Source organism: Oceanibaculum nanhaiense (assembly GCF_002148795.1).
Taxonomy (GTDB): domain Bacteria; phylum Pseudomonadota; class Alphaproteobacteria; order Oceanibaculales; family Oceanibaculaceae; genus Oceanibaculum; species Oceanibaculum nanhaiense.
In genome coordinates, this window is the sequence record NZ_MPOB01000001.1 from 55,830 (window position 1) to 169,935 (window position 114,106).

107 protein-coding genes and 1 other RNA gene (2 of these 108 only partly in view) are annotated in these 114,106 nt (G+C 66.1%); 42 read left to right on the top strand and 66 right to left on the bottom strand.

Features of this window, described 5'->3' with window-relative positions; translation table 11 throughout:
• Positions 1-523, top strand: partial view of an acetylglutamate kinase gene (argB, locus tag BKM74_RS00250; protein ID WP_086464209.1) — the 3' portion only. 395 nt of this gene lie to the left of the window's left edge; only the last 523 of its 918 coding nucleotides appear in the window; its start codon lies off the left edge, out of view; it ends in the stop codon at positions 521-523.
• 59 nt (positions 524-582) lie between these two features.
• Here argB and ffs read toward each other — a convergent pair.
• An RNA gene (gene ffs, locus BKM74_RS00255) (signal recognition particle sRNA small type) lies at positions 583-673 on the bottom strand.
• 74 nt (positions 674-747) lie between these two features.
• Here ffs and BKM74_RS00260 point away from each other — a divergent pair.
• On the top strand, positions 748-1,296 hold the full coding sequence (locus BKM74_RS00260) for a 2'-5' RNA ligase family protein (RefSeq protein ID WP_176342324.1): 549 nt from the start codon (positions 748-750) through the stop codon (positions 1,294-1,296).
• 82 nt (positions 1,297-1,378) lie between these two features.
• The gene (gene nudC / locus BKM74_RS00265) at positions 1,379-2,302 is read left to right on the top strand and encodes an NAD(+) diphosphatase (RefSeq protein WP_086463704.1); all 924 of its coding nucleotides are present in this window, start codon (positions 1,379-1,381) and stop codon (positions 2,300-2,302) included.
• 169 nt (positions 2,303-2,471) lie between these two features.
• Here the strand turns inward: nudC and BKM74_RS00270 are convergent, their stop codons facing one another.
• Together BKM74_RS00270 and BKM74_RS00275 are read right to left on the bottom strand one after the other, a co-directional pair.
• Complete coding sequence (locus BKM74_RS00270) at positions 2,472-3,341, bottom strand: prephenate dehydratase (protein WP_086463705.1); 870 nt, start codon at positions 3,339-3,341, stop codon at positions 2,472-2,474.
• A 13-nt stretch (positions 3,342-3,354) separates the two neighbouring features.
• Complete coding sequence (locus BKM74_RS00275; RefSeq protein ID WP_086463706.1) at positions 3,355-4,122, bottom strand: 3-deoxy-manno-octulosonate cytidylyltransferase; 768 nt, start codon at positions 4,120-4,122, stop codon at positions 3,355-3,357.
• A gap of 251 nt (positions 4,123-4,373) precedes the next feature.
• Between BKM74_RS00275 and BKM74_RS00280 the strand changes: the two genes are divergently transcribed.
• The 7 genes from BKM74_RS00280 to BKM74_RS00310 all read left to right on the top strand — a co-directional run bounded on the left by BKM74_RS00280 (position 4,374) and on the right by BKM74_RS00310 (position 12,613).
• On the top strand, positions 4,374-4,913 hold the full coding sequence (locus BKM74_RS00280; RefSeq protein WP_086463707.1) for a c-type cytochrome: 540 nt from the start codon (positions 4,374-4,376) through the stop codon (positions 4,911-4,913).
• Positions 4,914-4,941: 28 nt separating this feature from the next.
• Positions 4,942-5,727 (top strand): histidinol-phosphatase, encoded by a 786-nt coding sequence (gene hisN / locus BKM74_RS00285; RefSeq protein WP_086463708.1) that lies wholly within the window; start codon positions 4,942-4,944, stop codon positions 5,725-5,727.
• 152 nt (positions 5,728-5,879) lie between these two features.
• Positions 5,880-7,748, top strand: a complete 1,869-nt coding sequence (locus BKM74_RS00290; RefSeq protein ID WP_086463709.1) for an extracellular solute-binding protein — start codon at positions 5,880-5,882, stop codon at positions 7,746-7,748.
• 17 nt (positions 7,749-7,765) lie between these two features.
• On the top strand, positions 7,766-8,881 hold the full coding sequence (locus tag BKM74_RS00295; protein ID WP_086463710.1) for a microcin C ABC transporter permease YejB: 1,116 nt from the start codon (positions 7,766-7,768) through the stop codon (positions 8,879-8,881).
• Positions 8,882-8,885: 4 nt separating this feature from the next.
• Positions 8,886-9,989 (top strand): ABC transporter permease, encoded by a 1,104-nt coding sequence (locus BKM74_RS00300; protein WP_245825676.1) that lies wholly within the window; start codon positions 8,886-8,888, stop codon positions 9,987-9,989.
• 8 nt (positions 9,990-9,997) lie between these two features.
• A complete protein-coding gene (locus BKM74_RS00305) occupies positions 9,998-11,653 on the top strand; it encodes an ABC transporter ATP-binding protein (protein ID WP_086464210.1) in 1,656 nt (551 codons plus the stop codon).
• Between the two features lie 30 nt (positions 11,654-11,683).
• Positions 11,684-12,613: a 2-hydroxyacid dehydrogenase gene (locus BKM74_RS00310; RefSeq protein ID WP_086463711.1), complete on the top strand. Its 930-nt coding sequence runs from the start codon at positions 11,684-11,686 to the stop codon at positions 12,611-12,613.
• Here the strand turns inward: BKM74_RS00310 and BKM74_RS00315 are convergent.
• The 3 genes from BKM74_RS00315 to BKM74_RS00325 all read right to left on the bottom strand — a co-directional run bounded on the left by BKM74_RS00315 (position 12,607) and on the right by BKM74_RS00325 (position 15,497).
• Positions 12,607-13,572 carry a YihY/virulence factor BrkB family protein gene (locus tag BKM74_RS00315; protein WP_086463712.1) on the bottom strand — a complete coding sequence of 322 codons (966 nt, stop codon included), beginning with the start codon at positions 13,570-13,572 and terminating at the stop codon, positions 12,607-12,609. The two genes, BKM74_RS00310 and BKM74_RS00315, sit on opposite strands and share 7 nt — an antisense overlap.
• Positions 13,573-13,575: 3 nt before the next feature.
• The gene (locus BKM74_RS00320; protein ID WP_086463713.1) at positions 13,576-13,998 is read right to left on the bottom strand and encodes a MarR family transcriptional regulator; all 423 of its coding nucleotides are present in this window, start codon (positions 13,996-13,998) and stop codon (positions 13,576-13,578) included.
• 92 nt (positions 13,999-14,090) lie between these two features.
• Positions 14,091-15,497 (bottom strand): leucyl aminopeptidase family protein, encoded by a 1,407-nt coding sequence (locus BKM74_RS00325; protein WP_086463714.1) that lies wholly within the window; start codon positions 15,495-15,497, stop codon positions 14,091-14,093.
• A gap of 186 nt (positions 15,498-15,683) precedes the next feature.
• Here BKM74_RS00325 and BKM74_RS00330 point away from each other — a divergent pair, with 186 nt between their 5' ends.
• Complete coding sequence (locus BKM74_RS00330; protein ID WP_086463715.1) at positions 15,684-16,358, top strand: glutathione S-transferase family protein; 675 nt, start codon at positions 15,684-15,686, stop codon at positions 16,356-16,358.
• Positions 16,359-16,400: 42 nt separating this feature from the next.
• Here the strand turns inward: BKM74_RS00330 and BKM74_RS00335 are convergent, their stop codons facing one another.
• Both BKM74_RS00335 and BKM74_RS00340 read right to left on the bottom strand, forming a co-directional pair.
• Positions 16,401-17,528 (bottom strand): TAXI family TRAP transporter solute-binding subunit, encoded by a 1,128-nt coding sequence (locus BKM74_RS00335; protein WP_086463716.1) that lies wholly within the window; start codon positions 17,526-17,528, stop codon positions 16,401-16,403.
• 199 nt (positions 17,529-17,727) lie between these two features.
• A complete protein-coding gene (locus BKM74_RS00340) occupies positions 17,728-19,065 on the bottom strand; it encodes an MATE family efflux transporter (protein WP_245825679.1) in 1,338 nt (445 codons plus the stop codon).
• A gap of 173 nt (positions 19,066-19,238) precedes the next feature.
• On the opposite strand from BKM74_RS00340, the gene BKM74_RS00345 reads away from it, so the two are divergent.
• Together BKM74_RS00345 and BKM74_RS00350 are read left to right on the top strand one after the other, a co-directional pair.
• A complete protein-coding gene (locus BKM74_RS00345; RefSeq protein WP_086463717.1) occupies positions 19,239-20,696 on the top strand; it encodes a TrkH family potassium uptake protein in 1,458 nt (485 codons plus the stop codon).
• A gap of 109 nt (positions 20,697-20,805) precedes the next feature.
• Entirely contained in the window at positions 20,806-22,620 is a 1,815-nt protein-coding gene (locus tag BKM74_RS00350; RefSeq protein WP_086463718.1) for an SLC13 family permease, read from the top strand.
• A 224-nt stretch (positions 22,621-22,844) separates the two neighbouring features.
• Here the strand turns inward: BKM74_RS00350 and lpdA are convergent, their stop codons facing one another.
• From lpdA to BKM74_RS00390, 8 genes are all read right to left on the bottom strand, one after another.
• Positions 22,845-24,251, bottom strand: coding sequence for a dihydrolipoyl dehydrogenase (gene lpdA / locus BKM74_RS00355; protein WP_086463719.1), 1,407 nt, complete (start codon positions 24,249-24,251; stop codon positions 22,845-22,847).
• A gap of 29 nt (positions 24,252-24,280) precedes the next feature.
• On the bottom strand, positions 24,281-25,576 hold the full coding sequence (gene odhB / locus BKM74_RS00360) for a 2-oxoglutarate dehydrogenase complex dihydrolipoyllysine-residue succinyltransferase (RefSeq protein ID WP_086463720.1): 1,296 nt from the start codon (positions 25,574-25,576) through the stop codon (positions 24,281-24,283).
• A gap of 98 nt (positions 25,577-25,674) precedes the next feature.
• The gene (locus tag BKM74_RS00365) at positions 25,675-28,548 is read right to left on the bottom strand and encodes a 2-oxoglutarate dehydrogenase E1 component (protein ID WP_086463721.1); all 2,874 of its coding nucleotides are present in this window, start codon (positions 28,546-28,548) and stop codon (positions 25,675-25,677) included.
• A gap of 51 nt (positions 28,549-28,599) precedes the next feature.
• On the bottom strand, positions 28,600-29,475 hold the full coding sequence (gene sucD / locus BKM74_RS00370) for a succinate--CoA ligase subunit alpha (protein WP_086463722.1): 876 nt from the start codon (positions 29,473-29,475) through the stop codon (positions 28,600-28,602).
• Entirely contained in the window at positions 29,475-30,671 is a 1,197-nt protein-coding gene (sucC, locus tag BKM74_RS00375; protein ID WP_086463723.1) for an ADP-forming succinate--CoA ligase subunit beta, read from the bottom strand. The genes sucD and sucC overlap by 1 nt, the downstream gene beginning before the upstream one ends.
• A gap of 149 nt (positions 30,672-30,820) precedes the next feature.
• A complete protein-coding gene (gene mdh / locus BKM74_RS00380; protein ID WP_086463724.1) occupies positions 30,821-31,783 on the bottom strand; it encodes a malate dehydrogenase in 963 nt (320 codons plus the stop codon).
• Positions 31,784-32,009: 226 nt separating this feature from the next.
• Positions 32,010-33,185: a cell division protein ZapE gene (gene zapE, locus BKM74_RS00385; protein ID WP_086463725.1), complete on the bottom strand. Its 1,176-nt coding sequence runs from the start codon at positions 33,183-33,185 to the stop codon at positions 32,010-32,012.
• 78 nt (positions 33,186-33,263) lie between these two features.
• A complete protein-coding gene (locus tag BKM74_RS00390) occupies positions 33,264-33,806 on the bottom strand; it encodes an SH3 domain-containing protein (protein ID WP_245825681.1) in 543 nt (180 codons plus the stop codon).
• 181 nt (positions 33,807-33,987) lie between these two features.
• Here BKM74_RS00390 and BKM74_RS00395 point away from each other — a divergent pair, with 181 nt between their 5' ends.
• Complete coding sequence (locus BKM74_RS00395; protein WP_086463726.1) at positions 33,988-34,980, top strand: 2-hydroxyacid dehydrogenase; 993 nt, start codon at positions 33,988-33,990, stop codon at positions 34,978-34,980.
• 99 nt (positions 34,981-35,079) lie between these two features.
• Entirely contained in the window at positions 35,080-36,009 is a 930-nt protein-coding gene (locus BKM74_RS00400; RefSeq protein WP_086463727.1) for a DMT family transporter, read from the top strand.
• Between the two features lie 4 nt (positions 36,010-36,013).
• Here the strand turns inward: BKM74_RS00400 and BKM74_RS00405 are convergent, their stop codons facing one another.
• Genes BKM74_RS00405 through fabA form a run of 4 tightly spaced genes read right to left on the bottom strand, consistent with a single transcriptional unit; the run spans position 36,014 to position 39,483 of the window.
• Positions 36,014-36,802, bottom strand: coding sequence for a HesA/MoeB/ThiF family protein (locus BKM74_RS00405; RefSeq protein WP_086463728.1), 789 nt, complete (start codon positions 36,800-36,802; stop codon positions 36,014-36,016).
• 40 nt (positions 36,803-36,842) lie between these two features.
• The gene (locus tag BKM74_RS00410; protein ID WP_407668600.1) at positions 36,843-37,706 is read right to left on the bottom strand and encodes an enoyl-ACP reductase FabI; all 864 of its coding nucleotides are present in this window, start codon (positions 37,704-37,706) and stop codon (positions 36,843-36,845) included.
• Between the two features lie 5 nt (positions 37,707-37,711).
• Complete coding sequence (gene fabB, locus BKM74_RS00415; protein WP_086463729.1) at positions 37,712-38,926, bottom strand: beta-ketoacyl-ACP synthase I; 1,215 nt, start codon at positions 38,924-38,926, stop codon at positions 37,712-37,714.
• Between the two features lie 2 nt (positions 38,927-38,928).
• Positions 38,929-39,483: a bifunctional 3-hydroxydecanoyl-ACP dehydratase/trans-2-decenoyl-ACP isomerase gene (fabA, locus tag BKM74_RS00420; protein WP_086463730.1), complete on the bottom strand. Its 555-nt coding sequence runs from the start codon at positions 39,481-39,483 to the stop codon at positions 38,929-38,931.
• A 310-nt stretch (positions 39,484-39,793) separates the two neighbouring features.
• On the opposite strand from fabA, the gene irrA reads away from it, so the two are divergent.
• The 5 genes from irrA (at position 39,794) to cysK (ending at position 44,131) form a co-directional block, all read left to right on the top strand.
• Positions 39,794-40,225, top strand: a complete 432-nt coding sequence (irrA, locus tag BKM74_RS00425; protein WP_086463731.1) for an iron response transcriptional regulator IrrA — start codon at positions 39,794-39,796, stop codon at positions 40,223-40,225.
• A 274-nt stretch (positions 40,226-40,499) separates the two neighbouring features.
• On the top strand, positions 40,500-40,922 hold the full coding sequence (locus BKM74_RS00430) for a rubrerythrin family protein (RefSeq protein ID WP_086463732.1): 423 nt from the start codon (positions 40,500-40,502) through the stop codon (positions 40,920-40,922).
• A 131-nt stretch (positions 40,923-41,053) separates the two neighbouring features.
• On the top strand, positions 41,054-42,394 hold the full coding sequence (locus BKM74_RS00435) for a heterodisulfide reductase-related iron-sulfur binding cluster (protein WP_086463733.1): 1,341 nt from the start codon (positions 41,054-41,056) through the stop codon (positions 42,392-42,394).
• Between the two features lie 30 nt (positions 42,395-42,424).
• On the top strand, positions 42,425-43,021 hold the full coding sequence (locus BKM74_RS00440; RefSeq protein WP_086463734.1) for a DUF3501 family protein: 597 nt from the start codon (positions 42,425-42,427) through the stop codon (positions 43,019-43,021).
• Between the two features lie 150 nt (positions 43,022-43,171).
• Entirely contained in the window at positions 43,172-44,131 is a 960-nt protein-coding gene (cysK, locus tag BKM74_RS00445; RefSeq protein WP_086463735.1) for a cysteine synthase A, read from the top strand.
• Here cysK and ugpQ read toward each other — a convergent pair.
• The 23 genes from ugpQ to tsaB form a co-directional block, all read right to left on the bottom strand.
• Entirely contained in the window at positions 44,128-44,850 is a 723-nt protein-coding gene (gene ugpQ, locus BKM74_RS00450) for a glycerophosphodiester phosphodiesterase (RefSeq protein ID WP_176342325.1), read from the bottom strand. The two genes, cysK and ugpQ, sit on opposite strands and share 4 nt — an antisense overlap.
• A gap of 75 nt (positions 44,851-44,925) precedes the next feature.
• Positions 44,926-47,058, bottom strand: coding sequence for a polyribonucleotide nucleotidyltransferase (gene pnp / locus BKM74_RS00455; protein WP_086463737.1), 2,133 nt, complete (start codon positions 47,056-47,058; stop codon positions 44,926-44,928).
• 319 nt (positions 47,059-47,377) lie between these two features.
• Positions 47,378-47,647 carry a 30S ribosomal protein S15 gene (gene rpsO, locus BKM74_RS00460; RefSeq protein ID WP_086463738.1) on the bottom strand — a complete coding sequence of 90 codons (270 nt, stop codon included), beginning with the start codon at positions 47,645-47,647 and terminating at the stop codon, positions 47,378-47,380.
• Between the two features lie 16 nt (positions 47,648-47,663).
• Positions 47,664-48,590 carry a tRNA pseudouridine(55) synthase TruB gene (gene truB / locus BKM74_RS00465; RefSeq protein WP_086463739.1) on the bottom strand — a complete coding sequence of 309 codons (927 nt, stop codon included), beginning with the start codon at positions 48,588-48,590 and terminating at the stop codon, positions 47,664-47,666.
• Positions 48,580-49,074, bottom strand: a complete 495-nt coding sequence (gene rbfA, locus BKM74_RS00470; RefSeq protein WP_086463740.1) for a 30S ribosome-binding factor RbfA — start codon at positions 49,072-49,074, stop codon at positions 48,580-48,582. Before rbfA ends, truB begins: the two co-directional genes overlap by 11 nt.
• Positions 49,075-49,122: 48 nt before the next feature.
• Complete coding sequence (gene infB, locus BKM74_RS00475) at positions 49,123-51,792, bottom strand: translation initiation factor IF-2 (protein ID WP_086463741.1); 2,670 nt, start codon at positions 51,790-51,792, stop codon at positions 49,123-49,125.
• Entirely contained in the window at positions 51,789-52,487 is a 699-nt protein-coding gene (locus tag BKM74_RS00480; protein WP_086463742.1) for an RNA-binding protein, read from the bottom strand. Before BKM74_RS00480 ends, infB begins: the two co-directional genes overlap by 4 nt.
• 41 nt (positions 52,488-52,528) lie before the next feature.
• Positions 52,529-54,055, bottom strand: coding sequence for a transcription termination factor NusA (nusA, locus tag BKM74_RS00485; RefSeq protein ID WP_086463743.1), 1,527 nt, complete (start codon positions 54,053-54,055; stop codon positions 52,529-52,531).
• Positions 54,056-54,090: 35 nt separating this feature from the next.
• Positions 54,091-54,597 carry a ribosome maturation factor RimP gene (gene rimP, locus BKM74_RS00490; RefSeq protein WP_086463744.1) on the bottom strand — a complete coding sequence of 169 codons (507 nt, stop codon included), beginning with the start codon at positions 54,595-54,597 and terminating at the stop codon, positions 54,091-54,093.
• A gap of 149 nt (positions 54,598-54,746) precedes the next feature.
• On the bottom strand, positions 54,747-55,472 hold the full coding sequence (gene trmB / locus BKM74_RS00495) for a tRNA (guanine(46)-N(7))-methyltransferase TrmB (protein ID WP_086463745.1): 726 nt from the start codon (positions 55,470-55,472) through the stop codon (positions 54,747-54,749).
• A 15-nt stretch (positions 55,473-55,487) separates the two neighbouring features.
• A complete protein-coding gene (gene metK / locus BKM74_RS00500) occupies positions 55,488-56,648 on the bottom strand; it encodes a methionine adenosyltransferase (protein WP_086463746.1) in 1,161 nt (386 codons plus the stop codon).
• A 220-nt stretch (positions 56,649-56,868) separates the two neighbouring features.
• On the bottom strand, positions 56,869-57,330 hold the full coding sequence (locus BKM74_RS00505; protein ID WP_086463747.1) for a helix-turn-helix domain-containing protein: 462 nt from the start codon (positions 57,328-57,330) through the stop codon (positions 56,869-56,871).
• A 100-nt stretch (positions 57,331-57,430) separates the two neighbouring features.
• Positions 57,431-59,017: an apolipoprotein N-acyltransferase gene (gene lnt, locus BKM74_RS00510; protein WP_086463748.1), complete on the bottom strand. Its 1,587-nt coding sequence runs from the start codon at positions 59,015-59,017 to the stop codon at positions 57,431-57,433.
• The gene (locus tag BKM74_RS00515) at positions 59,014-59,832 is read right to left on the bottom strand and encodes a hemolysin family protein (protein WP_245825684.1); all 819 of its coding nucleotides are present in this window, start codon (positions 59,830-59,832) and stop codon (positions 59,014-59,016) included. Before BKM74_RS00515 ends, lnt begins: the two co-directional genes overlap by 4 nt.
• A 129-nt stretch (positions 59,833-59,961) precedes the next feature.
• Positions 59,962-60,501 carry an rRNA maturation RNase YbeY gene (gene ybeY / locus BKM74_RS00520; RefSeq protein ID WP_086463750.1) on the bottom strand — a complete coding sequence of 180 codons (540 nt, stop codon included), beginning with the start codon at positions 60,499-60,501 and terminating at the stop codon, positions 59,962-59,964.
• Positions 60,498-61,529, bottom strand: a complete 1,032-nt coding sequence (locus BKM74_RS00525) for a PhoH family protein (protein WP_086463751.1) — start codon at positions 61,527-61,529, stop codon at positions 60,498-60,500. Before BKM74_RS00525 ends, ybeY begins: the two co-directional genes overlap by 4 nt.
• 12 nt (positions 61,530-61,541) lie before the next feature.
• Positions 61,542-62,930 (bottom strand): tRNA (N6-isopentenyl adenosine(37)-C2)-methylthiotransferase MiaB, encoded by a 1,389-nt coding sequence (gene miaB / locus BKM74_RS00530; protein ID WP_086463752.1) that lies wholly within the window; start codon positions 62,928-62,930, stop codon positions 61,542-61,544.
• A gap of 116 nt (positions 62,931-63,046) precedes the next feature.
• A complete protein-coding gene (locus BKM74_RS00535; protein WP_245825687.1) occupies positions 63,047-63,979 on the bottom strand; it encodes a lysophospholipid acyltransferase family protein in 933 nt (310 codons plus the stop codon).
• Positions 63,980-63,997: 18 nt separating this feature from the next.
• Positions 63,998-64,930, bottom strand: a complete 933-nt coding sequence (locus BKM74_RS00540) for a GNAT family N-acetyltransferase (protein ID WP_086463753.1) — start codon at positions 64,928-64,930, stop codon at positions 63,998-64,000.
• 46 nt (positions 64,931-64,976) lie between these two features.
• Positions 64,977-65,411, bottom strand: a complete 435-nt coding sequence (locus tag BKM74_RS00545) for a Fur family transcriptional regulator (protein WP_086463754.1) — start codon at positions 65,409-65,411, stop codon at positions 64,977-64,979.
• A 179-nt stretch (positions 65,412-65,590) separates the two neighbouring features.
• On the bottom strand, positions 65,591-65,983 hold the full coding sequence (locus BKM74_RS00550; RefSeq protein WP_407668602.1) for a MucR family transcriptional regulator: 393 nt from the start codon (positions 65,981-65,983) through the stop codon (positions 65,591-65,593).
• 171 nt (positions 65,984-66,154) lie between these two features.
• Positions 66,155-66,643 carry a ribosomal protein S18-alanine N-acetyltransferase gene (rimI, locus tag BKM74_RS00555; protein WP_086463755.1) on the bottom strand — a complete coding sequence of 163 codons (489 nt, stop codon included), beginning with the start codon at positions 66,641-66,643 and terminating at the stop codon, positions 66,155-66,157.
• 29 nt (positions 66,644-66,672) lie between these two features.
• Positions 66,673-67,368, bottom strand: a complete 696-nt coding sequence (tsaB, locus tag BKM74_RS00560; protein ID WP_086463756.1) for a tRNA (adenosine(37)-N6)-threonylcarbamoyltransferase complex dimerization subunit type 1 TsaB — start codon at positions 67,366-67,368, stop codon at positions 66,673-66,675.
• Between the two features lie 134 nt (positions 67,369-67,502).
• Between tsaB and ddpX the strand changes: the two genes are divergently transcribed.
• Together ddpX and BKM74_RS00570 are read left to right on the top strand one after the other, a co-directional pair.
• Positions 67,503-68,063, top strand: a complete 561-nt coding sequence (ddpX, locus tag BKM74_RS00565; RefSeq protein WP_086463757.1) for a D-alanyl-D-alanine dipeptidase — start codon at positions 67,503-67,505, stop codon at positions 68,061-68,063.
• A 136-nt stretch (positions 68,064-68,199) separates the two neighbouring features.
• The gene (locus BKM74_RS00570) at positions 68,200-69,294 is read left to right on the top strand and encodes a polysaccharide deacetylase family protein (protein WP_086463758.1); all 1,095 of its coding nucleotides are present in this window, start codon (positions 68,200-68,202) and stop codon (positions 69,292-69,294) included.
• Between the two features lie 15 nt (positions 69,295-69,309).
• Here the strand turns inward: BKM74_RS00570 and BKM74_RS00575 are convergent, their stop codons facing one another.
• The 5 genes from BKM74_RS00575 to BKM74_RS00595 all read right to left on the bottom strand — a co-directional run bounded on the left by BKM74_RS00575 (position 69,310) and on the right by BKM74_RS00595 (position 76,881).
• Positions 69,310-70,419 (bottom strand): glucosaminidase domain-containing protein, encoded by a 1,110-nt coding sequence (locus BKM74_RS00575; protein WP_086463759.1) that lies wholly within the window; start codon positions 70,417-70,419, stop codon positions 69,310-69,312.
• A gap of 103 nt (positions 70,420-70,522) precedes the next feature.
• Positions 70,523-71,074: a NifU family protein gene (locus tag BKM74_RS00580; RefSeq protein ID WP_086463760.1), complete on the bottom strand. Its 552-nt coding sequence runs from the start codon at positions 71,072-71,074 to the stop codon at positions 70,523-70,525.
• 156 nt (positions 71,075-71,230) lie between these two features.
• Entirely contained in the window at positions 71,231-72,232 is a 1,002-nt protein-coding gene (gene trpS / locus BKM74_RS00585) for a tryptophan--tRNA ligase (protein WP_086463761.1), read from the bottom strand.
• 113 nt (positions 72,233-72,345) lie between these two features.
• On the bottom strand, positions 72,346-73,893 hold the full coding sequence (murJ, locus tag BKM74_RS00590; protein ID WP_086463762.1) for a murein biosynthesis integral membrane protein MurJ: 1,548 nt from the start codon (positions 73,891-73,893) through the stop codon (positions 72,346-72,348).
• A gap of 57 nt (positions 73,894-73,950) precedes the next feature.
• Positions 73,951-76,881 (bottom strand): [protein-PII] uridylyltransferase, encoded by a 2,931-nt coding sequence (locus BKM74_RS00595; protein WP_086463763.1) that lies wholly within the window; start codon positions 76,879-76,881, stop codon positions 73,951-73,953.
• A 133-nt stretch (positions 76,882-77,014) separates the two neighbouring features.
• Here BKM74_RS00595 and BKM74_RS00600 point away from each other — a divergent pair, with 133 nt between their 5' ends.
• Positions 77,015-78,235 (top strand): NAD(P)/FAD-dependent oxidoreductase, encoded by a 1,221-nt coding sequence (locus BKM74_RS00600; protein ID WP_086463764.1) that lies wholly within the window; start codon positions 77,015-77,017, stop codon positions 78,233-78,235.
• A gap of 8 nt (positions 78,236-78,243) precedes the next feature.
• On the opposite strand, the gene BKM74_RS00605 is transcribed toward BKM74_RS00600, so the two are convergent.
• Entirely contained in the window at positions 78,244-79,659 is a 1,416-nt protein-coding gene (locus BKM74_RS00605) for a penicillin-binding protein activator (RefSeq protein WP_140055999.1), read from the bottom strand.
• A 30-nt stretch (positions 79,660-79,689) separates the two neighbouring features.
• On the opposite strand from BKM74_RS00605, the gene rsmI reads away from it, so the two are divergent.
• From rsmI to BKM74_RS00635, 6 genes are all read left to right on the top strand, one after another.
• On the top strand, positions 79,690-80,637 hold the full coding sequence (gene rsmI / locus BKM74_RS00610; protein WP_245825690.1) for a 16S rRNA (cytidine(1402)-2'-O)-methyltransferase: 948 nt from the start codon (positions 79,690-79,692) through the stop codon (positions 80,635-80,637).
• On the top strand, positions 80,634-81,011 hold the full coding sequence (locus BKM74_RS00615; protein WP_086463766.1) for a YraN family protein: 378 nt from the start codon (positions 80,634-80,636) through the stop codon (positions 81,009-81,011). The genes rsmI and BKM74_RS00615 overlap by 4 nt, the downstream gene beginning before the upstream one ends.
• Positions 81,012-81,117: 106 nt before the next feature.
• The gene (locus BKM74_RS00620) at positions 81,118-81,864 is read left to right on the top strand and encodes a BON domain-containing protein (RefSeq protein WP_086463767.1); all 747 of its coding nucleotides are present in this window, start codon (positions 81,118-81,120) and stop codon (positions 81,862-81,864) included.
• A 3-nt stretch (positions 81,865-81,867) separates the two neighbouring features.
• Entirely contained in the window at positions 81,868-82,713 is an 846-nt protein-coding gene (locus BKM74_RS00625; RefSeq protein ID WP_086463768.1) for a SirB1 family protein, read from the top strand.
• A gap of 96 nt (positions 82,714-82,809) precedes the next feature.
• A complete protein-coding gene (gshB, locus tag BKM74_RS00630; protein ID WP_086464217.1) occupies positions 82,810-83,775 on the top strand; it encodes a glutathione synthase in 966 nt (321 codons plus the stop codon).
• Positions 83,776-83,906: 131 nt separating this feature from the next.
• Positions 83,907-85,415, top strand: a complete 1,509-nt coding sequence (locus BKM74_RS00635) for a YifB family Mg chelatase-like AAA ATPase (RefSeq protein ID WP_086463769.1) — start codon at positions 83,907-83,909, stop codon at positions 85,413-85,415.
• Positions 85,416-85,432: 17 nt separating this feature from the next.
• Here BKM74_RS00635 and hemW read toward each other — a convergent pair whose 3' ends face one another.
• From hemW to rph, 3 genes are read right to left on the bottom strand one after another with little or no spacing between them, the layout of a single operon-like run.
• Positions 85,433-86,608, bottom strand: a complete 1,176-nt coding sequence (gene hemW, locus BKM74_RS00640; protein ID WP_086463770.1) for a radical SAM family heme chaperone HemW — start codon at positions 86,606-86,608, stop codon at positions 85,433-85,435.
• A gap of 3 nt (positions 86,609-86,611) precedes the next feature.
• Positions 86,612-87,223, bottom strand: coding sequence for an RdgB/HAM1 family non-canonical purine NTP pyrophosphatase (gene rdgB / locus BKM74_RS00645; RefSeq protein WP_086463771.1), 612 nt, complete (start codon positions 87,221-87,223; stop codon positions 86,612-86,614).
• A 3-nt stretch (positions 87,224-87,226) separates the two neighbouring features.
• The gene (gene rph, locus BKM74_RS00650; RefSeq protein ID WP_086463772.1) at positions 87,227-87,946 is read right to left on the bottom strand and encodes a ribonuclease PH; all 720 of its coding nucleotides are present in this window, start codon (positions 87,944-87,946) and stop codon (positions 87,227-87,229) included.
• A gap of 168 nt (positions 87,947-88,114) precedes the next feature.
• On the opposite strand from rph, the gene hrcA reads away from it, so the two are divergent.
• On the top strand, positions 88,115-89,155 hold the full coding sequence (hrcA, locus tag BKM74_RS00655) for a heat-inducible transcriptional repressor HrcA (protein ID WP_086463773.1): 1,041 nt from the start codon (positions 88,115-88,117) through the stop codon (positions 89,153-89,155).
• Between the two features lie 30 nt (positions 89,156-89,185).
• Positions 89,186-89,818: a nucleotide exchange factor GrpE gene (grpE, locus tag BKM74_RS00660; RefSeq protein ID WP_086463774.1), complete on the top strand. Its 633-nt coding sequence runs from the start codon at positions 89,186-89,188 to the stop codon at positions 89,816-89,818.
• Between the two features lie 25 nt (positions 89,819-89,843).
• Here grpE and BKM74_RS00665 read toward each other — a convergent pair whose 3' ends face one another.
• Positions 89,844-90,734 carry a DUF1848 domain-containing protein gene (locus tag BKM74_RS00665; protein WP_086463775.1) on the bottom strand — a complete coding sequence of 297 codons (891 nt, stop codon included), beginning with the start codon at positions 90,732-90,734 and terminating at the stop codon, positions 89,844-89,846.
• A 177-nt stretch (positions 90,735-90,911) separates the two neighbouring features.
• Here BKM74_RS00665 and dnaK point away from each other — a divergent pair, with 177 nt between their 5' ends.
• Positions 90,912-92,858: a molecular chaperone DnaK gene (gene dnaK, locus BKM74_RS00670; RefSeq protein WP_086463776.1), complete on the top strand. Its 1,947-nt coding sequence runs from the start codon at positions 90,912-90,914 to the stop codon at positions 92,856-92,858.
• A gap of 117 nt (positions 92,859-92,975) precedes the next feature.
• Complete coding sequence (gene dnaJ, locus BKM74_RS00675) at positions 92,976-94,121, top strand: molecular chaperone DnaJ (RefSeq protein WP_086463777.1); 1,146 nt, start codon at positions 92,976-92,978, stop codon at positions 94,119-94,121.
• A 204-nt stretch (positions 94,122-94,325) separates the two neighbouring features.
• On the opposite strand, the gene BKM74_RS00680 is transcribed toward dnaJ, so the two are convergent.
• On the bottom strand, positions 94,326-94,862 hold the full coding sequence (locus BKM74_RS00680) for a PadR family transcriptional regulator (RefSeq protein ID WP_086463778.1): 537 nt from the start codon (positions 94,860-94,862) through the stop codon (positions 94,326-94,328).
• Positions 94,863-95,084: 222 nt separating this feature from the next.
• On the opposite strand from BKM74_RS00680, the gene dapB reads away from it, so the two are divergent.
• Positions 95,085-95,885 carry a 4-hydroxy-tetrahydrodipicolinate reductase gene (gene dapB, locus BKM74_RS00685; RefSeq protein WP_176342359.1) on the top strand — a complete coding sequence of 267 codons (801 nt, stop codon included), beginning with the start codon at positions 95,085-95,087 and terminating at the stop codon, positions 95,883-95,885.
• On the opposite strand, the gene BKM74_RS00690 is transcribed toward dapB, so the two are convergent.
• Entirely contained in the window at positions 95,882-96,388 is a 507-nt protein-coding gene (locus tag BKM74_RS00690; protein WP_086463780.1) for a DUF2244 domain-containing protein, read from the bottom strand. The two genes, dapB and BKM74_RS00690, sit on opposite strands and share 4 nt — an antisense overlap.
• A 113-nt stretch (positions 96,389-96,501) precedes the next feature.
• Between BKM74_RS00690 and nth the strand changes: the two genes are divergently transcribed.
• A complete protein-coding gene (nth, locus tag BKM74_RS00695) occupies positions 96,502-97,149 on the top strand; it encodes an endonuclease III (RefSeq protein ID WP_086464218.1) in 648 nt (215 codons plus the stop codon).
• Positions 97,150-97,186: 37 nt separating this feature from the next.
• Here nth and BKM74_RS00700 read toward each other — a convergent pair whose 3' ends face one another.
• From BKM74_RS00700 to BKM74_RS00710, 3 genes are all read right to left on the bottom strand, one after another.
• Positions 97,187-97,696, bottom strand: coding sequence for a hypothetical protein (locus tag BKM74_RS00700; RefSeq protein WP_140056000.1), 510 nt, complete (start codon positions 97,694-97,696; stop codon positions 97,187-97,189).
• A 103-nt stretch (positions 97,697-97,799) separates the two neighbouring features.
• Complete coding sequence (locus tag BKM74_RS00705) at positions 97,800-98,291, bottom strand: bactofilin family protein (protein WP_176342326.1); 492 nt, start codon at positions 98,289-98,291, stop codon at positions 97,800-97,802.
• A 176-nt stretch (positions 98,292-98,467) separates the two neighbouring features.
• Positions 98,468-99,175, bottom strand: a complete 708-nt coding sequence (locus tag BKM74_RS00710) for an EI24 domain-containing protein (RefSeq protein ID WP_086463783.1) — start codon at positions 99,173-99,175, stop codon at positions 98,468-98,470.
• Between the two features lie 155 nt (positions 99,176-99,330).
• Between BKM74_RS00710 and BKM74_RS00715 the strand changes: the two genes are divergently transcribed.
• From BKM74_RS00715 to ppa, 3 genes are all read left to right on the top strand, one after another.
• On the top strand, positions 99,331-100,326 hold the full coding sequence (locus tag BKM74_RS00715; RefSeq protein WP_086463784.1) for an adenosine kinase: 996 nt from the start codon (positions 99,331-99,333) through the stop codon (positions 100,324-100,326).
• Positions 100,323-101,660, top strand: a complete 1,338-nt coding sequence (locus BKM74_RS00720) for an AmpG family muropeptide MFS transporter (RefSeq protein ID WP_245825693.1) — start codon at positions 100,323-100,325, stop codon at positions 101,658-101,660. The genes BKM74_RS00715 and BKM74_RS00720 overlap by 4 nt, the downstream gene beginning before the upstream one ends.
• Positions 101,661-101,769: 109 nt before the next feature.
• A complete protein-coding gene (gene ppa, locus BKM74_RS00725) occupies positions 101,770-102,303 on the top strand; it encodes an inorganic diphosphatase (protein ID WP_086463785.1) in 534 nt (177 codons plus the stop codon).
• Between the two features lie 55 nt (positions 102,304-102,358).
• Here the strand turns inward: ppa and BKM74_RS00730 are convergent, their stop codons facing one another.
• From BKM74_RS00730 to hisB, 7 genes are read right to left on the bottom strand one after another with little or no spacing between them, the layout of a single operon-like run.
• Positions 102,359-102,727 (bottom strand): histidine triad nucleotide-binding protein, encoded by a 369-nt coding sequence (locus BKM74_RS00730; protein ID WP_086463786.1) that lies wholly within the window; start codon positions 102,725-102,727, stop codon positions 102,359-102,361.
• A gap of 21 nt (positions 102,728-102,748) precedes the next feature.
• A complete protein-coding gene (locus BKM74_RS00735; protein ID WP_086463787.1) occupies positions 102,749-103,069 on the bottom strand; it encodes a phosphoribosyl-ATP diphosphatase in 321 nt (106 codons plus the stop codon).
• Complete coding sequence (gene hisF, locus BKM74_RS00740; protein ID WP_086463788.1) at positions 103,066-103,842, bottom strand: imidazole glycerol phosphate synthase subunit HisF; 777 nt, start codon at positions 103,840-103,842, stop codon at positions 103,066-103,068. Before hisF ends, BKM74_RS00735 begins: the two co-directional genes overlap by 4 nt.
• Before the next feature lies 1 nt (position 103,843).
• Complete coding sequence (hisA, locus tag BKM74_RS00745) at positions 103,844-104,581, bottom strand: 1-(5-phosphoribosyl)-5-[(5-phosphoribosylamino)methylideneamino]imidazole-4-carboxamide isomerase (protein ID WP_086463789.1); 738 nt, start codon at positions 104,579-104,581, stop codon at positions 103,844-103,846.
• Positions 104,578-105,144 (bottom strand): GNAT family N-acetyltransferase, encoded by a 567-nt coding sequence (locus BKM74_RS00750; RefSeq protein ID WP_086463790.1) that lies wholly within the window; start codon positions 105,142-105,144, stop codon positions 104,578-104,580. Before BKM74_RS00750 ends, hisA begins: the two co-directional genes overlap by 4 nt.
• Positions 105,141-105,797, bottom strand: coding sequence for an imidazole glycerol phosphate synthase subunit HisH (gene hisH / locus BKM74_RS00755; RefSeq protein WP_086463791.1), 657 nt, complete (start codon positions 105,795-105,797; stop codon positions 105,141-105,143). The genes BKM74_RS00750 and hisH overlap by 4 nt, the downstream gene beginning before the upstream one ends.
• A 9-nt stretch (positions 105,798-105,806) precedes the next feature.
• On the bottom strand, positions 105,807-106,406 hold the full coding sequence (gene hisB / locus BKM74_RS00760; protein WP_086463792.1) for an imidazoleglycerol-phosphate dehydratase HisB: 600 nt from the start codon (positions 106,404-106,406) through the stop codon (positions 105,807-105,809).
• Positions 106,407-106,574: 168 nt separating this feature from the next.
• On the opposite strand from hisB, the gene hslV reads away from it, so the two are divergent.
• From hslV to hslU, 3 genes are read left to right on the top strand one after another with little or no spacing between them, the layout of a single operon-like run.
• A complete protein-coding gene (hslV, locus tag BKM74_RS00765; RefSeq protein WP_086463793.1) occupies positions 106,575-107,123 on the top strand; it encodes an ATP-dependent protease subunit HslV in 549 nt (182 codons plus the stop codon).
• Positions 107,120-108,106 carry a glycerophosphodiester phosphodiesterase gene (locus tag BKM74_RS00770; RefSeq protein ID WP_245825696.1) on the top strand — a complete coding sequence of 329 codons (987 nt, stop codon included), beginning with the start codon at positions 107,120-107,122 and terminating at the stop codon, positions 108,104-108,106. Before hslV ends, BKM74_RS00770 begins: the two co-directional genes overlap by 4 nt.
• A 60-nt stretch (positions 108,107-108,166) precedes the next feature.
• A complete protein-coding gene (hslU, locus tag BKM74_RS00775; protein WP_086463794.1) occupies positions 108,167-109,477 on the top strand; it encodes an ATP-dependent protease ATPase subunit HslU in 1,311 nt (436 codons plus the stop codon).
• Between the two features lie 3 nt (positions 109,478-109,480).
• Here hslU and mutS read toward each other — a convergent pair whose 3' ends face one another.
• Complete coding sequence (gene mutS / locus BKM74_RS00780; RefSeq protein ID WP_086463795.1) at positions 109,481-112,102, bottom strand: DNA mismatch repair protein MutS; 2,622 nt, start codon at positions 112,100-112,102, stop codon at positions 109,481-109,483.
• Positions 112,103-112,342: 240 nt separating this feature from the next.
• Here mutS and BKM74_RS00785 point away from each other — a divergent pair, with 240 nt between their 5' ends.
• Positions 112,343-114,106, top strand: the 5' portion of a protein-coding gene (locus BKM74_RS00785; RefSeq protein WP_086463796.1) for an NADP-dependent malic enzyme. Its footprint extends 510 nt past the window's final position; 1,764 of the gene's 2,274 nt are visible here — the first part of the coding sequence; its start codon is at positions 112,343-112,345; its stop codon lies off the right edge, out of view.

The following is a 114,106-nucleotide window of genomic DNA, read 5'->3' on the forward strand; positions in this document are numbered from 1 at the left end:
GGGGCTGTGCGGCAAGGACGGCAACCTGATCGAGGCGCGCAAGCTGGAACACCGGCAGAAGACCGATTCCAACATCGAGAAGGTGCTGGATCTGGGCTTCGTCGGCGAGCCGATGAAGGTGAACACCGAGGTGCTGCGCGTCTTCAACGACACCAAGTTCATCCCGGTCATCGCCCCGGTCGGCATCGGCGAGGACGGCCAGACCTACAACATCAACGCCGACACCGCCGCCGGCGCCATCGCCGGTGCGCTGAACGCCAGCCGCCTGCTGATGCTGACCGACGTGGTCGGCGTGCTGGACAAGGACAAGAGGCTGTTCGACGAGCTGACGCTGGCCGATGTGGACCGGCTGATCCGCGACGGCACCATCCAGGGCGGCATGATCCCCAAGGTGGAGACCTGCGTGCAGGCGGTGGAAGGCGGGGTGGACGCCGCCGTCATCCTGGACGGGCGCGGCGAGCATGCGGTGCTGCTGGAAATGTTCACCGAGCACGGCGCCGGTACGCTGATCCGCAGGGGATAAGCCGCACAGGCCGCCGGTTTTGGGCAGCCGGTTTGGGGCCGCTGGTTTCTTTCCTGAAAAGGAGACTGGCAACGACCCGAAGCGAAACTCGTTACGGCTGCTTCCTTCCGGACCTGACCGGGTTGGCGAGGACTCCGTCCGCGCCAGCCTCCCGGCCCCTATATCGCGCATGAGCCCGCCGGATGCAAGGGCGGCGGCATGCGCATACTGACGAGGGAGGCGCCATGACTGCCCCGCTGCTGCTGGCGATGGCGGAAGTCGAACTCCGGGCCGCCGACCGGGCGCGGATCGATGCCTTCCGCGCCGCCCACGATCCCCAGCATCCTCTCGTCCCGGCGCATGTCACTTTTGTCTTCCCGCATCTCCCCATCGACGAGGCGGCGGAACGCGCGCATATCGCGGCCATTGCCGGCCGCACGCCGGCCATCGATTTCGTGCTGCGCGACGCCGCCGCCGTACTGGACCCGCTGCATCCCGGCACTACCCATCTCTATCTGCTGCCAGCGGAGGGGGAGCCGACAATGCGCACGCTGCATGCCGCCCTGTATGGCGGCCCGCTGGCGGCGGCGCTGCGCCGCGATCTTCCTTTCCAGCCGCATCTCACGATCGGCGCCTTCTCCGGCATCGATGCGGCACGGCAGGCGGCGGAGAGCTGGAATACAGACGGGCTTGCCATTGCCGGAAGAATCGGCGCGCTGTCAGTCTGCCGGTTCGCTGGCAAGACGCTGGAACGGCTGGAGCGCTGCCCGCTGAGAGCTTCGCCTGCCGCGTAAGGGTTGCTGGCACCCCGGTCCGATTGCGCTATGCTCGTTTGCACAAGAATGATCTGCCCCTAGAGCACCCCGGGAAACATCCATGCCGCGAATGAACTATTACGCCTATGGCGGGCTGGACCGCGCCGCCGCCCTGCGCCAGCGCGAGGAATGGCTGGAACACACCCTGATGGAGCCGGAGACCCGGCTGGTGCCGATCTGGCGCAACCGCAATCTGGTGGCCGAGGGCGACGAGCCGAAGCCGGTGCTGCTGGAGCCAGAAGCCGCGCGCGCGCTGATGGATGGCAAGCGCCATACGGCGCTGCTGGGCGTACGCGACGGCGTGACCTATATCGCGCTCGATGTCTCCGACCTGGATGAGGAGGAGGCGCAGCGCCGCATCGCCTTGGCCGGGCCGCGCGCCAATTTCGTCGATCTGCGCGCGGTAGGTCCGCTGATGGTGCGCGAGGAGGGCTCGCTGCTGGCCTATGCCCGCGGCCTGATGTACTGGCATCTGCGCCACCGCTTCTGCGGGCTGTGCGGCCACCCGACCCTGGCGAAGAAGGCCGGGCATGTGCTGAAATGCAGCAATCCGGACTGCGCCACCGAGCATTTCCCGCGCACCGACCCCGCCGTCATCATGCTGGTCGAGCATGAGGGCAAGGCGTTGCTCGGCCGCTCCCCGCGCTTCGCCGAGGGCATGTATTCGACGCTGGCCGGCTTCGTCGAGCCGGGCGAGAGCCTGGAGGAGGCGGTCGCCCGCGAGGTCGAGGAAGAGGCCGGCGTGAAAATCTCCAACGTGCGCTATCACTCCTCCCAGCCCTGGCCATTCCCCTCCTCGATCATGCTGGGCTTCTACGCCACGGCGGAGACCACGGACATCACCATCGACAGGGAGGAGCTGGCCGATGCGCGCTGGTTCTCGCGCGCCGAGATGCGGGATTTCGACGGGGTGAACCAGCGCCTGCCGCGCGCGGATTCCATCGCCCGCCGGCTGATCGAGGACTGGCTGGCCGAAGACGCGTGAGGCGTTAGCGCGGCGGAGTCAGATTTTTTGGTAGCCCAACCACTTCTGAGACCGTCACCCCCGCACTTGTTGCGGGGGTCCATGCCTCCGCTAACTAGGTCATCGGCCGAGTAAGCTGAACCCTGGATTCCCGGCACAAGGCCGGGAATGACTAACTATGTATTCTGTATCAGCGCCCGTTCTGCTTGGCGATCTGGCGATAGGGGTTCGCCGGGTAGGTGCCAAGGATCTTCACCGCGCCCTTGGGGCAGAAGAATTTCAGCTCCTCCAGCGCGTGCTGCATCGACTGGCTTTCCGGGTGCCCCTCGGCATCGACATAGAATTGCGCCGCCTCGAAGGAGCCGCCGACCATGTAGCTTTCCAGCTTGGTCAGGTTCACGCCGTTGGTGGCGAAGCCGCCCAGCGCCTTGTACAGCGCCGCCGGCACGCTGCGCACGGCGAACACGATGGTGGTCACGACCGGCTGGTCGTCCATTGGCGGCACGATGCCCTGGCGCGCCATGATCAGGAAGCGCGTGGTGTTGTGCGCGGCATCCTCGACATTGGCGCGCAGCACCTTCAGCCCGTAGATATCGGCGGCCAGCGGCGAGGCCAGGGCGGCGACCTCGGGATCGTGCAGCTCCGCGATCTCGGCGGCGGCGCCAGCGGTATCGGGATGGACGACGGGCTTCAGCTTCAGCTCGCGGATCAGCTTGCGGCACTGCGCCAGCGCCATGGCGTGGCTGCGCACCTGCCGCAGCCCCTCGATGGTGGCGTCCTTCGCGGCCAGCAGCGTCAGCTCTACACGCTGGAAATGCTCGCCGATGATGTGCAGGCCGGATTCCGGCAGCAGATGATGAATATCGGCGACCCGGCCGGCGACGGAATTCTCCACCGGCACCATGGCGAGATCAGCCGTGCCGCTGGACACCGCCTCCAGCATGTCCTCGAAGCTGGCGCAGGGCATCACCTCCATGTCCGGACGGGCGGCGCGGCAGGCCATGTGCGAGAAGGCGCCGGGCAGGCCCTGGAAGGCGATGATGTTGGTCGATTGCGTCATGACAGGCCCTGATTTAGCGGGCGGATGCAAGGAGTTGCCGGGCCCGGTCGAGGTCGGCGGGAGTATCGACGCCGAGCGGAACCGTGTCAACGCGCGCCACCTCGATGCGCATGCCGGCCTCCAGCGCGCGCAGCTGCTCCAGCTTCTCGCGAAGCTCCAGCTGGCTGGGCGGCAAGGCCACGAAGCGCGCCAGCGCCTCCCGGCGATAAGCATAGAGGCCGATATGGTGGAACAGCTCGCCCTCGCCCCAGGGGGCCGTGGCGCGGGTGAAATAGAGCGCGCGGCCGGTCTCGCCTGTGGCATTCCATGACACCACCGGCTTCACCACCTGGCTGGCGGTGCGCTCCTCGGCGATGGTAATGGGCGCCGCCAGCGTGCCGATATCGACCGCCGGATCGGCCAGCAGATCGAAGGCCCGCCTGACAATGGCCGGGTCCAGCGTCGGCAGGTCGCCCTGCACATTCACCACCGCATCGAACGCGGCTTCCGGGTCGATCCGCACCAGCGCCTGCCAGATGCGGTCGGAGCCTGACGGCAGGTCGGGGTCGGTCAGCACCGCCTGCCCGCCCGCCGCCTCGACCGCCTCTGCGATCTCCGGCTCGGCGGCGGCGACCCAGACCGGGCCGATGCCGGCCTCCACCGCGCGGCGCCAGACCTGCACGATCATCGGCTGCCCGGCGATCTCGGCCAGCGGCTTGCCGGGTAGCCGGGTCGAGGCCATGCGGGCCGGAATGATCACCACCGGGCGCGAAACCTGGGAGGAAACGGGAGCATGAGGCATGATTTGGAACAGCTTTCTGCAACGATCGACCGACAATGCGCGACAGAATGCCGCAGCGAAATCGCCGGCGCGAGGACGGTTTTGCGTCGCGTCGGCGGCGAAAGACGATATATCGGTGCCTCAAGGGACAGCACAGCGCCGGATTTCCCCAAGATTCACCGGCGCCGAGGCTTTCCTTTGGACACGCGCGCCGGGAATCACTAATCTCCCGCGCTCTGGAAAAGCAATACGGGACGTGACGAGGTCTCCCCATGTCAACACTTGAACTGAACAAGGCCGCTGCCGGTATCCTCATCGGCGCCCTGCTGTTCATGGTGACCGGTTTCCTGGGGCATATGCTGGTGGCGCCGAAGCCACTGCAGGAAAATGCCTACAAGGTCGAGGTTGCCGAGGAAGCCACCGCCACGGCCGCCGCTCCGCAGGAATTCCAGTGGCCGGAGCCGATCGCGCCGATGCTGGCCTCTGCCGACGCTTCGGCCGGCGAGGCGCTGGTGAAGCGCTGCACCGCCTGCCACACCTTCGAGAAGGGCGGCCCGAACCGTGTCGGCCCGAACCTCTATGACATCGTGAATGCCGACAAGGCGCATCTCGGCGACTTCGCCTATTCCGACGCGATGGCCTCGGCCGAGGGCGAGTGGAATTACGAGAGCCTCAGCCGCTTCATCTTCAACCCGAAGGAATATGTGCCGGGCACGAAGATGAACTTCGCCGGGCTGAAGAAGGATTCGGACCGCGCCAACCTGATCGCCTATCTGCGGTCGCTGTCCGACAATCCGGCGCCGCTGCCGTAAGACTCCTACCGTCGAGAAACCCGCGCCCGTGACCGCTTCCTGTCCTGATTCCTTCGTCCGCTTCGCCGGCCAGCTGGCCGACGCGGCGGGCGATGTCGCCCAGCGCTATTTCCGCAGCGGCGTGCAGGCCGAGGACAAGGCCGACGAAAGCCCGGTCACCATCGCCGACCGCACCGCCGAGACGGCGATGCGCGCCCTGATCGAGAAGGAATTTCCCGAGCACGGCATCATCGGCGAGGAACATGGCAGCGTGCGCCGCGACGCCGAATGGGTATGGGTTCTGGACCCGATCGACGGCACCAAGGCCTTCCTCACCGGCAAGCCACTGTTCGGCACGCTGATCGGGCTGCTGCACCGGGGAGAACCCGTGCTGGGCGTCATCAACCAGCCGATCATCAATGACCGCTGGGTGGGCGGTGCCGGCCATCCGACCACGCTGAACGGCATACCGGCGCGCACCCGGACCGCCGAGCACGGGCTGGCCGGCGCGATGCTGCAGACCACCTCGCCCGACATGTTCAAGGACGGCAAGTACGCCGCCTTCGAGCGCGTCGGCAATGCCTGCAAATTCATCCATTGGGGCGGCGATTGCTACGGCTTCGGCCTGCTGGCCAGCGGCTTCATCGACATCGCCATCGAATCCTCGCTGCAGCTCTATGACTGGGTGGCGCTCGCCCCGATCATCGAGAATGCCGGCGGCAGCCTGACCGACTGGCAGGGCAACAAGCTGGAAATCCGCGACGGCAGCTTCGACGTAGTGGCCTGCGGCGACCGCCGCCTGCTGCCCACGATCCTCGATCTGCTGAACCGCTGAACCGGCGCTTCCGACTGCGCCTGGCGGTTTTTTTACGCGAAGTTAGTACGCCTCCCTCCTTTATCGCGCGCGATCTGCCATTATATCGCCGTTAAAGCCGGTTACCCGGATACCAGTCCGGCCCGTCCTTCGGAGAGGAGTCCCACAAGCCCATGCGACCGACGCTCGCCCGCTTCCTTCTCCTGCTGCTGCCCGTTCTGCCGCTGGCGCTGCCCGCCCTGACGTTACCTGCCGCCGCGCAGGAGGTGACGACAAGCCACGCGATCATCCTGCATGGCGAACCCAAATATCCGGCGGATTTCCGGCATTTCGACTATGCGAACCCGGACGCCCCGAAGGGCGGCGAGGTCATCCTGGCCGCCATCGGCACCTTCGACAGCCTGAACCCCTTCATCCTGCGCGGCGTTTCCGCCGCCGGCCTCAGCCTCGCCTTCGATACGCTGCTGACCGGCAGCTATGACGAGGCCTTCACCGAATACGGGCTGCTGGCCGAGAGCATCGAAGTGCCGGCCGACCGCAAATGGGTTGCCTTCACGCTGCGCCCCGAGGCCCGCTTCCATGACGGCAAGCCGGTCACGGCGGCGGATGTGGTCTGGACCTTCGACACGCTGAAAGCCAAGGGCGCCCCGTTCTACCGCGCCTATTACGCCGATGTGCAGAAGGCCGAGGCGCTGGGACCGCACAAGGTGAAATTCAGCTTCGGCGACACGGTAAACATGGAACTGCCGCTGATCATCGGGCAGATGCCGGTGCTGCCGATGCATTATTTCACCGACCCGGAAAACCCGAGGGAATTCGAGCGCACGACGCTGGAGCCGATCCCCGGCAGCGGCCCCTACAAGGTGGCCAGCTTCGAGCCCGGCCGCGCCATCACCTACGAGCGGGTGGCGGACTACTGGGGCAAGGATCTGGGGGTCAACAAGGGCCGCCATAATTACGACAGCATCCGCTTCGACTACTACCGCGACGCCACCGTCGCCATCGAGGCCTTCAAGGCCGGCGCCTATGATTTCCGCCAGGAGAACAGCGCCAAGGAATGGGCGACCGCCTATGATTTCCCTGCCCAGCGCCAGGGGCTGGTGGTGCAGCGGGAAATCCCCCATGAGCTGCCGACCGGCATGCAGGGCTTCGCGATGAACACCCGCCGGGCGATCTTCAGCGACCCCCGCGTGCGCCAGGCGATGAATTATGCCTTTGATTTCGAATGGTCGAACAAGGCGCTGTTCCACGGCGCCTACAGCCGCACCGAGAGTTATTTCTCCAATTCCGAGCTGGCCTCGCGCGGCCTGCCGGAGGGCGAGGAGCTGAAAATCCTGGAAGGCTTCCGCGGCCAAATTCCCGACCAGGTATTCACCACCGAATACAAGGCGCCGGTCACCGACGGCTCGGGCAACAACCGCGCCAATCTGAGGAAGGCGCTGGGCCTGCTGCAGGAGGCCGGCTGGCAGGTCAAGGACGGCAAGCTGGTGAACGCGGCCGGTCAGCCCTTCGCCTTCGAGATATTGCTGAGCAGCCCGGCCTTCGAGCGCATCGCCCTGCCCTATGCCAAGAATCTGGAACGGCTGGGCATCGAGGCCAGCGTGCGCACGGTGGACACCGCGCAGTACCAGAACCGCACCGACAATTTCGACTTCGACATGACCGTGGAAGGCTGGGGCCAGTCGCTGTCACCGGGCAACGAGCAACGCGATTTCTGGGGCTCCAGCCGGCGCGACGAACCGGGCAGCCGCAACACCGCGGGCATTGCCGACCCGGTGATCGACCAGCTGATCGACCTGGTAATCCAGGCGCCCGACCGCGAGAGCCTGATCGCCCGCACCCGTGCGCTGGACCGGGTGCTGCTGTGGGGCCATTACGTGGTGCCGCACTGGCATATCCGGGCCTTCCGCACGGTCTATTGGGATAAGTTCGCGCAGCCTGAGATCGCACCGAAATACGCGCTGGGCTTCCTCGATCTGTGGTGGATCGACCCGGCAAAGGCGGAGGTGGTGAACGCCTCCCGCCGCCGCAGCAGCAACTAGCCGGCCCGGTAACGCCCGTGCTGGCCTATATCGTCCGACGCCTGCTGCTGATGATCCCGACGCTGTTCGGGATCATGGTGCTGAATTTCGTCATCGTGCAGGCCGCCCCCGGCGGCCCGGTCGAACGCATGATCGCGGAAATCCGGGGTACCGCCGTCGATGCCACGGCGCGCATCACCGGTGGCGGCGGCGAGCAGACGCAAGCGACCGACAGCCAGTCCAGACGGGACAGCGGCGGCGAAAGCGCCAGCCAGTATCGCGGCGCGCGCGGCCTGCCACCGGAACTGATCCAGGATCTGGAGCGCCAGTTCGGCTTCGACAAGCCGCCGCTGGAACGCTTCGTGCTGATGATCGGCAATTACCTCACCTTCGATTTCGGCGAGAGTTTCTTCCGCAACCAGCGGGTCGTCGATCTGGTGCTGGACAAGATGCCGGTGTCGATATCGCTGGGGCTGTGGACCACGCTGCTGGTCTATCTGATCTCGATTCCGCTGGGCGTGCGCAAGGCGGTGCGCGACGGCACCGCCTTCGATGTCTGGACCTCCGCCGTGGTCATTGTCGGCTACGCCATTCCGGGCTTCCTGTTCGCGATCCTGCTGGTCGTGCTGTTCGCCGGCGGCAGCTTCCTGGACTGGTTCCCCCTGCGTGGCTTGACCAGCGCCAACTGGGAAGATCTGTCCTGGCCGGCGCGCATCCTGGATTATTTCTGGCATCTGGTGCTGCCGATCACCGCCATGGTGATCGGCGGTTTCGCCGGCCTGACCATGCTGACCAAGAATTCCTTCCTGGAGGAGATCAACAAGCAGTACGTCATGACCGCGCGGGCCAAGGGGCTGACCGAGAACCGCGTGCTGTACGGCCATGTGTTCCGCAACGCCATGCTGATCGTGGTCGCCGGCTTCCCCAGCGCCTTCATCGGCATCCTGTTCACTGGGGCGCTGCTGATCGAGGTGATCTTCTCGCTCGACGGGCTGGGGCTGCTGGGCTTCGAGGCGGCGATCAACCGCGACTACCCGATCATGTTCGGCACACTGTATTTCTTCACCCTGCTGGGGCTGCTGCTGAACCTGGTGGGCGATCTGATGTATGTCGCGATCGACCCGCGCATCGATTTCGAAAGCCGGGAGGTCTAGGACGATGACGGACAGTCCAGGCACCCCAGGCGGCACCGGCTTCGCGCCCGCCATCGCCACCCCGGAAGACCGCTTCCTGGGCCTGCGCATCAGCCCGCTGACCCGGCGGCGGCTGCAGAATTTCCGGGCGAACAAGCGCGGCTTCTGGTCGCTGTGGGTGTTCCTCGCCCTGTTCTCCTTCAGCCTGTGCGCCGAGCTGATCGCCAACGACCGGCCGCTGCTGGTCTATTACGATGGCGATCTGTATGCGCCGGTGTTGAAGGCCTATCCGGAGACCACCTTCGGCGGCTTCTTCCCGACTGAGGCGGATTATACCGACCCCGAGGTGAAGGCGCTGATCGACGAGAAGGGCTGGGCGATCTGGCCGCTGATTCCCTACAGCTACGACACGGTGGCGTCCGACCTGCCCGGCCCCGCCCCATCGCCGCCCGACGCCAACCACTGGCTGGGCACCGACGACCAGGCGCGCGACGTGGCGGCGCGGCTGATCTACGGCTTCCGCCTGTCGGTGCTGTTCGGGCTGACGCTGACCCTGTTCAGCTCGGTCGTCGGCATTGCCGCCGGTGCGGTCCAGGGCTTCTTTGGCGGCTGGCTCGACCTCATCTTCCAGCGCTTCATCGAAATCTGGTCGGGTCTGCCGGTGCTCTATCTGCTGATCATCCTGGCCAGCGTGGTGGAGCCGAATTTCTGGTGGCTGCTGATCCTGATGCTGGCGTTTTCCTGGATGACGCTGGTCGGCGTGGTGCGCGCGGAATTCCTGCGGGCGCGGAATTTCGACTATATCCGCGCCGCCCGCGCGCTCGGCATCTCCAACGCCACCATCATGGTCCGCCACATGCTGCCCAACGCCATGGTGGCGACCCTGACCTTCCTGCCCTTCATTCTGAACGGCTCGATCACCACGCTGACCTCGCTGGACTTCCTGGGCTTCGGCCTGCCGCCGGGATCGGCCTCGCTGGGCGAATTGCTGGCGCAGGGCAAATCCAACCTGCAGGCACCCTGGCTCGGCATCACCGGATTCATGGTGCTGGCGGTCATGCTGAGCCTGCTGATCTTTGTCGGCGAGGCGGTGCGCGACGCCTTCGACCCGCGAAAGACCCTGCGATGAGCGGGGCGATGACGGCGCCCATGGCCGACAAATCGACCGAAAAGCCTTTGCTTCAGGTGCATAATCTGTCGGTCGATTTCACCGTGCAGGGCCGCACTGTGCGCGCAGTGAAGCACATCGCCTTCGAGATCGGCCAGGGCGAGACGGTGGCGCTGGTCGGTGAATCGGGTTCCGGAAAATCGGTCTCCGCCCTGTCCATCCTGCAGCTATTGCCCTATCCGACAGCCCAGCACCCCGGCGGCAGCATCCGCTTCGAAGGGGTGGAGCTGCTGGATCAGGACCTGGCCGCGCTGCGCAAGGTGCGCGGCAATGACATCTCGATCATCTTCCAGGAGCCGATGACCTCGCTCAATCCGCTGCACACGGTGGAGAAGCAGATCTCGGAAATCCTGTTCGTGCATCGCGGCCTGTCGAACGATGCGGCGCGGCTGCGCGTGCTGGAGCTGCTGCGCCAGGTCGGCCTCGACGATGCCGAGCAGCGCCTCGCCAGCTATCCGCACCAGCTGTCCGGCGGGCAACGCCAGCGCGTGATGATCGCCATGGCGCTGGCCAACGAGCCAAAACTGCTGATCGCCGACGAGCCGACGACGGCGTTGGACGTGACCATCCAGGCGCAGATCCTGGCGCTGCTGAAGAAGCTGCAGCGCGAGACCGGCATGTCGATGCTGTTCATCACCCATGACCTCGGCGTGGTACGCAAGATCGCCGACCGGGTCTATGTGATGACGGAAGGCGAGATCGTCGAGGAAGGGCCGGTCGGCAATGTCTTCGACGATCCGCAGCACGCCTATACGCGCAAGCTGATGGGCGCGGTGCCGAAGGGCGCGCCACAGCCGATGCCGGAAGGCGCGCCGCTGGTCCTGGAAGGCCAGGATGTCCGTGTCTGGTTCCCGGTTAAGCGCGGCCTGCTGCGCCGCACGGTCGGCCATGTGAAGGCGGTGGACGGCGTCGATGTCGATATCCGCGAGGGCGAGACGCTGGGCGTCGTCGGCGAATCCGGCTCCGGCAAGACCACGCTGGGGCTGGCGCTGCTGCGGCTGGAGCGCAGCCAGGGCGCCATCCGTTTCAAGGGACAGGATATCGCCGGCAAGGGCAATGCCGCGATGCGCCCGCTGCGCCGCGAGATGCAGATCGTCTTCCAGGACCCGTTCTCGGCCCTGTCGCCCCGTCTTTCGGTGTCTGAGATCGTCGGCGAGGGGCTGACGGTGCACCGGCTGGCAGCGGATTCGGCCGAGCGTGAGCGGATGATCTGTCAGGCGCTGGAGGAGGTCGGGCTGGACCCGGCCTGGCGCCACCGCTATCCGCATGAATTTTCCGGCGGCCAGCGCCAGCGCATCGCCATCGCCCGCGCCATGGTGCTGAAACCCCGGCTGGTGGTGCTGGACGAGCCGACCAGCGCGCTCGACATGAGCGTGCAGGGCCAGATCGTCGATCTGCTGCGCGGGCTGCAGCAGCGGCACCGGCTGGCCTATCTGTTCATCAGCCACGATCTGCGCGTGGTGCGCGCCATGGCGCACCGGGTCATCGTGCTGCGCAACGGCAAGACGGTCGAACACGGGCCGGCGGAGGCGATTTTCGAGCACCCGCAGCAGCCCTATACGAAAGCTTTGCTGAAAGCCGCCTTCGATCTGGAAGCGGTAGAGGGGGACGTGTTAAAGACCTGAACAACTTCTCAAGGATCGGGGGCAGAGATCATGGCGCTGTTGTTCAAGTCTAATTCGGATTCCGCCGCACGCTGGGAGAAGGAGCTGCGGACGCACATCCCCGATCTCGACTTCCGGGTCTGGCCGGATTACGGCGATCCCGCCGATATCGACTTCGCGCTGGTCTGGGGCATGCCGGCCGGCGAGTTCCACAAATTCCCGAATCTGCGCTGCATCGCCTCGCTGGGGGCCGGCGTCGATCACATCTTCCGCGATCCCGACCTGCCGGAAGGCGTAGCGATCACCCGCCTCGTCGATCCCTGGATGGCGCAGGCGATGAGCGAGTATGTGCTGCTGCAGGTGCTGCGCTTCCACCGCCAGGGCGACATCTATGCCCGCCAGCAGGCGGAGAAGAAATGGGACACGCTGCCCTTCCCGGACACCGCCAAGCGCCGCGTCGGCATTCTCGGCCTCGGCTCGCTGGGCGAGGATGCGGCGAAGAAGATCGCCGCGCTGGATTTCCCCACCGCCGGCTGGAGCCGCACGCCGAAACAGATCGCGGGCGTGGAATGCTATAGCGGCCAGGACGGCCTGGAACCGTTCCTGAAGCGTACCGATATTCTGTGCTGCCTGCTGCCGCTGACGCCGCAGACTGAGAACATCATCGACGCCAAGCTGCTGGCAACGCTGCCGGCAGGCGCCTTCATCGTGAATTCCGCACGCGGCAAGCATGTGGTGGACGAGGATCTGATCGCCGCGCTCGATTCCGGCCATATCGCCGGCGCGGCACTGGACGTGTTCCGCGAGGAGCCGATGCCCGCCAGCCATCCCTACTGGGCACATCCGAAGGTGCTGGTCACGCCACACGCGGCGGCGCTGACCAACCCGCGCACCGGCGCCAAGCAGGTCGCCGACAACATCCTGCGCACCCGGGCCGGCCAGCCGCCGGCCTATGTTGTGGATCGCAGCGCCGGCTACTGATCGGGCTGCTGATTTGGCGGCTGGGGCGTATCCGTATTCCGCACCGCCGCCTGCTCCCCCGCTGCCAGCGCACTATGCCGCGCCAGGCGGCGGATGCGCAGCGCGGCATTGAACTCCGCCCCCAGGATCAAGGTCGCCGCCGACAGGTAGAAGAACAGCAGCGTGATGACGATCCCGCCCAGGCTGCCATAGACCACGGCGAAGCGCCCGAAGCTGGACAGGTACCAGGAAAAGCCGAAAAGCAGGGCGAACCACAGCAGCCCGGCCAGCAGCATGCCCGGCACCACCTCGGCCAGGCGCTGCGGCACATTCGGCAGGAACCGGTACAGCAGCGTCACGCCGGTCAGCACCAGCAGCACGGCAAACAGGCCCTGTACCGTGCTGATGGCGGCAAAACTGGCGTCTCGGATATCCAGCCAGCTGGTCAGCGGCTCCCACAGCAACGGCAGGAAGACGAAGCCGCTCATGGTGAACAGGATAACCAGCGCCGCCGCGATCACGATGATTGCCCCCTGCAGCCGGCGCAGCCAGAAGGAGCGCAGCTGCTCCACGTCATAGGCGCTGTTCAGCGCGTCACGCAGCGCCTCGACGCCGGACCCTGCGGTCCACAGCGTGGCCAGCATGGACAGCGTCAGGATGCCGCCCTTGTCGCCGCCCACCACCTCGGAAATTACCGGGCGCAGCGTTTCGGCCACCTCGTCCGGCAGGTTGGCGAGGCTCAGCGAAACGAAGTTCAGCGCCTGCGTGCTGTTGCCGACGGCGCCGGCCAGCGCCGTCAGAAAGATCAGGAAAGGGAACAGGGCGAACAGGCTGCTGAAGGAGATGGCACTCGCCCGCATCATGCCGTCATGCTGCAGAAACCGGCGCGCGGTATCGAGCGGCAGGACGGACAGGTCACGAAGGCGCTGGAAAAGAGGGTGGTCGCGCCAGGCCTTGGGCTGGGCGGAATGCTCTTCCACGCGTTAGTGCGGCAAGCTCGCCGCTGGCTGGCCCAGGCCGGCCACAGCGACGGACGGCTCCATGCCGCCGCTGGCTGCCTGCTGCGCCGCCCCCATTACCTGCCCGGCAAAATCCGACAGGAAGACCGAGCCTTTGACGGTGCGCTGCACCAGCACGCTGCGCCGGTCGGTCTCATCGGGCCGGCGCTTCAGCAGGCCAAGCTCGCCCAGCCGGTCGAGGGCACGCGTCACCGCCGGCTTGGAGATGCTCAGCGTCTGGGCAAGGCCGCGCACGGTGTGCGGCGGCGGCGTCAGATAGACGGTCAGCAGGATGGCCATCTGGCGCGACGACAGGTCAGGCGCATCCGCCCGCACGCTCTCCAGGAGAGCGCGGCGCCAGAGGTCGAGAGCCTGTGTCTGCGTAATGGTCGTCTGCGTAATGGTCATGTCTGCGCAAAAGCCGCCGTTATCATTACGGTAACGTACTGAAGAATAGCCGCTCTTGCTCCATCCGCAAAATGAAATCTTGGGGACCCGGTTTATCCCTTGCCGTACCTGCCGGCCAGATAGGCGAAAACCGCCCGGATTGCCTGCGCCTCGCCGCCTTCCGGCCGGCCCGGCCGATCGGACGGATTCCAGGCATAGACGTCGAAATGCACCCAGGGGGTCGTCTCGGATACGAAATGCTGGAGGAACAGCGCCGCCGTGATCGAACCGGCGAAGCCGCCGCTGCCGGTCGAGGACAGATCGGCGATCTTGTTCTTCAGCATGCGCTTGTAGGGCTGGTAGAGCGGCAGGCGCCAGAACGGGTCGGTCTCCTGCTCCGCCGCCGCCAGCAGGCCGCCGGCGGTTTCCTCGTCATTGCAGTAGAAGGCCGGCAGGTCCGGTCCCAGCGCCACGCGGGCAGCGCCGGTGAGGGTGGCAAAATCGATCAGCAGCGCCGGTTTCTCGCTATCCGCCTCGGCCAGCGCATCGGCCAGGATCAGCCTGCCTTCCGCATCGGTGTTGCCAACCTCCACGCTGAGACCGTTGCGCATCCGGATTATATCCATCGGGTGGAAGGCATTGCCGGAAACCGCATTCTCCACCGCCGGGATCAGCACGCGCAGCCGCAGCTTCAGGCCGGCCGCCATGATCATCCGCGCCAGCCCCAGCGCCTGCGCCGCGCCGCCCATATCCTTCTTCATCATCAGCATGCCGCCGGACGGCTTCAGGTCCAGCCCGCCGGTATCGAAGCATACGCCCTTGCCGACCAGCGTGACCTTCGGGTCACTCTTGTCGCCCCAGCTGAAATCGATCAGCCGCGGTGCCTGCTCGGCAGCCCGGCCCACCGTGTGGATCGCCGGGTAGTTGTGCTTCAGCAACGCCTCGCCGACTGTCACCTTCGCCTTTGCCTTGAAGCTTTTCGCAAGATCGAGCGCGGCCTCGGCAAGCTGTTCCGGCCCGAGGTCGCCGGCCGGCATGTTCACTAGGTCGCGCACCTCGGCAATCGCGGCGGCCATGCTCTCCACCCGCTTGCGGTCGGCCTTCGCCGGCCAGACCAGCTCCACCGCCGGCCGGTCATTCTTGCGGTAGCGCGCGAAGCGATAACAGCCCAGCGCCCAGCCCAGCGCCAGCCGCGTCGCCTCGTCCGGGGTCAGATCGGCCTCCAGCCGGAAGCGCCCCTCAGGCAGGCTGGCCGGCAGCCCCGCCAGCGACCAGACAGTCCAGGGCGCCTCGACGGCGATCACGACTTGCGCTGGCCGTTTTTCTTTCCCATTTATGGGCGGCCCATCTATTGCGGGGAGGAATCCGACCTCGCCGGCCTCACCCTTGAAGCCGGTCGCCGCCAGCCAGGCCTGCCATTCGGCGGGTTGTTCCTTGAGCCATGTCTTGTAGTCCGTCGTGAAGACCGGCAGCAAAATCCTTGTATCGGCATTGGCGCGGTTGGCAAAACAGCTCGGCACGTCGGTTCTCCCAGCTTGAGGAAAGGCGGCCGCAAGGATGGCGCGAACCGCGCCGCCTGCAAAGCGTTAACGAATCGACGGCGCTATGGCGCGCATCGGGATGAAGATTGCCTTGGCCGCGATATGGCGGCACGGTAAATCGAAAAACCTAGCCGAAAGGCCGGGCATCGAGAGGGAGTGAGAGGCATGAGCGACATTACGGAAGCTGGGGACGGCATCACGCTCGTCATCGGTAACAAGAATTATTCCTCCTGGTCGCTGCGCGCCTGGCTGGCGCTAAAGATGACCGGCGAGGATTTCACCGAGGAGGTGATCCCGCTCGACCAGGCGAACAGCAAGGAGCAGATCCTGCGTCACGCTCCCTCCGGCCAGGTACCGGCGCTGAAACGCGGCGATCTGGTGATCTGGGACAGCCTGGCGATCTGCGAATATCTGGCGGAAACCTATCCCGACGCGAAGCTGTGGCCGGCCGATCCGGCGGCACGCGCCGTGGCACGCGCCGTATCGGCTGAGATGCATGCCGGCTTCCAGGCGCTGCGGCGGAACATGCCGATGGATGCGCGGGAGAGCATGCCCGACCGCGGCATGGCGCCCGGCGTACAGGACGACATCAACCGCATCAGCGCGATCTGGCGCGATTGCCGTCGTCGTTTCGGGAGCGATACCGGCTTTCTGTTCAGCCATTTCACGATTGCCGACGCGATGTACGCGCCGGTCGTGCTGCGCTTCAACACCTACCGTCCGGCCCTCGGCGAGGATGCCCAGGCCTATTGCCAGACCATTCTGGAAATGCCGGAAATGCAGGCCTGGATCGCCGCCGCGAAGAAGGAACCCTGGATGATCGAGCAGGAGGTCGCCTGACGGCAGGCCATCTGACGGCAGGATGAGTGAGGCTGCGGCGCCCTATTGGGTGCGCGGCGCTTCCTGCGGCTCGGCGGGCAGCAGCCCGGCCTCCCGATAGAAGCGCTCCGCCCCCGGATGCAGCGGCACCGGCACGCCGTCCAGCGCGGTTTCCAGCTGAATGAACTTGCCGGCGGCATGCCCCTTGTCCAGCGCGGCGCGGGAATTCTCGTGCCACAGGGCGCGGGTGATCTGATAGACCAGATTCGCATCGATCTCGGCCGAGACCAGCCACAGCGCGGCGACGGTCAGCGTCTCGGTGGCCGGCAAATCGCCATAGGCGCCCTCGGGGATCGTGCCGGTCTGGAAGAACGGGTAGTTCTTCAGCACCTTGTCCACCGCCGGTCCGGCCAGCGGCACCAGCCGTACCGGCAGCCGCTGCGCCAGCTCGGCAATGGCGGCGGCAGGGGATCCGGCGATCAGGAACAGCGCGTCGATCTCGCCCTCGACCAGCTTGTCAACGGAGGCGCCCGGCTGCAGATAGACCGGCTTCATGCTTTTTTCTGTCAGGCCATACGCCTTCAGCAGGATCAAGCTGTCGACCAGCGTGCCGGAACCCTTCTCGCCCAGCGAGACACGCTTGCCGCGCAAATCCTTGACCGTTTCGATGCCGGAATCGGCACGCACCACGAGATGCACCGCCTCGTGATACAGGCTGGCGATGGCACGCAGCTTCTCGCCGCCCTTTTCGCCCTTGAAGATGCCGGTGCCGTTCAGCGCCGAATAGGCGATATCGGCCTGGCTGAGGCCCGATTCCACCTCGCCCCCGGCGATCTGCCGGACATTCTCGACCGAGCCGCCGGTGGTCTTGGCCAGCGCGATGAGACCGGGCACGCCACAGCTGCCGCCGCGGTCGCACGGACGCGCCCCGGGCGGGCTGCTGATCACATTGGCGATGGAGGTGCCGATCGGGAAATAGGAGCCGCCGGTCGACCCGGTGGCGATGCGGAAGAACTTCGCCTCCTGCGCCCGCACGCTGTCGCCGGCGCCGAACAGGAAGGCGCTGGCCCCCAATGTCACGAGGCCGATCGCCAGAACACCCAGCAGCCCGAATCCGGTCAGCCGGAACAGCCACGCGCGGGAGCGGCGGTTGGTAACGGTCATCCGGTCGGTCTCTGCCGTGTCGTTCATAACGGGCGTTCTCCGTATCTTCGCCCCGGGGCCCCAGGCTGCGATGCCCTGACCTGTACGGCGAAGGCTCAGCCATTACATTCCTATTCCTTGACGAGGATAAGGCGGGCTTTCATAAAAAAGGCTTAATAGGGAGAGCAATTGTCAGGAAAGATGACAAAAGCCAGCACCATATCCGCGGCAAAACGCCGCATGCGGCCTAGCGCAGCGTGATCGACCGCTCAACGCGCGGGTAATAGAGCGCCATGGCCACGCCGCGCGCCGCCTGAAAACCCATGAAAGCGACCCACAGGCCGGTATTGCCCCAGAGCGGGATCAACGCCTCGCCAAGCGCCACGCACAGCGCCAGACAGACGATCATCGCGTTGCGCACCTCGACCGTGCGCGTGGCCCCCAGGAAGATGCCGTCGAAGGTGTAGCCCCAGACCGACAGCAGCGGCGCGGCGATGGCCCAGGGCAGCAGGGCATAGGCGGCGAGGCGAACCGCCTCGATGCCGGTCAGCACGCGCACCAGTGCCGGCCCCACGGCAAGCCAGGCCAGCGCGAACAGCACCGCGAAGATCAGCGCCCACAGGAAGCAGGTACGGACCGCACGGCGGACCTCCGCCCGGTCGCGGCTGCCGACGGCGCGGCCGACCAGCACCTCGGCGGCATGGGCGAAGGCATCCAGCGCATAGGCCATGATCGCCTGGAACTGCAGCATGATGGCGTTGGCCGCGAGCGTGATGTCGCCCATCGACGCGCCCTTCGCGGTGAAATAGCCGAAGGCGGTCAGCAGACACAACGTGCGGATGAAGATGTCGCGGTTCACCTTCACCATCTGCCGGAGCCGCACGGCATCGAGGATGAGGGCGCGGCGGAAGCTGCCGCCCATTTCCGCCAGCAGCCGGCGCATGACGATGAGGCCCAGCGCCAGCCCGGCATATTCGGCGATCACGCTGGCCGCCGCGACCCCCTCCACACCCCAGCCGAAGCCCAGCACGAACAACAGGTCGAGCACAAGATTCACCAGGTTCATCGCCAGTTGCATGACCAGCGTCACCCGCGCCTTCTGCAGCGCCAGGAACCAGCCGATCAGCGCAAATTTTGCCAGCGCCGCCGGCGCCGACCAGATGCGGATCTCGAAATAGGCCGCGGCCTCTGCCGTCACCGCCGCGCTGGCATCGATCAGGCCCAGCGCCAGCGACAGGATCGGCACCTGCAGGGCAATGGCCGCCAGCCCCAGCGCGCCGGCCAGCAGCAGGGCGCGGGCCAGGGTCGAGCGCACCTCGTCGGTATCGCCCGCACCGGCCGCCTGCGCCGCCAGGCCGGTAGTGCCCATGCGCAGGAAGCCGAAGCTCCAGAACAGATAGTTGAACACCAGCGCGCCGACCGCGACCGCGCCGATATAGTGTGGCGAGGGCAGATGGCCGACCACCGCCGTATCGACCACGCCAATCAGCGGCACCGTGATGTTCGACAGGATGATCGGCCCGGCCAACGCCCAGACGCGGCGATTCATGGGGGCAAGGTCGGCGGCGGTGTCTTGCTGGCGCATGCTGGCTGTATCGCTGGCTGGCATCGGAACAGGGTCGGAAAGGGAGGCGATCCTATGCCGAAGCAGACCACCCGCCTAGCGCCCACATCCGTATCATCGCCTTACAGACTTGCAATCTCCGGCGGACAGGCAGATGCTCCCGCCGCTTCGGTATCACTGCCGGGTTTGGACTCTTGTCCCCTGCTCTCAATCTGCGTCCCATCCTGTTCGTGCTGGGCTGGCTGCTGACGGTTCTCGGCGCCGCCATGCTGGTTCCGGTCGTTGTCGATCTGGCGGACGGCAATACGGACTGGATGAGCTTCCTCGCCGCCGCCGTCATCACCGGCTTCGTCGGGGTCAGCCTGGTGCTGACCACGCGCGGCATGCCGCTGGTGCTGCGCCGGCAACAGGCCTTCCTGCTGACCACGCTGGCCTGGACAACCAGCGCCTTCTTCTCGGCGCTGCCCTTCATGCTGTCGGACTACCGGATGGACCTGGCCGACGCCCTGTTCGAGACGATCTCCGGCCTCACCACCACCGGCTCCACCGTGATGACCGGGCTGGACACGGCGCCGCCGGGCCTGCTGCTCTGGCGCTCGCTGCTGCAATGGCTGGGCGGCATCGGCATCATCGGCATGAGCATGGTGATCTTCCCATTCCTGCGCATCGGCGGCATGCAGCTGTTCAAGACCGAATCCTCGGACACTTCGGAAAAGGTTCTGCCGTCTGTCGGGCGGCTCGGGATTGCCATCGGCCTGGTCTATCTGGGCCTGTCGGTATTGTGCGGGCTGGCCTATTGGGCCGCCGGCATGGGTGGTTTCGACGCCGTGCTCCACGCCATGACGACATTATCCACCGGCGGCTATTCCAGCCATGACAGTTCCTTCGGCTATTTCGAGAGCCCGGCGATCCACTGGGTCGGGATCCTGTTCATGATCGCGGGCGCGCTGCCCTTCGCGCTGTATATCGGCGCGATCATGGGCCGGCCGATGCTGCTGTTCCGCGACCGGCAGGTGCGCGCCTTCCTGGTGTTCCTGGTGCTGGTCTGCCTGTCCATCGCGCTGTGGCTGGCCGTTACCAGGGATATACCGTTCGGCGAGGCGCTGACCTCGGCCAGCTTCAATGTCACCTCGGTCGTCACCACCACCGGCTTCGCCTCGGACGATTACTCGCTGTGGGGCGGCTTCGTCATAGTGTTCATGTTCCTGCTGATGATTGTGGGCGGCTGCACCGGCTCCACCACCGGCGGCATCAAGATGTTCCGCCTGGACATCGCGGTGAAGCTGTTCGGCAGCTATGTGCGCAACCTGATCCTGCCGCACAGCGTGAATGTGCCCTTCTATCGCGGCACGCCGATCACCGACGATTTGGCGCGCGCCGTGCTGCTCTACATCTTCATGTTCGCGGCAAGCTGCATTGCGCTGTCCATCGCACTGACGCTGTTCGGGCTGGATGCGCTGACAGCCTCCACCGCCGCCATTCAGGCCATCGGCAATGTCGGCCCCGGCCTTGGCCCGGTGGTCGGGCCATCGGGCAATTTCGCCACCATTCCCGATGGTGCGAAATGGCTGCTGTCCTTCGGCATGTTGCTGGGACGGCTGGAATTCTTCACCGTGCTGGTGCTGTTCAGCCGGCGTTTCTGGGTCGCCTGAAGGCAACCGACCGCCCCCCTTGCTCGTTTCATCCTTTCCCGCGCCCATTGCGCCCGCAACCGCGAGGCCGCACCATGCCTGCCGTACAACCCGAAAGGACGCACGCCGCATGAATTTCGAGGTCACGAGCATCTTCACCCTGCTGGCCGTGGTGATGGCGCTGTTCATCTGGGGCCGCTGGCGCTTCGACATCGTCGCCTTCGCGGCGCTGATGGCGGCGACCGTGCTGGGCCTGGTGCCGGCGGGCGAGGCGTTCATGGGCTTCGGCCACCCGGCGACCGTCACCGTGGCCGCCGTGCTGATCATCAGCCGGGCATTGTCCAATTCCGGCGTGGTGGACATGCTGACCGGCCTGATCCAGCCGGCCACGCGCACCAATTTCACCCATATCTCCGCCTTTTCCGGGCTGGCGGCGTTGCTGTCCACGGTGATGAACAATGTCGGCGCGCTGGCCCTGATGATGCCGGCGGCGATCCAATCGGCCCTGAACGCCAAGCGCTCGCCAGCAACGATCCTGATGCCGCTTTCCTTCGCCTCTATCCTCGGCGGGCTGGTGACGCTGATCGGCACACCGCCCAACATCATCGTCGCCACCTATCGCGCCGATAGCGGCAATGGCGCGTTCGGCATGTTCGACTTCACGCCGGTTGGCGGGCTGGTGGCGCTGGCCGGGATTGCCTTCGTCACCACCATAGGCTGGCGCCTGATCCCCAAGGCCCGGCGCACGGCAGCGACCTCGCTCGAGCTGTTCGACATGGAAAATTACGTTACCGAAATGAATGTCGGCGAGAAATCGACGGTGATCGGCCGTAGCTTCCAGGAGCTGGAACAGGAGATTGATGAGGTCGATGCCGTGCTGATCGGCCTGGCGCGCGGCAACCGCTTCGTGCTGGCCGCGCGGCGCGACGAGATTCTGCAGCCGGGCGATGTGCTGCTGGTCGAGGCGGCGCCCGAGGCGCTGGGCCGGGTCGCCGACATCTTCAAGCTGAAGCTGCCGGGCACGCCGGAGAAGGAAGAGCAGGACGGCGACGCGGAGCCGGGCGACCGCAAGGACCGGCTGCGCGCCCAGGACATGACCCTGATGGAGGCGGTGGTGGCGCAGGATTCGCCGCTGATCGGCCGCACCCCGGCCCTGATGCGCATGCGCCGGCGCTTCGGGGTCAATCTGCTGGCCGTCTCGCGCCAGGGCCGCCCCTATCGCGGGCGGCTGCGCTCCTTCCGCTTCCAGGTCGGCGATGTGATGCTGTTGCAGGGCGAGAGCGACCGCTTGCCCGACATCATCCAGGAGCTGGGCGGCCTGCCGCTGGCACCGCGCAAGCTGCAGGCCGGCAACCGCAGCCTGGCCTTCGCCACGGTCGCGCTGTTTGCCGCCGCCGTGGCCGCCGCCACGACCGGCTTCATCAGCCTGCCGATCGCCTTCGGCATTGCCGCGCTGGGCATGATCGGGCTGGGCAGCGTGCCGCTGCGCGATCTGTATGAGAGCATCGACTGGCCAGTGATCGTCCTGCTGGGGGCGATGATCCCGGTCGGCCAGGCGATGGAGACCACCGGCGCCGCCAGCCTGCTGGCCGAGACACTGGTGAGCGTCACCAGCGGCATGCCGGCGGCGGTGACGCTGCTGCTGGTGATGGTCGTCACCATGGTGATGACCGACGTGATGAACAATGCCGCGACCGCACTGGTGATGGCGCCGATCTCCGCCGGCATCGCCGTTGCACTGGACGTCAATCCCGACACCTTCCTGATGGCGGTGGCGGTGGCTGCCTCCTGCGCCTTCCTCACCCCCATCGGCCATCAGAACAACGCGCTGATCCTGGGGCCGGGCGGCTACAAATTCAGCGATTACTGGCGCATGGGCCTGCCGCTGGATGGGGTCATCCTGTGCGTGGCGCTGCCCGCACTGCTGTATTTCTGGCCGCTGTAAGCAGGGCTACGGCCTTTCTGTCCGTCATTCCCGGGCTTGTCCCCCATGGGCGTCCCGGGAATCCAGGGTTCAACCCACTCTGGCGACTTCCAGCAAGCCGAGACATGGACCCCCGCAACACGTGCGGGGGTGACGGACAGAGAGTGCGGCAAAAAGCAGGAAAATGCGTAAGCAAAACCCCGGCACGATGGCCGGGGTTTTCTGTTCCGTATAGATGACCCGCCTCAGATGTGGATCGGCCGGCCGTGAACCGCGAGGGCGGCTTCCTTGACGGCCTCGTTGAGGGTCGGGTGGCCGTGGCAGGTCATGGCGATGTCCTCGGCAGAGGCCCCGAAGGCCATGGCGGTGGCGACCTCGTGGATCAGCGTGCCGGCCTCGGCGCCCAGGATGTGGCAGCCCAGCACCCGGTCGGTCTTGGCATCGGCCAGGATCTTCACCAGCCCGTCGGTCATGTTGATCGCGCGCGCGCGGCCATTGGCGGTGAACGGGAACTTGCCGACCTTGTACTCGATTTTGGCCGCCTTCAGCTCCTCCTCGGTCTTGCCGATGGAGGCGACTTCCGGCCAGGTATAAACGATGCCCGGCACCAGATTGTAATCCACATGCGCGGCCTCGCCGGCCATGATTTCGACGGCGGCAATGCCGTCTTCTTCCGCCTTGTGCGCCAGCATCGGGCCGGGGATCGCGTCACCGATGGCGTAGATGCCGTTCACACTGGTCTGGTAGTCATCATCGACCTGGATGAAGCCGCGCTTGTCCATCGCCACGCCCAGCGCCTCAAGGCCGAGGCCCTGCGTGAAGGGGCGGCGGCCGATGGCAACCAGCACCACATCCGCCTTCAGCTCTTCCTTCTTGCCGCCGGCAGCCGGCTCGACCGTCAGGGTGACGCCGGATTTCGCCGTCTTGGCGCCGGTCACCTTGCTGCCCAGCATGAATTTGAAACCCTGCTTGGTCAGCACGCGCTGGAACTGCTTGCCGATATCCTGGTCCATGGTGGGGACGATGCGGTCGAGGAACTCGACCACCGTCACCTCGGCCCCGAGGCGACGCCAGACCGAGCCCATCTCCAGCCCGATCACGCCGCCGCCGATCACCACCAGATGCTTCGGCACGGAAGAAAGCTCCAGCGCGCCGGTGGAGGTGACGATCTGCTTCTCGTCGATCTCCACACCCGGCAGCGGGGTCGATTCCGAGCCGGTGGCGATCAGGATCTTACCGGCCTTCAGCGTGCGCTTCTTGCCATCCTCGCCGGTCACCAGCACCTCGCCGGCCTTCGGGATGGACCCGGTGCCGATGACATGCTCGATCTTGTTCTTCTTGAACAGGAAGGCGACGCCATTGACGTTGGCGGCGACGACGCCGTCCTTGTGCGCCATCATCTGCTTCATGTTCAGCTTCGGCTTGCCGACATCGACGCCGAAGGCGGCCAGGCCGGATTCCGCCTCGTGATACTTCTCCGAGGCGGCGAGCAGGGCCTTGGACGGGATGCAGCCGGTGTTCAGGCAGGTCCCGCCGAGGGTGGCGCGCTTCTCGACGCACGCGACCTTCATGCCAAGCTGCGCGGCGCGGATCGCCGCCACATAGCCGCCGGGGCCGCTGCCGATCACCACGAGGTCGAAGCTGTCAGCCATGATGGTTCCTCAAGAGTTCCGTAAGCCGATTACATGTCCAGCAGCAGGCGCTGCGGGTCTTCCACGGCATCCTTCAGGCGGACCAGGAAGGTGACCGCCTCGCGGCCGTCGATGATGCGATGGTCGTAGCTGAGCGCCACATACATCATCGGCCGGATCTCGACCTTGTCACCGATCGCCATCGGGCGCGGCTGGATCTTGTGCATGCCCAGAATGCCGGATTGCGGCGGGTTGATGATCGGCGTGGACATCAGCGAGCCATAGACACCGCCATTGGAGATGGTGAAGGTGCCGCCCGACATGTCTTCCATCGACAGCTTGCCGTCGCGGGCCTTCAGGCCCAGCGCATTGATGCCCTTCTCGACGCCGGCAAAGGACAGGTTATCGGCGTCGCGCAGCACCGGCACCACCAGACCCTGCGGCGTGCCGACGGCGACGCCGATGTCGTAGTAGTTCTTGTAGATGACGTCATCGCCGTCGATCTCGGCATTCACCGCCGGCAGTTCCTTCAGCGCGGCGATGGCGGCCTTCACGAAGAACGACATGAAGCCCAGCTTCACGCCGTGCTTCTTCTCGAACTCGTCCTTGAACTGGTTGCGCAGCGCCATGACGTTGGTCATGTCGATTTCGTTGAAGGTGGTCAGGATCGCCGCGGTGTTCTGCGCCTCCTTCAGGCGCTGGGCGATGCGCTGGCGCAGGCGGGACATGCGCACCCGCTCCTCGCCCTCGCGGTCGGCGCGCGGCGCCTTCGGTGCGGACGGCGCGGTGCTGCCGGCAGCGGGGGCGCCATAGGTCACCTTGGCGGTGCCGGCCTCGATGGCCTTCTGTACATCTTCCTTCACCAGACGGCCATCCTTGCCGGAGGCCTGGATCTTGCGCGGATCGAGATTGTTCTCGTCGATCAGCTTCTTCACCGCCGGGGACAGCACCTTGTCGTAAGTGGCGGACGCCGGCGCCGCTGCCGGGGCCGGAGCGGCAGCGGGTTTCGGGGCCTCAGCAGCCTTGGGGGCCTCCTTGGGGGCCTCGGCCTTGGGCTCTTCCTTCTTCGGCTCCTCGGCCTTGGCGGCTGGCTTTGCGGCGGCGCTGGCCTTCTCGTCGATGGTGCCGAGCAGGGCACCGACCTCGACATTCTCGCCTTCCTTCACGCTGATCTCGGCGAGCACGCCGGCGGCCGAGGCGTTCACCTCAAGCGTCACCTTGTCGGTCTCGAGCTCCAGCAGGGGCTCGTCCATGGCGACGGCGTCGCCGACCTTCTTCATCCACTTGGCGACGGTCGCCTCGGTGACGGATTCGCCCAGCGTCGGAACCTTGATTTCGGTAGCCATGCCTACTCCGCTTCGTTGACCGGCCCCCTCCCCCGGGAAGAGGCCGGTTTGTCTGTCCCACGGCGCCATCCCGACGCCGATATCTTAAATTCCGGCGGTCAGATCTTGCCCGACAGGGCCTCATCGACCAGCTTCGCCTGTTCCAGATTGTGCCGCTTCAGCAGGCCGGTCGCCGTCGCCGCCGCCGCCGGGCGGCCGACATAGACCGGACGCTTCTGCTTGGCGCCTACCTCCGTCAGCACCGCCTCGATCCGGCGATCGACAAAGGTCCAGGAGCCCATATTCTCCGGCTCTTCCTGGCACCAGACCACCTCGGCCTTCGGGAAGCGCTTCAGCTCATCCGCCAGCGCCTTGTGCGGGAACGGGTAGAGCTGCTCCAGACGCAGGAAGAACACATCCTTGATGCCGCGCTTCGCGCGCTCCTCATACAGGTCGTAATAGACCTTGCCGGAGCACAGCACGACGCGCTTCACATCCTTGTCGTCGCACAGGACCTCGTTGTCGTAGAGCACCCGGTGGAAGGTCGTGCCCTCGGCCATGTCGGCCAGGGTGGAGACCGCCAGCTTGTGCCGCAGCAGCGATTTCGGCGTCATGATGACCAGCGGCTTGCGGAACTTGCGGTGCAGCTGGCGGCGCAGGACGTGGAAGTAGTTCGCCGGGGTGGTGACGTTCACCACCTGCATGTTGTCTTCCGCGCATTGCTGGAGATAACGCTCCAGCCGGGCCGAGGAATGTTCCGGCCCCTGGCCTTCATAGCCGTGCGGCAGCAGCATCACCAGGCCTGACATGCGCAGCCACTTGTTCTCGCCGGAGCTGATGAACTGGTCGATCACGACCTGGGCGCCGTTGGTGAAATCGCCGAACTGCGCCTCCCACAGCACCAGGGCGCGCGGTTCCGACAGGGTGTAGCCATATTCGAAGCCCAGCACCGACATCTCGGCCAGCGGGCTGTCGATCACCTCGAACTGCGCCTGGTTCTCCGACAAATTGGCGAGCGGGACATAGCGCTCCTCCGTGGTCTGGTCGATGACCACGGCATGGCGGTGCGAGAAGGTGCCGCGGCCACTGTCCTGGCCGGACAGCCGCACCGGATAGCCCTCGGTCAGCAGCGTGCCGAAAGCCAGCGCCTCGCCGGTCGCCCAGTCGAGATTCTCGCCCGCTTCCAGGCGCTTCTTGCGATCCTCCAGCTGGCGCACCAGCTTGCGGTTCACATCCAGCCCCTCGGGCATCTCGCACAGTTTCAGGCCGATCTCGCGCAGCTTTTCCAGCGGCACCGAGGTCTCGCCGCGGCGGTCGTCGCCCGACGCGGTTTCCATGCCGCTCCAGGCCCCTTCCAGCCAATCGGCCTTGTTCGGCTTGTAGCTGTTGCCTGCCTGGAACTCCTCCTCCAGATAGGCCATGAAATCCTTCTCGACCTGGTCGGCTTCGTCCTGCGTCAGCAGCTTCTCCTCGACCAGGCGCTGGGCGTAGAGCTTGCGCACCGAGGGATGCTGGCCGATGGCCTGGTACATCAGCGGCTGGGTGTAGGCCGGCTCGTCGCCTTCATTATGGCCGAAGCGGCGATAGCAGAAGATGTCGATAACCACATCGACGCCGAATTCCTGACGGTATTCGGTGGCAACGCGGGCGACATGGACGACCGCTTCCGGATCGTCGCCATTCACATGGAAGATCGGCGCCTCGACCATCTTCGCCACGTCACTCGGATAGGGCGAGGAACGCGAATAGGCCGGGCTGGTGGTGAAGCCGATCTGGTTGTTGATGATGAGGTGAATGGTGCCGCCGGTGCGGTAGCCCTTCAGCTCCGACATGCCGAAACATTCGGCGACGATGCCCTGGCCGGCGAAGGCGGCATCGCCATGAATCAGCAGGCCCAGCACCTTGCGGCGCTCGGTGTCCTTCAGCTGGGTCTGCTTGGCGCGGACCTTGCCCAGCACCACCGCATCGACGACTTCCAGATGCGACGGGTTGGCGGTCAGCGACAGATGCACGTTCTTGCCGTCGAACTCGCGGTCGGTGGAGGTGCCGAGATGGTACTTCACGTCGCCGGAGCCCTGTACGTCCGACGGGTTCGCCGGATTGCCCTGGAATTCCGAGAACACGGCGCGGAACGGCTTGCCCATGAAATTGGTCAGCACGTTCAGCCGGCCGCGATGGGCCATGCCGATGACGATCTCCTGCACGCCGAGCTGGCCGCCGCGCTTCACGATCTGCTCCAGCGCCGGGATCGCCGCCTCGCCGCCATCCAGGCCGAAGCGCTTGGTGCCGGTATATTTCACATGCAGGAAGCGCTCGAAGGATTCGGCTGCCGTGAGCCGCTCCAGGATCGCCTTCTTGCCGTTCTCGGTGAAATCGGTCTGGTTGCGGATGCCCTCGATACGCTCCTGCAGCCAGGACTTCCGCGCCGGGTCGGAGATATGGGTGTATTCGACGCCGATATTGCCGCAATAGGTGTCGCGCAGGATCGACATGATCTCGCGCAGCGTGGCCTTTTCGCGGCCCAGCACATTGGCCAGGAAGATCGGCCGGTCCATGTCGGCCTCGCCGAAGCCGAAATGCGCCGGATCGAGCTCCGGATGCGGGAAGCGCGTGCCGGCAAGGCCCAGCGGGTCGAGGTTGGAGACCAGATGGCCGCGCGCCCGGTAGGCGCGGATGATCATCAGCGCGCGCACCGAATCGAGCGCGGCGGCTTTCACCTCCGCCTCGGACAGGCCGGCGGCGGCCCCCGCCTTGGCCCCGCCCTTGGCCGGCTTCGCCGCCTCGGGGTCGGGCACGCCGATGATACGGGTACGGTCCTTCGACCAGCTCGGCTGTTCGACCGCGACCCCATTGGTCTCAGTCAGCTCTCCGAACACGGCCTGCCAGCTGGCATCGACCGACCCGGGATTGTCCAGGTATCGGGCGTACAGCTCGGCGATGAACGGCGCATTGGCGCCGGAGAAAACGGAATCGATATCGATGCTACTTGCCATGGCGCCTTGTGGCGCGGCGCGTCCGCCGCGCTCCCTTGTCAATTGACGACGCTAGCCCTTCATCAGGGACAGCATGCTGCTGCCGAGACTGGCCGGGGAATCCGCGACGGTGATGCCGGCCGAACGCATGGCCTCCATCTTGTCCCCGGCGCCGCCCTTGCCGCCGGCGATGATCGCGCCGGCATGCCCCATACGCCGGCCCGGCGGGGCCGTAACGCCGGCGATGAAGCCGACGACCGGCTTCTTCACCTTGCTTCGGATCAGGAATTCGGCTGCCTCTTCCTCGGCGGAGCCGCCGATTTCGCCAATCATGATGATTCCCTGGGTATCCGGATCGCCCAGGAACATGTCGAGGCAGTCGATGAAGTTGGTGCCGTTGACCGGGTCACCGCCAATGCCGATGCAGGTGGACTGGCCGAGGCCGGCCGCCGTGGTCTGCGCGACGGCCTCATAGGTCAGCGTGCCGGAGCGGCTGACGATGCCGATCTTGCCCGGACGGTGGATGTGGCCCGGCATGATGCCGATCTTGCACTGGTCCGGGGTGATGACGCCGGGACAGTTCGGCCCGACCAGCCGGCTGCTGGAGCCCGCGAGCGCGCGCTTCACCGCGACCATGTCGATCACCGGGATACCCTCGGTGATGCACACGATCAGGCTCAGCTCGGCATCGATGGCTTCTAGGATCGCGTCCGCCGCGAAGGGCGGCGGCACGTAGATCACCGAAGCATCCGCGCCGGTTCGCTCGACCGCGTCGGCGACCGTGTCGAACACCGGCAGGTCGAGATGGGTGGAGCCGCCCTTACCGGGCGTCACGCCGCCGACCATCTTGGTGCCGTAGGCAATCGCCTGTTCGGAATGGAAGGTGCCCTGCGCGCCGGTAAAGCCCTGGCAGATGACCTTGGTGTTGCGATCGACCAGAACAGCCATTACTGGGCCTCCTTCACGGCCTTGACGACCTTTTCGGCCGCATCGGCCAGATTATCGGCGGAAATGATCGGCAGCCCGGATTCGGACAGGATCTTCTTGCCGAGTTCGACATTGGTACCTTCCAGCCGAACCACCAGGGGAACGTGCAGGCTGACCTCGCGGGCCGCCGCCACCACGCCTTCCGCGATCACGTCGCAGCGCATGATGCCGCCGAAGATGTTCACCAGGATGCCTTCGACATTCGGGTCGGACAGAATGATCTTGAAGGCGGTGGTCACGCGCTCCTTGGTGGCGCCGCCGCCGACATCGAGGAAGTTGGCCGGCTCGCCGCCATAGAGCTTGATGATGTCCATGGTCGCCATGGCGAGGCCGGCGCCGTTCACCATGCAGCCGATATTGCCGTCGAGCTTCACATAGTTGAGGCCGTGCTTGGCGGCCTCAAGCTCCATCGGGTTCTCTTCTTCCTCGTCGCGCAGCTCCTCGATGTCCGGATGACGGAACAGCGCGTTGTCGTCGAAATTCACCTTGGCATCGAGCGCGATGATCTGCCCCTCGCCGGTGACGACCAGCGGGTTGATCTCGACAATGGAGCAATCCAGCTCGGTGAAGGCCTTGTACATGGCCAGCATGAACTTCACCGCCGCATTCACCTGCTTGCCCTCGAGGCCGAGGCCGAAGGCGATCTGGCGGGCGTGGAAGGCCTGCATGCCGGTGGTCGGGTCGATGGCGACCTTCAGGATCTTCTCCGGATGCTCGGCCGCCACTTCCTCGATCTCCATGCCGCCCTCGGTGGAGGCCATCACGGTGATCCGGCTGGTGGCGCGGTCGATCAGCATGCCGAGATACAGCTCGCGCTTGATGTCGCAGCCTTCCTCGATATAGACCCGCGTCACTTCCTTGCCGGCCGGGCCGGTCTGCTTGGTGACCAGCACCTTGCCGATCATCGCCTGGGCATTGGCCTGGACATCCTCGACCGACTTCACGACGCGTACGCCGCCCTTGCCGTCGGGATCGTCCTTGAAGCGCCCGGCGCCGCGGCCGCCCGCATGGATCTGCGACTTCACGACATAGACGGGGCCGCCAAGACCCTTGGCCACCTCGACCGCCTGCTGGGCGGTATAGGCAACGCCGCCCCTGGGCACGGCGACGCCGTACTTCGCCATGAGCTGCTTGGCCTGGTATTCGTGGATATTCATGCGGTCAGCCTTCCCGGCAATTGCATCGATGTGGGGAGAAGCGGATGCGCCATCAACCGGCGGCTGAACGCAGGCCCCACTCCTGCGCCTCTCCGCCGGCCCTTTGGTACTCTAACACCCAATGGCCGGGGTTCAACCGGCCCTCGGGCTCAGGACGCCGAAGCGTCCACGTTCTTCACGACATCGACCAGCGCCTTCACCGCGCCGACCGAATGGTCGAACATCTTCTGCTCGTCGGCATTCAGCTCGATCTCGACGATGCGCTCCACGCCCTTGGCGCCGATCACCACCGGCACGCCGACATAGAGCCCGTCGAGGCCGTAGGCGCCCTTCACATAGGCGGCGCAGGGCAGCACGCGCTTCTTGTCCTTCAGGTAGCTGTCGGCCATCTGGATCGCCGAGGAGGCCGGCGCATAGAAGGCGGAGCCGGTCTTCAGCAGCCCGACGATCTCGGCGCCACCATCGCGGGTGCGCTGGACGATCTGGTCGATCTTCTCCTGCGTGGACCAGCCCATCTTGATCAGGTCCGGCACCGGGATGCCGGCAACGGCGGAGTAGCGCACCAGCGGCACCATGGTGTCGCCATGGCCGCCCAGCACGAAGGCGTTCACATCCTCGACCGAGACCTTGAACTCCTCGGCCAGGAAATAGCGGAAGCGCGCCGAATCCAGCACGCCGGCCATGCCGACGACCTTCTCGTAGGGCAGGCCGCAGGCCTCGCGCAGCACGCCGACCATGACGTCCAGCGGGTTGGTGATGCAGATCACGAAAGCGTCGGGGCAGTTGTTCTTGATGCCCTCGCCGACCGAGCGCATGACCTTGGTGTTGATGCCGACCAGATCGTCGCGGCTCATGCCCGGCTTGCGCGCCACGCCGGCGGTGACGATCACCACATCGGCGCCCTTCAGCGCGCTGTAGTCGTTGGCGCCGGTGACGGCGGCGTCGAAACCCTCGACCGGGGAGGCCTGTGCGATGTCCAGCGCCTTGCCCTGGGGCAGGCCCTCGGCGATGTCGAACAGGACGATGTCGCCCAGCTCCTTCAGCCCCGCCAGGAGGGCAAGGGTGCCGCCGATATTGCCGGCGCCGACGAGTGCGATCTTGTTCCGTGCCATGAATCCGCTCCGCTTGCGATGGTAAGGGCCGTCTATTGAAAAATCCTTACGGCCTGCGCCGCTTCAGAGCCCATTACCGGCTGCCCGGTGGCCGGCCGCACAGGGCCGGTCATCGCGCGTGCCGCCTTGGCCTGCCGCGCCGCGAAAAAGTGTCGGGTTACTAGCGCGATTCGCCCGAGGGGGCAAGGGAAAGCGGTCGCTGAAACAATCCCTTCTCCAGAATCGCTCATTGCGCCGCCGCCAGTGTCTGCGGGTCCGCCGCATCCGCCGTCCGGCCCTGATGCGGTGCGGCGATGTAATCGGCCGACTGCATTTCCATCAGCCGGCTGACCGTGCGCTGGAACTCGAAGGCGCCTTCCCCCTCCTGATACAGCGTCTCCGGCGCCGATTCGGCGGAGCAGACCAGGTTCGCCTTGCGCTCATACAGCGCATCGACGAGATGGATGAAGCGCCGCGCCTCGTTGCGGTTCTCCTTGCCGAGGCGGGGTATGCCCTCGACGATGATTGTGTGAAAACGGTCGGCGATGGCGAGATAGTCGGAAGCCCCCAGCGCCGTGCGGCACAGGTCGCCGAAGGAAAACCAGGCCACACCGCGCGCCGCCTTCGGCACCGGGACGGTACGGCCCAGCACGCTCACACGGTCCGGCTCCCCCGGCTCGCCATCGGTCAGCTCGCGGAAGATATTCTCCAGCGCCGCCGCCGCCTTCTCGTCCAGCGGCGTGTGATAGACCGGCATGCCCTTCAGCCGGTCCAGCCGGTAGTCGGTGCCGCCGCTGACCGACAGCACGTCCAGCTTCTGCTTCACCAGCTCGATGAAGGGCAGGAAGCGCTCGCGCTGCAGCCCGCCCTTATAGAGATCGTCCGGCGCCTTGTTGGAGGTCGCGACCACGACGACGCCGAGATCGAACAGCGCCTCGAACAGCCGGCCCAGGATCATCGCATCGGCGATGTCGTTCACATCGAACTCGTCGAAGCACAGCAGCCAGGCGTCGGCGGCGATCTCCTTCGCGGTCGGCGGGATCGGGTCGCCGCCCTCCTGCTTCGCGCGCTGGCGCAGCCGGTGCAGGCGGCCATGCACCTCGGCCATGAATTCGTGAAAATGCACCCGGCGCTTCTTCTCGACCGGCGCACCGGCGAAGAACAGATCCATCACCATGGATTTGCCGCGCCCGACCGGGCCGTAGAAATAGATGCCCTGCGGCGGCGGATCGACATCCTTGTGCCGGCGCCCGAAGCCGAAACGCGCGAACCAGCCCTCCTCGCCGCCGCCGTTCGGGCGGTGGTTCTTCAAGGCATTGTGCAGGCTCTGCAGCTTTTCGATCGCCAGCTCCTGATGCTGGTCAGGCTGGAGAGCGCCATCGGCCTTCTGCTGCCGGTAGAGATGAAGCGGTCCGTCGGACATGCCGTGCTATGTGGTTCGCGATGATCGGTCCGCCAAGAATTAACGGACGAGGGTTAACAAAGGAAGAACAAGACCGGCCTAGCGCATCCATTCGTCGGGATAGACGCCCCAGACCTCGATCGGCTGTACCCAGCCGGTGAGGCCCGCCGCCTTCACCCGGCACCAGGCCGGGCGGCATTCCTGCAGCTCGCCGATCACGCCGGGCTCCGCCTTCGCCACCAGCGGCGCGCTCTCGCGCGGCTCGCGGCGCAAACTGGCCAGCGGCGCGGTGAAGACGATGGTGCGCTTGCCCGACAGAAGGCTCTGATGCACCCAGCCCTCGGTGCCCTCGGCATCGCGGATGCGCCGCCAGGTGTCGAACTCGGCGACGATCTCCACCGGCATGTCCTTGCGCAGGAACACCCAGTCGATGGGGTAGCGCACGCCGGGGCCGGTGCGGATGTTCACCTCGCCGGAGCGCAGCGAGACGAAGCGCGGAATCGGCAGGCCGGACGGCGCCGGGCTCTGCTGTGCCATGGCCAGCGCGGGCAGCAACGCCGCCAGCAGCGCCACCGGCAACAGCAGCACCAGACAGAACAGGACAGGGCGGAAAAAGCGTCGGGGAAATATGGCTGATGTCATCGATTCGGCAATGGATGCGTATTGGAAAGCTGGACCCTAGCAGACAGCGTATTATAACGGTGCAGCTTTCGCCCGGTAGAGGTCAAGCAGGCGGGATGCGCGCCCGCGCCGCATCATGCTAGGGTCTGTCGCAAGGGCAAGACCCAAGAGGAAGGCCCAAGAGGAAGGCAGGGACGGGACAATGCCGAACAGCGCCAAGAAACCGACCATCGTGGTCACCCGCAAGCTGCCGGACGCGGTCGAGACCCGCATGATGGAGCTGTTCGACGCACGCCTCAACCTGGACGACCGGCCGCTGACCCCGGCGGAGCTGATCGAGGCGGTGAAGGTGGCCGATGTGCTGGTGCCGACCGTCACCGACCGGGTGGACGCTCGCATTCTGGCGCAGGCCGGCCCGCAGCTGCGGCTCATCGCCTCCTTCGGCACCGGCGTCGATCACATCGACCTGGCGACCGCGCGGCAGAAGGGCATCACCGTCACCAACACGCCAGGCGTGCTGACCGAGGACACCGCCGACATGACCATGGCGCTGGTCCTCGCCGTCTCGCGCCGGCTGATCGAGGGCGAGCGGCTGGTACGCTCCGGCACCTGGGAGGGCTGGGGGCCGACGCTGATGCTGGGCCATCGCATCGGCGGCAAGCGCCTGGGCATCATCGGCATGGGGCGGATCGGCCAGGCGGTGGCGAAGCGCGCCCGCGGCTTTGGCCTGTCGATCCACTACCACAACCGGCGGCGCGTGCATCCCGACATCGAAGCCGAGCTGGAGGCGACCTACTGGGAGAGCCTGGACCAGATGCTGGCCCGCATGGATGTGATCTCGATCAACTGCCCGCACACGCCGGCGACCTATCATCTGCTGTCGGCGCGCCGGCTGAAGCTGCTGCGCCCGACCAGCTTCGTGGTGAACACCTCGCGCGGCGAGGTGATCGACGAGAATGCGCTGGCCCGCGCGCTGGCGGGCCGCGAGATCGCCGGTGCCGGCCTCGATGTGTTCGAGCACGAGCCGGCGATCAACCCGAAGCTGCTGGAACTCGACAATGTGGTGCTGATGCCGCACATGGGCTCGGCCACCATCGAAGGCCGCATCGATATGGGCGAGAAGGTCATCATCAACATCAAGACCTTCATCGACGGCCACACCCCGCCCGACCGCGTGCTGGAACAGATGTTCTAGACCTCCCCACCGCCCCTTTCCGCGCAAGAAGCGGGTGGCGGAAGCCCCTGCCATCCCGTTCAGTGCCTCCTCCGGCAACGACCAAGGAACAACACCGCGATGCGCGCGACCGTGCCTGCCCCGCTGATGGGGCCAACGGAATGGCTGCTGCTGATTATCCTGTCGATGCTGTGGGGCGGGTCCTTCCTGTTCGCCAAGATTGCCGTCACCCATGTGCCGCCGCTGGTGGTGGTCTGGCTGCGCGTCAGCATCGCCGCCGCCATCCTGCTGGCACTGCTGCCGGCCTTCGGCGTGAAGCTGCCGCGCGACGGGCGGTTCTGGCGCGATGTCGCGGTCATGGGCGTACTGAACAATGTCCTCCCCTTCACGCTGATCTTCTGGGGCCAGCAGGAGATCGGCGCCAGCCTGGCCGGCATCCTGAACGCGACGACGCCGTTCTTTACCGTGCTGCTGGCGCATTTGCTGACGCGGGACGAGCGCATCACCGGGGCGAAGCTGGCCGGACTGGTGATCGGCATCGCCGGGGTGGCCGCGATGATCGGGCCGGACGCGCTCAACGGATTGGCAGGAATGGGGCTGGCTGCCGCGCTGGCCCAGCTCGCCATGCTGGGGGCCGCCTTCTCCTATGGCTGCGCCAACATCTTCGGCCGGCGCTTCCGCGACCGCCCGCCGATGGCACTGGCCGCCGGGCAGCTGTCGATGTCGGCGCTGATCGTCACCCCCGTCATTCTGGCGACGCAGGCGCCCTGGACGCTGCCCGTGCCGCCGCCGGAGGCCATCGCCGCCATTGCCGCACTGGCGGTGGCGAGCACCGCGCTGGCCTATGTGATTTTCTTCCGCATCCTGGGCAAGGCGGGGGCGACCAACATGGCGCTGGTCACCTTTCTGGTGCCGGCCAGCGCCATCCTGCTCGGTGTGCTGATACTGGGGGAAAGCCTGGCGCCGCGCCATCTTCTGGGGTTGCTCGCCATCGCCTGCGGGCTGGCCGCCATCGATGGGCGGGCGTTGCGCTGGATCGGCCTGCGCTAGAGCCTCAGGCGACCTGCCGGATCTCGGTGATGCTGGGTGCTGTACCGCAGAGTGGGCAGTCCGGGTCCTTGGCGATCTTCACCGTCTGGAACCGGCTGGACAGCGCGTCGTAGAGCATCAGCCGGCCGGCAAGACTGTCGCCGAGGCCCAGGATTTCCTTCAGGATTTCGGTGGCCTGCAGCGTGCCGATGACGCCGGCGACGGCCCCCAGTATGCCGGCCTGGGAACAGCGCGGGATCAGGTCGGCCGGCGGCTTCTCCGGGAACAGGCAGCGATAGCAGGGATTGCCCGGCTGATGCGCCTTGAACACGGAAATCTGCCCCTCGAAGCGCAGCAGCGCCCCGGAGACCAGAATCTTGCCGGCGAAATAACAGGCATCGTTCAGCAGATAGCGGCAGTCGAAATTATCCGACCCGTCAGCGACGATGTCGTAGCCGGCCACCAGGGCGGCGACATTGTCTTGCGTCAGCTTCTCGCGATGGGCGATGATCTTGATACCGGGATTCAGCGCCGCCACCGTATCGATGGCGCTGTCCACCTTCAGCCGGCCGAGATCGGCGGTGCCGTGGATGATCTGGCGCTGCAGGTTGGACAGCTCGACCTCGTCGTAATCGACGATGCCCAGCGTGCCGACACCGGCGGCGGCCAGATACATCAGCAGCGGCGCGCCAAGGCCGCCAGCCCCGACCACCAGCACGCGGGCGCCCAGCAGCTTCTCCTGCCCCTCTTCCCCGACCTCGTCGAGGATGAGATGGCGGGCATAGCGATGGAATTGCTCGTCGTTCAGTTCCATGGGCCACTCCCGGGAAACGGGACCGTTACGCCTCGCCCCGTTACGCTTCTTCCGGCGCCGGCTCGCGGCCGGGCTGCGGCATCGCCGTCGTATTGAAGCCGGAATCCACATACAGCACTTCGCCGGTGACGCCGGTCGACAGGTCGCTCAGCAGATAGAGGCCGGCCCCGCCGATCTCGTCCAGCGTCACGTTGCGGCGCAGCGGCGAATGGGTCTGGGTGAAGCGATAGACATAGCGCGCATCGCTGATCGCCGACCCTGCCAGCGTGCGCATCGGCCCGGCGGAGATCGCGTTCACGCGGATGTTCCGGTCGCCCAGATCGACGGCGAGGTAGCGAACGCTCGCCTCCAGCGCCGCCTTGGCCACGCCCATGACATTGTAGTTCGGCGTCACCCGCTCCGCCCCCAGATAGGACAGCGTCACCAGGCTGCCGCCCTCGGTCATCATCGGCGCGGCGCGCTTGGCGATGTTGGTGAAGGAGAAGCAGGAGATATCCAGCGTGCGCCGGAAATTATCCCGCGTGGTGTCGAGATAGCGGCCCTTCAGCTCCGTCTTGTCGGAATAGGCGATGGCATGAACCACGAAATCCAGCCGGTCCCAGCGCTTCGACAGCCCTTCGAAAGCGGAATCGATGCTTGCCTCCGATCCCACATCGCAGGACAGGGTGATATCGGAGCCGACGGATTCCGCCAGCGGCCCGACGCGCCGGGCGAAGGAATCGCCCTGATAGGTGAAGGCCAGCTCCGCGCCGTGCGCGGCCAGCGCCCTGGCGATGCCCCAGGCGATGGAATGGTCGTTGGCCACGCCCATGATCAGGCCGCGCTTGCCCGCCATCAATGGCCGTGCGGCACCCTCAATCTCAGGCGCCGCGGTTTCCACCGCCGGTTTGTCGATGCTTGCCATGTATATCAGCCGTTAAAGCGCCGGAGGGCCAGGACGGCATTGGTGCCGCCAAAGCCGAAACTGTTGGAAAGGGCGAGGTCGATCTGCTTGTCCATCACCGACCGGGCGATAGGCAGGTCGGCGAACGCCTCATCGATGGTCTCGATGTTGGCGGAAGCGGCGATGAAGCCGTCGCGCATCATCAGCAGCGTATAGATCGCCTCATGCACGCCGGCCGCGCCCAGAGAATGGCCGGTCAGCGATTTGGTCGAGGCGATGACCGGCAGAGCCTCGCCGAACACCTGGCGCAGCGCATCGGTTTCGCGCTGGTCGCCCACCGGCGTGGCGGTGCCATGGGTGTTCACATAGTCAACCTTGCCCTCGACGCCATGCAGCGCCATCTGCATGCAGCGCACCGCGCCCTCGCCCGACGGCTGCACCATGTCGTAGCCATCGGAGGTGGCGCCATAGCCGACCACCTCGGCATAGATTTTCGCGCCGCGCGCCTTTGCGTGCTCCAGCTCTTCCAGCACCAGCACACCGCCGCCACCGGAAATCACGAAGCCGTCGCGCCCGGCATCATAGGGCCTGGAAGCCTTTTCCGGCGTGTCGTTGTACTTGGAGGACATCGCGCCCATCGCGTCGAACAGCACCGACATGGTCCAGTGCAGTTCCTCGCCGCCGCCGGCAAAGACGACATCCTGCTTGCCGAGCTGGATCAGCTCCGCCGCGTTGCCGATGCAATGCGCCGAGGTCGAGCAGGCGGAACTGATCGAATAGTTCACGCCCTTGATCTGGTAGAAGGTCGAGAGGCAGGCGGAGTTGGTGCTCGACATGCAGCGCGGCACCTGGTAGGGGCCGACCCGCTTCGGCCCCTTCTCGCGCGCCGTGTCGAAGGCCAGCATCATGTTGCTGGTGGATGGCCCGCCCGACCCCATGATGAGGCCGGTGCGCGGGTTGACCACGTCCTTCTCCTCCAGGCCGGAATCGGCGATGGCCTGCTCCATGGCGAGGTAATTGTAGGCAGCCCCCGGCCCCATGAAGCGCAACAGCTTACGGTCGATCGCCTCTTCAAGGTCGATCTTCAGGGAGCCGTGCACCTGGCAGCGGAACCCCATTTCCTTGTAGTCATCGGCGGGGGTGATCCCCGATTTTCCAGCGCGCAGTGCGCTAGAGACCTCGTCGGCACTGTTGCCGATGGAGGAGATGACGCCAAGTCCGGTAACGACGACACGACGCATGATCAGCTCCCGGCCGCCGTAGCGGCTTCTGGGGTCGTTTCTGAAGCCGATTCAGGCTGGAACAGCCCGACGCGGATATCCTTCGCCTCATAGATGGTCTCGCCGTCGCAGATCACGCGGCCATCGGCGATGCCCAGCACCAGCTTGCGGCGGATGACCCGCTTGATATCCAGCGCATAGACCACCTTCTTCGCGGTCGGCAGCACCTGGCCCATGAACTTCACCTCGCCCACGGCCAGCGCCCGGCCGGCGCCTGGCGAGCCGCCCCAGCCCAGGAAGAACCCCAGCAGCTGCCACAGCGCATCCATGCCGAGACAGCCCGGCATCACCGGATCATTCTCGAAATGGCATTTGAAGAACCAGAGGTCCGGGTTGATCTCGAATTCCGCGGTGACCACGCCCTTGCCGTGCGCGCCGCCTTCCTCGCTGATTTCCGTGATACGGTCGAACATCAGCATGGGCGGCAGCGGCAGCTTGGCGTTACCGGGTCCGAACAGATCGCCGTGCGCGCAGGCCAGCAGATCCTGATAATCGTATGATTTCTTACGGTCGGCCATGTTGGCTAAGGCTTCTTTCCTGTTTGCTTGCGGCCAAATCTGGCAAGTCACGCCGAAACGCACCCGCCAGCCCTCCATGGCCAGCAACTCTAGCCGAACAGCGCGTTCCAACGAAACCACAAATGGCAGGCCCGGCGGCGCGGCGCAACCCCCGACCCGTCTCCAGGCCCGCCTCCAGGTCCGCCTCCAGGCCATCCATCGTCTCCTGTGAGGCAACGCCTTGCGCACCGGCATGGACTTTTTTTAGAACGACTATATATAAACGGATTGGATTTTCCCCAGGCACTGCGCGGCAGGCAGGCAGACGAACATGGACAGACCCCGCACCCACACCCACAACATCGAGCGGCTGAAGGCCGCCGGGCTGCGCCCGACCCGGCAGCGCCTGGCGCTCGCCCAGCTGCTATTCGCCAATGGCGACCGCCATGTAACGGCCGAGCAGCTGCATGGCGAAGCGCTGGAGGCGAAAGTGCCGGTATCGCTGGCCACGGTCTATAACACGCTGCACCAGTTCTCCGAATCGGGGCTGTTGCGGGAAGTCGTGGTGGAGGCCAGTCGGTCCTATTTCGACACCAATACCGGCACGCATCATCATTTCTTCGCCGCCGACAGCGGCACCCTGATGGATATCCCGGCCGGCGAGATCACGCTGGGCGACCTGCCGCTGCCGCCCGAGGGCACCCGGATCGACAGTGTGGAAGTGATCATCCGCGTCCGCCGCGCGCCGCAGACGGCCGGCTGAACGGGCCTGCGGCCGCTTTATCCAATGCCGCCGCAGCCTATTGCGGGCGGCCATTGTGAGAATGAGTTTCATTCAAAATATATAAATGTAACAAGCAGTTAAATTTGGCTTTGGAACGATTCAAATTTATTGACTCCACCCGCCCTTCGCTCCATATCCAGTCTCGTTAATGTGATCGACAGCCCGGCGCCGACTCCCAGCCATCGATCCGCAATCGGACATCACGGCATCGGCTCCGGCTTCATACATGCGAGAGCAGGAAGAGGAGAGAATCATGTCGAATCTGAAGGGTTCCAAGACCTTCAATAATCTGAAGGAAGCCTTCGCCGGCGAGAGCCAGGCGAACCGCCGCTACCTCTATTTCGCCCAGAAGGCCGACGTCGAGGGCTACAATGACGTGGCCGCCGTGTTCCGCTCCACCGCCGAGGGTGAGACCGGCCATGCGCACGGCCATCTGGAATTCATGGAGAGCGTTGGCGACCCGGCCACCGGCGAGCCGATCGGCGCCACCGACCTGAATCTGAAGGCCGCGATCGCCGGCGAGACGCACGAGTACACCGACATGTACCCGGGCATGGCGCGCACCGCCCGCGAGGAAGGCTTCGACGAGATCGCCGACTGGTTCGAGACCCTGGCGAAGGCCGAGAAGAGCCACGCCGGCCGCTTCCAGAAGGCCCTCGACAGCCTGAACAGCTAAGCTGTCCGGATAAGGCTCCCCGCTGGCGGACCAGCGGGGAGCCTTGCCGTTCCCTGAATTATTTCTTTCAAGGCATTCCTTTAATCATTGCCGCGCCGGAACGATCCAGGCGCGCCAAGGGGAGAAGCAGTATGAAGGAAGGCAGTCTCGAGGCGCCGACCCGCCACCCGCTGGCCTGGACCGACCCGGATTTCTATGACGAGGCGAAGCTCGACGAGGAGCTGCGCCGGGTTTTCGACATCTGCCATGGCTGCCGCCGCTGCTTCAATCTGTGCGACAGCTTCCCCCGTCTGTTCGACCTGATCGACGAATCCGAATCGGGTGAGCTGGATTCCGTCAGCTCGGCGGATTTCAAGCCGGTCGTGGATGCCTGCACGCTGTGCGACATGTGCTTCCTGACCAAATGTCCCTATGTGCCGCCGCACGAATTCAACCTGGATTTCCCGCATCTGATGCTGCGCTACCGCGCCATCGAGCGGAAGAAGCAGGGCACCCCCTTCGTGATGAAGCAGGTCACGGAGACCGACCGCAACGGCAAGCTGGCCGCCCCTGTCGCCGGCATCGCCAACTGGGCGACCGACACCAAGAACGGCCTGACCCGCGGCGTCATGCAGAGCGTCGCCGGCATCGACAAGCGCGCCGACCTGCCGAAATTCCATGCCAAGACCTTCACCCGCGCCGCCAAGAGCGACGTGCCGGAAGTGAACAAGGCCGCCCCGGCCTATGGCCGCAAGGCGGCGCTCTATGCCACCTGCTTCGTGAACTACAACAACCCGGATACCGGCATGGCGGCGCGGCGCGTGCTGGCGAAGAACGGCGTCGAGACCGAGGTGGTCTATCCCTCCTGCTGCGGCATGCCGCAGCTGGAACAGGGCGATATCGAATCGGTGGCGAAGAAGGCGCGCAGCGTCGCCCAGGAGATGAAGCCCTGGATCGACAAGGGCTATGACATCGTGGCACTGACGCCGTCCTGCGCGCTGATGCTGAAATTCGAATGGCCGCTGATCCTGCCGGACGACGAGGATGTGAAGCGGCTGTCGGCGGCGACGAAGGATATCAGCGAGTACGTCGTCGATATCGCCAAGAAGGAAGGACTGGCCGAGGGCATCCAGGCGCTGGATGGCGGTGTCACCGTACACATCGCCTGCCATGCACGGGCCCAGAATATCGGCCAGAAGGCGGCCGAGATGCTGCGCCTGATCCCCGACACCAAGGTCTCGGTGATCGAGCGCTGCTCCGGCCACGGCGGCTCCTGGGGCATCTTCAAGGAGAATTACGACATCGCCCTGAAGGTCGGTAAGCCGGTCTCGCGCCAGGCGCTGAAGGAGGCCAACAAATACGTCGTCTCCGAATGCCCGCTGGCCGGCATGCACATCCTGCAGGGCATGGAGGAGATCGAGAAGGGCGCCGACGCCATTCCCAGCCAGTCCGAACATCCCATCGAACTGGTCGCCAAGGCCTACGGGCTCTGAGCGGCCGCTGACACAGGAGACGGAGGTTCCATGATGCCCGCCGCAGCCAAGCAGATCACGCACGCGGATATCCTGCCGCTGCCCGACTATGTGAAGGTGCGCAAGGAACGCCGCAGCGCCGTCGTGGCGCTGAAGAAGAACCGGCGCCTGCCGGTCGGCCCGCACGCCACCTTCTATTTCGAGAATTTCGACACGATGCTGAGCCAGATCCAGGAGATGCTCTACATCGAGAAGGGCGGCGACGAGCAGCTCGAGGATGAGTTGAGCGCCTACAACCCGCTGATCCCGCAGGGCAGGGAACTGGTCGCCACCGTCATGTTCGAGATCGATGACGAGGTGCGCCGCCGCCGTGTGCTGTCCACCCTGGGCGGCATCGAGCACCAAATGTTCATCAAGATCGGCAGCGAGACCGTGAAGGGCGTGGCCGAGGACGATCTCGACCGCACCACGGCGGACGGCAAGGCCTCTTCCGTGCAGTTCGTGCATTTCCCCTTCACCGAGGCGCAGATCGCGGCCTTCCGCAAGCCGGGCGCCGAGGTGGTGCTGGGCTTCAGCCACGAGAACTATCCGCATATGACGGTGATGCCCGATGCCGTGCGCGAGGCGCTGGCCAAGGATTTCGACTGAGCCGTCACCGCTTCGGTATCGGTAGTTTCAGCAACCCCCGCGCCCCTCAAGGCTGCGGGGGTTTCTGTTTCCCCTTGCCAACACGCCTCTGTCTGCTCAAATACGCTACAAGTTCGTATTTTTTATAATTACACAAACTTGGAGTGTGTTATGTCCGGACAGCAGGCCCATTTCCGTGGCAAGATTTATGACAGCATCCTGGACACCATCGGCGCCACGCCGCTGGTGCGGGTGAGCCGGCTGGCCGCCGCGCATGACGTGCGGGCCGAAATCCTCGGCAAGCTGGAATTCTTCAACCCGCTGGCCTCGGTGAAGGACCGTATCGGCTTCGCCATGATCGAGGCGGCCGAGAAGGCGGGCTCCCTGAAGCCCGGCTCCATCATCGTCGAGCCAACCTCCGGCAATACCGGCATCGCGCTGGCCTTCGTGGCCGCCGCCAAGGGCTACCGGCTGATCCTGACCATGCCGGAGAGCATGTCGGTCGAGCGCCGCAAGATGCTGAAACTGCTGGGCACGGAGCTGGAGCTGACGCCTGCCGACAAGGGCATGAAGGGTGCCATCGCCCGCGCCGAGGAGCTGGTCGCCAGCACGCCCGGCGCGTTCATGCCGCAACAGTTCAAGAACGCCGCCAACCCGGCGATCCATCGCGCCACCACGGCGGAGGAGATCTGGGCCGATACCGCCGGCACGGCGGATGCTCTCATCAGCGGTGTGGGCACCGGCGGCACGCTGACCGGCGTGTCGGAGGTGCTGAAGCAGCGCAAGCCCGGCTTCCTGACAATCGCGGTGGAGCCGGAGGACAGCCCGGTGCTGTCCGGCGGCCAGCCCGGGCCGCACAAGATTCAGGGTATCGGCGCCGGCTTCGTGCCCGACATCCTGAATGCCGGCCTGATCGACGAGGTCGTGCGTATCGGCAACGAGACGGCGATGAAGACGGCGCGCGAGGCGGCGCGGCTGGAGGGTCTGCCGGTCGGCATTTCCTCAGGGGCCGCGCTGGCGGCGGCGATCGAGGTCGGCAAGCGGCCGGAGATGGCGGGCAAGCGCATCGTCGTCATCATCCCGTCCTTCGCCGAGCGCTACCTCTCGACGGCGCTGTTCGACGGGCTCTAAAGCGCGAGCAGTCGGTCGGGGCAGTCCGTCACCAGAATGTCCATGCCGTCCGCCAGCAGGCGGGCGGCGTCGGCCGGCTCGTTCACCGTATAGGCCAGCGCCTTCATGCCGGCGGCGTGGACGGCATCGATCCGCTGCTTCGTGTAGCGGCGGAAATTGCCATTCACGCTGACCGCCTGCAGGCGTTGCGCCGTCTCCAGCCAGCCTTCGGCGAAATCGTCGGTGAGATAGCCGCGCGGCAGGTCCGGCGCCTGCTCCAGCGCCACCTCCAGCGCCGCCAGCTTGAAGCTGGAGAACTGGAACGGGAAGCTGCCCTTCCAGTGATCGCGCACCACCTTGACCGTAGCGGCGGCGGTCTCGCGCTCGCGGCCCGGGCAGGGTTTGATCTCGACATTCACGCCCATGCCCAGCTCGGCGATCAACGCCAGCGCCTCGGCCAGGGTCGGGATGCGCTCGCCCTTGAAGGACGGGCCGAACCAGCCGCCGGCGTCCAACGCGCGCAGCGCCGCGAAATCCTGGACCGCCACCAGCCCCTTGCCGTCGCTGGTGCGGCCCAGCTCATTGTCGTGATGGCAGATGACGATGCCGTCCGCGCTCAGCTTGGCGTCCAGCTCCACCATTTGCGCACCAGCCTCGGCCGCCTTGCGGAAACCGGCCAGCGTGTTCTCCGGCGCCAGCGCAGCCGCGCCGCGATGGCCGACGATCTTCGGGAAGTCCATGTCTCGATAGCTCCACATACGAAAAGGGCGGCACCCGAAAGTGCCGCCCTGATCCGTTTAAGACAAGCGCCGGTTTTACTCGGCCGCGTCGTCCTTGGCCGACAGATCCTCGCCGGTCTCCTGGTCGATCTTCTTCATCGACAGCTTGACCTTGCCGCGATCGTCGAAGCCCAGCACCTTCACCTTCACCGTGGCGCCGACATCGACCACGTCGGTCACCTTGCCGACCCGGCCTTCGGCCAGCTCGGAGATGTGGACGAGACCGTCCTTCGGGCCCAGGAAGTTCACGAAGGCACCGAAATCCATGACCTTCACGACCTTGCCGGTGTAGATCACGCCGACTTCCGGCTCCGCCACGATCTCGCGGATCCAGTTGATCGCCTGCGCGCTCGATTCGTCGCTGACCGCGGCAACCTTCACCACACCATCATCGTCGATGTCGATCTTGGCCCCGGTGACCTCGCAGATCTCGCGGATGATCTTGCCGCCCGGGCCGATGATGTCGCGGATCTTGTCCTTCGGGATGCTGATCGTGGTGATGCGCGGCGCATTCTCGGACACGCCTTCACGGGCGCCGGTCAGGGCCTTGGCCATCTCACCCAGAATGTGCATCCGGCCACCCTTCGCCTGATCCAGGGCGATCTTCATGATCTCCTTGGTGATCGAGGTGATCTTGATGTCCATCTGCAGCGAGGTGACGCCCTGGTCGGTGCCGGCCACCTTGAAGTCCATGTCCCCCAGGTGATCTTCATCGCCCAGGATGTCGGACAGCACGGCGAAGCGGTCGCCTTCCTTGATCAGGCCCATGGCGATACCCGCCACCGGGCGCTTCAGCGGCACACCCGCATCCATCATCGACAGCGAGCTGCCGCACACCGTCGCCATCGAGGAGGAACCGTTGGATTCCGTGATCTCCGAGACGATGCGGATGGTGTAGGGGAAATCTTCCTTGGCCGGCAGCAGCGGCCGGATGGCACGCCAGGCCAGCTTGCCATGGCCGATCTCACGACGGCCCGGCGAGCCCATGCGGCCAGCTTCACCGACCGAATAGGGCGGGAAGTTATAATGCAGCATGAAATTCTCGCGGCGTTCGCCTTCCAGCGCGTCGATGATCTGCTCATCCTGGCCGGTACCCAGCGTGGTCACGACGATCGCCTGGGTTTCGCCACGGGTGAACAGCGCCGACCCGTGGGTGCGCGGCAGGATGCCCACTTCCGACAGGATCGGACGGACCGTCTTGGTGTCGCGGCCGTCGATGCGCAGGCCGGTATCCAGGATGGCGCCACGGACGACGTCGGCCTCCATCTCCTTGAACACGGCGCCGAACTTGTCGAGCGGCAGGCCTTCCTCGCCTTCCAGCGCGGCCTTGACCTCCTGCTTCACCGCGCCGACCTTGGCGTAGCGCTCGGCCTTCTGGGTCTCCTTGTAGGCCTCGACCAGCTTGGCCCGGCCCAGCTTGGCGACGCGCGCCTGCAGCTTGTCCAGCCCCTCGGCCGGCGGGGTCAGATCCCACGGCTCCTTGGCGGCCTGCTCGGCGAGGTCGATGATCGCATCGATCACCGCCTGCATGGCGTCATGGCCGAAGCTGACGGCGCCCAGCATGATTTCCTCGGACAACTCGTGGGCTTCCGATTCGACCATCAGCACGCCTTCCTGCGTACCGGCGAGCACCAGGTCCAGCTGGGAGGAGGAAACCTCATCCTGCAGCGGGTTCAGGATGTATTCGCCATCCTTGTAGCCAACGCGCGCCGCACCGATCGGGCCCATAAAGGGCATGCCGGAGAGGGTCAGCGCCGCGGAAGCACCGATCATCGCGATGACATCGGGGTCATTCTCGAGATCGTGGCTGAGGACGGTACAGACGACCTGCGTCTCGTTGCGGTAGGAGGGGTGAAACAGCGGGCGGATCGGACGGTCGATCAGGCGGGAGGTCAGAACCTCCTTCTCCGTCGGCCGGCCCTCGCGCTTGAAGAAGCCGCCGGGAATCTTGCCCGCGGCGAAAGTCTTCTCCTGATAATTCACGGTGAGCGGGAAGAAGTCCTGCCCTTCCTTCGGCGCCTTGGCGCCGACGGCGGTGCACAGCACCGTTGTCTCGCCATAGGTGGCCATCACGGCGCCATGCGCCTGACGCGCGATCTTGCCGGTTTCCAGGGTCAGCGTGCGCCCACCCCAGTCGATCTCTTTACGGTAAACGGTAAACATACGGATATATCCTCGTCGTGCGGAACCCGCGCGTCCGGTCAGAAGAGCTCATGATCTATGGGAGGCGGTGGGGCCGGCTCGTCCTCGCCGACCCTTGTCGGCGGCGATGCCCAGCTTATCGACGACCCATATGGTCGGGTTCCAATTTCTGCTTTTCTCTTCTTTGCGCGCCCGTTCTATGTCACGGAACGCACGCAAGGTCAATCGAAAGCAAAGCGGGCTTGGCGCCCCAGTTTACGCAGGGGAAACCCCGGCGGAGAGCGGCACCAACGAAAAACGCCGCCGGTTTCCCGGCGGCGTTCCCGTAAATCCGAAGATTTTGCGATCAGCGGCGCAGGCCGAGACGGCCGATCAGGCCCTCGTAGCGCGACTGGCTCTTCTTCTTCAGATAGTCCAGCAGCCCACGGCGCTGGCCAACCAGAACCAGCAACCCGCGGCGCGAGTGATGGTCCTTCTTATGGGTATTCAGATGGTCGGTGAGGTTGCGGATGCGCTCGCTCATGATCGCGATCTGCACTTCCGGCGAACCGGTATCGCCCTCGCCCTGGGCGTATTCCTTGATGACTTCAAGCTTGCGCTCGGCCGTAATCGACATCGTCATTCCTCCAATATCAGAGGTTGAAAACGCGCACCGGGTGAAGCCTGCCCTCGGCGAACCTGGCCAGCGCCACCGGCCTTCCCTCGGCCATGGCGCAGACGATGTCCACCTTGTCCAGATCGCCAAGCCTGCCGATATCAGCCGCCCGGAACATGGGAATGGGCTGACCCGACCGCAACTGGCTTGCTTCACTGCCGTTCAGGGCCAGGGCCGGGATGTCGTCCAGCGCGGTCTCGATCGGCAACAGGTGCGATTGAAGGCCGGGACCTTGCGCGGATTCCTCCAGCAAATCAAGCGAAATCGCGTGCTCCAGGGTGAAGGGTCCGCTGCGGGTCCGGCGCAGGGAAGTGACATGCCCGACCGTGCCAAGCACCAGCGCCAGATCGCGGGCGAGGCTGCGCACATAGGTCCCCTTGCCGCACTCCACCTCGAATTCCGCATGATCGGCATCGACGATGCGCAGGAGGTCGAGCCGGGTCAGCGTCACGATGCGGGATTTCATTTCGATGGGCACATTGGCGCGGGCCAGATCATAGGCGCGTTCGCCATCGATCTTGATCGCCGAATAGCGCGGCGGCACCTGTTCGATCTCGCCCAGGAAACCCGGCAGCGCCGCCAATATATCGGCCTCGGCGGGGCGCACATCGCTGGTATCGCTGACCTCGCCCTCGCGATCATCGGTGGTGCGCGCCTCACCCCAGCGCACGGTGAACCGATAGGCCTTGCGGCCATCCATGACAAAGGGAACGGTCTTGGTCGCCTCGCCCAGCGCGATCGGCAGCACGCCGGTCGCCAGCGGGTCGAGCGTGCCGGCATGGCCGGCCTTGGCGGCATCGAACAGGCGGCGGACGATGGAGACGGCACGGGTCGAATTCAGCCCTTCCGGCTTATCGAGCACGACCCAGCCATCGACCTTTTCACCGCGGCGCTTACGCGCCATCGTCCCCATCCTGGTCCCCGGCCCCGTCCTCGGCCCCGCCTTCATCCTCGTCGGCCCGGCGCTTGCGGCTCTCGAGATCGCGCCGCACATCCGGACGCAGCAGCACCGTGTCGATCCGCGCCGAGGATTCGAAGGCCGAATCATAGACGAAGCGGATCGCCGGCACATGGCGCAGCGTAATCTCGCGGGCGATCTGACCGCGCAGAAAGGCGGCCGACCGGTTCAGCGCGGCCAGCACCTCGGGCGCGTGCGGTGCATCACTGGTCAACTCGCCCAGCGGCATGACATAGGCCGTTGCATTGCGCAGATCCGGGCTGATACGCACCTCGGTCACCGTGACCGAGACGCCTTCCAGCGCCGGATCGCGCAGATGGCCGCGCAGGAGGATGCCGGAGAGGACATGGCGCAGCTCCTCACCAACGCGCAACTGGCGCTGGCTGGGACCGGCAACATTCCCGCCGCTATGAGGCTTTCGCTTCACCATGACGTTTTCGGACCGCGCAAGCGGAGCCGGCCACAAGGCCGGCCCGGCTTAAAGGGCGCGGGCCACCTCCTCAACCTCGAAACACTCGATGACGTCGCCAGCGCGGATGTCATCGTAGTTCTCGAACGCCATACCGCATTCATAGCCGTTATTGACCTCGCGGACCTCGTCCTTGAAGCGGCGCAGCGTCTTCAGCGTGCCCTCATGGACCACCACGTTGTCACGCAGCAGGCGAACCTTGGCGCCACGCTTCACCATGCCCTCGGTGACCATACAGCCAGCCACCTTGCCGACCTTGGTGATGTTGAAGACCTCGCGGATTTCGGCATTGCCGATATGGGTCTCGCGCACCACCGGAGAGAGCATGCCGGTCAGCAGCGCCTTCGCGTCATCCACCACATTGTAGATGATCGAATAATAGCGCATCTCCACACCGTCGCGGCGGGCCAGGTCACGGGCCTGCGGGTTGGCGCGGACGTTGAAGCCGATCATCAGCGCATTCGACGCCTTGGCCAGGGTCACGTCGCTTTCGTTGAAAGCGCCGACGCCGGCCTGCAGCACACGCACCGCGACCTCGTCATTTTCCAGCTTCTCCAGGCTGGCACGAATGGCTTCGGTCGAGCCCTGCACGTCGGACTTGATGATGACCGCAAGCTCTTTCTTCCCGCCTTCGGCCAGCTGGGTGAACATCTGTTCCAGCGTGCCGCGCCCGGAGGTGGCGGCATTCTGCTGGCGCAGCTTCGCCTGCCGGTATTCGGCGATGTCGCGGGCCTGATTCTCGTTATCGACGACGATGAATTCGTCGCCCGCCTGCGGCGTACCGTTGAGACCCAGCACCTCGACCGGCGCGGACGGGCCGGCCTGCTCGATCTGATTGCCCTTGTCGTCGAGCAGGGCGCGCACGCGGCCCCACTCGGCGCCGGCCACGAACACATCGCCGACCTTCAGCGTGCCGCGCTGGATCAGCACGGTCGCCACGGAACCGCGGCCGCGCTCCACCCGCGCTTCCACGATCGTGCCCTCGGCCTGACGGTCCGGATTGGACTTCAGGTCGAGAATTTCCGCCTGCAGGAGGATCGCCTCCTCCAGCTTGTCGAGATTGGTGCCTTCCTTGGCCGACACATTCACGCACAACACGTCGCCGCCCAGATCCTCGACCACCAGCTCGTGCTGCAGCAGTTCCTGATGGACGCGCTGCGGGTTGGCACCCGGCTTGTCCATCTTGTTCACCGCCACGATGATCGGCACCTTCGCCGCCTTGGCGTGGGTGATCGCCTCGACCGTCTGCGCCATGATGCCGTCATCGGCAGCGACGACCAGCACGACCAGATCGGTCACATTGGCGCCGCGCGCCCGCATCGCGGTGAAGGCCTCATGGCCCGGCGTATCGAGGAAGGTGATGCGCTGGCCCGAGGGCAGATTCACCTGGTAGGCGCCGATATGCTGGGTGATGCCGCCGGCCTCGCGGGCCGCCACATCGGTCTTGCGCAGCGCGTCGAGCAGCGAGGTCTTGCCGTGATCGACATGGCCCATGATGGTGACAACCGGCGCGCGCGACTGCGTCGCCTCCGGGGCGTCAGCCTCACGGCGGATGCTGAACTCGACGTCGGACTCGGCAACACGCCGCATATTATGGCCGAATTCGCTGACCACCAGCTCCGCCGTATCGGCGTCGATCGGCTGGTTGATCGTCGCCATGACGCCCATGCGCATCAGCGCCTTGATGACGTCCGTGCCACGCTCGGCCATACGGTTGGCGAGTTCCTGAACGGTGATGGTCTCGGGGATGACGACATCTCGCACGACCTTGTGACGCTCCTGGTTGGCGCCCATCTGGCGCTGCTTCTCGCGTTCGCGCTGACGCCGGACCGAGGCCAGCGAGCGCTGCCGCTCGCTGTCGTTCAGGGCATCGTTGATCGACAGCTTGCCGCTGCGGCGGCGCTGTTCGCCCCGGCGCGGCGCCGGCGCAGGACGGCGGACTTCCGGCTTGCCGGCGCCACCACCGGCGCGGCGGCGGCGGCCTTCTTCATCATCCTCGGCGGGCGCTGCCTCGACGATCTTCGCCGCGGCACGTGCACCGGCCCGTTCGGCCGTCCGGTCTTCTTCCGGCGCGGCGGGACGGGCGGCTTCCTCGGCTGCCTTGCGGGCATCCTCCTCGGCCTTGAGGCGTGCATCTTCGTCAGCGCGCTTCTTCGCCTCGGCCTCGGCGATCTGGCGCATCTCCTCCATCTCGGCCGTACGGCGGTCGACGATGACGGGTTCGGGCTCGACTTCCGGCTCGGGCTCGGCGGCAAGCGCCGCCTCCTCAAGCTCCGGCTCGGGCCGCTCGTCCTCGCTGCGCTTCGCACCGGCCAGCGCGCGGATACGGGCAGCGCGCTCCTTCTCGGTGAGCTGGCGCGGCGCGGCCGTGGCCGGCTTCGGCGCTGACGCCGGCGGCGCTTCGGGCGCGCTCGGCTCCGGCGCGGGCGCCGGGGCTTCCGCCGGGGCGGTGTCGAGCGTCGTCTCCTCGGCCTCGTCGGAACGGCCAATGGCGCGCTTGCGCTTCACCTCAACGGTGACCGTCTTGCTGCGGCCATGGGAGAAGCTCTGCCGGACCTGGCCCGCCTCGACGGTCTTGGTCAGCGACATGCGACCGCGGCCAGAGAGGCTCAGCACCTTCTTGCCTTCCTGATCGGTCTCCTTGCTCATATCCGTATCGGTCCGTTCTTTATCGCTCATGTTCCATTCCTGCCCACCGTTTTGGCCGTACCAGGGGCCGTCCCCATGGTCGTACCCGGCGAAGGCTTAGCCAGATCGAACCGCCGCAGCCCCACCAGCCGCGACGATTCTGTCAAAATACGCTCCGCAAGGCCGCCACGCGCGATGGCGATATGCACCGCCCGGTCGCGCCCGAAGACCTCACCCATTTCATCGACCCGCAGCACTTCCAACACAGGAAGCCCGCCAGCCAGGGCGCGCAGCTTGCCGCGCCCGTCTTCCGCCCCGTCCACAGCCGCCAGCAGCACGACAGCCGTGCCGTTCTGCAGCCAGCTGCGCACCTTTTCGTAGCCGGCGACCGCCTTGCCGGCACGGCGCGCCAGCCCGATCTGCCGGACAAGCCGCTGCGCCAGAAGCGCCTCCACACGATCGGTCAGACCGTCGGGGATGCGCACTGTCGCGCGGGCGGCCCGAGAGAACAACCCCTTCGCCGCCGCCCTGTCAAGCGCGGCCCTGTCGGCACTGACCCACAGGCCCCGGCCCGGCAGGCGCTCCTCAAGATCGGGCACCAGCATATTGTCGGGCCCGACAACGAAACGGATCAGCCGCTTCTTCGGCAGCACCTCGCCGGTGGCGATGCAGCGCCGGCTGGTCGCGCGGCGCTCGTCCCGTTCCGACTCGGCTCCGGACTCGACCTCTGATTCCGGGCCGGTCACGGCCTCCGGCTGTTCGACGGGCGGCTGTTCAGCGGGCGCGATCAGTCTTTCGCCTCCGCGTCTTCATCCTCGAACCAGTGTGCACGCGCCGCCATGATGATGGCGTTGGCCTCTTCCTCGCCCATGGCGAGCGGCCCGAGATTTTCACGCAGCTCATCGCCGGCCAGATCGCCCAGATCGTCCAGCGTCTTCACACCGGCCTCGCCGAGCTTGGCCAGCATCGCCGGGGTAAGGCTCTCCAGCGCCGCCAGCTCGTCGGTCACGCCCAGCTCCTTGCGGCGCGCCTCGAACAGTTCGTTCTGATGTTCCAGATAGGTCTGGGCGCGGGCCTGCAGCTCGGCCGCGACATCCTCGTCGAAGCCTTCGATCTCGGCGATTTCCTCGACCGGCACCAAGGCCACTTCCTCAATCGAGGAAAAGCCTTCGCCAACCAACAGATGGGCAATCACGTCATCGACATCCAGCGCTTCCATGAACAGCGCGGAACGGGTCTTCACCTCATCCTGCCGGCGCTCGGATTCCTCGCTCTCCGTCAGGATGTCGATATCCCAGCCGGTCAGCATGGAAGCCAGGCGCACATTCTGGCCGCGGCGGCCGATGGCGAGGCTGAGCTGGTCGTCCGGCACGATCACCTCGATGCGGTGCAGCTCCTCGTCCAGCACCACCTTGGCGACCTCGGCCGGGGCCAGCGCGTTCACCACGAAGGTGGCGGGGTCCGGCGACCAGGGAATGATGTCGATCTTTTCGCCCTGCAGTTCCTGCACCACCGCCTGGACGCGGCTGCCGCGCATGCCGACGCAGGCGCCGACCGGGTCGATGGAACTGTCCTTGCTGATGACGCCGATCTTGGCGCGGCTGCCCGGATCGCGGGCGACCGACTTGATCTCGATGATGCCGTCGTAGATTTCCGGCACTTCCTGGCTGAACAGCTTGGCCATGAACTGCGGATGGCTGCGCGACATGAAAATCTGCGGGCCACGCGGCTCCTCACGCACATCGTAGATGTAGGCGCGCACACGGTCGCCCTGGCGGAAGCTTTCGCGCGGCAGCAGCTCGTCGCGGCGCAGCACCGCCTCGGCGCGGCCCAGATCGATGGTCACGTTGCCGAACTCGACGCGCTTCACAAGGCCGTTCACAACCTCGCCCACGCGATCCTTGTATTCCTCGTACTGGCGCTTGCGCTCGGCTTCGCGCACCTTCTGCACGATGACCTGCTTGGCGGTCTGCGCGGCGATACGGCCGAAATCGATCGGCGGCAGCGCGTCGACGATGAACTGGCCGGGCTCGATCCCCGGCTCGATCTCGCGCGCCTTGGCGAGCGTCATCTGCGTCGCCTCGTTCTCCACCTCTTCGACCGCCTCGCGATGGCGGGTCAGGGCGATCTCGCCAGTCTTCCGGTCGATATGGGCGCGGATGTCATGCTCGTGCCCGTATTTCGAACGACCCGCCTTCTGGATCGCCATCTCCATCGCGAGAATCACCTCCTCGCGGTCAATGCTCTTCTCCCGGGCGACGATGTCAGCCACCTGGAGCAGTTCGGTACGGGGCAGAATTGCAGCAGTTTCCATCTTTTCAGCGTCTCACCTGGCTGTCACGCAGTCATTCAAGCGACCTTGGAGCCGTCATGCGCCGCCTGGCTGGCAGCGATAAGCTCGTCGGTCAAAATCAGTTTCGCCCTGGCAACGTCGGCGAGGGCGATATGCAGTTCCCCGGCATCGGTATCCATCACCACCGCGCCATCGTCATCGAGTCCCAGCAGCTTGCCGCGGAAGCGCTTGCGGCCTTCGACCGGCACCTTCGCGTCCAGCTTCGCCTCGAAGCCGGCATAACGCTCGAAGTCGCGCGGGCGGACCAGCGGCCGGTCGATGCCCGGCGAGCTGACCTCCAGCGTATAGGCAGGCTGGATCGGATCCTCGACATCAAGCAGGGCGGAAACCGTACGGCTGATGTCCGCGCAATCCTCGACCGTCATCGGCGCCTCGTCCAGCCGGTCCGCCATGATCTGCAGCACCGCCCGGTTACCGCCCATGAGCTGGACACGCACGAGATCATATCCCATCGCCTGCAGCGAAGGCGCCAGCATCTCGGCAATCCGGTCGGTCAGCTCCATCAACCCTTATCCGTCGGTCCGGCGGCCGCATGGCCACCAAGGGTTCGGGAAATAAAAAAGTGGGCGAGCGCCCACTTCCATCCAACCCAGCCATGCAACCTGATTAACGTGAGCCGTGATATATACCGATTCGCTGCGGCACTCAAGATTTATCCGACATCCTGCCCGCGCGGACGGCGGCGGAAGCGCAGATAGACCGGCCGGCGGCCCTGGGCCAGCGCCTTGCCCTCATAGCGTGTCTGCACCCAGTCGGCAGGCGGTTCGCGCCAGTCGCCCGGACGGCGGGCCAGCCATTCGAAGGCCGGATGTTCGGTGACATGCGCCAGCATCCAGCGCGCCACGCCCATATCGTCGCTGGCGATGCGCAGCTCCGCCCCGTCCTTCAGCAGGCGCGCCAGCAGGGCCATCGTCTCCGGCTGGATGAAGCGGCGGAAATGATGGCGCTTCTTCAGCCAGGGGTCGGGGAACAGCAGAAAGAAACGATCGACCGAGGCATCGGGCAGGCGCTCCAGCACCGGCCTTGCATCGTCGGCATGCACGCGCACATTGCCGAGCCGGGCTTCTTCCAGATAGCGCAGCAGACTGGCCACGCCATTCACGAACGGCTCGAACCCGATGAAGCGGGCTTGCGCATGGGCCTTGGCCTGGGCCGCCAGATGCTCGCCGCCGCCGAAGCCGACCTCGATCCACAGCGCATCGACCGGCTCGCCGAACAGCGCGGCGGGGTCGAGCGGCGCCGCCGCATCCTCTTCTGGCAGAGGCAGGCCGTAGCGCGGCAGCGCCTCATCGAACAGCTGCTCGCGCCAGGGGCGCAAACGCCTGCCGCGCCGCCGCCCGTAGAATTTACGGGCGTGGCCGTCCTCGTCGGAAGCCATCGGGAAACAGGTCCGTCAGAAGGCGCGCTTCAGCGCATCCGCCAGATCGGTCCGCTCCCACGAGAAGCCGCCATCCGCCTCCGGCGCCCGGCCGAAATGGCCATAGGCGGCGGTGCGGGCATAGATCGCACGGTTCAGCTGCAGGTGCTCGCGGATGCCGCGCGGGCTGAGATTGACCATCTCCTGCAGCACGGCGGACAGCTTATCCTCATCGACCTGGCCGGTGCCGTGCATATCGACATAGACCGAGAGCGGCTTGGAGATGCCGATGGCGTAGGAAACCTGGATGGTGCATTTCTCGGCCAGGCCGGCGGCCACCACATTCTTCGCCAGATAGCGGCAGGCATAGGCGGCCGAGCGGTCCACCTTCGTCGGATCCTTGCCGGAGAACGCGCCACCGCCATGCGGTGCCGCCCCGCCATAGGTATCGACGATGATCTTGCGGCCGGTGAGGCCGGCATCGCCGTCCGGGCCGCCGATGACGAAACGGCCGGTCGGGTTCACGTAGAACTCCTCCTCCGGGCACATCCAGCCCTCGGGCAGCACCTTCAGCACGTGCGGACGCACCAGTTCGCGCACTTCCTTCTGGTCGAGATGCCCGGCATGCTGCGTCGAGACGACAACCGAGGTGGCGCGCACCGGGCGGCCATTCTCGTATTGCAGCGTTACCTGGCTCTTGGCGTCCGGCCCGAACGGGCTGCTGGCCTCGGCATGGCGGGCGTCGGCCAGCGACTTCAGGATGGCGTGGGAGAAATGGATCGGCGCCGGCATCAGCGCCTCGGTCTCGCGGCAGGCATAGCCGAACATGATGCCCTGATCGCCGGCACCCTCGTCCTTGTTGCCGGCGGCGTCCACGCCCATCGCGATATCGGCAGACTGCTCATGCACATAGCAGTCGATATCCAGCGTCTTCCAGCTGAAGCCGTCCTGCTCGTAGCCGATGGCACGGACCGCCTCGCGGGCGGCCTCGACCATGGCATCGTGGGTGACGGGACCGCGCACCTCGCCGGCAAGAACCAGGCGGTTGGTGGTGGCAAGGGTTTCCAGCGCGACGCGGGATTCCGGATCGCCCGCCAGAAACAGATCGACGATGCTATCGGAAACGCGGTCGCAGACCTTGTCCGGATGCCCTTCGGAAACCGACTCGCTGGTGAAGAGATAATGCTTACGCGCCACCGTTGCCCCCGCTTGTGAACCTTGTCCGACTACCGGCCCCTTAGTATCAGTCTAAGGCCGCCCTCTTCCGCCTGCGTACACCGTGGTCACACCGGCGCGCATCCTGCTAAGCAAGGCCGTGCGGAAGCTGGAAAGCGGCAACTAGTTGCAATCTTTCCTGGCAGGGTCAAGGAAAATTAGCGTCGTGAAATCGGCGCGCCGGAAATGGAAGGCTGCGCCCTCAGCTCTTTTCGCTGTCGCTGCTGGCGAGCGCCTTGGCCAGTTCGAACAGCCGCTTGCGGACCGCCGGATTGGAGACCTTGTAGTAGGCGCGCACCAGTTCCAGCGTCTCGCGCTTGGCCATCGGATCGGCCTCGTAGCTGGGGCCGGCACTTTCGGCCAGCGCCGCCGCCCGCGCACCCTGGTCGGATTCGGGGGCCATATCGTCGAAAAAGAAGGAGACCGGTACGTCGAGCACGCGGCTCAGATCATAGAGCCGGCTGGCCCCGATGCGGTTGGCGCCGCGTTCATATTTCTGGACCTGCTGGAAGGTGAGGCCCAGCGCCTCGCCGAGTTTTTCCTGGCTCATACCCAACAGGGTTCGCCGCAGGCGCACCCTGCCGCCGACATGAACGTCCACTGGATTCGGTTTCCCGGTCCTTCCCACGCCCCCGGCCTTACGCCCCCGTCCTGTCAATGCCATTCTGTTCGATCTTTTTTTTGCCGTCTCAAAGGATATGTATGACTAATTAACCATACGTAAGTATGCCGTCAACCAGGAGATGGCTGTTCGATGAAGCATATCATCTAGTCGAACGTCTTCCGAAGCCTAATGTTGCCGCGCCCAGAAGGGCCGCCAGAAGCAGGGCGAGGCCCGCCAGCGGCGCATCGCCCCAGCGCGCATAAGGTGTCGGTGCCAGGGCGGCGGGCAGCGGCGCATCGAGGAAGCCTGTCTCTTCGAGGCCCAGACGGGCGACGACCCGGCCATAGGGGTCGACCACGCCGGAAATGCCGGTATTGGCGACGCGCACCAGCGGCAGCCCCTCCTCGACGGCGCGCAGCCGGGCGATCTGGAAATGCTGGAACGGCCCGGTGCTGTAGCCGTACCAGCCATCATTGGTGACGTTCAAAAGCCAGCCTGGCCGGTTGTCCGGGTCGGCGACCGCGCCGGGGAAGATCGCCTCGTAGCAGATCAGCGGGCTTACCGGCGGCAGGCCGGGCACCTGGAGGCTGCGCGGACCGGGGCCGCGCTGGAAATCCAGGCTGGTGGCGACAGCCGGCAGAAAGCCGAAGATGTCGCGCAGCGGCACATATTCGCCGAACGGCACCAGATGCGCCTTGTCGTAGGTCGCCTGGATCAGCCCGCCGGGGCCGATGGCGTGCAGGCTGTTCCAGTAGCGCGGCGGCTCCCCCGCTGCCCCACTGGGAGCCCGTTCGACGCGGATCGCGCCGGTCAGCACGGCGCCGCCATCGGGCGCCACCCGGCCGACCACCTCGCGTGCCTGGATATCCTCGCTCAGCAGATAGGCGATTGCGGTTTCCGGCCACAGCACATGCGTTGGGCGGGCTCCAGGTGCCGGTCGCGCCGACAGCTCCAGATGGCGGATCAGATGGTCGCGCGGATTGAGCCCGGCCCATTTCTCCCGCTGCGGAATATTGGCCTGCACCAGCCGCAGCAGCACACCCTCGACGCGCAGCGCCGGGTCGTCCACCGCCGGTGCGCCGGCCAGCCGGACGGCACCGCCGCCCCAGACCAGCACCAGCAGCGCCACCGCCGCGGCCACGGCGCCGCGCGACCGCACCGCCGGCAGGCAGGCCGCCAGCACGGTAACAAGGCTGAGGCCGTAGATACCGGTCAGCGCCGCCAGCTGCAGCATGGCGGCGGAGGGCGCCCAGACATAGCCGAGCAGATTCCACGGGAAGCCGGTCAGGATATGGCCGCGCAGATATTCCGCGACCAGCCAGAACAGCGCGAAACCCAGCGCCAGCGCGAGGCCGCGCAGCCTGAGCATATGCACCGCCAGCACGGCAAAGGCGGTGAACAGCGCCAGCAGCGCCGGAAGACCGGCGGCGGCCAGCGGCAGCAGCCACCAGAACCGCGCCGTATCGACGGTCAGCGCGTTGGCGATCCAGTACAGGCCGGCGACCAGAAAGCCGAAGCCGAAACTCCATCCCAGCGCGAAGGCCTGCCGCTTCGTGGCGCAGCCCTCGATCTGCCAGAGCAGAACGGGAAAGGCGACCCAGAGCAGCGGCAGCACGTGAAAGGGCGGCAGGGCCAGCGCGGCGGCAACGCCCAGCAGGGCCGCCAGGCCATAGCGCCGCCAGCCTATGAATGCCGCGCTACGGGAAGCAAGACGATCCGCAATGGTCCGCAGGCCGGACAAGCTCATTTACCGCTGGCGTCGGCCGGCATGCTCTGCGGCGTCTGCGGCAAATTGCGGATGCGCAGCCGCTTGATGCGGCGCGGATCGACGTCGGTCACCTCGAACTCGATGCCGCTATCGTGGCGCAGCACCTCGCCGCGCGCCGGCACGCGGCCGGCCAGCATGAAGACGAGGCCGCCCAGCGTGTCGGTCTCCTCGCGCTCCTCCTCGTCCAGCACCTGGCCGACGATCTCCTCGAACTCCTCCACCGTGGCGCGCGCATCGGCCAGCAGCCAGCGCGTGCCGTCGGCATCGCGATGCTCGATCAGCTTCGGCGCCTCGATGACATCATGCTCGTCATCGATCTCGCCGACGATCTGCTCCACCAGATCCTCGATGGTGATCAGCCCGTCGATGCCGCCGAACTCGTCCACCACCAGCGCCAGATGGATGCGCGCGGCCCGCATCTGCAGCAGCAGGTCCAGCGCCCGCATGGAGGGCGACACGAACAGCACCTTGCGCAGCAGATTCTTCAGCGTGACCGGTTTCTGCGCGCCCCAATACTGCATCACGTCCTTGATGTGGACCATGCCGACCACATCGTCGAGCGTCTCGCGATAGACCGGCATGCGCGAATGCGCCGCCTTGGTCATTTCCTTCACGAGGTCGGACAGGCCGGTATCCTCGGCCACGGCAACAATGTCGGCGCGCGGCACCATCACGTCGACGGCCGTAATCTCCCGGAGGCCCAGAATATTGGCGATCAGTTGCTGTTCGTCGGGGCCGATGGCGTGCTGTTCGCCGCCATTGCCCTCGATCAGCCCCTCGATGGTGTCACGCATGCCATTATCGGCAGCGCGGCGGCGTCTCAACCGCAACAGGCCGCCCAGGCGGCTCCATATCGAAGGATCTTCGGATGCCCCGTCCACACGGGGCTGGGTACTAGATGGCTCACTCATCGTAGCGCGGCGCTATGCCTCCTTCAAAAACCCGGCCCCCGCTTCTGCGGCGGGACCGAGCAGATAGGGGTCGGATATACCGAACCCGCTCAAGATACGGACCTCCAGGGCCTCCATTTCGGCAGCCTCGGCCTCGGTCTCGTGATCATACCCCAAAACATGCAGCGTCCCATGCACGATCAGATGCGACAGGTGATCGGCCAGGCTCTTGCCCTGCTCCGATGCCTCCCGCGCAACCGTGCCATAGGCCAGTGCCAGATCGCCCAGCGGCGCCGGTTCGCCGGGCAGCGCATCATCCGCATCGCCGGGAAAGGACAGCACGTTGGTCGGCCGGTCCTTGCCGCGATATTGCCGGTTCAGCGCCTGCAGCTCGGCATCGTCGGTGAGCCGCACCGCCAGCTCGGCCGGCCCGTCAACAAACCCCCCGGGCGCACCAGCCTCCGCCAGCGCGGCCAGGGCGGCGCGCTCCACCAGACCTTCCAGGCCGGGAACAGCCGCCTGCCAGGCCGGATCGGCGACATCCACCGCCACCTCAAGCGCCGCCGCGCTCATGCCGGTGTCTCCGGCGCGCCGCTGGACAGCAGCGGCCGCTCGCGCTTGTCATAGGCCTGCACGATGCGGGTGACAAGCGGATGGCGCACCACATCCTTGTGCGTGAACTGCACGAAACCGATACCCGGCACACCCTGCAGCGTTTCCAGCGCGTCGCGCAGGCCGGACCTGGCCCCCATCGGCAGGTCGGTCTGCGTCAGGTCGCCGGTCACCGCCATGCGGGAATTCTCGCCGAGCCGCGTCAGGAACATCTTCATCTGCGTCGGCGTGGTGTTCTGCGCCTCGTCCAGGATGACAAAGGAATTCGACAAGGTGCGCCCGCGCATGAAGGCGAGCGGCGCCACCTCGATCTCGCCGCTGCCGACCCTGCGCTCCACCTGGTCGCCCGGCATCATGTCGTAGAGCGCGTCATAGAGCGGGCGGAGATAGGGATCGACCTTCTCCTTCATGTCGCCGGGCAGGAAGCCCAGCCGCTCGCCGGCCTCGACCGCCGGGCGCGACAGGATGATGCGATCGACGCGGCGCTGCTTCAGCATCCACACGCCCATCGCCACCGCCAGATAGGTCTTGCCGGTACCGGCGGGACCAAGGCCGAACACCATCTCGTTGCGCTGCAGCGCCTCCAGATATTCCGCCTGGGTCGGCGAGCGCGGAGCGATGGCGCGCTTCCAGGTCGGCAGCGCCTCGGCCTCGTCCGCGAATTCCGCCATGCCCCCGGCGCCCGGTTCGTCCTGGTCGCGCAGCGCGAAATTGGCCGCCGCATCGACATCGGCGAATTCCGGCACGGTGGCGCGCTTGCCGGCGCGGCCGATGCGGTTCGCCAGCCCCTCGATGGCGCGCTTGGCGGCATTCGCATTGCCGATCACGCCGTCGATGGAGACCAGGTCGCCGCGATAGGTGATGGCGACATCCAGCTTCTGTTCGAGGCGCACCAGATTGCGGTCATGGTCGCCGAACAGGGTGGCCAGCAGGCTCGCATCGTCGAATTTCAGATGGATCGGCGGCTGGATCAGATCGGGCGTGGTCAAGCGGCCCCCTCGTCAGGATGCCAGCGCGGCGGGCGCGGCCGTCTCGACCGTTCCCGCCCCGACTGTACCCGCCAGCGAGTTCTGATAACCGGCGCTGATGACCGCCGGTACGATACTGCCGATCAGCCGCGGCGTGCCCTCAATCACCACCGATTGCAGATAGGGGCTCTTGCCGATCAGCTGGCCGGGGAACTTGCCGGCCTTCTCCACCAGCACCGGCAAGGTGCGGCCGGCCATCGACCGGTTGAAGCCGGTCTGCTGTTCGCCCAGCAGCGCCTGCAGTGCGGCCAGCCGTTCGGTTTTGGCTGCCTCATCGACCTGCAGCTCCAGCAGCGCTGCCGGCGTGCCGGGCCGCGCGCTGTATTTGAAGGAGAAGGCCTGGGCGTAGCCCACATCGCGCACCAGCTGCAGGGTCGCCTCGAAATCGGCATCGCGCTCGCCGGGGAAACCGACGATGAAATCGGAGGACAGCGCCAGGTCCGGCCGCGCGGCGCGCAGCTTCTCGACGATGCGCAGATAGTCCTCCGCCTTGTGCTTGCGGTTCATCGCCTCGAGGATGCGGTCGGAACCGGACTGCACCGGCAGGTGCAGATAGGGCATCAGCGCGGGCACCTCGCCATGCGCGGCGATCAGATCATCATCCATGTCGCGCGGGTGCGAGGTGGTGTAGCGGAGGCGCGCCAGCCCGTCGATCTCCGCCAGCGCGCGGATCAGCCGCCCGAGGCCCCAGTCGCGCCCGTCCGGCCCCTCGCCCTGATAGGCATTCACATTCTGGCCAAGCAGCGTGATCTCGACCGCGCCGGCGCGTACCAGACGGCGCGCCTCCTCCAGGATCTGCGCGGCGGGACGGCAGAATTCGGCGCCGCGCGTATAGGGCACGACGCAAAAGGTGCAGAATTTGTCACAACCCTCCTGCACCGTCAGAAAGGCGGAATGGCCCTGCAGCGCCTGTTCCTCGGGCAGATGGTCGAACTTGCTCTCGACCGGGAAATCCGTATCCAGCACGCCCCTTTCCCCCGGACCGCCGGACGCGCGGGTGGCGCGGGCCACCATTTCCGGCAGCCGGTGATAGGCCTGCGGGCCGAACACCATATCGACATAGGGCGCGCGGGCCATGATCTCCGCCCCCTCGGCCTGGGCGACGCAGCCGGCCACGGCCAGCACCATGCGCCCGCCTTCGGCCGCCTTGCGGTCCTTCAGCTGGCGCAACCGGCCAAGCTCGTGAAAGGTCTTCTCCGAGGCCTTTTCGCGGATATGGCAGGTGTTGATGATGACCATGTCGGCGCCGTCCGGCGTCTCCGCCGGGGCATAGCCGAGCGGTGCCAGGACATCCGCCATGCGGGCGGAATCATAGACGTTCATCTGGCAGCCATAGGTGCGGATGAAAAGCTTCTTCGCCAACGCTCGGTCCCAACTCCTGCCGCAACCGCCGGGCGTGCCGGCGGGGGTTTATCTTCGAAGGCCCTTATCTAGGCGTCCATGCTCCGGAAAACCAGTACGAATCCGAAAGCCCGGAGTCACGCCACCGCGCCAACCGCCCCGGGAGCCACACCCGGCACGACGGATGGCAAAGCCCCGGGGATGCCTTCCGGGACACCCCCACGGACACCCGCAGGGACACTCTCCGGCCCGGTTCCCGGCCCACCGGCCCCGGGACCCGGCACCACCGGCATCTCGCGGCCGGCATTGGCCGCCGTCACCCCCAGCAGCACCTGCTGCCCGCAATAGGCGGCCATCGCCTTGCGGTCGGGGAAATCGTCCAGCGTCACCGGCGGGTGGAAGCGCACGGTGACGGTGACCACGCCCAGCCCCAGCACGCGCCAGAGATGCCCGGCCAGCGCCATGTCGCCATACCATGCGAAGAACGGCCGCAACGACCGGCCGATCGGGATGCCGTTCAGCCGCGTATAGGAGATCGATACCGGCTGCACCTGCACCCGCTCGCCGTCGATGCGGGTCTCGGCGGCGGCGAACAGCGCGCTCTTGAAGGGCAGCACGCGGTTGCCGTCATTGCTGGTGCCTTCCGGGAACAGGATCAGGTTGCCGCCCTTGTTCAGCCGGCTGGCGATATTGTCGCGCTGGCGCCCGGCATGATTGCCGCGCCGCACGACGAAGACGGTGCGCTGGAGCTGGGCCAGCCAGCCGAAGAACGGCCAGGTCTTCACCTCCGACTTGGCGACGAAGCTGCCGGGAATCAGCGACCCCAGCACCGTGATGTCGAGATAGGAGGCGTGGTTGCAGACATAGAGCACCGGCGCACGTTCCAGCCGCTCGCCCAGCACCTCCAGCCTGAATCCCATGATCGGCAGGCATTTGCGGTGATAGAAGACCGGCAGCGTGCGCGCGAGATCGAGGCGCAGCGCCACCGCCAGCGCCTGCACCGGCATCAGCGGCAGGGTGAAGGCCAGATAGACCAGCAGTCGCGCGAAGGAAAGCAGGGAATTGCCCATTACTGCACCGCCAGCCTTCTACTCACCCCAGGCATCCTGCGTCGTCCGGGCATAATGCCGATAATAGCTCTCCTTCACCTGTCCGGTCTTCACGATGACGCAGACATCGGTGGTATTGAACTGCGGATCGATCACCGCGCCCTGTCCGACGAAGCCGCCCAGCCTGAGATACCCCTTGATGAGCGGCGGCAGGCCTGCCAGCACGCGCTTGGCGTCGTAGCCATCGGGCGGCAGCCGGTTCATCTCGGTGAAAAGTTCCGGCAAGGCGTGCGGCCGCAATTCCTCCGGCGCCAGATGATTGTGATGGAGATAGGACAGCGCCGGCGCCAGCTGTTCGACATCATTGCCGGGTAGGCTGGCGCAACCGAACATCAACTCGATGCCGTGATGGAAGACATAGGCGGCGATACCCCGCCATAGAAGCTGCATGGTCGGGCGGTTACGGTAGCGCGAATCGGTACAGGACCGGCCAAGTTCCAGGATCGGCCCGTCGAAGGCGAGGATCTTGGCGATGTCGTATTCGTCGGCCGTGTAGAAACCGCCATGCTTCGCCGCCGCCTCGCGCCGGATCAGCCGGTAGGTGCCGACCACCGATTCCGGCCCGTCACCCAGCGCATGATCGATGACCAGCAAATGATCGGCGACATCGTCAAAACTGTCGAAGTCGCGGCGCGCCGCCGCCATCTCCGGCGAGGGTTTGGCGTTCATCTCATCGTAGAACACGCGGTAGCGCAGCGCCTGCGCTGCCGCCACATCCTCCGGCGTCCGGGCGAGCCGGACTTCCAGCGTGCCCGAGCGCAGATCGCCGAGATCGGCTGGACCACCGCCTTCGGCGCCGGCCCCGCGAGTCGGACGTCCGCGCGAGAAAGCGGCCTCCCCGGCCGTCGTTTTAGTGCCGGGAGGTTCCGCGGCCGCCGCAAGAGACTGGGGCGGATGCGCTGGGTGCGACATGAGAAGCCGTTCCTATTGTTTGGCCAGCCGTCTTATTTCAGCCGTTTTACTTAAGCGGGCGCCGGCGCGTCGAATTCAGCGGTATGCCGTAGAGCTCCAGGCGATGACCCACCAGCCGGTAACCGAGTTTCTCCGCGATCTCTTCCTGCAGCTTTTCGATTTCCTCGCTCTGGAACTCGACCACGGTGCGGGTTTCGATATCGATCAGATGATCATGGTGCTCTTCCGGCGCCTCTTCATAACGCGCCCGACCGTCGCCGAAATCGTGCCGCTCCAGGATGCTCGCCTCTTCGAGCAACCGGACGGTGCGATAGACAGTGGCGATAGAGATGCGCGGATCGATCGCCGTGGCGCGCTGATAGACCAGCTCGACATCGGGGTGATCGGTTGAATTGGACAGCACCTGCGCGATGACCCGGCGCTGCTCGGTCATCTTCAGGCCCTTTTCCAGGCACAAACGCTCAAGGCGTGACGGTTCCATCGGTGCAATTGCCTCCCATTTTATCTGCCGTGACTATAACCAAAACGACGCCGCAAACCAAAGCGGTTCGCGACGTCGCCTGACAGATAAAACCCGCCCGGCCCCAAACCTGACCACCGGAGTGGCAAGAAGGTGACAGCGGGCGGGCGGGCAACGTGGCGGCGGACGGCTGAAAAGCCTTATTCCGCCGCATCGCGACGCGCGCGCGTGCCCAGGCCAATGGCCCGTGCCAGCTTGCTGCGCTGCTTGGCGTAATTCGGCGCCACCATCGGATAGCTGGCCGGCAGACCCCACTTCTCGCGATATTCCTCGGGCGTCATGTCGTAGGCGGTCTTCAGATGCCGCTTCAGCATCTTCAGCTTCTTGCCGTCTTCCAGGCAAATGATGAAGTCGGGCGTCACCGATTTCTTCACCGGCACGGCCGGCTGCAGTTTTTCCTGCGGCGCCTGGACGGCCTCACCCAGATTGCCAAGCTTGCCATGCACCTGCTCGATCAGCTGCGGCACGTCATGCATCGCAATAGTGTTATTCGAGACGTAGGCAGAGACAATTTCGACCGTAAGGCGAAGCATTTCGTCTCTTTCGACAACGTCCGTCATTTGAATCGACATAAAACAACTCCGAATTAAAGACTGCTCTAGAATTAGAGTGTCCCTTGTTGAAATTCAATACTTACGTCTTCGCGACGATGAAATTTTCTACAATATTCATGGCAAAAATGCGGAGGCGCTAATAGCGACGCCCTAACCGACAAGGGTGCAGCGCATGTTCAGGGCGTCAGTTTGGCTTCCATCTATTTCCTTGTAATATTTCGCGCGGCGGCCAATCACGGAAAAGCCGGCGGCCTCATACAGTCTTTGCGCCGCCTGATTCTTTTCCGAAACCTCGAGGTACATAACGCTGGCACCGCGCGCCACCGCCTTGTCCATACAGGAGCGCAGCAGGTACCGGCCAAGGCCGCGGCCGGAATAATCCGGCAGCACGCCCAGCGTCAGCAACTCGGCCTCCCCGGCCACCAACTGGCACATCGCAAAGCCGACCGGCACGCGACCGGTCCGGGCATTGACCTTCAGCAACACGGAAAAGCCGCCGGTCACGGCAAACATGCGAGCGACGAAGTCCCGGCCCCAGGGCTGGTCGAAGCACAGCGCCTGCAGCCGCGCCAGCAGATCGATATCGAATGGCCCGGCCAGAACCGCACTGGCCCGAATGTCCCTCGCCTCTTCAGCCATCGGCCTGCCCGTCTTTCGATCCGTTCACGTTACGCCAGGGCGCGCAGCACCGGCGGGCGCGGCAGGGTGACGTCCGGCGCGCGCAAATATAGTGCCGTGACCGAGGCTGTGACCGGCCCGTCAGGCAGGGGCCGCGCCGCCGCCAGCCGCGCCACCGCGACCGGGTCGGGCAGGGCACTGTCGGCTGCCAGGGCGACATCGCGGCCGGCCCTTGCCAAGACTTCCAGCGCGGCCGGTGCGGCATCGCCCGCCAGCAACAGCGGACCGGCCGGCAGCAGCGCGTCCAGCGCCGCCGGATCGGCCGCCGCCGGCGCCGACAGCGGCGCCGCATCCTCGCCAAAGATCTGCACGAACACATCGCCGCGCCGCGAATCGATCAGCGCCACGGTCACGCGGCCCTGCCGCGCCGCCGGATCGACAGCGGCGGCCAGCGCTTCCAGCGTGGTGATTCCGGTCAGTGGCAATCCGGTTGCCAGCGCCAGCCCGCGTGCCGCCGCAAGCCCGATGCGCAGGCCGGTGAAGGAGCCCGGACCGACGGTCACGGCAAGCCGGTCGAGATCGGCGAAACCAAGACCGGCCTCATCCAGCGCCGCGCGCACCATCGGCAGCAGCGCCTCCGCCTGGCCGCGCGCCATCGCCTGGCGCCGCACGGCACGCACCGCACCGTCAGCCAGCACCGCGACGGAGCAGGCGGAAAGCGCGCTATCGAGAGCCAGAATCTTCACCGCCGCCCTTTCGATCCATCCAATCCGGCATTCATCCGGCGCTCTCCCGCGCCGCGCCGGGTCATGCTAGAACGCCTTTGCAAATGGAGATACACGGCCTCGGCACAAGAGGCAAACCGCGACAGGAAGGCACGATGCTTGTTGAAATTACCGAAGCGGAGCATGGCGTCGTCCTGGCGCTCGCCTATGCCACAGCCGACAATCTGACGGGCCGGCCGATCTATGGCCGCGCCGGCTGTTATCTGCATGTCGAGGCGGAGCCGAAACTGCGCCGGGCCGCCGCCCTGGCCGGCGCACTCGGATATCGCCTGAAGATCCTGGACGCCTTCCGCCCGCTGGAGGCGCAATGGGCGCTGTGGCACGCCCTGCCTGACCCGGATTTCGTCTCCGACCCGCGCACCGGCGCGCGGCCGCATTGCCGGGGTGCCGCGGTCGATCTCACGCTGATCGACGGCAGTGGCGCCGAACTCGACATGGGCACCGGCTTCGATGCGGCGACGCCACTGTCCTGGCATGGCAGCCTGGGCGTCTCCGTGACGGCGCAACGCAACCGGCATCTGCTGCTGGGCATCATGTCGGCCGCCGGCTGGGATTTCTATGACAAGGAATGGTGGCATTATCAGCTGTTCCAGCCGCGCCGCCTGCCGATCCTCAGCGACAGCGTCCTGCGGCCCGGCCTGATGAAACAGGCATGAGCGGCACGCGGATTCGCGAGCGTCAAAACGGTCTTTCATGTTATTATTAAACATAAAATAACGCGAAAACCTTGGCCCCGACCTGAATATCGACCCGGTTTGCGACCCAGTATTGTCACAAGGACTGCAGCTAGACATGGTGCGGATGACCCCAGCTTTTCTTGCCAGGACTTCTCTCTGCGGTGCCGTCCTGGCGGTATCCGTCGCGGCGGCGACGCCGCACGCCGTGGCCCAGAACACCACGGCCCAGAACGCCACGGGCAGCCAGACCGTTGGCGAGAACAGCTCGGCCGTCGTGCTGATGTATCACCGGTTCGGCGAAGAGGATCTGCCCTCCACCAGCATCCGCATCGACCAGTTCGAGGCGCATCTGGCCGAATTGAAGAGCGGCGGCTACCAGGTGCTGCCGCTGTCGCGGATCGTGGCCGCCTTGCGCGACCGCAAGCCGCTGCCCGACCGCGCCGTCGCGATCACCATCGACGACGCCTACCGCTCGGTCTATCTGGAGGCCTGGCCGCGGCTGCGCGCCGCCGACCTGCCCTTCACCCTGTTCGTCTCGACCGATGTGGTGCAGCGCAGCGGCGGCGATTATATGAGCTGGGACGAAATCCGAGAAATGGCGCGGGGCGGCGTGGAGATCGGCAACCAGACCGCCAGTCACGACCATCTGCCGACCCTGCCGCTCGACCGGGTGCGCGACGATATCCGCGCGGCCAATGCGCGCATCGAGGCCGAGATCGGGCAAAAACCGACCCTGCTGGCCTATCCCTACGGGGAATATTCGGCGGCGATCCGGGATCTGGTGGCGGGTGAGGGCTTCCTTGCCGCCTTCGGCCAGCATTCCGGCGTGGCGCACAGCCAGATGGACCGCCATCAGCTGCCGCGCTTTCCGCTGAACGAGAATTATGGCGGGCTGGACCGGTTCCGGCTGGTCGCCAACGCGCTGCCGCTGCCGGTCACCGAGCTGACTCCGAACGATCCGGTGCTGACCGGCAGGAACCCGCCGGCCATCGGATTCACCGTGATGCCCGGCATCGGCGATACGGCGCAGCTCGATTGTTTCGCCTCGCGCCAGGGTCGCACCATTATCGAGCGGCTGCCCGCCGGCCGGATCGAAATCCGCCTGAGCGAGCCGCTGCCCGCCGGCCGCGCGCGTCTCAACTGCACCATGCCTGGCCCGGAGTCGCGCTGGCGCTGGTTCGGCCTGCAATTCTACGTGCCGGAGAACTGAAGCGAAAACTGACCCTCAGCTCTCGTCCCGCCGGTTCGGGGCCTCATCCGCCATCGCCACGACCATGCCGCTGGCCAGGCTGGCCTGCTGCAACTCGTCCAGGCGATTGGCGCGGATGATGATGCGCAGCGTGCGCACATAATCCTGCCCGCGTTCCGAATAGCGCAGCAGATGACCGGCCAGCGCCTCGGCATCCAGCGGCTTGCCGGCAGCCCTCAGCGAGGCCCGCGCCGCGCGGAAATCATGATAGGCGGGATGGGTGTTCAGATTCAGGCTGTAGGCCGCCGCCGCATCGATGACACGGTCGAAGCTGCGCACCACATGGGCGGTGTCCGGTCCGCTGCCCGCCGGCTTCAGCCCGGCCGATTCGCTCCAGGCATACTGGCCGTACAGCGCATTGCCTTCACGGGCAAAGCGCGAGGTGCCCCAGCCGCTCTCCTCGATGGATTGCGCCAGCGCCAGCGCCACCGGAATTTCATCCACCCGAAGCAGCAGCGCCGCCAGATCGGGCAGGCCGCCCGGCTGCGCCGCCTCAAGACCGTAGGCGGCGGCGAGGCTGTTCAGCCAGCGCCGCTCCGCCGGGCCGGGCACCGCACCCGCCTTCAGCCGCGCGTCCAGCGCCAGCAGCCGACTGCGATCCTCGGCGATTTCCTCATTCACCCGCAGGATCAGCGGCAGCACCGTCTTGATGAAGATGCTCTTGCGTTCCTCGACCTCGCGCAGCTTGCGCAGATCGTTCGGCACCTGTGCCAGAAACAGCCGCGGGACATCGCTTTCGCCGGCCCGCACCGCCGCCAGATCATAGCCAGCCAGCTCGAACAGCTGGCGCGCCTCATGGCTGCGCCGGACGCTGGTAACGGTGCCCGGCAGCGGCGCATCAGCTGCACCGGTAAACAGCCGCACCCGGGGAAGGGCGGTGGCATATCGGGCCTTGGCGGCGGTTATGGCCGCGTCCGCCTGCGGCGGCTGCATCACGGTGGCGGTCGCCGCCGGAACGGCCTGCCCGATCCCCGATGCGGGATAATAGGGCAGGGTGGGTCCGGCAAAGATCGCCGTCGCCTGCAGCACAACCACGGCGGCGGCCAGCAGGCCGAGGGAAGAAGTCGCGAAATCGGGCTTCCGCATCCTCGTGTCGCTCCGTCTTGTTAAAACAAACCCCTTCCGCCCGCGCCTTGCGGCACGGCCATCGAACGCGGGAACGGTCGGGGGATCGGGGCGGGGGCGGCCGCTACATCGCGGCGCGTACCTCCGCAACCTCGGGGATATAATGCTTCAGCAGATTCTCGATGCCCATCTTCAGGGTCGCGGTCGAGCTGGGGCAGCCGGCGCAGGCACCCTGCATGTGAAGATAGACGACGCCATCCTCGAAACCCTTGAAGACGATGTCGCCGCCATCCTGGGCAACCGCCGGGCGGACACGGGTATCGAGCAGTTCCTTGATGGTCTGCACGATCTCGCTATCCTCGCCGGCCGGCGCCGCGTCGGCCGCATCATCGGCCAGCAGCAGCGGGTCGCCCGCCGTGAAATGCTCCATGATGGCACCCAGCACGGCCGGCTTCAGCACGTACCATTCCTTGTCGTCCCGCTTGGCGACGCTGACGAAGTCGGAACCGAAGAACACGCCGGTCACGCCATCGACGGCGAACAGCCTTTTGGCCAGCGGCGAGCGCTGGGCGGACTCGGCATCGGCGAAATCCGCCGTACCTTCTTCCATCACGCTACGCCCCGGCAGGAACTTCAGGGTTGCCGGGTTCGGCGTCGATTCGGTCTGGATGAACATGGCTATCACTCCACGCGACACGCGTTTTGCTTTGCTGACAGGATCAATTCAGGACCTATATGGTCCGAATTCCCTGCCGGATCAAGCGGACGCGCATCATGGCAGGTAATCGGATAGCGCCGGATTGCGGCGCGAAAACGGCAAAACCAAGGAATTCTAACGCAGGAAGCCGACGATATCGTGCACCTGATCGACGATCGGGGCGGCAATGGCGTTGGCCTTCTCCCCGCCCTCGCGCAGCACGGAATCGACATAGCCGGGGTCGGCGGTCAGGCGCTGCATCTCCAGCCCGATCGGCCCCAGCACCGACACGGCGAGATCAGCCAGCCGGGTCTTGAACTCGGCGAAGCCCTTGCCGGCGAATTCCGTCACCACATCGGCAATATCGCGATCCGACAGGGCCGCATAGATGCCGATCAGATTGGCGACTTCCGGGCGCGCCGCCATATCCTCGACGGATTCCGGCAGCGGCAGCGGGTCGGTCTTGGCGCGCTTCAGCTTCTGCGCGATCTCGTCCGGCCCGTCGGTCAGATTGATGCGGCTCTGGTCGGAAGCGTCCGACTTGCTCATCTTCTTGGTGCCGTCGCGCAGGCTCATGACGCGGGTCGCCGCGCCGAAAATCTGCGGCTCCGGCAGCGGGAAGAATTCGACGCCATACTGGCTGTTGAAGGCCTGGGCGATGTCGCGCGCCAGCTCCAGATGCTGCTTCTGGTCGTCGCCGACCGGCACATGGGTTGCCTTGTAGGTCAGGATGTCGGCGGCCATCAGGTTCGGATAGACGTAGAGCCCGACCGTGGCGTTGTCGCGGTTCTTGCCGGCCTTGTCCTTGAACTGGGTCATCCGGTTCAGCCAGCCCATGCGCGCGATGCAGTTCAGCACCCAGGCAAGCTCCGCATGCGCCGGCACGCGGCTCTGGTTGAACAGGATGTTCTGCTTCGGATCGACACCCGACGCGATCAGACCGGCCGCGACCTCGCGAATGCTGGCATGCAGCACCTTGGGGTCCTGCGGGATGGTGATGGCGTGCAGATCGACGACGCAGAAGATGCAGTCGAAATCATTCTGCAGCTTCACCCAGTTGCGGATCGCGCCCAGGTAATTGCCGAGATGCAGGTTTCCGGTCGGCTGGATGCCGGAAAAGATCAGATTATTGGACATGCGCGAAAACCCTGATGGGGAAAGCTGTGGATAAGAGCCGGGGACTATTCCCGCATCGCGCGGCCAGGGTCAAGTGCGGCATGCTCGCGGCATGCTCTCAGGGCTTTCGGCTCTCAGGGCTTTCGGCGCAGCATGCCCTTCAGCTCGCCCCAGCGCGCCGCGCCGGTGAGCTGGCAGGCGATGCCATAGAGCGCCGCCCCGGCGGCCACCAGCCCGGCCAGCACCGCGGCGCGCAGCGCCGGCGCCATGCCCTGGCTCAGGGTCCAGACCTCCAGCCCGGCCAGCAGCAGCCCGACCATGGCGAGGCAGGCGACCAGGATGCGCCAGGCCCGGCCGCGCAGCCTTGCATCCGGCACGAAGCCGCCGCGCCGCGCCAGGATCGTGCCCAGCAGCGCGACATTCAGCCAGGAGGAGAAAGCCGTCGCCAGGGCAAGCCCGACATGGGCGATGAACTGCATCAGCACCACGCCGACGACAATGTTGGCGGCCATCGCGGCGATCGCCACCTTCACCGGCGTCGCCGTATCCTCGCGGGCATAGAAGCCGGGTGCCAGCACCTTCACCGCAACATAGGCCGGCAGGCCCAGCGAATAGGCGGCGAGCGCCAGCCCGGTCGCCTGCGCGTCGGCGGCGGTGAAGGCGCCGCGCTGGAACAGCACCTCGACGATCGGGCCGGCCAGCACCACCAGCCCCGCCGTTGCCGGCAAGGTGAGTAGCAGCGCGATCTCCAGCGCGCGGTTCTGGCTGACCAGCGCCGCCGCATCCTCGCCGGCCTTCACCTGGCGCGACAGCAGCGGCAACAGCGCCGTGCCGATGGCGATGCCGACCACACCCAGCGGCAGCTGGTTGATCCGGTCGGCGTAATAGAGGTAGGAGATCGCCCCGGTCGGCAGCAGCGAGGCCAGCAGCACATCGACCAGCAGGTTGATCTGCATGACGCCGGCCCCCACCGCGGCCGGCAGCATCAGCCGGAACAGCTTGCGGATGTCGGGCGTGAGGCGCGGCCGCACCAGGCGCAATGGCAGGCCGTTACGGCGCGCCGCCGCCAGCAGGAAGAAGAATTGCGCGAATCCTGCGACCAGCACGCCCCAGGCCAGCGCATGGCCCGGCGTCTCGGCATAGGGAACCAGCGCGAACAACGACAGGATCAGGCAGATGTTCAGCAGGATGGGCGCCGCCGCCATCGCCGCGAACCGGTCGGTCGCGTTCAGCAGTCCGCCGATCAGCGCGACGAAGGAAATCAGCGGCAGGTAGGGAAAAGTGATGCGGGCCAGATCGACCGCGAGATCGAACTTGGCCGGGTCGGCGACGAAGCCGGGCGCGATGACCTGCATCGCCCAGGGCATGATCGCCTCCATCACGGCAAGGAAGCCCAGCATCACAACGGCCATCACCGCCAGGGTGCGCTGCGCGAAATCCAGCGCCGCCGCCCGTCCCTGCGTTGCCAGCAGGCCGGAGACCATCGGCACGAAGGCGATGGTAAAGGCGCCCTCGCCAGAGAGCCGGCGGAAGAAGTTCGGGAATTTGAAGGCGACGAAGAAGGCGTCGGCCACCGGCCCCGCGCCCACCAGCGCGGCGATGAGGATATCCCGGGCGAAGCCGGTGACCCGGCTTGCCAGCGTATAGCCGCCGACCGTGGCGATGTGGCGCAGCATCGACATGGCGAAAGGCTCTAGCCGATTTGTGAGAGTCTGGCGATCCCGATTTCGCGGGCGGCGCTATTCCGCCGCCTGCACCGTGGCCGATTTGCGGCGCTTTTCGCCCGAGTGCCCCTGGGCCTGTACCGGGGCCGAGGCCGCTCCAGGCTCGGCCAGGGCGGCGAGCAGCTTCTCGCGGATCGCCGACAGCTTGCTGGCATGCTCGACCTTCAGCCCGAACACATCCTTCACATAGAACACGTCGATGGCGGTCTCGCCATAGGTCGAGATCTTCGCCGAGGAGACCTGCAGCGAAAGCTGGTTCAGCGCCCGCGCGATATCGGACAGCAGGCCCGGCCGGTCGCGACCGTTCAGCTCGATCACCGTGTTGGTGGCGCTGGCCTTGTTGTCGATCAGCACGCGCGGCGGCACCTTGAACACGCGGGTCCGGCTGGGCAGCGCGCCCGCCGCCTTCTCGCGCAGCGCCTGACGCGGCTTCAGTTCGCCCGACATCGCCTTGTGGATCGCCGCCGACAGCCGCGCCAGCTTGCTCGGCTGGTCGAACGGCCCGTCGGTCGCGTCCTGCACCCAGAAGGTGTCGAGCGCCATGCCGTCGGCCATGGTGAAAATACGGGCATCGACGATGCTGGCCCCGGCAACCGCCATAGCGCCGGCCAGCCGGCTGAACAATCCGGGATGATCGGGCGTGCAGATGGTGATCTCGGTAACGCCGCGCTGGCCGTCGATGCGGGTATCGATCAGCAGCGGCTGGTCGATCTCCGCCGCCTCGCGCATCAGCAGGGCGTGGCGCACCAGTGCCTCGGTGTCGTGGCCGAGCCAGTAGGAAAGCGGCCCCTTGGCGAGATGCGCCTCGATTGTCTTCGCTGGCCAGTCCGGCAGTGCCGCCCGCAGCGCAGATTTGGCCTGTTCGGCGCGCGCCATGTTCTGCTGGCCGCTGGCCAGGGCCGCCTCCGACACCTCGCCGGACAGCACCTCGTCGGCCCGGTAATAGAGGCTGCGCAGCAGCGCCGCCTTCCAGTTGTTCCAGATCGCCGGGTTGGTCGCGCGCATATCGGCCACGGTCAGCACCAGCAGCAGGCGCAGCCGTTCCGGCGATTTGATGATCTCGCAGAAATCCTGAACCGTCTTCGGGTCGCCGATATCGCGCTTGAAGGCGAAGGCGGTGAACCAGAGATGGTTGCGCACCAGCCAGGCGACCGTCTCGGTCTCCTCGTCGCTGAGGCCGAGACGCGGCCCCAGCCGATGGGCCACCTTCTCGCCCAGCAGCGAGTGGTTGCCGCCGCGCCCCTTGGCGATGTCGTGCAGGAACATTCCAAGATAGAGCGCGCGGCGCGACAGCACCTTGTGCACCACCTCGCTGGCCACCGGCGCCACCTCGGCAAGCGCGCCGGATTCGATCTGGTGCAGGATGCCCATCGCCCGGATGGTGTGCTCATCCGTCGTATAGACGTGATACATGTCGAACTGCATCTGCGCCACGACGCGGCCGAAATCCGGGATGAAGCGACCCAGCACGCCGGCCTCGTTCATCAGCCGCAGGATGCGTTCCGGCCCCTTGCGTGAGATCAGGATATCGAGGAACAGCCGGTTCGCATCGGCATCGTTGCGCAGCGCCGCATCCACCCGCCGCAGATTCTGCGTGATCAGCAGCAGCGCGTCGGGATGCACGTCGAGATCATGTTCCTGCGCCGTATGGAACAGCCGGATGAAGTTCACCGGGTCGGCCTCGAACATATCCGGGCGCGGCACCGACAGGCGCTCGCCATCCAGAACGAAACCGTCGAAATTGCGCTTGCGGAACGGCAGGGACGGCAGGCGCAGCCTGGGGCGGCGCTGAATCTTCGCCTCAATGGCGGCGCAGACGATGCGGGTCAGATTGCCGACATCCTTCGCCACCACGAAATAATGCTTCATGAAGCGCTCGACGGCGATGGCGCCAGCATGGTCGGTATAGCCCAGCCGCCGCGCCATCTCGCTCTGCACGTCGAAGGTCAGCCGCTCCTCGGCGCGCCCGGTCAGATAATGCAGGTGGCAGCGCAGCGTCCACAGGAAGTCCTGCGCCTTGGCGAATTTGCGGCGTTCGGCGGCGGTCAGCACGCCAGCCTCCACCAGCCCGCTCACCGTCTCCGTGTGATAGACATACTTGCCGATCCAGTAGAGCGTGTGCAGATCGCGCAGGCCGCCCTTGCCCTCCTTGATGTTCGGCTCAAGCACATAGCGCGAGCCGCCGACCTTGCTATGCCGCGCGGCGCGTTCGGCCAGCTTCGCCTCGACGAACTCCAGCACCGTGCTGTCAGCAAGCTCGTCCCAGAAACGCTGCTGCAGATCCTCATGCAGCGCCTCGTTGCCCCAGATGATCCGCGATTCCAGCAGCGCGGTGCGGATCGTTACATCCTCACGGGCCTGACGCAGGCATTCATCCACCGACCGCGTGGCATGGCCGACCTTCAGCCCCATGTCCCACAGCATGTAGAGCATGTATTCGACGATCTGCTCGCCGCGCGGAGTCTGCTTGTAGGGCAGCAGGAACAGCAGATCGACATCGGATTGCGGCGCCAGCTCGCCGCGTCCGTACCCGCCGACCGCGACCACCGCCAGCTGCTCGCCGAGCGTCGGATTGGCGGAGGGGTAGGCCGTGCCGGCAGCGAAATCGGCCAGCGCCCGCACCAGCTCGTCGATCAGGAAGGCGAGGCTGCGCACGGTCTTTTCGCCGATCCGCTCGCCCGGCTTGTGGGCAAGAAAGCGCCGCTCCACCTCGTCATGGCCGGCCGCCAGCGCGTCGCGCAGACGCGACAGCACGCCGTTGCGAAGCTCCTGCGCCTTCAGATCGTCACGCGCCGCCAGCGCCGCCAGATCGCGGCGCAGCCTGACCGGATCGATGATCGCGGCCTTGTCGGCGACAGCGCCGCCGGGCCGTCCGGCGACCGCCTTGCCGGGCGTCTTGCCCGATTCCTTACCCAGCGGGGCCTTGCCCAGAATCGAAGACAACATCCTCTTGCTTTCAGCCGTTTCGGGAAGCCCGTTCCCTCGCTATAAGATAGCGCTAAAGCTAAGCGATTTAAGGCCCCCGCACCACGCCTATCCGGGATCGTGCCCGGCCGAACCATCAGGAAAGCGCCCTATCGTGAGCGACCAGGTTCCCAACAGCCCCGTGAACAGCACGGACATCGCCATCGTCGGCGGCGGCGTCATCGGCAGCGCCATCGCCTATTTCCTGGCCAGCGATCCCGGCTTTTCCGACCGGGTCACGGTGATCGAGCGCGACCCGACCTACGCCCGCGCCTCCACGCCCTTGTCGGCCGGCGGCATCCGCCAGCAATTCTCCACCCCGGAGAACATCGCCATCGGCCAGTTCGGTGCGGCTTTCCTGAAGCGCGTACCCGATCTGCTGGAGGTCGAGGGCGAGCGCCCCGACATCCATTTCGTCGAGGGCGGCTATCTGTTCCTGGCCAGCGAGGCCGGCCGCGCCATCCTGGAGCGGAACCACGCCACCCAGCGCGCCCAGGGCGTCGATGGCACGGTGCTGCTGGAACCGGACGAGCTGGCCCGCCGCTTCCCCTGGCTCAGCCTCGACGGCCTCGCCCTCGGCTGCCTCGGCGTGCGCGACGAGGGCTGGTTCGACCCCTTCACCCTGTTGCAGGCCTTCAAGCGCAAGGCGCGGTCACTGGGCGTCACCTATCTGAAGGACGAGGTGGTCGGCATCGAGCGGGATTCTGGGCGGGAAGGGGGGCGCATTACCGCCGTCACCCTGCGCGAGGGAGGTCGTCTCGCTTGCGGAACGATGGTGAACGCGGCCGGTGCGCAAGCCGGCCGGCTTGCGGCGCTGGCCGGAATCGCCCTGCCAGTCGCGCCCCGGAAGCGCTTCGTCTATGTGTTCGACTGCCGCACACCCATCGCGCCACTGGCGCCACTGACCATCGATCCGTCCGGGGTGTATTTCCGGCCCGAGGGCAAGGGCTTCATCGGCGGCGTCTCGCCGCCCGAGGACCGCGACCCGGATTCCGACGATCTGGAGGTTGAGTACGATCTGTTCGAGGAGGTCGTCTGGCCGGCGCTGGCGGCGCGCGTGCCGGCCTTCGAGGCGATCAAGCTGACCGGCGCCTGGGCCGGGCATTACGATTACAATATCGTCGATCAGAACGGCATCGTCGGCCGCCATCCGGAGATCGCCAACCTGATCTTCGCCAACGGCTTCTCCGGCCACGGGCTGCAGCAGAGCCCAGCGGTCGGCCGTGCCGTCGCCGAACTGATCCTGCAGGGCGGCTATCGCAGCATCGACCTGACCCGCTTCGGCTATGAGCGCTTCGCCCGCGACGAACCGATCCTGGAGCTGAACGTCGTCTAGTTAATCCGTCAATTTATAAGCGGCTGGAAGCTCTGCGGCGCCGGATCGATGACGCGACGCTGGCCATCGCCGATTTCATAGACCGCGAGACCGCGCTCGTTCAGCCCGTCGGGCTTGAGCCGGAAAATGCCGTTCACCCCGGCAAAGCCCTCCGGCGAGGTCAGCGTCTCCAGGCTGAAATCCGGCTGGTCACGGTCGCGCGCCAGCAGCGCCACCAGCGCCGTGGCATCGTAGGCAAGGCCGGCCACCAGCGGCGGGCGGGCGCCGAAAGCCTGCTGATAGCGGTTCTCGAAGGTCGCCCGCATATCGGCCGCGGGAGCGGCGTACCAGCCGCCGCCCAGTGTCGGCTCGCCGGCGATGGAGGCATCGTCCCACAAGGTGGTGCCCAGCATCCGGACCTTGCGGTTATCGACATCGAAATAGGCCAGCATCGGGGCCAGGCTGCGCAGCCGCTGGCCGGCATCGGGCAGCAGCACGGCCTGATAGGGCAGTTCCTCCACCGTTTCCATGCGTTCCAGCCGCGCCAGCGCACGCCTGGAGGCCTCGTCATCGCGCCCGGCGAGCCTTGCCTTATCCGATGCCAGCGCGCGCTTGCGCTGGTCGTAATCGGCGAACTGGCGGGCGATCTGGGTGAAATCCCCAGTGCCGGGATTGTACAGCGTGGCGCGTACGGTCGTCGCCCCGGCTTCCTGCGTCGTCTCCTGCAGGGCACGCGTGACCGAACGGCCATAAGGCGTGTCGGGGGCCAGCGCGGCATAGCGCACAATGCCCTGCGCGGTAGCGTAGCGCACCACCCGCGCCACCTGGTCGCGCGGCAGGAAGCCCAGCACGAACACGCCCTGGTCGGCGACCGCCTCGTCATTCGAGAAGCTGAGAACCGGCACGCCGGCCTGATGCGCGTAGGGGGCGACGGCGGTCGTCGCCGCGGCGAACAGCGGCCCCAGGATGATCTCGGCGCCGTCGGCCAGCGCCTGCTGCGCCACCGCGCCAGCCTCCATGGGGTCGGCGCCGGTATCGTAGGGGCGCAGCTGGAAATCGGCATCCGCCACGTCGAACAAGGCAAGCTGGGCCGCGTTCAGCAGCGCCTGGCCGATGCGCGCCTCCGGGCCGCTCAACGGCAGCAGAATGGCGATCCTGACCTGGCCGCCGGGCGCGCGGACCGACGGCGGAATCAGCGATGGCGCGGCCGGCACGGTGGAGAGCGGCCCCTGAGTGGCCGGCGGCGGCGTTGCCGGCGCCGATGGTGCCGGCGTGGCCAGCGCCGGCCCGCTGGCTGAATCGCCGAATATATCGCTGCCAAGGCCCCGCGAGCCGCCGCAGCCGGCCAGCAGCGGCACCGCCAGAACACACACCAGGGCGATCGCCGCATAGGCGGAACGCTTTTGCGGCACGCCGCGACGCTTTAGCGTAGAAAGGCCAGACACCTGTTTCTCCAAGCTGCCATCGGTAAACCCATGTCGCGCTCCGTGATCGACCGCAAACCGCCCAGCCAGAGGCCGGCTGCCCCTACACTAGGTGATCGCCCTAAACCGGGTGACCGGAAGCCGGTCACGGCGCTGACGCCGGCACTCTACATCGTCGCCACGCCGATCGGAAACCTGGGCGATCTTACCATGCGTGCCCGCGACATTCTCGCTGCCGCCGATCTGGTGGCCTGCGAGGATACAAGAATCACCGGCAAATTACTGACCGCCTTCGGCCTGAAGCGTCCACTCATTGCCTATAACGACCATAATGCCGATAAGGTTCGCCCGACCCTGCTGGACGCGCTGCGTCAGGGTAAGGCGGTGGCGCTGGTCAGCGATGCCGGCACGCCGCTGGTGTCGGACCCGGGCTACAAGCTGGTGCGCGACGTGGCGGCGGCCGGGCTGGCGGTCACCGCAGCCCCTGGCCCCTCGGCGCTGCTGACGGCGCTGGTGCTGGCCGGACTGCCAACCGACCGGTTCCTGTTCGCCGGTTTCCTGCCGCCCAAATCCGGCGCGCGGCGCACCGCGCTGGGCGAACTGGCCGCGGTACCGGCGACGCTGGTCTTCTACGAATCCGGGCCGCGCCTCGCCGCCAGCCTTGCCGATATGGCGGCCGTGCTGGGCGACCGTCCCGCCGCCGTGGCGCGCGAGCTGACCAAACTGTTCGAGGAGGTGCGCCGCAATCCGCTCTCGGCATTGGCGGCGCATTATGCCGAGGCCGGGCCGCCGAAGGGCGAGATCGTCGTCGTGGTCGGCGCACCGGCAGCGCAAGCGGCCAGTGCCGACACGCTGGATGCGGCCCTGCGCCGGGCGCTCGCGGACAACAGCACACGCGACGCCGCCGCCCTGGTGGCCGGGGAGACCGGTCTGCCGCGCAAGCAGGTCTATGCCCGCGCGCTGGAGCTGGCCCGGGAGCAAACCCGGGAGCAAAAATGAAGCGCCGCAGCCGGCAGGAACGGCAGCGGGCGCGCCGGCGGGGCATCGCGGCGGAGACGCTGTGCCTGTGGCTGCTGCGGCTGAAGGGCTACCGCATCCTGGCGCGCGACCTGCGCACCCCGGTCGGCGAGATCGATATCGTTGCCCGGCGCGGGCGCACGCTGGTCGCGGTCGAGGTGAAGCGGCGCGGCCGGCTGGAGGATGCCGCCGAGGCCATTGGCCGGGACCAGCGCCGCCGCATCCTGCGCGCGCTCGGCTGGTTCGCCCAGCGCCAGCCGGATGGGGACCGGCTTTCCCTGCGATTCGACGCCATGCTGCTGGATGGCGGCCTGCTGCCCCGCCATATCCGTGACGCCTGGCGGGAAGGTGTCTAGCCGCCGCAATCTTACGGGCTGCATGACGGCCCTTTTTCTGCGACATTTCAGAGGCACAGTACCGCTCATCTTCGCCTCACGCGCCGATTCGGGAACCACAGACTCCATGATCCGCTCTCGTTTTCTGCTGCTTTCCATCCTTTTCGCCCTTTCCCTCCCGGTCCTCGCCGCCTGCACGCCGCTCGGCATCGCGGTAGGCGCCGGTGCGACCGCCGGCGTTGCCGCGCAACAGGAGGGCGGGCTGAACACCGCCGCCAGCGACACCGGCATCCGCGCGCAGATCAACCGGCTCTGGTTCGAGAAGGACATCGAGATGATGCGCCGCGTCGGCCTGTCGGTCTCCAATGGCAGGGTGCTGCTGACCGGCGTGGTGCCAAAGCCGGAAGACCGGGTGGAAGCCGTGCGGCTGGTCTGGCAGGTCCAGGGCGTGCGCGAGGTGATCAACGAAATCCGCGTCGATGGCGAGGAAGGCTCGCGCGGCGGCAGCTACGCCACCGATGTGTGGATCAGCACGCAGCTGCGCAGCAAGCTGCTGTTCGACAGCCAGATCAACGCCATCAATTACAGCGTCGAGACCATCCACAGCATCGTCTATCTGATGGGCGTGGCGGTCAGCCGCGAGGAGCTGGAACGCGTCATCAACCACGCCCGCAACATCAGCGGCGTGAACAAGGTCGTGAACCATGTGCTGCTGAAGGGCGATCCGAAGATACGCGCGCCCTCAGGCGCCCCGGAGAGCGGCCCGACACCGAATGCCACCCCTGCCGCCCCATCGGCGGACAGTCCGGTCACGCCCATCGAACCCGCGCCCTCCTCGCAATCGGCGCCGATACAGCGCGTGCCGTTGCAATAACAGATGGAGAGCGGCACGGAAGCGAATGCCATCCTTGCCGGCCTTGCCACCTGCGGCGCGGCACCGTTCGATATTGCCGGGGCCGGCCTGGCGCTGGCCAGCTTCGACCGGCCGGGCGTCAGCTTTTCCTGGTACCGCCGGCATCTGTCGGAACTGGGCGAAGCCCTGACGGAGACACTGGCCGACACCGCCCCCGGCCAGGATCGCGACATCGCCGGCTGCGCCGGGGCGCTGAGCGACGTGATGGCCGGGCGCTTCGGCTATCAGGGCGACGAGCTGACCTATGACGACATGCAGAACGCCAATCTGATGCGCGTGATCGAGCGCCGGCGCGGCCTGCCGGTGGCGCTGGGCATCCTCTATATCCACACCGCCCGCAGCCAGGGCTGGCAGGCCGAGGGGCTTAACTTCCCCGGCCATTTTCTGATCCGCCTGCAGGCTGCCGGCGGCCGCGCCATCCTCGACCCGTTCCATGGCGGTCGGGCGCTGGAGGCGGTCGATCTGCGCCAGCTGCTGACCGCCATCGCCGGCCAGGACGCGACCCTGCTGCCGGACTATTACGAGCCGGTACCGGACCGCGATATTCTGTTACGGCTGCAAAACAATATTCTGCTGCGGGCGGTCCGGCAGGGCGAGTTCGAGCGCGCGCTGTCGGTCATCGGCCGCATGCTGCTGTTTGCCCCGGACCATGTGCCGCTGTGGCGCGAATCGGCGCTGATCAATGCCCGGCTGGAACGCATGGGTGCCGCCATCGAGGCGCTGGAGCGCTTCGTCGAACTGGCACCGTCCAGCACGGAGCGGCACGAGGCGGCGGCGCTGCTGCAGGCCTGGCGCGGTCGTCTGAATTAAACCAACAACTAAGCCGGCAACTAACCCGATTGGGTTGCTTGGTAAGAGGCTCTATAGTGCCGGCAAAACCATTCCTCTTTGGGAGTTATGCCGGCCATGAGCCTTGCCGTCGCCATCCAGATGGACCCGATCGAGCCGATCAATATCGACGCCGACAGCACCTTCGTGCTGGCGCTGGAAGCCCAGCGCCGCGGTCACGCGCTGTTCCACTACACGCCGCAGGATCTGTCGCTGAAGGGCAACCGCGCCATCGCCCGCGCAAGATCACTGACCGTCCGGCGCGAGAAGGGCAACCACGCCAGCATGGGTGCGCCTGAGAGCATCGACCTCGCCACCATGGATGTCGTGCTGCTGCGCCAGGACCCGCCCTTCGACATGAGCTACATCACCACCACGCATATCCTGGAGCATGTGCATCCGGGCACGCTGGTGGTGAATGACCCGGTCCATGTGCGCAACGCGCCGGAAAAGCTGTTCGTCACCCATTTCCCGGATCTGATGCCGCCGACGCTGATCACCACCGACCGCGCGGAAATTCTCGCCTTCCGGGCCGAGCACAAGGACATCATCGTGAAGCCGCTGTTCGGCAATGGCGGTTCCGGCGTGTTCCACATCAAGCCGGATGACGAGAATCTCTCGGCCTTGCTGGAGACCTTCACCCAGCTCTACCGCGAGCCGATCATCGTGCAGCGCTATCTGCCGGAAATCCGCCAGGGCGACAAGCGCATCATCCTGATCGACGGCAAGGCGGCGGGCGCCATCAACCGCATCCCGGCCGATGGCGAGGCGCGCGCCAACATGCATGCCGGCGGCAAGGCGATCGCCAGCCAGCTGACCCGCCGCGAGCAGGATATCTGCGACGCCATCGGCCCGGCCCTGCGCGAGCGCGGGCTGCTGTTCGTCGGCATCGACGTGATCGGCGATTACCTGACCGAGATCAACGTCACCTCGCCGACCGGCCTGCAGGAAATCGACCGTTTCGACGGTGTCAGCCTGGCGGCGCAGATCTGGGACGCCATCGAGGGCAAGCTGACCAGCCGCACCGGGGTTGCGTCGGCATAGAAGCTGGTTTCCAGCCGTATATAAAATCCCTCTCCCCTTCCGGGGCGAGGGATTCTTGAGTCCCCACAAACTTTCCGCTGGCCCGAACTCCCTGCGCCCCATACCATCGCAGGTAGCAGCGGGGAGGACGGATGGTCGCGCGGGTCAACACGGTCGCGTTCCAGGGCATCGAGGTGCTGCCGGTCGATGTCCAGGTGCAGATGGCGGCCGGCCTTCCCGCCTTCACCATCGTCGGCCTGCCGGACAAGGCGGTCGGCGAAAGCCGGGAGCGGGTGCGCGCCGCCCTTGGCGCCATGGGGCTGGCATTGCCGCCCAAGCGCATCACGGTGAACCTCGCCCCCGCCGACCTGCTGAAGGAAGGCAGCCATTTCGACCTGCCGATCGCGGTCGGGCTGCTGGTCGCCATGGGCGTGCTGCCGGGTGAGGAGATATCCGGTTATACCGTGCTGGGCGAGCTGGGACTGGACGGCTCCATAACATCCGTCGCCGGGGTGCTGCCTGCCGCCATCGGCGCCAGCGCCGCGGATCGCGGGCTGATCTGCCCGGCGGCCTGCGGCGGCGAGGCGGCCTGGGCCGGGCGCATCGAGATATTGGCGGCGCCGACGCTGCTGTCCCTCATCAATCATTTCAAGGGCACCCAGGTGCTGACCCCGCCCGAGGCGCTGCTGGCCGGGGAGGAAGAACGCTACCCCGATCTGCGCGACATCAAGGGGCAGGAGACGGCGAAGCGGGCGCTGGAGGTGGCGGCAGCCGGCGGCCACAACCTCCTGATGATCGGGCCGCCCGGCTCCGGCAAGTCGATGCTGGCGCAGCGCCTGCCGGGGCTTTTGCCGCCGCTCGACCCAGCGGAAGCGCTGGAGGTCAGCATGATCCATTCCATCGCCGGCCATCTGGAAGGCGGGCGGATGCGCCGGCGGCGGCCGTTCCGCGACCCGCACCATTCCGCCTCGCTGCCGGCGCTGGTCGGCGGCGGCATCCGCGCCAAGCCGGGGGAAATCAGCCTCGCCCACAACGGCGTGCTGTTCCTGGACGAACTCCCCGAATTCGCGCGCGGCACCCTCGAATCGCTGCGCCAGCCGTTGGAATCCGGCCGCGCCGTGGTCGCCCGCGTCAATGCCCATGTCACCTATCCGGCCCGGGTGCAGCTGGTGGCGGCGATGAATCCCTGCCGCTGCGGCCATCTGGACGATCCTGCGCTGACCTGCGGGCGCGCACCGCGCTGCGCGCTGGACTACCAGTCGAAGATTTCCGGCCCGCTGTTCGACCGCATCGATCTGCATGTCGAGGTGCCGGCGGTCAGCCCGTCCGACCTCGCCTTGCCCAGCCCGCGCGAGGGATCGGCCGAGGTGGCGGCGCGCATCGCAGCGGCACGGGCGATCCAGCGGACACGCTATACCGGCACGGACATAAGGGTGAACGCGCAGGCCGACGGCACACTGCTGGAGGAGGTCGCCACACCCGACGCCGCCGGCAAGGCGCTGCTGGCCGAGGCGGCGGAGCGCATGAAACTGTCGGCGCGCGGCTATCACCGGGTGATGCGCGTCGCCCGCACGCTGGCCGACCTCGCCGGGGTGGAGCAGGTGGGCCGTATCCAGATCGCGGAGGCGCTCAGTTACCGCCGCGTCGCCCCCGGACGATAAAGGGGGGACGGTAGGGTTTAGCCCAGCAGCGCCGGCAGCAGGGCGTTCAGGCGCTGGCGGCCCTCGGATGTCGCGCGCAGGCCGACCGCGTCGGCGATCAGGAACCCGCCTTCGACCAGCCGATCCAGCCGTTCCGCATCCAGTGCGCCGCGCATCTCCTGGCCGGTCTCGCGGATGAAGCGGTCCGCCGGCACGCCCTCGACCGTGCGCAGCCCCATCATCAGCATCTCGGTCAGCCGTTCTTCCGGGAGTACCGGCAGCTCGGCCTGGGTGGCATGGCCGTCGCGCTCCACCCGCTCCAGCCAGATCTGCGGCGCGCGGTGCTGGCGGGTCGCCAGCTTCTCGCCCTCAATACTCAGCCTTCCATGCGCGCCGGGGCCGATGCCGGCATAATCGGCATAGCGCCAATAGGCGAGGTTGTGCCGCGATTCCTCGCCCGGCCTTGCATGGTTGGAAATCTCGTAGGCCGGCAGGCCGGCCTGTTCCAGCACCGCCTGCGTCGCCTCATAGAGGGCGGCGCCGGTATCCTCGTCGGGAATCTTGAACTCACCGCGGGCATGGCGCAGATGGAAGGGCGTGCCCTCCTCGATGGTCAGCTGATAGGCCGAGATATGGCCCACCGCATGGGACAGTGCCTGGCGCAGCTCCGCTTCCCATGCTTCCACCGTCTGGCCGGGCCGGGCATAGATCAGATCGAAACTGAAACGATCGAACAGCCGGGCGGCTATATCGACCGCTTCCAGCGCCTCGCGCGCAGAATGCTCGCGGCCCAGGAATTTAAGGTCGGCATCGTTCAGCGCCTGCACGCCGAGCGAGACCCGGTTCACCCCGGCGCTGCGGAAGCCTGCCAGCAGCGCCGCCTCGACCGAGGTCGGGTTGGCCTCCAGCGTGATCTCCACGCCATCGTCAAGGCGCCAGCGTTTGCCGATCTGCTCGATCACCGCCGCCGCCGTCGCCGGCTCCATCAGCGAAGGCGTGCCACCACCGAAGAAGATCGAGCTGACGGTGCGGCCCGGCGTGCGGTCGGCATAATGATCGATCTCACGCAGCAATGCCGCCCGCCAGCGCGCATGGTCGATGCTGGCCGAGACATGGGAATTGAAGTCGCAGTAGGGGCATTTCGACCGGCAGAACGGCCAGTGGACATAGACGGCCAAACTGTCCGGGGTACGGGACGTTTCCGGTGCCGTCATATCTCAGGCCTTGAAGCAGGCCTCGACCAACTGCCGGAACGCCGCCGCCCGGTGGCTGGTCGCGTGCTTCTGGTCGGGGTCGATCTCGCCATAGGTCAGGCTCTCGCCTGTGGGTTGGCCCGCCGGGCGGAACATCGGGTCATAACCAAAGCCCTTGTCCCCGCGCGGCGGCCAGACCAGACCGCCCGCGACCGTGCCCTCAAAAATCTCGACATGGCCGTCCGGCCAGGCCAGCGCCAGCGCGCAGACGAAGCGGGCACTGCGATCCGTTTTGCCGGCCAGCGCGTCCTCGACCTTCTGCATCGCCAGGCCGAAATCCTTCGACGGGCCGGCCCAGCGCGCGGAGTAAATGCCGGGATCGCCATTCAGCGCGGTGACGGCGAGGCCGGAATCGTCGGCCAGCGCCGGCAGGCCCGAGGCTTCCGCCGAATGCCGGGCCTTCAGCTCGGCATTGGCGCGAAAGGTGGTCCCGGTCTCCTCCGGCTCGGAAATGCCGAGATCGCCGGCAGACACCACCTCCACCGCGAAGGCGCGCAGCAGATCACCGATCTCCCGCACCTTGCCGGGATTGTGGCTGGCAATGACCAGCTTCTTCTCCGTGAACCGGCGGGCCATGGCTCAGTCCAGTCCCAGCGCCTTGCGCTGCAGGATCGCCAGATCGGCCACGCCCTTGTTGGCGAGATCCAGCAGCTCGGCAAGCTGCGCCTGGCTGAAGGGCGCGCCCTCGGCGGTGCCCTGCACCTCGACGATACCGCCGGTGCCGGTCAGCACGAAATTGGCATCAGCCCCGCAATCGGAATCCTCCGGATAGTCCAGATCAAGCACCGACTGGCCCTTGTAGATGCCGCAGGAAATCGCCGCCACTGAATCGCTGAGCGGGATTTCCTTGATCATGCCAAGCTTCAGCAGATGCTGGAATGCCTGATACAGCGCCACATAGGCGCCGGTGATCGCCGCCGTGCGGGTGCCGCCATCGGCCTGCAGCACGTCGCAATCGATCTTGATGGTAATCTCGCCCATCTTCTCGGTGCGGGTGATGGCGCGCAGCGAACGGCCGATCAGCCGCTGGATTTCCTGGGTGCGGCCGCTCTGCTTGCCCTTTGCCGCCTCGCGGTCCGTGCGGGTATGGGTGGAGCGCGGCAGCATGCCGTATTCCGCCGTCACCCAGCCCTTGCCGGCATTGCGCAGGAACGGCGGCACGCGATCCTCGATGGAGGCGGCGCACAGCACATGTGTGTCGCCGAATTTGGCGAGGCAGGAGCCTTCGGCGTACTTGGACGCACCGGGCTCAAGGGTAACGGCGCGCATCTGATCCGGCGCACGGCCCGAGGGTCGCATAATGTCCTCCACGATCTTGACTGGTCTTCAGCTTTCGGCGCGCAAGCTAGCCCCATGCGCGCGGCGCGTCGAGGACACATTGACGCTGTGCCGGGGCGTACCTAGATTCGGAGGGCTTCGAACAACCCGAAAGCCATGGATTTGTACGGAATTTCAACGCCGCCACCAATGTCGGCGGTCGGTCAGCTGAATGAACGGTCGCGGGAGATATTCCGCCTCATCGTTGATGCCTATATGGAAACCGGCGAACCGGTCGGCTCGCGCACCCTGTCGCGCCGGCTCGATCTGTCGCTGTCGGCGGCGACGATCCGTAATGTCATGGCCGATCTGGAAGCGGCCGGCCTGCTGTTCGCGCCGCACACCTCGGCCGGCCGCCTGCCCACCGAGGCCGGCCTGCGTATGTTCGTGAACGGCCTGCTGGAAGTCGGCCGGCTGACCGAGAACGAACGCACCGCCATCGAGGCGAAGTGCGCCGCGCTTGGCCGCTCCTTCGGCGACGTTCTGGAGCAGGCGACGACGACCCTGTCGGGCCTGGCGAACTGCGCCGGCCTCGTCATGGCGCCAAAGCAGGATGACCGGCTGAAGCACATGGAATTCGTCAGCCTGGCGCCGGACCGCGCGCTGGTCGTCATGGTGTCCGACAATGGCATGGTCGAGAACCGGGTGATCGAGCTGCCCGCCGGCATGCCGCCCTCGGCGCTGATGGAGGCGGGCAATTATGTCAATGCACGGCTGAACGGCCGCACCATCGAGGAGGCAAGGCTGTTTATCCAGCAGGAGCTGGAACAGCACCGCGCGCAGCTCGACTCGCTGTCGCAGAAGGTGGTCGAGGCCGGGCTCGCGACCTGGACGGCCGGTGACGATTCAGGCTATCTGATCGTGCGCGGGCAGGCGCGGTTGCTGGAGGATGTGACCGCGCTGGAGGATCTGGAGCGCATCCGCACCCTGTTCCAGACGCTGGAAACCAAGGAAAGCCTGATGCGGCTCCTGGAGGCGACGAACAAGGGCGAGGGCGTGCAGATCTTCATCGGCGCGGAGAACCAGCTGTTCGGCCTGGCCGGCTGCTCGATGATCGTCGCCCCCTACGCCAACAGCCGCGAGCAGGTGCTGGGGGCCATCGGCGTCATCGGCCCGACCCGGATGAACTATGCCCGCATCATTCCCATGGTCGATTACACGGCCAAGACCATCGGCCGCATGATCGGCTGATTCAAGAAAACCGGAAGCAAGCAGCGAACCATGACACAGAACACCAATCCGCAGAACGATGCCGCCGAAACCCAGGAACCGGAGGTGACCGCCACCGCCGAGACCGAGGCGCAGGAAGCCATGGACGAGGCCGGTTCCACCGCCGGGGACGCCGAGATCGATGAGGCCACCCGGGCGCTGGCCCAGGAGCTGGCGGATACCCGCGACAAGCTGCTGCGCGCCGTCGCCGAGATCGACAATATGCGCAAGCGCGCCGAGCGCGACCGCGAGCAGGACCGCAAGTTCGGTATCGCCAATTTCGCCGGGGACGTGGTCGGGGTGGCCGACGATCTGCGCCGGGCGCTGTCTTCCGTGCCGGCCGAGGCGGCGCACGAGCCCGCCGTGAAGGCGCTGATGGAAGGCGTCGAGATGACCGAGCGCGTGCTGCTCGCGGCGCTGGAAAAGCACGGCGTGCGCCGGGTGGCGCCCGAGCCGGGCGAGCCCTTCGACTATAATTATCACCAGGCCATGTTCGAAGTGGAGAACAGCGGCCAGCCGGCAGGCGCCGTCGTGCAGCTGCTGCAGCCGGGCTATGTCATCCATGAACGGCTGCTGAAGGCCGCCATGGTCGGCGTCGCCAAGGGCGAGGCCAAGCCGGCCGACCGCGTCGATACCTCTGCCTGACCTGTCGCCCTTTCGGCGCCAAGCTTTACGGCAACAGGCTTTCGGCCGCCGGGTCATGCGCCCGGTGGCGACGCCGCGCCTTGTCATGATCGGCAACCGCATAGCAATAGGTGCAGCCATGCGGGCAGCTGTCATAACCGCCGATGTCCCGCGATTCGGCGCACAGGCAGCCCGGCCGGTTGCCCTTCACCCGGGCCGCGATGTCGCGGCCCGCGACATCCGACAGGCGCCCTGCATCGATGCAGGCGGCAGGCGAGAGGCCATCCGTCAGCCGGTCGGGCTGGGCGCACAGCGTGAGCCGCATGCCCGCATCCTTCGCGATCTCCGCAAGATCGGTCAGCAATGCCGACGATTCCGCCGGTTCCGGCACGCGCCAGGCCAGGCCGTGACGCTGCGCCGCCCGATCCAGATTGCGCACGGCCTTGCGATAGGGAGCGAGGATCGAGACCACCGCCTCGTCCACCGCCCCGGCAAGCGCCTGCGCCATCCGGCGGAAAGTGGTGCGATGCCAGTCGGCATCCATACAGTCCGCACCCATCCCGTCGGCGAACAGGATCGGATCATAGCGCCAGACCACCGCACGCTGCCCATAGGCCGTCGCCATCGCGCGCATCTGGGCGATGGCGGCATCGGCCGGCAGGGTGGCGCGCTCCCACTCGCGCGGATAGCCGGTCGCCGTGTACTGGACGATAAAAGGCAGCCTCCGCGCCGTGACCTCTTCGAGCGCCGGCAGGAAGGGTGCGACGTTACGCGTCCAGAACACGAAGCCGTCCACGGCATCCGCCGTGAGCGCCACCCTGTAAGGCCTGCTGCCATAGGGATTGGCGACCATACAATGGCCCGCGCGCAGCCGTTCCCGGAACCACTCGCCATAGAAAGCCGGAATGTCGGTACGGTAGCTCGCAGAGACGATCATGTGCGGTTTTGCCGGTTTTTGCGTCTGAATTGGCGGATTTTCACCGTTGCAGCGCCAAGTACTGCTGCCTATATACCCTTGCAGTTCCGTCAGGTCAGCTTAACCCCATCGCATAAGGGGGCTCCGACCGGTGCCTTGACGGGCCGAGTGAGCCCTGCTGAAGAAAGGAAATAGAGCATGTCCAAAGTTATCGGCATCGACCTTGGTACGACCAACTCTTGCGTCGCCGTGATGGAAGGCGGCAATGCCCGCGTTATCGAGAACGCGGAAGGCATGCGCACCACGCCGTCGATGGTCGCGTTTACCGAGGGCGGCGAACGCCTGGTCGGTCTGCCGGCGAAGCGCCAGGCAGTAACCAATCCGGAAAACACCCTGTTCGCGATCAAGCGCCTCGTCGGCCGCCGGATCGACGACCCGATGGTGGAGAAGGACAAGGGCCTCGTCCCCTACAAGATCGTGAAGGCGGATAATGGCGACGCCTGGGTCGAGAGCCGCGGCAAGAAGTACAGCCCCAGCGAGGTCAGCGCCTTCATCCTGCAGAAGATGAAGGAAACCGCCGAGAACCACCTGGGCGAGAAGGTCACGCAGGCGGTCATCACCGTCCCGGCCTATTTCAACGACGCCCAGCGTCAGGCCACCAAGGACGCCGGCAAGATCGCCGGGCTGGAAGTGCTGCGCATCATCAACGAGCCGACCGCCGCAGCGCTCGCCTATGGCCTGGAAAAGAAGGGCAGCGGCATCGTCGCGGTCTATGACCTTGGCGGCGGCACCTTCGACGTGTCGATCCTGGAGATCGGCGACGGCGTGTTCGAGGTGAAGTCCACCAATGGCGACACCTTCCTGGGCGGCGAGGATTTCGACAGCCGGATCATCCAGTACCTGGCCGACGAGTTCAAAAAGGAAGCCGGCATCGACCTGCGTGGCGACAAGATGGCGCTGCAGCGCCTGAAGGAAGCCGCCGAGAAGGCGAAGATCGAGCTGTCCAGCACCACCGAGACCGAGATCAACCTGCCCTTCATCACCGCCGACCAGTCTGGTCCGAAGCATCTGACCATGAAGCTGTCGCGCGCCAAGCTGGAAGCGCTGGTGGATGATCTGGTGAAGCGCACCATCGAGCCCTGCAAGGCGGCGCTGAAGGATGCCGGCATCACCGCCGGCGAGGTGAACGAGGTGATCATGGTCGGCGGTATGACCCGCATGCCGAAGATCCTCGAGACTGTGAAGAATTTCTTCGGGCGCGAGCCGCATCGCGGCGTCAACCCGGATGAGGTGGTGGCCGTGGGTGCGGCCATTCAGGGTGCGGTGCTGAAGGGCGAGGTGAAGGACGTCCTGCTGCTCGACGTGACCCCGCTGTCGCTGGGCATCGAGACGCTGGGCGGCGTATTCACCCGCCTGATCGACCGCAACACCACGATCCCGACCAAGAAGAGCCAGGTGTTCTCGACCGCCGAGGATAATCAGACGGCGGTGACCATCCGGGTGTTCCAGGGTGAGCGCGAAATGGCGGCGGACAACAAGATGCTGGGCCAGTTCGATCTGGTCGGCCTGCCGACGGCGCCGCGCGGCATCCCGCAGATCGAGGTCACCTTCGACATCGACGCCAACGGCATCGTGAACGTCTCGGCGAAGGACAAGGCGACCAACAAGGAGCAGGCCATCCGCATCCAGGCCTCGGGCGGTCTGTCCGATGCCGATATCGAGCAGATGGTGAAGGACGCCGAGGCCAACGCCGCCGAGGACAAGAAGCGGCGCGAGGCGGTGGAAGCCCGCAACCACGCCGAATCGCTGGTGCACACCACCGAAAAGAACCTGGCCGAGCATGGCAGCCACATCGGTGCCGACGAGAAATCGGCAATCGAGGCCGATATCGCCGCGCTGAAGGAAGCCATGGCCGGCGACGATGCGGCCCTCATCAAGGAAAAGACCGAGAAGCTGGCACAATCCGCCATGAAGCTCGGTGAAGCCATGTACAAGGCCCAGCAGGATGGCGGGGCCGGTGGCTCCGGTGATGGCGAGGGCGGCGGCGATGCCGGCAGCGGCGACGCGGCGGCCAAGGGCGACGACAAGGTCGTCGACGCCGATTTCGAGGAAGTGGACGACGAGGACCGCAAGAAGTCGGCCTAAAGTCCGATGACCGCGAACGGCACAGTCCGTTACGCAACCGAAATGCCTGTGACCTCCGGGGCATCATCCCCGGAGGTCGCGGTGCCTACTCATCGTCAGTCCAGGGGCCGCTAAACAATGGCGAAGCGGGACTATTACGAGACACTCGGCGTCGATCGCGGGGCCGACAAGGACGGGCTGAAGCGGGCCTACCGCAAGCTCGCCATGCAATATCATCCGGATCGCAATCCGGACGATCCCGAGGCCGAGGCACGCTTCAAGGAAGTGAACGAGGCCTATGACGTCCTGAAGGACGAGGAAAAGCGCGCGGCCTATGACCGGTTCGGCCACGCCGCCTTCGAGAATGGCGGCGGCCCGCGCGGCAACGGGCGCGGCGCCGGCGGCTTCGATTTCGGCGGCGGCTTTGCCGATATCTTCGACGAGATGTTCGGCGAGTTCATGGGCGGCCAGCGTGGCCGCGGCGGCCAGCGTGGCCGCGGCGCCGACCTTAGGCTCAATCTGGAAATCACCCTGGAGGACGCCTTCGCCGGCGCCACCAAGGAACTCCGCATCCCGACCTCCGTGGCCTGCGAAGCCTGCGATGGCAGCGGCGCCGAGGCCGGCTCCCAGCCGGTGTCCTGCCCGACCTGCGCCGGTGCCGGAAAGGTGCGTGCGCAACAGGGCTTCTTCACCATCGAGCGCAGCTGCCCGACCTGTGGCGGTGCCGGCAAGGTGATCGAGAATCCGTGCCGTTCCTGCGGTGGCAGCGGCCGCCAGCAGCGCGAGAAGGCCCTCTCCGTCTCCATCCCGGCCGGCGTCGAGGAAGGCACGCGCATCCGCCTGTCCGGCGAGGGCGAGGCCGGGTTGCGCGGCGCCGCCACCGGCGATCTCTATATTTTCCTGACCATCGCCCCGCACCGCTTCTTCCAGCGCGATGGGGCGGACATCCATTGCCGGGTGCCGATCCCGATGACCAAGGCCACGCTGGGTGGCTCCATCGAGGTGCCGACACTGGAAGGCAAGCGGGTGAAGGTCAGCGTGCCCGAGGGCACCCAGAACGGCCATCAGTTCCGCCTGCGCGGCAAGGGCATGACCGTGCTGAACAGCAATCTGCGCGGCGATCTCTATATTGAAGTTACTGTCGAGACCCCGGTGAGCCTGACCAAGCAGCAAAAGGAGCTGCTGAAGCAGTTCGAGGAAAGCGGCAACCACGACAAGACCAACCCGGAATCCGCCGGCTTCTTCGCCAAGGTGAAGGAGCTGTGGGAAGACCTGCGAGACTAGTCCTCACACCCGCATTATCGCGGTATCGCCGGGGGGTAGCGCTGCTGCTCCCCGGCTTTTTTATGTGCCGGAATTCAGCCTTTCAGGGAAGCGCCCTTCACCTGCGGGAGCGCTGACGCCATGATACCGTAGTCCAAGATAAGTATTTGATCTATCGAGAGGTAATACCGCAACTCGGCGCCCTATCCAGCTATCTGCATCGCCCTAGCGGGCTTTGCGGTCGCGTTCGATCGCATTCACGATGGCGCGGCCTTCGCCCTGCAGGAAGTCGATAGCGGCGCGCGCCATCACCTGGCCGAAGCGGGCGACAAAACGCTGGCCTTCGGTCGGCGGACTACCGCGATAGGTCTGGAAATGCGCCAGCACACCGCGCGATTCCGCCAGCCGCTCATCCAGCAGCCGGTCCAGCGTGTCCCGATCCAGCATGTCGGCAAAGAACATGGCGGCCAGGAATTCGGAGCGGGTCTGTTCCTGGCCCTTTGCGCGAATCAGGCTGGAATGCAAGGATTCCCGTCCTTTTTCGGTCAGCCGATAGGTCCGCTTATCGAGCGCCGACACCTTGTCGCCATCCAGGCTCTCGATCTCGGCAGCGGCCAGTAATTTCGCCAGCGCCGGGTACAGCGCGCCATAGCTCATGCCCTGATAGGGGCCGAAACTGTCCTTCAGCCGCTTTCTGATCTCATAGCCGGTGGCATCGCCCAGACTGAGCACGCCAAGACAGAGGCAACGAATGTCGATCATACCGGAAACCCTCGGTTCTGGTCAGCATATCGAGAAGAATTTATCATATATTTCAAATAACATTTCCCGCCAACCCCGAACAGCCCGAAAATTCGGAGTGCCGGCCCCGCCACGCGATCACACCGTCATGGACCGGAAGTGCCGCTTGGTAATCCACCGGAAAACCGGTTATAACGGGCGTCAAGCAAGGCGCTACCGGGCAGGGGGAAGAAAATGACGGCCATGAAGATCGGAATCGTCGGTGCCGGCGGCGTCATGGGCCGCATGCTCATCCAGGCCGTGGCGCGCTCGGACAAGACCGTGCTGGTTGGTGCCACCGACCGACCCGGCACGCCGCATATCGGCAAGGATGCAGGGCTGGTTGCCGGAATCGAGGCGCTGGACGTCCCGATCACCGAGGATGCCGAGGCACTTTTCGCCGCTGCCGAAACGATCATCGATTTCACCGCCCCAGCCGCCAGCCTGGCGCATGCCGAACTGGCCGCCCGCCACGGCACCGCCCTGGTGGTCGGCACCACCGGCCTCACCCAATCGGATCGCACGGCGCTGCAGCTGCAGGCCCAGAAAATCCCGCTGGTTTTCGCTCCGAATATGAGCATCGGCGTAAATCTGATGTTCGCGCTGACGCGCCAGATCGCCGCCGTGCTGGATAATGATTACGATATCGAAATTGTTGAGATGCACCATCGCCGCAAGGTCGATGCCCCCTCCGGCACGGCGCTGGGGCTGGGCGAGGCCGCGGCGGCCGGCAGGGGTGTCGATCTAGCCGAAGTGCAGCAACGCGCCCGCGATGGCCATACCGGGCCGCGCACCCCCGGCGATATCGGTTTCGCCGTACTGCGCGGCGGCGATGTGGTCGGCGACCATACGGTGGTGTTCGCGGCCGAGGGCGAGCGCATCGAACTCACCCACAAGGCCAGCAACCGCACCATCTACGCCGATGGAGCGCTGCGCGCCGCGCTGTGGACCCGTGGGCGCGCGCCTGGCTTCTACGGCATGGATGACGTGTTGGGGCTTAACTAACCCAGATCCGGCGCGCGGCTGCGCTGAAGCGCCTCGCGCAGCGCTTCCGCCAGTTCTGTCTTCTCCGGCTGGCTCAGAAAGCTGGCGATCTCCAGCTGCCTGCCATGGCTCGCCAGCACCAGCGGCACCGGATACTCGCTGGCCGCCTCATGCCGCACCTTCAGCCAGTAGGGCTGGAAACTCCAGCGCCGCTCATGACCGGACGGGCTGAATCGCTGCACCGTCAGCTCCGACTCGTCGAGCCGGACGGTCTCGCGGGCCAGCGCCGCGCGGTAATTCATTCTGAAAGCGAAATAGAGCAGGGCGACATCGAGCCCGAGGAAGCCGAAAACCGGCCAGGCGCCGATCAGCAGGAACATGATCCCCATGGTCAGCGACACGCCGCCAACCGCGCCCATCAGCAGATAGAAGCCGGCAGGCGGCAGGCTGCGGTGCGGCGTCAGCGTCGCATCGAAATAGAGCCGGCGCGCCGCGCCGCTCTCCGGGGTTTCCGCGATCTCCATGGGATCAAAGGTAGGATTGTCGGAGGGGTGCGTAAAGCCCGCCCCGTTAACCCCCGCCATGAGCCGTCTTGCCCGCTGCCCGCACCCCGGCTAGAAAGCCACTCATGGCACGCATGACCAAGGCCGATATCGAGGGGTTTTTCGCCCGGCTCCAGGACGCCAATCCGGAACCGGTGGGAGAGCTCGACTATGTGAACCCCTATACGCTGCTGGTGGCGGTCGCGCTGTCGGCGCAGGCGACCGACGTGTCGGTGAACAAGGCGACCGCGAAGCTGTTCCCCATCGCCGATACGCCGGAAAAGATGCTGGCGCTGGGCGAGGCGGGACTGAAGCAGCACATCAAGACCATCGGCCTGTTCAATTCCAAGGCGAAGAACGTCATCGAGATGAGCCGCCTGCTGATTGAGCGGCATGGCGGCGAGGTGCCGGCCGACCGCACGGCGCTGGAGGCACTACCCGGGGTTGGCCGCAAGACCGCGAACGTAGTGCTGAACATCGCCTTCGGCCAGCCGACCATCGCCGTCGACACGCATCTCTTCCGGGTCTCGAACCGCACCGGCCTCGCCCCCGGCAAGACGCCGCTGGCGGTTGAGCTGGGGCTGGAGAAGCGCATTCCCGCGCCCTATTTGCGGCATGCCCATCACTGGCTGATTCTGCACGGCCGCTATATCTGCAAGGCGCGCAAGCCGGATTGCTGGCGCTGCATCGTCGCTGATTTCTGCAAATTCAAGGAAAAGACACCCGATCCCGCCAGCCTGTAACCGGCCTGGCCCGTGAGACGGTTAGCTGGGGCGGTTCTTAGCTGCCGCGCAGAGAGGCGGGCAGCACGGCGAGCCCGTTCAGGCAGGAGCCGACATTCAGTGCCGACAGGCTGCGCGGGTCACGCGTCTCGACATGGACGACGCGATATTCGCCCTGCTCCGGATAGAGGAAGATGTCGAGGATGCAGCGGCGGTCGGTATATTGCCAGACCTGGGCCGGGCTCTCGCGGCGCAGATAACGCGGCTGGCCCAGCAGGCCGCCCAGCTGCTGCGCCGTCATGCCAACCAGTTCCGGCGCCGCGGCCCCCGTCCCGGCCTGCGGGGCCAGAGACATATTATCCGGCCTGGCCGACGGTTCCGGCAGCAGCCCGGCCAGCCCACCAGAGAGCCCGCTGGCGAAACCAGGCAAGGCGGACGGTTGGGCAACCATGTCGGAACCCTGCACCGGCGCGGCGGACGCTGCCGTGGATGCGATTGTCGGGCCGGATGGCGCTTCCGTGGCGCAACCCGCCAGCAACAGCGCCGAAACGGACAGAAGACGGGGCAACAGGCCGCTCTTGCGGCCCTCCTGCCTGTTCCGCCCGATATGCCTGCCCGCCACCTTCATGCCGTACCTGCCCGAATCCGGTTTGCCGCCCCACTACCCCGCGTTACGACGCGGCGGTCGGCTTTTCTTCCGTCTTGATCTCGCCCTTGGCGTCCGCCTTGGCAGGCGCGCCGGAGCGCACATCGCCGTTGATCTCGCCGCCGGCCTCGACCTCAAGCTGGCCATACCGCACCGAGCCCTGGATGCGCCCGCCATTGCGGACGGTCAGCCGGCCACGCACGGTAAGCGCGCCATCGAAGCTGCCGCTGATATCGGCTTCCTCGATCTCCGCCTCGCCCTTGAAAACACCCGAAGGCGTGATCTCGATGGCCTGGCAGTTCTTCAGCTTGGCATCCACCCGGCCTTCCACCACCAGCACCTCGCAGGCGGTGATGTCGCCGCTCAGCACGATCTCCCGGCCGACGGTCAGGCGCCGGCTGTCCGATACATTGCTGCGCACGGCGCCATCGCCACGACGCCCGGCACCCGGGATATCGAGGCTGCGGCGCGGCAATTCCGGCACGAAATTCGGCGAGTTCGGCTTGATCGTTGACATTGTGCTCCCCCGTTTTCCTTCCGTATCCGCCTGCCCCCCGGCTTTTTCGGAACGGTCCGAAATCGCATCCTGCGCAGCGATTACTTCAGGAGATACTTTTTTGCGCCTGAACATGTAAATAAATTATTAATGGTTTCCGTACGGCTTCGGACAAGCCGAACATTATGGCTTCGAAATTATGCCGGATTTGCTTGCCGCCGCAAGCCCTCGAATAGATGAATCATGGCCGCAGTTGCGAAAACCGGCGCCATCAGATTCACCAGGGGAATCGTCATGAGGAAGGCAAACAGCGCGCCGAGCGTCACGATGCGCGCACCATACCGTTTCCGCAACGCGGCAGCCTCTGCCGGGTCGAGGCGGCGCAGCGCGGCCTGTTCAAAATACTCACGCCCGATCAGATAGCCGTTCAGCAAATAAAACAGCAAAAAATTGACGGCGGGCAAAAGGAGATAAACCGGCAAGGCCAGAAGATTGAGCAACAGCGACAGCGCAAGGAACCGCGCCGCCATTGCAACTGCTTCGACGATGCCTTGCTCGCGCGCCGCCGGCAGCCCCGGATAGTGGCGGTCCTCCACGGCGACTGCGACGCGATCCAGGAAAATCCCGCTCACTGCCGTCGCCACCACGGGGAACAGCAGCCAGGTCAGCCCCAGCACCGCCAGTCCGCCCAGCACATCGACCAGCAGGCGGAACGGATATTCGAACGGCGACGCGGTTTCCGGCGACAGACCGAGATCGGTCAGGCTGACCCCCGACAGCAGCCAGCCGATGGCCCAGAACAGCAAGCCGAACACCAGCGCCGCCGCACCGATGCCCAGCCACACCACGCTGCGCAGCCGCGGATCGGAGAATTGCCTGAGGGCTTTCAGAAGGGCGTCCAGCATGGAAGGCAGCTTTCGGTTAGGGGCAGAATCCCGTAGAGATCGGAATGGCAAAGGGCAACGGCAAGCGCCACTTGTTGCCAGCGGCGCGGCGGTTATACTGCCACGCCATCGACGATGATTCCGCAAGCTTGGCCATCCGCCGGGAAGATAAAGTAATGACAGAAACCCGCTTCGACGTTCTCGGCATCGGCAATGCCATCGTGGACGTGCTCAGCCGCACCGACGATGCCTTCCTGGAAACCCACGGCCTGGACAAGGGGGCGATGCGGCTGATCGATGCGGAACAGGCGGAACGTCTCTATGCCCAGATGGGACCAGGGGTGGAGATGTCCGGCGGATCGGCGGCCAACACGCTGCATGGCATCGCCTCGCTGGGCGGGCGCGGCGCCTTCATTGGCAAGGTGCGCAACGATACGCTGGGAAACATCTTCCGCCACGACATGAAGGCAGCCGGTGTCAGCTTCGAGACCGCATCCGCCAGTGACGGGCCGCCGACCGCGCGCTGCCTGATTCTGGTGACCCCGGACGCGCAGCGCACCATGAACACTTTTCTTGGCGCCTGTATCGAGCTGACGCCCGACGATGTGGATACCGATCTCGTCGCGGCCTCCGCCTACACCTATCTCGAAGGCTATCTGTGGGATCCGCCGCAGGCCAAGGCCGCCTTCCTGAAGGCGGCGAACGCGGCGCATGAGGCCGGCCGCAAGGTTGCGCTGTCGCTGTCGGATGCCTTCTGCGTGGAACGCCACCGCCGGGAATTCCGCGCGCTGGTGGAAAAGCATGTCGATGTGCTGTTCGCCAACGAGGCGGAGATCAAGGCGCTGTTCGAAGTCGCCAGCTTCGACGACGCGATGCAGGCGATCCGCGGCAAGGTCGAGGTCGCGGCGCTGACCCGCAGCGAGAAGGGCGCGGTGATCGTCACCGCAGACGAGGTGCATGTGCTGGATGCCGAGCCGGTCGAGGCGGTGATGGACACCACCGGCGCCGGTGATCTGTACGCCAGCGGCTTCCTGTACGGGCTGACCCGCGGCCTGCCGGTCGCGGTCTGCGGTTCGCTGGGCGCGCTGGCCGCCGCCGAGGTGATCTCGCATTTCGGTGCCCGTCCGGAACGGTCCCTGGCAGAGCTGGTGGCGGACAAGGTGCATGCGTGAACGCAACGGGTGGTCTGGCGGGCCGTTTCGTCCGTAGCCTGAGAGGTTGGCTGGCGGACTCCACCATCTATCTGGAACGGCCGGTCCTTACCCAGTTCTTCCTCGGTTTCGCCAGTGGCCTGCCGCTGCTGCTGACCTTGTCCACGCTGACCGTGTGGCTGGCCGAATCCGGCGTCTCCAAGACCGCCATCGGCCTGTTCGCCCTGGTCGGCGCGCCCTATACCTTCAAATTCGCCTGGGCGCCGCTGATCGACCGCCTGCCGATCCCGGTGCTGACCGGGCTGTTCGGCCGCCGGCGCGGCTGGATGCTGGCCTGCCAGGCCGGCCTCGTGCTGGCGATCCTCGGCCTCGGCGCCAGCGATCCCGCGGTCGATGCGGGCCGCACTGCGATCTTCGCGCTGCTGGTCGCCTTCTTCTCCGCCAGCCAGGACATCGTGATCGACGCTTTCCGCGTGGAAAGCCTGGAGACGCGCCAGCAGGGTGCGGGGGCGGGCATCCTGGTGTTCGGCTATCGCATGGGCATGCTGGTGGCGGGGGCGGGATCGCTCTATCTCGCTGCCTTCCATGGCTGGTTCGCGACCTACGCGATCATGGCGGTCCTCGCGCTCACCGGCAGTCTCGCCATCCTGCTGAGTCCGGAACCGGCGGATGGCCAGCCGGCACAGGAGGGCACGCCGGGTCTCGCCGCCTGGCTGCACGGCGCGGTGGTCGCCCCCTTCGCCGATTTCCTGACGCGGCCGTCCTGGCTGGCGATCCTGCTGTTCATCGTGCTGTACAAGTTCGGTGACGCGCTGGCCGGCGTGATGGCCAACCCGTTCTATATCGAGATGGGCTTCTCCAAGATCGAGATCGCCAATGTCTCCAAGCTGTTCGGCCTGGTGGCGACGCTCGCCGGCGGGCTGATCGGCGGCATCATGGTGGCCAGGTTCGGCCTGCTGAAAAGCCTGATGGTCTGCGGCGTGCTGCAGATGGCCTCCAACCTGATGTTCGCGGTGCAGGCGATGGCCGGCTACGACCTTGCCCTGCTGACCGTGACCATCGGCCTGGAGAATCTGACCGGCGGCATGGGCACGGCGGCCTTCGTCGCCTATCTCTCCAGCCTGTGCAACGTTGCCTATACGGCGACGCAATATGCGCTGCTCAGCTCGCTGATGGCCTTCGCGCGCACCGTGCTGGCCTCCTCCGGCGGCTGGCTGGCCGATCACATGGACTGGGTCGGCTTCTTCCTGCTGTCGGCGGTGGCCGCACTGCCCGGCCTTGTGATGCTGATCTGGCTGATGCGCGCGCTGCCGGCACACGCCGCTGCGCTGCGCCAGGACCGTCCCGCCGAGTGAATTTTTGCCGCAGCGGTGCGACAAGGCTTGCTGCGCCGCAACAAATGCGTAGGATGCGCGCCAACTCCGGCCCTTGCGGCCTGCAGCCTATTCAGCCAGCGAGACCGTTATGGACATCAGCAAGATTTCGATCGGCAAGAACCCGCCTTACGACGTGAATGTCATCGTCGAGATTCCGCTTGGCGGCGCGCCCGTGAAGTATGAGGTGGACAAGGAATCCGGCGCGATGTTCGTCGATCGCTTCCTGCACACCGCCATGTATTACCCGGCCAATTACGGCTTCGTCCCGCACACCCTGTCCGAGGATGGCGATCCGGTCGATGTGCTGGTGCTGGGCAATGTGCCGGTGGTGCCGGGCTCGGTGATGCGGTCGCGCCCGGTCGGCGTCATGCTGATGGAAGACGAGAAGGGGCCAGACGAGAAGATTCTGGCCGTCCCGGTGGACGAACTGCACCCCTATTACAACAATATCGCCAGCTACAAGGATGTGCGCGAGGTGCTGTTGCAGCAGATCGAGCACTTCTTCACCCACTATAAGGATCTGGAGCCGAACAAGTGGGTCCGGGTGAATGGCTGGGGCGATGCCGAGCAGGCGCGGGCCATGATCACCGCCGCCATCGAGCGCGACAAGACGGCGAAGTAGGAAGTAGGCGGATATATCCGGTAAAAAAAACCCCCGCTCCGGCGGGGGTTTTGCTTTACGCCGTCACCTTGTTGATCATGCGGCCCAGCGAGGCGCCGCCGAACACATGGATATGGAGGTGCGGCACTTCCTGATGGCCGTTCTGGCCGATGTTGGAGAGGATGCGGTAGCCGGCCTCGGCGCAGCCCAGATCGCGCGCCACCTTGCCGACCATGCGGATCAGCGCCGCGATTTCCGCCTCCGAGGCGTTTGCCGAGAAATCGTCGAAGGAGATATAGGCCCCCTTCGGAATCACCAGCGCATGCACCGGCGCCATCGGATTGATGTCGTGGAAGGCGAGCGTGTGCTCGTCCTCGGCGATTTTCTTGCAGGGAATCTCGCCGCGCAGGATGCGGGCGAAGATGTTGTTCGGATCGTAGGCCATCGTGCTTCCCCCTGTTACCAGTCAGTCCGCCTTGCGGGACTTCTTCTCCTCCAGGCCGGAGCGGCCCATGCGCGCCTCCAGCGAGCGCCAGACCTCTTCCGGCTGAATGCCCAGCGCCACCCAGGACACCAGCAGGTGATAGAGCACGTCGGCGCTTTCCGAGACCAGCTTGTCGCGGTCACCCATCAGCACTTCCAGCGCCGCCTCGACGCCCTCCTCGCCCAGCTTCTTGGCGATCTTCTTGCGGTCGCCCAGCAGCTTCGCCGTATAGCTGACGTCGGGATCGGCATCCTTGCGCGATTCCAGGATACGGAACAGTTCGTCCAGCGTGCTCTGGCTCATGCCGCCTGCCTTTCCGGGGTCAGTCTGACGGGAATGCCGGCGGCCGCCATCGCCGCCTTCACCTCGGCGATGCGGTATTCGCCGAAATGGAAGATTGAGGCCGCCAGAACCGCCGAGGCATGACCCTCGGTCACGCCCTCGATCAAATGCTGCAGATTGCCGACACCGCCCGAGGCGATGACCGGGATGGTGACGGCATCGGCGATGGCGCGGGTCAGCGGCAGGTCGAAGCCCTGTTTGGTGCCGTCGCGGTCCATCGAGGTCAGCAGGATTTCGCCGGCGCCATATTCCATCATGCGCTGCGCCCAGCCGACCGCCTCAATGCCGGTGGCGTTGCGGCCACCATGGGTGAACACCTCGAAGCCATCGCCGGCGCGCTTGGCGTCCACCGCCACGGTGATGCACTGGCTGCCGAACTTCTGGGCGGCCTGACGCACGAAATCCGGGTCCTTCACGGCGGCGGTGTTGATCGACACCTTGTCGGCCCCGGCCAGCAGCAGCTTGCGGATATCGTCGAGCGTGCGCACGCCGCCGCCGACGGTCAGCGGCATGAAGCATTGCTCGGCGGTGCGCGACACCACATCGAGGATGATGCCGCGATTGTCGGAAGAGGCGGTGATGTCGAGGAAGCACAGCTCGTCCGCGCCCTCACGGTCATAGAGCCTTGCCTGCTCGACCGGATCGCCGGCATCACGCAGATCGACGAAGTTCACGCCCTTCACGACGCGCCCGCCCTTCACGTCGAGGCAGGGGATGATGCGGGTCTTCAGCATGTCAGGCGGCCTCCTTCCCATCGAGAACGGCAATCGCCTGCGTCAGGTCGATGCGCCCATCATAGAGCGCGCGGCCGCTGATCACGCCCTCGATGCCGGACTCGGCCACCGCCATCAGACCCCGCAGATCGTCCAGTGAGGCGACGCCGCCCGAGGCGATGACCGGGATCGAGATGGCACGCGCCAGATCGGCGGTCGCCTGTACATTCACACCCTGCAGGGCGCCATCGCGGTCGATATCGGTATAGATGATGGCGGCAACGCCGGCATCCTCGAAGCGGCGCGCGAGGTCGAGCGCGGTCACGTCCGAGGTTTCGGCCCAGCCCTCGACCGCCACCCGGCCGCCGCGCGCGTCGATGCCCACCGCGATCCGGCCCGGATGCGCCTTGCAGGCCTCGATGACCAGCTGCGGGTTGCGCAGCGCCGCCGTGCCCAGGATGATTCGGGAAATGCCGGCCGCCAGCCAGCGCTCGATTCCGGCATGATCGCGGATGCCGCCGCCAAGCTGCACCGGCACCGAGACGGCGGCAAGGATCGAGCGCACCGCCACCTCGTTCACCGCCTTGCCGGCGAAGGCGCCGTCGAGATCGACCACATGCAGCCACTGGCAGCCGGCGGCCTGGAACTTGGCGGCCTGCGCGCCCGGGTCGTCGCTGAACACGGTGGCCTTGTCCATCTCGCCATGCAGCAGGCGGACACACTCGCCGCCCTTCAGGTCGATGGCGGGGTAGAGGATCATGACAGCGGAATCTCCTGCTTCGGCGCCTCGGTCTCGCTGAGGTTCTTGTAATAGAAATGGCCGGCGATAATGTCGCCCCCCACCCGGGCATAATAGGGATGCGTGCCCCAGCGCACATAGCCCAGCGATTCGTAAAGCTTGATCGCCGCCGACTGGCTGTCGCGCACATCAAGGTTGATGCTGCGGAAGCCCCAGGCCCGCGCCGCCTGCTCGGCAGCCACGACAATGGCGCGCGCCAGACCATGCCCGCGCGCCCAGGGCGCCACGAAATGACCGGTCAGCTGCAAGGCGAAAGCCTGCGCCTCATTATTGCGGGCCGGGCGCAGAGTCTGCGCCGCCGCCGCGATGGTGCCGTCCAGCCGGCCGACGAACAAGTGCCGCTCCGGCACCAGCAGCACGCCGCGCCAGTAGGCTTCCAGCACATGGCGCGCCGGCGGCGTCACCCAGCCGAAGCCGCCGCCATCCAGAATGGCGCCCTCGGTGGCGTCGCACAAATCCTCGAGATCGTTCCCGGAGAATTCTTCCAGCCGCTCGGCCGATGTCCTGACCGCGATTTCCGTCATGGTGTCCAGCCCAGGAAATTGGCGATCAGCCGCAAGCCGGCCTCCTGGCTCTTTTCCGGATGGAACTGCGTGCCGACCAGATTATCGCGCCCGATGATGGCGGTGACCGGCCCGCCATAATCGACCGTCGCCAGCCTATGTGCCGGATCGGCAACCGCCAGATGATAGGAATGCACAAAATAGGCATGGTCGCCTGAGCGGATGCCGGCCAGCACCGGATGCTCCGCGCCGTTCAGCTCCAGCTCGTTCCAGCCCATATGCGGCACTTTCAGCGTCTTGTCCGACGGCGTCAGCGCCACCACGTCGCCGGGAATCCAGCCCAGCCCCTGGCTGGTCTCGAATTCCAGGCCGCGATCCGCCATCAGCTGCATGCCGACGCAGATGCCGAGGAACGGCTTGCCGCCCTGGATCACCTGCGCCTCCAGCGCCTCGATCATGCCGGGCACCGCTGTCAGGCCGCGCTTGCAATCGGCGAAGGCGCCGACGCCGGGCAGCACGATATGGCTGGCCGTGGCCAGCACCGCCGCCTCGTCGGTGACTGTCACCTCGGCATCGATGCCATTGTCGCGCGCCGCGCGCTCGAAGGCCTTGGCCGCCGAACGAAGGTTGCCGGAGCCGTAATCGATGATGACGGCCCGCTTCTTCCCTGTCATCGCCGCCTCCTAGAGCGTGCCGCCGAGGACGCCCTTGGTCGAGGGCACGGCATCGGCCTTGCGCGGGTCGATCTCGATGGCCTGGCGCAGGCTGCGGGCCAGTGCCTTGAAGCAGCTCTCGACGATGTGGTGATTATTCTCGCCGTAGAGATTCTCCACATGCAGCGTCACCCCGCCGGCCTGGGCGAAGGCCTGGAACCATTCCTTGAACAGTTCGGTATCCATCTCGCCCAGCTTCGGCCGGGTGAAATTCACCTTCCAGATCAGATAGGGCCGGTTCGAGCAATCCAGCGCCACGCGGGTCAGCGTCTCGTCCATCGGAATCAGTGCCGAACCATAGCGGGTGATGCCCTTGCGCTCGCCCAGCGCCTTGGAGAAGGCCTCGCCGATGGCGATCCCGCTATCCTCGGTGGTGTGGTGATAATCGATGTGCAGATCGCCTTCCGCGCGGACCTTCAGGTCGATCAACGAGTGGCGCGATAGCTGCTCCAGCATATGATCGAGGAAGCCGATCCCGGTCTTCACGTCATAGACGCCCGTGCCATCGAGGTTGAGCTCGACGGAGATGCGGGTTTCCTTGGTATTGCGCACGACGCTGCCCTCGCGCATCGGCACTCTCCTCGCTGGAATGATCAGAACGAGGCTTATGTAGCAGTTGCGAGGCCCCGGGCCAAGGGCAGGCGGCATCTTGACCGAAGGATCGCGCGGCCCAACATGCTCTGCTAGTTTCGGCGGGTCTCCCTGACGCCCGCCCACCCGCAACGAAAGCAAGCCTTCATGTCCGATAGCAACCAGGCCGTCTGGCACGGCACAACGATCCTTTCCGTACGCAAGGGCGGCCGGGTGGTCGTCGCCGGCGACGGCCAGGTCAGTCTCGGTTCGACCGTCATCAAGTCGAACGCGCGCAAGGTGCGCCCGCTGGCCAACGGCGCGGTATTGGCCGGCTTTGCCGGCGCCACCGCCGACGCCTTCACCCTGTTCGAGCGGCTGGAGGCGAAGCTGGAGCAATATCCGACCCAGCTGACCCGCGCCTGCGTCGAGCTGGCGAAAGACTGGCGCACCGACCGCTATCTGCGCCGACTGGAGGCGATGATGGCGGTGGCCGACCAGAATGTCTCGCTGATCCTCTCGGGTACCGGCGACGTGCTGGAACCGGAGGACGGCATCATCGCCATCGGCTCCGGCGGCATGTACGCGCTCGCCGCCGCCCGCGCGCTGATCGACCGCGAGGATATGGACGCCGAGGCGGTGGCGCGCCGCGCCATGGGCATCGCCGCCGATATCTGCGTTTACACCAACACCAACGTCACGCTGGAAAGCCTGTGAGGGGAATAACCCTGATCGCGGCGCTGGCGCTGCTGCTGAGCGCCGGTCCTGCTGTCGCGTTTGATCTGCAGGGCCATCGCGGCGCGCGCGGGCTGCTGCCGGAAAATTCGCTACCCGGCTTCGCCAGGGCGTTGAGCCTGGGCGTAACCACGCTGGAACTCGACCTGGCGATGACCGCCGACGGGCAGTTGGTCGTCACCCACGATCCGAGGCTGAATGGCGACCTCGTGCGCGGCCCGGACGGCGCCTATTTCGGCGAGGACGGCCCGCTGATCCGCGATCTGACGCTGGCGCAGGTGCAATCCTACGATGTCGGCACGCTGCGCCCCGGCAGCGGCTATGCCGGCAATTTCAAGGATCAGCAGGCGGTGCCCGGCACACCCATGCCGACGCTGGCCGAGGTGGTCGCGCTGACCGAACGCGCCGGTGCCACCGCCATGCGCTTCAACATCGAGGTGAAGGTGAACCCGACGCGGCCGGAGCTGACCGTGGATCGTGAAACCTTCACGCGAGCGGCGGTGGCGGAAATCGTGCGGCTCGGCATTGCCGGGCGCACCACCCTGCAATCCTTCGACTGGGCGGTGCCGATGCAGGCGCAGCAGCTGGAACCAGCGCTGAAGACCGCCTACCTGACCATCGCGCGCGGCCGCAACGACAATATCCAGCGCGGCCGGCCCGGCACCTCACCCTGGATGGGCGGGCTGGATATCGACGATTTCGCCGGCTCCGCACCGAAGGCCATCAAGGAAGCCGGCGGCGCGATCTGGTCGCCCTTCTTCCGCGACCTGACGGACGAGGATCTGACGGCGGCGCACGCGCTTGGGCTTCAGGTCATTCCCTGGACAGTGAACGATCCGCAGGACATGGCCAATCTCATCGAGCGCGGGGTGGACGGTATCATTACCGACTATCCCGACCGGCTGCGCACCGTGCTGGCGGAAAAGAACATGGCGCTGCCCGCCGCTTTTGCCGTGCAACCCTAGTTTCCGTTCCGCAAAAGTCCCATCTAACGCATTCCGACCCGATAGAGACAGAATTCCACCATGACCGCTTTCACCCCCCGCGAGATCGTCTCCGAACTCGACCGCTACATCGTCGGCCAGAATGACGCCAAGCGTGCCGTCGCCATTGCGCTGCGCAACCGCTGGCGCCGCCAGCAGCTGCCCGAGGCGCTGCGCGAGGAGGTGCTGCCGAAGAACATCCTGATGATCGGCCCGACCGGCGTCGGCAAGACCGAGATCGCCCGCCGCCTCGCCAAGCTGGCGCAGGCCCCGTTCATGAAGGTCGAGGCCACCAAATTCACCGAGGTCGGTTATGTCGGCCGCGATGTCGAGCAGATCGTGCGCGACCTGCTGGAGATCGCCATCACCCAGACCCGCGAGCGCCTGCGCGCCGAGGTCGAGGCCAAGGCACAGCTTGCCGCCGAGGAGCGTGTCATCACCGCACTGGTCGGCGAGGGCGCCGCTGCCGATACCCGCCACCGCTTCCGCAAGATGCTGCGCGAGGGCCAGCTCGATGCCCGCGAGATCGAGATCGAGGTGACCGACACCAGCGGTTCGGCGATGCCGACCATGGATATTCCCGGCATGCCCGGCGCGCAGATGGGCATGATCAATCTGAACGACATTTTCGGGAAGGCGTTCGGCCAGCGCACCCAGAAGAAGAAGCTCTCGGTCTCCGACAGCTACACCCTGCTCATCGAGGAGGAGGCGGACAAACTGCTGGAAGAGGATGCGATCGTGCGCGAGGCGATCCAGGCGGTGGAGCAGAACGGCATCGTGTTCCTCGACGAGATCGACAAGATCTGCGCGCGCTCCGAGCGTTCCGGCGCCGATGTCAGCCGCGAGGGCGTGCAGCGCGACCTGCTGCCGCTGATCGAGGGCACCACGGTCGCCACCAAGCGTGGCCCGGTGAAGACCGACCATATCCTGTTCATCGCGTCGGGTGCCTTCCACCTGGCGAAACCGTCCGACCTGCTGCCGGAGCTGCAGGGAAGGCTGCCGATCCGTGTCGAGTTGCAGGCGCTGACCCGCGACGATTTCAAGCGCATCCTGACCGAGCCGGAGGCCAGCCTGATCAAGCAATATGTAGCGCTGCTGGCGACCGAGCAGGTGACGCTCGACTTCACCGAGGACTCCATCGACGCGCTGGCCACCCTGTCGGCGGAGGTGAACGCCTCGGTCGAGAATATCGGCGCGCGCCGGCTGCACACCGTCATGGAACGGCTGCTGGAGGAGGTGAGCTTCACCGCCACCGACAAGGCCGGCGAGACCATCACCGTGGATGCCGCCTTCGTGCAGAAGCATGTCGGCGACCTCGCCAAGAACGCCGACCTCAGCAAGTTCATCCTGTAGGGATCACTCCCCCGCCAGCCCCTTCAGCCGGTAGAGCGCGTCGAGCGCCTGGCGCGGCGTCAGCTCGTCGGGATTGATCCCGGCCAGCGCCGCCTCGGCGGGCGAAGGGCCGGCGGGCTGTGCCGGCGCTGCGACCGGGCGCTGCACCATGGCGGCGAACAGCGGCAGATCCTCGGCGATGCGGGAGGAGGAGGCACCCGTCTCGCCTTCCTCCAGCTTCTTCAGCACGGTTTCGGCGCGGGCGACAACCGGCGCCGGCAAGCCGGCCAGCTTGGCGACATGGATGCCATAGGAGCGGTCGGCAGCGCCCGGCCCCACCTCGTGCAGGAAGACGATCTCATCCTGCCATTCCTTCACCCGCATGGTGTGACAGGCGAGGTTTTCCAGCTTCTCCGCCAGCTGCGTCAGCTCGTGATAATGCGTGGCGAACAGTGTGCGACAGCGATTGACCGCGTGCAGATGCTCGACCGTCGCCCAGGCGATGGAGAGCCCGTCATAGGTCGCCGTGCCGCGGCCGATCTCATCCAGGATGACCAGCGAGCGCGGGCCGGCCTGGTTCAGGATCGCCGCGGTCTCCACCATCTCGACCATGAAGGTGGAACGCCCACGCGCCAGATCGTCGGCGGCACCCACCCGACTGAACAGCCTGTCCACTGCCCCGATCCGCGCCGTCTCCGCCGGCACGAAGCCGCCGATCTGCGCCAGGATGGCGATCAGCGCATTCTGCCGCAGGAAGGTCGATTTGCCGGCCATGTTCGGACCGGTCAGCAGCCAGTGCCGCTTCTCGCCCTCCAGCACGCAGTCATTGCCGACGAAGCGTTCGCCCGCCGCCTGCAGGGCGGCCTCAACCACCGGATGGCGGCCGCCGGCGATGGCGAACTCAGTGCCCTCCGTCATTTCCGGGCGGACATAGCGGTTGTCGGTGGCCAGCTCGGCCAGCGCCGAGGCGACATCCAGCCGGGCGATGGCGCTGGCGGCTAGCGCGATGGCGTCGGCATGGGCCGTCACCTCGCCGACCAGATCGCGGAACAGCGCCAGCTCCACCGCCAGCGCCTTGTCGGCGGCGCTGGAGAGTTTCTGTTCCAGCTCGCCCAGTTCCACCGTGGTGAAACGCACCGCGCTCGCCATGGTCTGGCGGTGGATGAAATCCTCGTGGGCCAGCAGCTTGTCGCCGTGATTGGTCGAGACCTCGATGAAATAGCCCAACACGTTGTTGTGCTTGATCTTCAGGCTGGAAACCCCGGTCTCCTGCTGGTAGCGCGCCTGTAATCCGGCGATCAGCCGGCGGCTCTCGTCGCGCAGCGTGCGCAGCTGGTCCAGCTCCGGCGCGTAGCCCGGCGCGATGAAGCCGCCATCGCGGGTCAGCACCGGCAGATCGGCCGCCAGCGCGCGGGCGAGACGGTCCACCAGCGGGCCATGCCGGCCAAGATCGTCGAGCGCCTGGGCGATCCCCTTCGGCAGCGGCGCCAGCGATGGTGCGCCCGCCAGATCGCGCAGCACCGCACTTTCCGCCAGCGCGTCGCGGATCGCCGCCAGGTCGCGCGGGCCGCCCCGGTCCAGCGTCAGCCTTGTCAGCGCGCGCTCGATATCCGGGCAGCGCTTCAGCGTCTCGCGCAGCTTCGCGCGCAATGATTCCTGGTCGAAGAAGAGCTGTACCCGGTCGAGCCGGTCCTCGATGGCCGGCACCTCGGTCAGCGGTGCGGCCAGCCAGGCCGCCAGCAGCCGCGCGCCGGTCCCGGTCACCGTGCAGTCGATGACGGCCAGCAGGCTGCCCTTGCGCTCGCCGGTCTGGGTGCGGGTCAGCTCCAGCGAGCGGCGCGTCGCCGCGTCGATCTCCATGACCGCACCGGCCTGCAACCGGCGCGGCGCGGACAGGCGCGGCAGCTTGCCCTTCTGCGTCAGCTCGACATAGTCCACCAGCGCCCCGGCGGCGGCCAGCTCGGCCCGCTCGAACACGCCGAAACTGTCCAGCGCCTGCACCTCATAGAGAGCCATCAGCCGCTTCTCGCCGGCCACACTGTCGAAGCGCGAGCCGGGCTGCGGCGTCATCACCTGCTTCCAGTCGGCAAAGGCCTCGAAAAGCCCCTCGCGCTGCAACAGCCGGTCGGGGAGCAGCAATTCCTGCGGGTCGAGCCGGGCCAGCGCAGCCGCCACCGCCGCCTCCGCCACCGGCTGCACCTGGAACTCGCCGGTGGACATATCGACCCAGGCGAGGCCCAGCTTGCCTTGCGCGTCTGCCAGGCAAACCAGATGATTGTTGCGCCGTGCGTCGAGCAGTGCATCCTCGGTCACCGTGCCCGGCGTGACGATGCGCACCACCTCGCGCTTCACGAGCGACTTGCCGCCGCGCTTCTTCGCCTCGGCGGGATCCTCGACCTGCTCGCAGATCGCCACCTTGTAGCCCTGCCGGACGAGGCGCGAGAGATAGGCGTCATAGGCATGCACCGGCACGCCGCACATCGGCACGTCCTGGCCGGCATGCTGGCCGCGCTTGGTCAGCGTGATGTCCAGCGCGGCGGCGGCGGTGACCGCGTCGTCCAGGAACAGCTCGTAGAAATCGCCCATCCGATAGAACAGCAGGCAGTCGGGATGCGACCGCTTGGTCTCGATGTAATGCGCCAGCATCGGCGTGGTGGCGGCAGGTTCCGGGGCGGCCCCCGGGGGGATATCTGTCTGAGCGTTCAAGGCGGCATCGCAAGGGTTTCGGTGGCGGTCGCCGACCATAGCATTTCGCGTCCGCTACCCGGAAGGCCGCAAGCCGGTCCTGCGAAAGAGCCGCTGGTAATGCCACTTTCGCCCAAGTAGCCTGTTGGGGAAGAAAAGTGGCGCCATCATCGCGCCGGAGGAAACCCGAGGATTCCGTCTATGGACAGCACCGAGAACACCAACAAGCGCATCACCGACGAGGAGGCGCTCGCCTTCCATTCCACCGGCCGGCCGGGCAAGATCTCGATCGCGCCGACCAAGCCGCTGACCACCCAGCGCGACCTGTCGCTGGCCTATTCGCCGGGCGTCGCCGTGCCCTGCCTGCATATCGAGAAAGATCCGCGCCTTGCCTATGAGTACACCTCCAAGGGCAACCTCGTGGCGGTGATCTCGAATGGCACCGCGGTGCTGGGGCTGGGCGATATCGGCGCGCTGGCCTCCAAGCCGGTGATGGAAGGCAAGGCGGTGCTGTTCAAGCGCTTCGCCGACGTCGATTCCATCGATCTGGAAGTCGATACCAAGGATGTCGAGGAATTCGTCAACGCCGTGCGCTTCCTGTCGCCCAGCTTCGGCGGCATCAATCTGGAGGATATCCGCGCGCCGGAATGCTTCATCATCGAGCAGCGCCTGCGCGAGCTGATGGACATCCCGGTGTTCCATGACGACCAGCATGGCACCGCGATCATAGCGGCTGCGGGCATCATCAACGCACTGCATATCTCCGGGCGCGACATCAAGCAGGCCAAGATGGTCATCAACGGCGCCGGCGCGGCGGGCATCGCCTGCGCCGAGCTGGTGAAGGCGATGGGCATGCCGCATGACAGCGTCATCATGTGCGACACCAAGGGCGTCATCTACAAGGGCCGCACCGAGGGCATGAACCAGTGGAAATCGGCCCATGCCGCCGAGACCAAGGCGCGCACGCTGGATGACGCCATGGCCGGGGCGGATGTGTTCTTCGGCCTGTCGGCCAAGGGGGCGGTAACCCAGGAGATGGTGAAGAAGATGGGCGAAAAGCCGATCATCTTCACCATGGCCAACCCGGACCCGGAGATCACGCCGGAAGAGGTGAAGGAGGTGCGGCCCGACGCCATCGTCGCCACCGGCCGGTCGGACTATCCGAACCAGGTGAACAATGTCCTGGGCTTCCCTTATATCTTCCGCGGCGCGCTGGATGTGCAGGCGAGCGAGATCAACGACCAGATGAAGATCGCCGCCGCCGAGGCGATTGCCGCGCTGGCCCGCGAGGATGTGCCGGATGAGGTGGACAAGGCCTATTCCGGCCAGCGCCTGCGCTATGGACCGGAATACATCATCCCTGCGCCGTTCGACCCGCGCCTTATCGTCGCGGTTTCCTCCGCCGTCGCCCAGGCGGCGATGGATAGCGGGGTGGCGCGCAAGCCGATCACCGACATGCGGGCCTATCGCAAGGAACTGTCGGCCCGCCTCGACCCGACCGCCTCCAATCTGCAACGCATCTTCGAACGGGTCGTGGAGCAGCCCAAGCGCGTCGTCTTCGCCGAGGGCGAGGAGGAGCCGACGATCCGCGCCGCCGTGCTGTTCAAGAATGCAGGCTACGGCACGCCGGTGCTGGTCGGCCGCGAGGACCGGGTGCGCGCCACCATGGCGCAGATCGGCCTGAACGATCCGGGCGGCATCGAGGTGCATAATGCGCGCCTGTCGACCAACAACAAGAAATACACCGATTTCCTCTACAGGCGCGTGCAGCGTAAGGGCACGCTCTATCGCGACTGCCAGCGCCTGGTGAACCAGGACCGCAACGTCTTTGCCGCCTGCATGGTGGCCAGTGGCGACGCCGACGCGATGGTCACCGGCCTGACCCGCAGCTTCTCGGTCTGTTTCGAGGACATTACCCGCGTCATCGATCCGCAGCCGGGCCAGCTGCTGTTCGCGCTGGCCATG

Bases quoted from the DNA above. Each gene is read 5' to 3' on its own strand.
- BKM74_RS00260 (WP_176342324.1), top strand. From the start codon at position 748: ATGACTGCCCCGCTGCTGCTGGCGATGGCGGAAGTCGAACTCCGGGCC.
- nudC (WP_086463704.1), top strand. From the start codon at position 1,379: ATGCCGCGAATGAACTATTACGCCTATGGCGGGCTGGACCGCGCCGCC.
- BKM74_RS00270 (WP_086463705.1), bottom strand. From the start codon at position 3,341: ATGACGCAATCGACCAACATCATCGCCTTCCAGGGCCTGCCCGGCGCC.
- BKM74_RS00275 (WP_086463706.1), bottom strand. From the start codon at position 4,122: ATGCCTCATGCTCCCGTTTCCTCCCAGGTTTCGCGCCCGGTGGTGATC.
- BKM74_RS00280 (WP_086463707.1), top strand. From the start codon at position 4,374: ATGTCAACACTTGAACTGAACAAGGCCGCTGCCGGTATCCTCATCGGC.
- BKM74_RS00290 (WP_086463709.1), top strand. From the start codon at position 5,880: ATGCGACCGACGCTCGCCCGCTTCCTTCTCCTGCTGCTGCCCGTTCTG.
- BKM74_RS00300 (WP_245825676.1), top strand. From the start codon at position 8,886: ATGACGGACAGTCCAGGCACCCCAGGCGGCACCGGCTTCGCGCCCGCC.
- BKM74_RS00305 (WP_086464210.1), top strand. From the start codon at position 9,998: ATGACGGCGCCCATGGCCGACAAATCGACCGAAAAGCCTTTGCTTCAG.
- BKM74_RS00310 (WP_086463711.1), top strand. From the start codon at position 11,684: ATGGCGCTGTTGTTCAAGTCTAATTCGGATTCCGCCGCACGCTGGGAG.
- BKM74_RS00320 (WP_086463713.1), bottom strand. From the start codon at position 13,998: ATGACCATTACGCAGACGACCATTACGCAGACACAGGCTCTCGACCTC.
- BKM74_RS00330 (WP_086463715.1), top strand. From the start codon at position 15,684: ATGAGCGACATTACGGAAGCTGGGGACGGCATCACGCTCGTCATCGGT.
- BKM74_RS00335 (WP_086463716.1), bottom strand. From the start codon at position 17,528: ATGAACGACACGGCAGAGACCGACCGGATGACCGTTACCAACCGCCGC.
- BKM74_RS00340 (WP_245825679.1), bottom strand. From the start codon at position 19,065: ATGCGCCAGCAAGACACCGCCGCCGACCTTGCCCCCATGAATCGCCGC.
- BKM74_RS00350 (WP_086463718.1), top strand. From the start codon at position 20,806: ATGAATTTCGAGGTCACGAGCATCTTCACCCTGCTGGCCGTGGTGATG.
- lpdA (WP_086463719.1), bottom strand. From the start codon at position 24,251: ATGGCTGACAGCTTCGACCTCGTGGTGATCGGCAGCGGCCCCGGCGGC.
- odhB (WP_086463720.1), bottom strand. From the start codon at position 25,576: ATGGCTACCGAAATCAAGGTTCCGACGCTGGGCGAATCCGTCACCGAG.
- BKM74_RS00365 (WP_086463721.1), bottom strand. From the start codon at position 28,548: ATGGCAAGTAGCATCGATATCGATTCCGTTTTCTCCGGCGCCAATGCG.
- sucD (WP_086463722.1), bottom strand. From the start codon at position 29,475: ATGGCTGTTCTGGTCGATCGCAACACCAAGGTCATCTGCCAGGGCTTT.
- sucC (WP_086463723.1), bottom strand. From the start codon at position 30,671: ATGAATATCCACGAATACCAGGCCAAGCAGCTCATGGCGAAGTACGGC.
- mdh (WP_086463724.1), bottom strand. From the start codon at position 31,783: ATGGCACGGAACAAGATCGCACTCGTCGGCGCCGGCAATATCGGCGGC.
- zapE (WP_086463725.1), bottom strand. From the start codon at position 33,185: ATGTCCGACGGACCGCTTCATCTCTACCGGCAGCAGAAGGCCGATGGC.
- BKM74_RS00390 (WP_245825681.1), bottom strand. From the start codon at position 33,806: ATGACATCAGCCATATTTCCCCGACGCTTTTTCCGCCCTGTCCTGTTC.
- BKM74_RS00395 (WP_086463726.1), top strand. From the start codon at position 33,988: ATGCCGAACAGCGCCAAGAAACCGACCATCGTGGTCACCCGCAAGCTG.
- BKM74_RS00400 (WP_086463727.1), top strand. From the start codon at position 35,080: ATGCGCGCGACCGTGCCTGCCCCGCTGATGGGGCCAACGGAATGGCTG.
- BKM74_RS00405 (WP_086463728.1), bottom strand. From the start codon at position 36,802: ATGGAACTGAACGACGAGCAATTCCATCGCTATGCCCGCCATCTCATC.
- BKM74_RS00410 (WP_407668600.1), bottom strand. From the start codon at position 37,706: ATGGCAAGCATCGACAAACCGGCGGTGGAAACCGCGGCGCCTGAGATT.
- fabB (WP_086463729.1), bottom strand. From the start codon at position 38,926: ATGCGTCGTGTCGTCGTTACCGGACTTGGCGTCATCTCCTCCATCGGC.
- fabA (WP_086463730.1), bottom strand. From the start codon at position 39,483: ATGGCCGACCGTAAGAAATCATACGATTATCAGGATCTGCTGGCCTGC.
- irrA (WP_086463731.1), top strand. From the start codon at position 39,794: ATGGACAGACCCCGCACCCACACCCACAACATCGAGCGGCTGAAGGCC.
- BKM74_RS00430 (WP_086463732.1), top strand. From the start codon at position 40,500: ATGTCGAATCTGAAGGGTTCCAAGACCTTCAATAATCTGAAGGAAGCC.
- BKM74_RS00435 (WP_086463733.1), top strand. From the start codon at position 41,054: ATGAAGGAAGGCAGTCTCGAGGCGCCGACCCGCCACCCGCTGGCCTGG.
- BKM74_RS00440 (WP_086463734.1), top strand. From the start codon at position 42,425: ATGATGCCCGCCGCAGCCAAGCAGATCACGCACGCGGATATCCTGCCG.
- cysK (WP_086463735.1), top strand. From the start codon at position 43,172: ATGTCCGGACAGCAGGCCCATTTCCGTGGCAAGATTTATGACAGCATC.
- ugpQ (WP_176342325.1), bottom strand. From the start codon at position 44,850: ATGGACTTCCCGAAGATCGTCGGCCATCGCGGCGCGGCTGCGCTGGCG.
- rpsO (WP_086463738.1), bottom strand. From the start codon at position 47,647: ATGTCGATTACGGCCGAGCGCAAGCTTGAAGTCATCAAGGAATACGCC.
- truB (WP_086463739.1), bottom strand. From the start codon at position 48,590: ATGGCGCGTAAGCGCCGCGGTGAAAAGGTCGATGGCTGGGTCGTGCTC.
- rbfA (WP_086463740.1), bottom strand. From the start codon at position 49,074: ATGGTGAAGCGAAAGCCTCATAGCGGCGGGAATGTTGCCGGTCCCAGC.
- infB (WP_086463741.1), bottom strand. From the start codon at position 51,792: ATGAGCGATAAAGAACGGACCGATACGGATATGAGCAAGGAGACCGAT.
- nusA (WP_086463743.1), bottom strand. From the start codon at position 54,055: ATGGAAACTGCTGCAATTCTGCCCCGTACCGAACTGCTCCAGGTGGCT.
- rimP (WP_086463744.1), bottom strand. From the start codon at position 54,597: ATGGAGCTGACCGACCGGATTGCCGAGATGCTGGCGCCTTCGCTGCAG.
- trmB (WP_086463745.1), bottom strand. From the start codon at position 55,472: ATGGCTTCCGACGAGGACGGCCACGCCCGTAAATTCTACGGGCGGCGG.
- BKM74_RS00505 (WP_086463747.1), bottom strand. From the start codon at position 57,330: ATGGCATTGACAGGACGGGGGCGTAAGGCCGGGGGCGTGGGAAGGACC.
- lnt (WP_086463748.1), bottom strand. From the start codon at position 59,017: ATGAGCTTGTCCGGCCTGCGGACCATTGCGGATCGTCTTGCTTCCCGT.
- BKM74_RS00515 (WP_245825684.1), bottom strand. From the start codon at position 59,832: ATGCGTGACACCATCGAGGGGCTGATCGAGGGCAATGGCGGCGAACAG.
- ybeY (WP_086463750.1), bottom strand. From the start codon at position 60,501: ATGAGCGCGGCGGCGCTTGAGGTGGCGGTGGATGTCGCCGATCCGGCC.
- BKM74_RS00535 (WP_245825687.1), bottom strand. From the start codon at position 63,979: ATGGGCAATTCCCTGCTTTCCTTCGCGCGACTGCTGGTCTATCTGGCC.
- BKM74_RS00540 (WP_086463753.1), bottom strand. From the start codon at position 64,930: ATGTCGCACCCAGCGCATCCGCCCCAGTCTCTTGCGGCGGCCGCGGAA.
- BKM74_RS00545 (WP_086463754.1), bottom strand. From the start codon at position 65,411: ATGGAACCGTCACGCCTTGAGCGTTTGTGCCTGGAAAAGGGCCTGAAG.
- BKM74_RS00550 (WP_407668602.1), bottom strand. From the start codon at position 65,983: ATGCTTCGCCTTACGGTCGAAATTGTCTCTGCCTACGTCTCGAATAAC.
- rimI (WP_086463755.1), bottom strand. From the start codon at position 66,643: ATGGCTGAAGAGGCGAGGGACATTCGGGCCAGTGCGGTTCTGGCCGGG.
- ddpX (WP_086463757.1), top strand. From the start codon at position 67,503: ATGCTTGTTGAAATTACCGAAGCGGAGCATGGCGTCGTCCTGGCGCTC.
- BKM74_RS00570 (WP_086463758.1), top strand. From the start codon at position 68,200: ATGGTGCGGATGACCCCAGCTTTTCTTGCCAGGACTTCTCTCTGCGGT.
- BKM74_RS00575 (WP_086463759.1), bottom strand. From the start codon at position 70,419: ATGCGGAAGCCCGATTTCGCGACTTCTTCCCTCGGCCTGCTGGCCGCC.
- BKM74_RS00580 (WP_086463760.1), bottom strand. From the start codon at position 71,074: ATGTTCATCCAGACCGAATCGACGCCGAACCCGGCAACCCTGAAGTTC.
- trpS (WP_086463761.1), bottom strand. From the start codon at position 72,232: ATGTCCAATAATCTGATCTTTTCCGGCATCCAGCCGACCGGAAACCTG.
- murJ (WP_086463762.1), bottom strand. From the start codon at position 73,893: ATGTCGATGCTGCGCCACATCGCCACGGTCGGCGGCTATACGCTGGCA.
- BKM74_RS00595 (WP_086463763.1), bottom strand. From the start codon at position 76,881: ATGTTGTCTTCGATTCTGGGCAAGGCCCCGCTGGGTAAGGAATCGGGC.
- rsmI (WP_245825690.1), top strand. From the start codon at position 79,690: ATGTCGCGCTCCGTGATCGACCGCAAACCGCCCAGCCAGAGGCCGGCT.
- BKM74_RS00615 (WP_086463766.1), top strand. From the start codon at position 80,634: ATGAAGCGCCGCAGCCGGCAGGAACGGCAGCGGGCGCGCCGGCGGGGC.
- BKM74_RS00620 (WP_086463767.1), top strand. From the start codon at position 81,118: ATGATCCGCTCTCGTTTTCTGCTGCTTTCCATCCTTTTCGCCCTTTCC.
- BKM74_RS00625 (WP_086463768.1), top strand. From the start codon at position 81,868: ATGGAGAGCGGCACGGAAGCGAATGCCATCCTTGCCGGCCTTGCCACC.
- gshB (WP_086464217.1), top strand. From the start codon at position 82,810: ATGAGCCTTGCCGTCGCCATCCAGATGGACCCGATCGAGCCGATCAAT.
- BKM74_RS00635 (WP_086463769.1), top strand. From the start codon at position 83,907: ATGGTCGCGCGGGTCAACACGGTCGCGTTCCAGGGCATCGAGGTGCTG.
- hemW (WP_086463770.1), bottom strand. From the start codon at position 86,608: ATGACGGCACCGGAAACGTCCCGTACCCCGGACAGTTTGGCCGTCTAT.
- rdgB (WP_086463771.1), bottom strand. From the start codon at position 87,223: ATGGCCCGCCGGTTCACGGAGAAGAAGCTGGTCATTGCCAGCCACAAT.
- rph (WP_086463772.1), bottom strand. From the start codon at position 87,946: ATGCGACCCTCGGGCCGTGCGCCGGATCAGATGCGCGCCGTTACCCTT.
- hrcA (WP_086463773.1), top strand. From the start codon at position 88,115: ATGTCGGCGGTCGGTCAGCTGAATGAACGGTCGCGGGAGATATTCCGC.
- grpE (WP_086463774.1), top strand. From the start codon at position 89,186: ATGACACAGAACACCAATCCGCAGAACGATGCCGCCGAAACCCAGGAA.
- BKM74_RS00665 (WP_086463775.1), bottom strand. From the start codon at position 90,734: ATGATCGTCTCTGCGAGCTACCGTACCGACATTCCGGCTTTCTATGGC.
- dnaK (WP_086463776.1), top strand. From the start codon at position 90,912: ATGTCCAAAGTTATCGGCATCGACCTTGGTACGACCAACTCTTGCGTC.
- dnaJ (WP_086463777.1), top strand. From the start codon at position 92,976: ATGGCGAAGCGGGACTATTACGAGACACTCGGCGTCGATCGCGGGGCC.
- BKM74_RS00680 (WP_086463778.1), bottom strand. From the start codon at position 94,862: ATGATCGACATTCGTTGCCTCTGTCTTGGCGTGCTCAGTCTGGGCGAT.
- dapB (WP_176342359.1), top strand. From the start codon at position 95,085: ATGAAGATCGGAATCGTCGGTGCCGGCGGCGTCATGGGCCGCATGCTC.
- BKM74_RS00690 (WP_086463780.1), bottom strand. From the start codon at position 96,388: ATGGAGATCGCGGAAACCCCGGAGAGCGGCGCGGCGCGCCGGCTCTAT.
- nth (WP_086464218.1), top strand. From the start codon at position 96,502: ATGACCAAGGCCGATATCGAGGGGTTTTTCGCCCGGCTCCAGGACGCC.
- BKM74_RS00705 (WP_176342326.1), bottom strand. From the start codon at position 98,291: ATGTCAACGATCAAGCCGAACTCGCCGAATTTCGTGCCGGAATTGCCG.
- BKM74_RS00710 (WP_086463783.1), bottom strand. From the start codon at position 99,175: ATGCTGGACGCCCTTCTGAAAGCCCTCAGGCAATTCTCCGATCCGCGG.
- BKM74_RS00715 (WP_086463784.1), top strand. From the start codon at position 99,331: ATGACAGAAACCCGCTTCGACGTTCTCGGCATCGGCAATGCCATCGTG.
- ppa (WP_086463785.1), top strand. From the start codon at position 101,770: ATGGACATCAGCAAGATTTCGATCGGCAAGAACCCGCCTTACGACGTG.
- BKM74_RS00730 (WP_086463786.1), bottom strand. From the start codon at position 102,727: ATGGCCTACGATCCGAACAACATCTTCGCCCGCATCCTGCGCGGCGAG.
- BKM74_RS00735 (WP_086463787.1), bottom strand. From the start codon at position 103,069: ATGAGCCAGAGCACGCTGGACGAACTGTTCCGTATCCTGGAATCGCGC.
- hisF (WP_086463788.1), bottom strand. From the start codon at position 103,842: ATGCTGAAGACCCGCATCATCCCCTGCCTCGACGTGAAGGGCGGGCGC.
- hisA (WP_086463789.1), bottom strand. From the start codon at position 104,581: ATGATCCTCTACCCCGCCATCGACCTGAAGGGCGGCGAGTGTGTCCGC.
- BKM74_RS00750 (WP_086463790.1), bottom strand. From the start codon at position 105,144: ATGACGGAAATCGCGGTCAGGACATCGGCCGAGCGGCTGGAAGAATTC.
- hisH (WP_086463791.1), bottom strand. From the start codon at position 105,797: ATGACAGGGAAGAAGCGGGCCGTCATCATCGATTACGGCTCCGGCAAC.
- hisB (WP_086463792.1), bottom strand. From the start codon at position 106,406: ATGCGCGAGGGCAGCGTCGTGCGCAATACCAAGGAAACCCGCATCTCC.
- hslV (WP_086463793.1), top strand. From the start codon at position 106,575: ATGTCCGATAGCAACCAGGCCGTCTGGCACGGCACAACGATCCTTTCC.
- hslU (WP_086463794.1), top strand. From the start codon at position 108,167: ATGACCGCTTTCACCCCCCGCGAGATCGTCTCCGAACTCGACCGCTAC.
- mutS (WP_086463795.1), bottom strand. From the start codon at position 112,102: ATGCTGGCGCATTACATCGAGACCAAGCGGTCGCATCCCGACTGCCTG.